This window comes from Halalkalibacter sp. HAAS-P013 (genome assembly GCF_056619925.1).
The window spans coordinates 115,344-230,686 of sequence record NZ_JBWQTU010000005.1; the positions used below are offsets into that span (position 1 = coordinate 115,344).

General features: G+C 38.9%; 100 protein-coding genes, 2 tRNA genes, 1 pseudogene, 1 riboswitch and 5 other annotated features (1 of these 109 only partly in view). Of the genes and pseudogenes, 93 read left to right on the top strand and 10 right to left on the bottom strand.

Going from position 1 to position 115,343, the window contains the following annotated elements:
* The first annotated feature begins 97 nt into the window (after window positions 1-97).
* The gene (locus AC1FXP_RS08905; protein ID WP_480060473.1) at window positions 98-1,030 is read left to right on the top strand and encodes a DHH family phosphoesterase; all 933 of its coding nucleotides are present in this window, start codon (window positions 98-100) and stop codon (window positions 1,028-1,030) included.
* A 339-nt stretch (window positions 1,031-1,369) separates the two neighbouring features.
* On the opposite strand, the gene AC1FXP_RS08910 is transcribed toward AC1FXP_RS08905, so the two are convergent.
* From AC1FXP_RS08910 to ytrH, 3 genes are all read right to left on the bottom strand, one after another.
* Entirely contained in the window at window positions 1,370-1,576 is a 207-nt protein-coding gene (locus AC1FXP_RS08910; protein ID WP_480060475.1) for a YtzJ family protein, read from the bottom strand.
* A gap of 99 nt (window positions 1,577-1,675) precedes the next feature.
* Entirely contained in the window at window positions 1,676-2,182 is a 507-nt protein-coding gene (ytrI, locus tag AC1FXP_RS08915; protein WP_480060477.1) for a sporulation membrane protein YtrI, read from the bottom strand.
* Window positions 2,179-2,517: a sporulation membrane protein YtrH gene (ytrH, locus tag AC1FXP_RS08920; protein ID WP_480060479.1), complete on the bottom strand. Its 339-nt coding sequence runs from the start codon at window positions 2,515-2,517 to the stop codon at window positions 2,179-2,181. The genes ytrI and ytrH overlap by 4 nt, the downstream gene beginning before the upstream one ends.
* Before the next feature lie 179 nt (window positions 2,518-2,696).
* Here ytrH and dnaE point away from each other — a divergent pair, with 179 nt between their 5' ends.
* The 32 genes from dnaE (at window position 2,697) to AC1FXP_RS09080 (ending at window position 39,994) form a co-directional block, all read left to right on the top strand.
* Window positions 2,697-6,044 carry a DNA polymerase III subunit alpha gene (dnaE, locus tag AC1FXP_RS08925; protein WP_480060481.1) on the top strand — a complete coding sequence of 1,116 codons (3,348 nt, stop codon included), beginning with the start codon at window positions 2,697-2,699 and terminating at the stop codon, window positions 6,042-6,044.
* A gap of 152 nt (window positions 6,045-6,196) precedes the next feature.
* Window positions 6,197-7,408, top strand: a complete 1,212-nt coding sequence (gene ystJ, locus AC1FXP_RS08930) for an NADP-dependent malic enzyme (protein WP_480060972.1) — start codon at window positions 6,197-6,199, stop codon at window positions 7,406-7,408.
* Window positions 7,409-7,441: 33 nt separating this feature from the next.
* Window positions 7,442-8,107 carry a FadR/GntR family transcriptional regulator gene (locus AC1FXP_RS08935; protein WP_480060483.1) on the top strand — a complete coding sequence of 222 codons (666 nt, stop codon included), beginning with the start codon at window positions 7,442-7,444 and terminating at the stop codon, window positions 8,105-8,107.
* 69 nt (window positions 8,108-8,176) lie between these two features.
* A complete protein-coding gene (accD, locus tag AC1FXP_RS08940; RefSeq protein ID WP_480060485.1) occupies window positions 8,177-9,022 on the top strand; it encodes an acetyl-CoA carboxylase, carboxyltransferase subunit beta in 846 nt (281 codons plus the stop codon).
* Window positions 9,023-9,037: 15 nt separating this feature from the next.
* Complete coding sequence (gene accA / locus AC1FXP_RS08945) at window positions 9,038-10,021, top strand: acetyl-CoA carboxylase carboxyl transferase subunit alpha (RefSeq protein ID WP_480060487.1); 984 nt, start codon at window positions 9,038-9,040, stop codon at window positions 10,019-10,021.
* A 188-nt stretch (window positions 10,022-10,209) separates the two neighbouring features.
* A complete protein-coding gene (pfkA, locus tag AC1FXP_RS08950) occupies window positions 10,210-11,169 on the top strand; it encodes a 6-phosphofructokinase (protein WP_480060489.1) in 960 nt (319 codons plus the stop codon).
* A gap of 117 nt (window positions 11,170-11,286) precedes the next feature.
* The gene (gene pyk / locus AC1FXP_RS08955) at window positions 11,287-13,041 is read left to right on the top strand and encodes a pyruvate kinase (RefSeq protein WP_480060491.1); all 1,755 of its coding nucleotides are present in this window, start codon (window positions 11,287-11,289) and stop codon (window positions 13,039-13,041) included.
* 91 nt (window positions 13,042-13,132) lie between these two features.
* Window positions 13,133-13,528: an FxsA family protein gene (locus AC1FXP_RS08960; RefSeq protein ID WP_480060493.1), complete on the top strand. Its 396-nt coding sequence runs from the start codon at window positions 13,133-13,135 to the stop codon at window positions 13,526-13,528.
* A gap of 123 nt (window positions 13,529-13,651) precedes the next feature.
* Window positions 13,652-14,125 (top strand): DUF441 domain-containing protein, encoded by a 474-nt coding sequence (locus AC1FXP_RS08965; protein ID WP_480060495.1) that lies wholly within the window; start codon window positions 13,652-13,654, stop codon window positions 14,123-14,125.
* A gap of 218 nt (window positions 14,126-14,343) precedes the next feature.
* Window positions 14,344-15,459, top strand: coding sequence for a citrate synthase (gene citZ / locus AC1FXP_RS08970; protein ID WP_480060497.1), 1,116 nt, complete (start codon window positions 14,344-14,346; stop codon window positions 15,457-15,459).
* 119 nt (window positions 15,460-15,578) lie between these two features.
* Complete coding sequence (gene icd / locus AC1FXP_RS08975) at window positions 15,579-16,847, top strand: NADP-dependent isocitrate dehydrogenase (protein ID WP_480060499.1); 1,269 nt, start codon at window positions 15,579-15,581, stop codon at window positions 16,845-16,847.
* 86 nt (window positions 16,848-16,933) lie between these two features.
* Complete coding sequence (gene mdh, locus AC1FXP_RS08980) at window positions 16,934-17,878, top strand: malate dehydrogenase (protein ID WP_480060501.1); 945 nt, start codon at window positions 16,934-16,936, stop codon at window positions 17,876-17,878.
* Window positions 17,879-18,065: 187 nt separating this feature from the next.
* Window positions 18,066-18,788, top strand: coding sequence for a response regulator transcription factor (locus AC1FXP_RS08985; protein ID WP_480060503.1), 723 nt, complete (start codon window positions 18,066-18,068; stop codon window positions 18,786-18,788).
* Window positions 18,781-20,550: a two-component system histidine kinase PnpS gene (gene pnpS, locus AC1FXP_RS08990; RefSeq protein ID WP_480060505.1), complete on the top strand. Its 1,770-nt coding sequence runs from the start codon at window positions 18,781-18,783 to the stop codon at window positions 20,548-20,550. The genes AC1FXP_RS08985 and pnpS overlap by 8 nt, the downstream gene beginning before the upstream one ends.
* A 404-nt stretch (window positions 20,551-20,954) precedes the next feature.
* Entirely contained in the window at window positions 20,955-21,905 is a 951-nt protein-coding gene (gene hflK, locus AC1FXP_RS08995; RefSeq protein ID WP_480060507.1) for an FtsH protease activity modulator HflK, read from the top strand.
* Window positions 21,905-22,840: a protease modulator HflC gene (hflC, locus tag AC1FXP_RS09000; RefSeq protein WP_480060509.1), complete on the top strand. Its 936-nt coding sequence runs from the start codon at window positions 21,905-21,907 to the stop codon at window positions 22,838-22,840. Before hflK ends, hflC begins: the two co-directional genes overlap by 1 nt.
* A gap of 109 nt (window positions 22,841-22,949) precedes the next feature.
* Window positions 22,950-25,574: a DNA polymerase I gene (polA, locus tag AC1FXP_RS09005; protein WP_480060511.1), complete on the top strand. Its 2,625-nt coding sequence runs from the start codon at window positions 22,950-22,952 to the stop codon at window positions 25,572-25,574.
* 14 nt (window positions 25,575-25,588) lie between these two features.
* Window positions 25,589-26,413 carry a DNA-formamidopyrimidine glycosylase gene (mutM, locus tag AC1FXP_RS09010; protein WP_480060513.1) on the top strand — a complete coding sequence of 275 codons (825 nt, stop codon included), beginning with the start codon at window positions 25,589-25,591 and terminating at the stop codon, window positions 26,411-26,413.
* A gap of 64 nt (window positions 26,414-26,477) precedes the next feature.
* Window positions 26,478-27,113, top strand: coding sequence for a sporulation membrane protein YtaF (ytaF, locus tag AC1FXP_RS09015; RefSeq protein WP_480060515.1), 636 nt, complete (start codon window positions 26,478-26,480; stop codon window positions 27,111-27,113).
* A 76-nt stretch (window positions 27,114-27,189) separates the two neighbouring features.
* Window positions 27,190-27,783 carry a dephospho-CoA kinase gene (gene coaE, locus AC1FXP_RS09020; protein ID WP_480060517.1) on the top strand — a complete coding sequence of 198 codons (594 nt, stop codon included), beginning with the start codon at window positions 27,190-27,192 and terminating at the stop codon, window positions 27,781-27,783.
* A gap of 201 nt (window positions 27,784-27,984) precedes the next feature.
* Window positions 27,985-29,019: a glyceraldehyde-3-phosphate dehydrogenase gene (locus tag AC1FXP_RS09025; protein WP_480060519.1), complete on the top strand. Its 1,035-nt coding sequence runs from the start codon at window positions 27,985-27,987 to the stop codon at window positions 29,017-29,019.
* Window positions 29,020-29,583: 564 nt separating this feature from the next.
* A complete protein-coding gene (gene nrdR / locus AC1FXP_RS09030) occupies window positions 29,584-30,042 on the top strand; it encodes a transcriptional regulator NrdR (RefSeq protein ID WP_480060521.1) in 459 nt (152 codons plus the stop codon).
* A gap of 72 nt (window positions 30,043-30,114) precedes the next feature.
* Complete coding sequence (locus tag AC1FXP_RS09035; protein WP_480060523.1) at window positions 30,115-31,569, top strand: replication initiation and membrane attachment family protein; 1,455 nt, start codon at window positions 30,115-30,117, stop codon at window positions 31,567-31,569.
* A 3-nt stretch (window positions 31,570-31,572) separates the two neighbouring features.
* Window positions 31,573-32,499, top strand: a complete 927-nt coding sequence (dnaI, locus tag AC1FXP_RS09040) for a primosomal protein DnaI (RefSeq protein ID WP_480060525.1) — start codon at window positions 31,573-31,575, stop codon at window positions 32,497-32,499.
* A 95-nt stretch (window positions 32,500-32,594) separates the two neighbouring features.
* On the top strand, window positions 32,595-33,707 hold the full coding sequence (gene mqnC / locus AC1FXP_RS09045; protein ID WP_480060527.1) for a cyclic dehypoxanthinyl futalosine synthase: 1,113 nt from the start codon (window positions 32,595-32,597) through the stop codon (window positions 33,705-33,707).
* A 297-nt stretch (window positions 33,708-34,004) separates the two neighbouring features.
* Entirely contained in the window at window positions 34,005-34,865 is an 861-nt protein-coding gene (gene ytxC, locus AC1FXP_RS09050) for a putative sporulation protein YtxC (protein ID WP_480060529.1), read from the top strand.
* Between the two features lie 97 nt (window positions 34,866-34,962).
* Window positions 34,963-35,207 (top strand) — a binding site (T-box leader).
* 56 nt (window positions 35,208-35,263) lie between these two features.
* Window positions 35,264-37,195, top strand: a complete 1,932-nt coding sequence (thrS, locus tag AC1FXP_RS09055) for a threonine--tRNA ligase (RefSeq protein ID WP_480060531.1) — start codon at window positions 35,264-35,266, stop codon at window positions 37,193-37,195.
* A 435-nt stretch (window positions 37,196-37,630) separates the two neighbouring features.
* Window positions 37,631-37,753 (top strand) — a sequence feature (ribosomal protein L20 leader region).
* A 90-nt stretch (window positions 37,754-37,843) separates the two neighbouring features.
* On the top strand, window positions 37,844-38,347 hold the full coding sequence (gene infC, locus AC1FXP_RS09060; protein ID WP_480060533.1) for a translation initiation factor IF-3: 504 nt from the start codon (window positions 37,844-37,846) through the stop codon (window positions 38,345-38,347).
* Between the two features lie 36 nt (window positions 38,348-38,383).
* Complete coding sequence (rpmI, locus tag AC1FXP_RS09065) at window positions 38,384-38,584, top strand: 50S ribosomal protein L35 (protein WP_034627113.1); 201 nt, start codon at window positions 38,384-38,386, stop codon at window positions 38,582-38,584.
* 35 nt (window positions 38,585-38,619) lie between these two features.
* Entirely contained in the window at window positions 38,620-38,979 is a 360-nt protein-coding gene (gene rplT, locus AC1FXP_RS09070) for a 50S ribosomal protein L20 (RefSeq protein WP_034627110.1), read from the top strand.
* A gap of 147 nt (window positions 38,980-39,126) precedes the next feature.
* A complete protein-coding gene (locus AC1FXP_RS09075) occupies window positions 39,127-39,396 on the top strand; it encodes a DUF1294 domain-containing protein (protein WP_480060535.1) in 270 nt (89 codons plus the stop codon).
* A 22-nt stretch (window positions 39,397-39,418) separates the two neighbouring features.
* Complete coding sequence (locus AC1FXP_RS09080; protein WP_480060537.1) at window positions 39,419-39,994, top strand: TVP38/TMEM64 family protein; 576 nt, start codon at window positions 39,419-39,421, stop codon at window positions 39,992-39,994.
* A gap of 66 nt (window positions 39,995-40,060) precedes the next feature.
* Here AC1FXP_RS09080 and AC1FXP_RS09085 read toward each other — a convergent pair whose 3' ends face one another.
* Window positions 40,061-40,441: a sigma-w pathway protein ysdB gene (locus tag AC1FXP_RS09085; protein ID WP_480060539.1), complete on the bottom strand. Its 381-nt coding sequence runs from the start codon at window positions 40,439-40,441 to the stop codon at window positions 40,061-40,063.
* A 164-nt stretch (window positions 40,442-40,605) separates the two neighbouring features.
* Here AC1FXP_RS09085 and AC1FXP_RS09090 point away from each other — a divergent pair, with 164 nt between their 5' ends.
* Window positions 40,606-41,094: a dUTP diphosphatase gene (locus tag AC1FXP_RS09090; protein ID WP_480060541.1), complete on the top strand. Its 489-nt coding sequence runs from the start codon at window positions 40,606-40,608 to the stop codon at window positions 41,092-41,094.
* 86 nt (window positions 41,095-41,180) lie between these two features.
* Window positions 41,181-42,266: a M42 family metallopeptidase gene (locus AC1FXP_RS09095; RefSeq protein ID WP_480060542.1), complete on the top strand. Its 1,086-nt coding sequence runs from the start codon at window positions 41,181-41,183 to the stop codon at window positions 42,264-42,266.
* 98 nt (window positions 42,267-42,364) lie between these two features.
* On the opposite strand, the gene sspI is transcribed toward AC1FXP_RS09095, so the two are convergent.
* Window positions 42,365-42,571 carry a small acid-soluble spore protein SspI gene (gene sspI / locus AC1FXP_RS09100; protein ID WP_480060544.1) on the bottom strand — a complete coding sequence of 69 codons (207 nt, stop codon included), beginning with the start codon at window positions 42,569-42,571 and terminating at the stop codon, window positions 42,365-42,367.
* 126 nt (window positions 42,572-42,697) lie between these two features.
* Between sspI and AC1FXP_RS09105 the strand changes: the two genes are divergently transcribed.
* From AC1FXP_RS09105 to AC1FXP_RS09180, 16 genes are all read left to right on the top strand, one after another.
* Complete coding sequence (locus tag AC1FXP_RS09105; protein ID WP_480060546.1) at window positions 42,698-43,453, top strand: TrmH family RNA methyltransferase; 756 nt, start codon at window positions 42,698-42,700, stop codon at window positions 43,451-43,453.
* Window positions 43,454-43,512: 59 nt separating this feature from the next.
* Window positions 43,513-43,743: a binding site (T-box leader), on the top strand.
* Between the two features lie 86 nt (window positions 43,744-43,829).
* Window positions 43,830-44,864, top strand: coding sequence for a phenylalanine--tRNA ligase subunit alpha (gene pheS, locus AC1FXP_RS09110; protein WP_480060974.1), 1,035 nt, complete (start codon window positions 43,830-43,832; stop codon window positions 44,862-44,864).
* Window positions 44,865-44,876: 12 nt separating this feature from the next.
* Window positions 44,877-47,303 (top strand): phenylalanine--tRNA ligase subunit beta, encoded by a 2,427-nt coding sequence (gene pheT / locus AC1FXP_RS09115; RefSeq protein ID WP_480060548.1) that lies wholly within the window; start codon window positions 44,877-44,879, stop codon window positions 47,301-47,303.
* Between the two features lie 239 nt (window positions 47,304-47,542).
* Window positions 47,543-47,818, top strand: coding sequence for a cell division protein ZapA (gene zapA, locus AC1FXP_RS09120; RefSeq protein ID WP_480060550.1), 276 nt, complete (start codon window positions 47,543-47,545; stop codon window positions 47,816-47,818).
* Between the two features lies 1 nt (window position 47,819).
* Entirely contained in the window at window positions 47,820-48,359 is a 540-nt protein-coding gene (locus AC1FXP_RS09125) for a CvpA family protein (RefSeq protein ID WP_250098666.1), read from the top strand.
* 232 nt (window positions 48,360-48,591) lie between these two features.
* On the top strand, window positions 48,592-50,316 hold the full coding sequence (gene polX / locus AC1FXP_RS09130; protein WP_480060552.1) for a DNA polymerase/3'-5' exonuclease PolX: 1,725 nt from the start codon (window positions 48,592-48,594) through the stop codon (window positions 50,314-50,316).
* 113 nt (window positions 50,317-50,429) lie between these two features.
* The gene (locus AC1FXP_RS09135) at window positions 50,430-52,790 is read left to right on the top strand and encodes an endonuclease MutS2 (protein WP_480060554.1); all 2,361 of its coding nucleotides are present in this window, start codon (window positions 50,430-50,432) and stop codon (window positions 52,788-52,790) included.
* 14 nt (window positions 52,791-52,804) lie between these two features.
* The gene (locus tag AC1FXP_RS09140; RefSeq protein WP_480060556.1) at window positions 52,805-53,218 is read left to right on the top strand and encodes a DUF350 domain-containing protein; all 414 of its coding nucleotides are present in this window, start codon (window positions 52,805-52,807) and stop codon (window positions 53,216-53,218) included.
* Window positions 53,219-53,558: 340 nt separating this feature from the next.
* Window positions 53,559-55,256: a long-chain-fatty-acid--CoA ligase gene (locus AC1FXP_RS09145; protein WP_480060976.1), complete on the top strand. Its 1,698-nt coding sequence runs from the start codon at window positions 53,559-53,561 to the stop codon at window positions 55,254-55,256.
* Window positions 55,257-55,790: 534 nt separating this feature from the next.
* On the top strand, window positions 55,791-56,384 hold the full coding sequence (locus AC1FXP_RS09150; protein ID WP_480060558.1) for a TetR/AcrR family transcriptional regulator: 594 nt from the start codon (window positions 55,791-55,793) through the stop codon (window positions 56,382-56,384).
* Window positions 56,385-56,397: 13 nt separating this feature from the next.
* Window positions 56,398-57,177 (top strand): enoyl-CoA hydratase, encoded by a 780-nt coding sequence (locus tag AC1FXP_RS09155; protein ID WP_480060560.1) that lies wholly within the window; start codon window positions 56,398-56,400, stop codon window positions 57,175-57,177.
* A 95-nt stretch (window positions 57,178-57,272) separates the two neighbouring features.
* Complete coding sequence (locus tag AC1FXP_RS09160; RefSeq protein ID WP_480060562.1) at window positions 57,273-58,043, top strand: electron transfer flavoprotein subunit beta/FixA family protein; 771 nt, start codon at window positions 57,273-57,275, stop codon at window positions 58,041-58,043.
* A gap of 15 nt (window positions 58,044-58,058) precedes the next feature.
* Window positions 58,059-59,036, top strand: coding sequence for an electron transfer flavoprotein subunit alpha/FixB family protein (locus AC1FXP_RS09165; RefSeq protein ID WP_480060564.1), 978 nt, complete (start codon window positions 58,059-58,061; stop codon window positions 59,034-59,036).
* A 245-nt stretch (window positions 59,037-59,281) separates the two neighbouring features.
* On the top strand, window positions 59,282-59,596 hold the full coding sequence (gene trxA, locus AC1FXP_RS09170; protein ID WP_480060566.1) for a thioredoxin: 315 nt from the start codon (window positions 59,282-59,284) through the stop codon (window positions 59,594-59,596).
* A gap of 138 nt (window positions 59,597-59,734) precedes the next feature.
* Window positions 59,735-61,513, top strand: coding sequence for an excinuclease ABC subunit UvrC (uvrC, locus tag AC1FXP_RS09175; protein WP_480060568.1), 1,779 nt, complete (start codon window positions 59,735-59,737; stop codon window positions 61,511-61,513).
* Between the two features lie 67 nt (window positions 61,514-61,580).
* A riboswitch (Lysine riboswitch) is annotated at window positions 61,581-61,768 on the top strand.
* Between the two features lie 116 nt (window positions 61,769-61,884).
* Window positions 61,885-63,126, top strand: a complete 1,242-nt coding sequence (locus AC1FXP_RS09180) for an aspartate kinase (protein ID WP_480060570.1) — start codon at window positions 61,885-61,887, stop codon at window positions 63,124-63,126.
* A 32-nt stretch (window positions 63,127-63,158) separates the two neighbouring features.
* On the opposite strand, the gene AC1FXP_RS09185 is transcribed toward AC1FXP_RS09180, so the two are convergent.
* The gene (locus AC1FXP_RS09185; RefSeq protein WP_480060572.1) at window positions 63,159-63,563 is read right to left on the bottom strand and encodes a YslB family protein; all 405 of its coding nucleotides are present in this window, start codon (window positions 63,561-63,563) and stop codon (window positions 63,159-63,161) included.
* Between the two features lie 393 nt (window positions 63,564-63,956).
* Here AC1FXP_RS09185 and AC1FXP_RS09190 point away from each other — a divergent pair, with 393 nt between their 5' ends.
* The 5 genes from AC1FXP_RS09190 (at window position 63,957) to AC1FXP_RS09210 (ending at window position 69,289) form a co-directional block, all read left to right on the top strand.
* Window positions 63,957-65,306, top strand: coding sequence for a TrkH family potassium uptake protein (locus tag AC1FXP_RS09190; RefSeq protein WP_480060574.1), 1,350 nt, complete (start codon window positions 63,957-63,959; stop codon window positions 65,304-65,306).
* A gap of 296 nt (window positions 65,307-65,602) precedes the next feature.
* Window positions 65,603-66,232 (top strand): succinate dehydrogenase cytochrome b558 subunit, encoded by a 630-nt coding sequence (locus AC1FXP_RS09195; RefSeq protein ID WP_315613439.1) that lies wholly within the window; start codon window positions 65,603-65,605, stop codon window positions 66,230-66,232.
* Between the two features lie 13 nt (window positions 66,233-66,245).
* The gene (gene sdhA / locus AC1FXP_RS09200) at window positions 66,246-68,015 is read left to right on the top strand and encodes a succinate dehydrogenase flavoprotein subunit (RefSeq protein WP_480060576.1); all 1,770 of its coding nucleotides are present in this window, start codon (window positions 66,246-66,248) and stop codon (window positions 68,013-68,015) included.
* The gene (sdhB, locus tag AC1FXP_RS09205) at window positions 68,012-68,761 is read left to right on the top strand and encodes a succinate dehydrogenase iron-sulfur subunit (protein ID WP_480060578.1); all 750 of its coding nucleotides are present in this window, start codon (window positions 68,012-68,014) and stop codon (window positions 68,759-68,761) included. The genes sdhA and sdhB overlap by 4 nt, the downstream gene beginning before the upstream one ends.
* An 81-nt stretch (window positions 68,762-68,842) precedes the next feature.
* Window positions 68,843-69,289, top strand: a complete 447-nt coding sequence (locus AC1FXP_RS09210) for an acyl-CoA thioesterase (protein ID WP_480060580.1) — start codon at window positions 68,843-68,845, stop codon at window positions 69,287-69,289.
* 173 nt (window positions 69,290-69,462) lie between these two features.
* Here the strand turns inward: AC1FXP_RS09210 and AC1FXP_RS09215 are convergent, their stop codons facing one another.
* Window positions 69,463-69,687 carry a helix-turn-helix domain-containing protein gene (locus AC1FXP_RS09215; RefSeq protein WP_034627048.1) on the bottom strand — a complete coding sequence of 75 codons (225 nt, stop codon included), beginning with the start codon at window positions 69,685-69,687 and terminating at the stop codon, window positions 69,463-69,465.
* Window positions 69,688-70,240: 553 nt separating this feature from the next.
* Here AC1FXP_RS09215 and AC1FXP_RS09220 point away from each other — a divergent pair.
* The 10 genes from AC1FXP_RS09220 (at window position 70,241) to AC1FXP_RS09265 (ending at window position 77,377) form a co-directional block, all read left to right on the top strand.
* Window positions 70,241-70,504: a phosphocarrier protein HPr gene (locus AC1FXP_RS09220; RefSeq protein WP_480060582.1), complete on the top strand. Its 264-nt coding sequence runs from the start codon at window positions 70,241-70,243 to the stop codon at window positions 70,502-70,504.
* Window positions 70,504-72,219 carry a phosphoenolpyruvate--protein phosphotransferase gene (gene ptsP, locus AC1FXP_RS09225; protein ID WP_480060584.1) on the top strand — a complete coding sequence of 572 codons (1,716 nt, stop codon included), beginning with the start codon at window positions 70,504-70,506 and terminating at the stop codon, window positions 72,217-72,219. The genes AC1FXP_RS09220 and ptsP overlap by 1 nt, the downstream gene beginning before the upstream one ends.
* A 307-nt stretch (window positions 72,220-72,526) precedes the next feature.
* Entirely contained in the window at window positions 72,527-72,970 is a 444-nt protein-coding gene (locus AC1FXP_RS09230) for a MarR family winged helix-turn-helix transcriptional regulator (RefSeq protein WP_480060586.1), read from the top strand.
* A gap of 30 nt (window positions 72,971-73,000) precedes the next feature.
* Complete coding sequence (racE, locus tag AC1FXP_RS09235) at window positions 73,001-73,795, top strand: glutamate racemase (protein ID WP_480060588.1); 795 nt, start codon at window positions 73,001-73,003, stop codon at window positions 73,793-73,795.
* Between the two features lie 171 nt (window positions 73,796-73,966).
* A complete protein-coding gene (locus tag AC1FXP_RS09240; RefSeq protein ID WP_480060590.1) occupies window positions 73,967-75,052 on the top strand; it encodes a GerMN domain-containing protein in 1,086 nt (361 codons plus the stop codon).
* A 137-nt stretch (window positions 75,053-75,189) separates the two neighbouring features.
* Window positions 75,190-75,927, top strand: coding sequence for a ribonuclease PH (gene rph / locus AC1FXP_RS09245; protein WP_480060592.1), 738 nt, complete (start codon window positions 75,190-75,192; stop codon window positions 75,925-75,927).
* Between the two features lie 30 nt (window positions 75,928-75,957).
* A complete protein-coding gene (locus AC1FXP_RS09250) occupies window positions 75,958-76,545 on the top strand; it encodes an XTP/dITP diphosphatase (protein WP_480060594.1) in 588 nt (195 codons plus the stop codon).
* 14 nt (window positions 76,546-76,559) lie between these two features.
* The gene (locus AC1FXP_RS09255) at window positions 76,560-77,072 is read left to right on the top strand and encodes a metallophosphoesterase family protein (protein ID WP_480060596.1); all 513 of its coding nucleotides are present in this window, start codon (window positions 76,560-76,562) and stop codon (window positions 77,070-77,072) included.
* A 153-nt stretch (window positions 77,073-77,225) separates the two neighbouring features.
* Window positions 77,226-77,296 (top strand) — tRNA-Gly (locus AC1FXP_RS09260).
* Between the two features lie 4 nt (window positions 77,297-77,300).
* Window positions 77,301-77,377: transfer RNA gene (locus tag AC1FXP_RS09265), tRNA-Arg, on the top strand.
* A gap of 33 nt (window positions 77,378-77,410) precedes the next feature.
* On the opposite strand, the gene AC1FXP_RS09270 is transcribed toward AC1FXP_RS09265, so the two are convergent.
* Entirely contained in the window at window positions 77,411-77,821 is a 411-nt protein-coding gene (locus AC1FXP_RS09270) for a hypothetical protein (RefSeq protein ID WP_480060598.1), read from the bottom strand.
* A gap of 299 nt (window positions 77,822-78,120) precedes the next feature.
* On the opposite strand from AC1FXP_RS09270, the gene ilvE reads away from it, so the two are divergent.
* The 16 genes and pseudogenes from ilvE (at window position 78,121) to AC1FXP_RS09350 (ending at window position 99,853) form a co-directional block, all read left to right on the top strand.
* Window positions 78,121-79,014 carry a branched-chain-amino-acid transaminase gene (gene ilvE, locus AC1FXP_RS09275; RefSeq protein WP_480060600.1) on the top strand — a complete coding sequence of 298 codons (894 nt, stop codon included), beginning with the start codon at window positions 78,121-78,123 and terminating at the stop codon, window positions 79,012-79,014.
* Between the two features lie 59 nt (window positions 79,015-79,073).
* Window positions 79,074-80,741, top strand: a complete 1,668-nt coding sequence (gene ilvD, locus AC1FXP_RS09280) for a dihydroxy-acid dehydratase (RefSeq protein WP_480060602.1) — start codon at window positions 79,074-79,076, stop codon at window positions 80,739-80,741.
* 2 nt (window positions 80,742-80,743) lie between these two features.
* Window positions 80,744-80,987, top strand: a binding site (T-box leader).
* A gap of 128 nt (window positions 80,988-81,115) precedes the next feature.
* On the top strand, window positions 81,116-82,843 hold the full coding sequence (gene ilvB / locus AC1FXP_RS09285; protein ID WP_480060603.1) for an acetolactate synthase large subunit: 1,728 nt from the start codon (window positions 81,116-81,118) through the stop codon (window positions 82,841-82,843).
* Window positions 82,840-83,361 (top strand): acetolactate synthase small subunit, encoded by a 522-nt coding sequence (ilvN, locus tag AC1FXP_RS09290; RefSeq protein WP_034627024.1) that lies wholly within the window; start codon window positions 82,840-82,842, stop codon window positions 83,359-83,361. The genes ilvB and ilvN overlap by 4 nt, the downstream gene beginning before the upstream one ends.
* Window positions 83,362-83,420: 59 nt before the next feature.
* Window positions 83,421-84,437 carry a ketol-acid reductoisomerase gene (ilvC, locus tag AC1FXP_RS09295; protein WP_480060605.1) on the top strand — a complete coding sequence of 339 codons (1,017 nt, stop codon included), beginning with the start codon at window positions 83,421-83,423 and terminating at the stop codon, window positions 84,435-84,437.
* Window positions 84,424-85,974 (top strand): 2-isopropylmalate synthase, encoded by a 1,551-nt coding sequence (locus tag AC1FXP_RS09300; RefSeq protein WP_480060607.1) that lies wholly within the window; start codon window positions 84,424-84,426, stop codon window positions 85,972-85,974. Before ilvC ends, AC1FXP_RS09300 begins: the two co-directional genes overlap by 14 nt.
* Before the next feature lie 13 nt (window positions 85,975-85,987).
* A complete protein-coding gene (gene leuB / locus AC1FXP_RS09305) occupies window positions 85,988-87,079 on the top strand; it encodes a 3-isopropylmalate dehydrogenase (protein ID WP_480060609.1) in 1,092 nt (363 codons plus the stop codon).
* A gap of 145 nt (window positions 87,080-87,224) precedes the next feature.
* Entirely contained in the window at window positions 87,225-88,643 is a 1,419-nt protein-coding gene (leuC, locus tag AC1FXP_RS09310; protein ID WP_480060611.1) for a 3-isopropylmalate dehydratase large subunit, read from the top strand.
* A gap of 13 nt (window positions 88,644-88,656) precedes the next feature.
* Window positions 88,657-89,235: a 3-isopropylmalate dehydratase small subunit gene (gene leuD / locus AC1FXP_RS09315; protein ID WP_480060613.1), complete on the top strand. Its 579-nt coding sequence runs from the start codon at window positions 88,657-88,659 to the stop codon at window positions 89,233-89,235.
* 329 nt (window positions 89,236-89,564) lie between these two features.
* The gene (locus AC1FXP_RS09320; protein ID WP_480060615.1) at window positions 89,565-90,623 is read left to right on the top strand and encodes a hypothetical protein; all 1,059 of its coding nucleotides are present in this window, start codon (window positions 89,565-89,567) and stop codon (window positions 90,621-90,623) included.
* A 124-nt stretch (window positions 90,624-90,747) separates the two neighbouring features.
* Window positions 90,748-92,040: a trigger factor gene (gene tig / locus AC1FXP_RS09325; RefSeq protein ID WP_480060617.1), complete on the top strand. Its 1,293-nt coding sequence runs from the start codon at window positions 90,748-90,750 to the stop codon at window positions 92,038-92,040.
* Between the two features lie 554 nt (window positions 92,041-92,594).
* The gene (gene clpX, locus AC1FXP_RS09330) at window positions 92,595-93,869 is read left to right on the top strand and encodes an ATP-dependent protease ATP-binding subunit ClpX (protein WP_480060619.1); all 1,275 of its coding nucleotides are present in this window, start codon (window positions 92,595-92,597) and stop codon (window positions 93,867-93,869) included.
* 280 nt (window positions 93,870-94,149) lie between these two features.
* Entirely contained in the window at window positions 94,150-95,814 is a 1,665-nt protein-coding gene (gene lonB, locus AC1FXP_RS09335; protein ID WP_480060621.1) for an ATP-dependent protease LonB, read from the top strand.
* A gap of 138 nt (window positions 95,815-95,952) precedes the next feature.
* Window positions 95,953-98,274: an endopeptidase La gene (lon, locus tag AC1FXP_RS09340; protein ID WP_480060623.1), complete on the top strand. Its 2,322-nt coding sequence runs from the start codon at window positions 95,953-95,955 to the stop codon at window positions 98,272-98,274.
* Between the two features lies 1 nt (window position 98,275).
* Window positions 98,276-98,863 carry a ribosome biogenesis GTP-binding protein YihA/YsxC gene (yihA, locus tag AC1FXP_RS09345; protein ID WP_480060625.1) on the top strand — a complete coding sequence of 196 codons (588 nt, stop codon included), beginning with the start codon at window positions 98,276-98,278 and terminating at the stop codon, window positions 98,861-98,863.
* A gap of 136 nt (window positions 98,864-98,999) precedes the next feature.
* Window positions 99,000-99,853: pseudogene (locus tag AC1FXP_RS09350) on the top strand (manganese catalase family protein).
* 162 nt (window positions 99,854-100,015) lie between these two features.
* Here the strand turns inward: AC1FXP_RS09350 and AC1FXP_RS09355 are convergent.
* Entirely contained in the window at window positions 100,016-100,492 is a 477-nt protein-coding gene (locus AC1FXP_RS09355; RefSeq protein WP_480060627.1) for a LiaI-LiaF-like domain-containing protein, read from the bottom strand.
* A gap of 407 nt (window positions 100,493-100,899) precedes the next feature.
* Between AC1FXP_RS09355 and hemA the strand changes: the two genes are divergently transcribed.
* The 9 genes from hemA to ysxE all read left to right on the top strand — a co-directional run bounded on the left by hemA (window position 100,900) and on the right by ysxE (window position 110,784).
* On the top strand, window positions 100,900-102,279 hold the full coding sequence (gene hemA / locus AC1FXP_RS09360; protein ID WP_480060629.1) for a glutamyl-tRNA reductase: 1,380 nt from the start codon (window positions 100,900-100,902) through the stop codon (window positions 102,277-102,279).
* 18 nt (window positions 102,280-102,297) lie between these two features.
* Complete coding sequence (locus AC1FXP_RS09365) at window positions 102,298-103,113, top strand: cytochrome C assembly family protein (RefSeq protein WP_480060631.1); 816 nt, start codon at window positions 102,298-102,300, stop codon at window positions 103,111-103,113.
* A 352-nt stretch (window positions 103,114-103,465) separates the two neighbouring features.
* A complete protein-coding gene (gene hemC, locus AC1FXP_RS09370; protein WP_480060633.1) occupies window positions 103,466-104,401 on the top strand; it encodes a hydroxymethylbilane synthase in 936 nt (311 codons plus the stop codon).
* Window positions 104,398-105,189, top strand: a complete 792-nt coding sequence (locus AC1FXP_RS09375; RefSeq protein WP_480060635.1) for a uroporphyrinogen-III synthase — start codon at window positions 104,398-104,400, stop codon at window positions 105,187-105,189. Before hemC ends, AC1FXP_RS09375 begins: the two co-directional genes overlap by 4 nt.
* Window positions 105,186-106,181, top strand: coding sequence for a porphobilinogen synthase (hemB, locus tag AC1FXP_RS09380; RefSeq protein ID WP_480060637.1), 996 nt, complete (start codon window positions 105,186-105,188; stop codon window positions 106,179-106,181). Before AC1FXP_RS09375 ends, hemB begins: the two co-directional genes overlap by 4 nt.
* Window positions 106,182-106,183: 2 nt before the next feature.
* A complete protein-coding gene (hemL, locus tag AC1FXP_RS09385; RefSeq protein ID WP_480060639.1) occupies window positions 106,184-107,470 on the top strand; it encodes a glutamate-1-semialdehyde 2,1-aminomutase in 1,287 nt (428 codons plus the stop codon).
* A gap of 143 nt (window positions 107,471-107,613) precedes the next feature.
* Window positions 107,614-108,831, top strand: coding sequence for a stage VI sporulation protein D (spoVID, locus tag AC1FXP_RS09390; RefSeq protein ID WP_480060641.1), 1,218 nt, complete (start codon window positions 107,614-107,616; stop codon window positions 108,829-108,831).
* Between the two features lie 16 nt (window positions 108,832-108,847).
* Entirely contained in the window at window positions 108,848-109,759 is a 912-nt protein-coding gene (locus tag AC1FXP_RS09395) for a hypothetical protein (RefSeq protein ID WP_480060643.1), read from the top strand.
* Window positions 109,756-110,784, top strand: coding sequence for a spore coat protein YsxE (ysxE, locus tag AC1FXP_RS09400; protein ID WP_480060645.1), 1,029 nt, complete (start codon window positions 109,756-109,758; stop codon window positions 110,782-110,784). Before AC1FXP_RS09395 ends, ysxE begins: the two co-directional genes overlap by 4 nt.
* 123 nt (window positions 110,785-110,907) lie before the next feature.
* On the opposite strand, the gene AC1FXP_RS09405 is transcribed toward ysxE, so the two are convergent.
* Entirely contained in the window at window positions 110,908-111,117 is a 210-nt protein-coding gene (locus tag AC1FXP_RS09405; protein WP_480060647.1) for a hypothetical protein, read from the bottom strand.
* Between the two features lie 174 nt (window positions 111,118-111,291).
* Window positions 111,292-111,527: a binding site (T-box leader), on the top strand.
* 47 nt (window positions 111,528-111,574) lie between these two features.
* Here AC1FXP_RS09405 and AC1FXP_RS09410 point away from each other — a divergent pair.
* On the top strand, window positions 111,575-114,217 hold the full coding sequence (locus AC1FXP_RS09410; protein ID WP_480060978.1) for a valine--tRNA ligase: 2,643 nt from the start codon (window positions 111,575-111,577) through the stop codon (window positions 114,215-114,217).
* 152 nt (window positions 114,218-114,369) lie between these two features.
* Window positions 114,370-115,343: the 5' portion of a bifunctional folylpolyglutamate synthase/dihydrofolate synthase gene (locus AC1FXP_RS09415; RefSeq protein ID WP_480060649.1), read on the top strand. It continues 322 nt past the right edge of the window; the window shows 974 of its 1,296 coding nt (coding positions 1-974); it begins with the start codon at window positions 114,370-114,372; the stop codon falls past the right edge of the window.

A 115,343-nucleotide genomic window follows, 5' to 3' on the forward strand; every position in this document is an offset into this window, starting at 1 on the left:
ATGTTATAAGTATAACCTCTAGTAGCCATTGTATATCGAGAAGAGCGAATTTGCCAGTGGAGGAACAGTGAACAAGTACTTTAAGGAGGAAGAAATCATGATAAAAGAGATTCAAGAAACTATTAATCAATACGAGACGATCATTATCCACCGACATGAACGACCTGATCCTGATGCATTAGGATCACAGCTGGGATTAGCTGAAGTGATTAAAGAACGCTATCCAAACAAGAAAGTCCTCGTGGTAGGAGAAGAGGAGCAGAGTCTAGCTTTTTTAGGCAAGATGGATTTTGTTTCAGATCATGAATATAATCAAGCGCTTGTTATTGTATGTGATACAGCTAACATAGCTAGAATAGATGATAAACGTTATGATCAAGGCGTGTTCCTCATTAAAATCGATCATCACCCAAATGAAGAACCATATGGAGACCTACATTGGGTTGATACAACATATAGCTCGACGAGTGAGATGATTGTTGAATTTGTGGAACAAGGAAAAACAGCTGGGTATAAGCTAAATTCATCTTCTGCATTATTGTTATATGCTGGGATTGTAGGTGATACAGGTCGTTTCAGGTATACAAATACGACTCCAGAAACGCTACAAAGAGCAAGTCTTTTAGTTAAACAAACGTTTGATCAAAATGCCTTTTACTCGAATCTACATAAAAAAGATTTGAAAATTACGAGACTACAAGGGTATGTACTTCAACATTTTTCAATCATCGAAAATGAAGTTGGGGTGATGCGATTAACAAAAGAGGACCTAGAGAAATTTAATGTTACGTCTACAGAATCATCACAGCTTGTTAATACGTTCTCTGATGTAGAAGGACTGAAAGTGTGGGTGTTCTTTGTTGAAGACGAGGGCAAGATTCGAGTAAGGCTTCGTTCGAAAGGCCCCGTGATAAATAAGATTGCAGCTGAACATAACGGTGGAGGACACCCTATGGCTGCAGGAGCAACGGCATACTCGTGGGAGGAAACAGAAGAAATTGTGAAAAAGTTAGTTGATATGTGTAAGTAAAAAACTAGAGAGAATGAGGTTCCAAGGATCAGCAGAGAGGCCATCTGATTCATGAAAGCCAACAATAACTTACAGAAGCCAAAAGAGCATCAGGCTAAAACCGAGGGCACTGAAAAGGTAAAAACCAACCTTTCTCAGTGCCTTGATTAAGTAGCAATGGCTCCGCACGTTGCGCGCCTTCTATGAGAAAACCACTCATAGAAGGCTTTTTAATATATTGCAACGGCTCTGCTCATTGCTTGGAGGACACTGAAAAGGTAAAAACCAACCTTTCTCAGTGCCCTCTAAAACCTGATGCTCTTTCCTTACTACAATCGTTCTTCCTTTCTAGCAAAAACTCTATATTTTATTGATAGGTGTAAACCAAGATCCTACCTCAGTTATGTCTTCGTGTACATCAATTGTTTGTTTCTTGAGCTCGTTTCGGATGAGCTCGATCACTTCTTTTGATTCGGCAAATGCAGAAAAGCCACTTTTTATCTTTTCGACTTTTTTTAAGGCCATTTCCTTCCGATTGATCACCATTTCTTTTCCGGTAATGTCCATTAATATCCCTCCCATATCGTAATGAGATTCTATACTTATTATACAGTAGATTAGAAGAATAGACTGGAGTATGGCGCAACGTTCAAAAAAATATGATAATTAACTGTTGGAAGGAATAATTTTAACGATAATTCGAACAGTTGTATAAAGATGTACATGTTCAACTTCCAATTGATACCGTTTATCTCCAGCACGGAAAACTTTATTTTCGAGGTTGCTAATCATAAGGTCATTCATATTTGATACCGTTTCGATATCTTTTCGTTTAATATATTGCAATTCAGTTAAGGCCTGCTGCTTTAAATCTAATAATGTTAATTGATTAAGCCGAAGCTTGCGGTCGTTACTAAATTGTATATCTATTTCTTGGACAGTTAGTTTTTTTTGATTCTCTTCGTTCAGCCTGCTTTGTTCACTGCGTAATAAATCAATATCGTCTTGAAGCTCGTTAATGATCGCTTGCTGTTCAGATATTCGAAATACTAATCCTTCATACACTTGTCCATATTGATAGATAAAAAAGAACCAACCAATTATTACTCCTATGATTACCCCGGCAAAAAAACGCTTTACAGTCGGACGTTCATAAAAAGGAGGAATCCTCATGGTGATAATGACTCCCCGACAATCCACTGAATCAACACTGTTCCAGACTGCGCCCCGCATAAAGCAGCAAAGATCATAAACGCTGTTTTAAAAATATCGTCATGAGTTCCGTAAAAGAGGCCGCGCTCTATACTAGTAATTGCGTCAAATGTTCCACCGATTGCGGCAACGATGGCCCAAATCTTTAAGCTTCCGGCTAAATCATGCATCACTGATAACGGTGGTTTCCCTATTAAAAATGCACCAATACCACCAATGATGGCCCCACCGATGATAACGCCGAATGCGACAAAGAAATCAATAATTAACGTTGCGAGAAGTTCGCGACTTAGCATGTGGTTCCACCCACTTTCATTATTTCAGATCAGATAAAAGAGCTTATCCATATCATTTATAAGTAGAAAAAGTGAAAATTATGACTAGGAATTAAAAAGTCGTAAGGCCCTCTCATATTCATTGACACTAAATTTGTACTATACTAGAAATACAAAGGATGAAAGGTGAGGAGAGTTGAATGGAGATTGTTCAGACGCATGTGTACAGTGAATACAGTCTTCTATCATCAACGAATCGAATAGAGGAACTGGTTAAAAAGGCGAGAGAGCTTGGTTACAATACGCTCGCATTATGTGATCATCATGTTATGTATGGTGCTGTGCCTTTTTACCAAGCTTGTTTAGAATATAACGTCAAACCGATATTTGGACTTGAGTTAACGATTGAGTATAAAGAAGGAAAGTTTGGTCTTATTCGGGTTTATGCCAAGAATGAATCAGGATATGCAAACCTTCTTAGGTTAGCAACAAAAATTGGGCATCAACAATCAAAAGTACCTAGCTTAACAAAACAAGAAGTGGTCCCGTACTTTCATGATGTTTTAGTTGTCATTCCTTTTCAGAAAGGTCCATTAGATGAAGAGATTAATAATGGTCAATTTGACAAGGCGTTTACGTGGTGTGAGACATGGAAGGGGGGCACAAAGCGTACTGATTGGTTTTTGGAACTTCAGACATTAGATGGACAAAACGAAGATAGACAAGAAAAGGTAAAACGATTTTCAGAGAAAAGCGGAATGAAGCTTCTGGCTTCCCATCCGGCACGTTTTTTAGAAAGACAAGATGCGGCTTCCTATCAAGTAATTCGTGCGATTAGAGAAGGTGTGAAAGCAGAGGATTACCCTCTAAAACAAGAGGAGCGGTCCTTTTATTTACAGAGTCCAAGCGAAATGCGTGAGCGGTTTTCTAAGGAATCGCAATCTATAGCCAATACAAGTCACTTTGCCTCGTTGTGTTCCGTTCAACTCGAACTAGGACAACGAAAACTTCCTAAATTCCCTTTAGAAGATGCAAAGGCAAGTGATGTATTGCGGTCATTGTGTGAGGAAGGCTGCAAAAGACGGTATGGAGATCTAACAGACGAAGTGAATGCTAGGCTAAACAAAGAATTAGCTGTTATTAATCAAATGGGGTTTAATGATTATTTTCTAATTGTATGGGATTTTATGAAATACGCGAAAGAACAAGGGATATTAACCGGACCTGGAAGAGGGTCTGCAGCAGGTTCTCTTGTTGCCTATGTTCTTTACATTACAGACGTAGATCCTTTGCAGTATGACTTGTTATTCGAACGTTTCTTAAATCATGAGCGTGTTTCGATGCCAGATATCGATATTGATTTTCCTGATCACCGACGCGATGAAGTTATCGAATATGTGCAACGTAAATATGGTCATGAGCACGTAGCGCAAATTATTACATTTGGGACATTGGCGGCAAGGGCAGCCGTTCGCGATGTGGGCAAGGCACTTGCAATTGATAGTTATGTAATCGGTCAACTAGCAAAGGAAATCCCAGCAGTCCCTGGAACTACGTTAGAAAAAGCCATACAAAGTAGTACACGTATTCAATCGCTAATAAGTGATTCCAATGAGCTAGCCGCTCTTTGGGAAATCGCAAAAAAATTAGAAGGTTTGCCTAGGCATGCATCTACACATGCAGCTGGAGTGGTGATAAGTGCAGAACCTTTAACAGGTGTCATAGCACTACAAGCTGGGCAATCATCCATTTCACTCACGCAAGCAACCATGGATGTAGTAGAAAAGGTTGGCTTGCTTAAATTTGATTTCCTCGGATTGCGCAACTTGACATTACTAGAAAACATTGCTCGATTAATTGAGCATCATTATGGCTCGAAGGTAGATTTTTCTAGAATCCCATTAGATGACCAAAAAGCTTTCAAATTGTTAGGTAGTGGTGAAACCACAGGGATCTTTCAGCTCGAATCAGACGGGATGAGGCAAGTGCTCAAGCAATTACAGCCAACGGAATTTGAAGACATTGTGGCGGTTAATGCGTTGTACCGACCAGGTCCCATGGAGTACATTCCTTCTTACATTAGTGGAAAGCATGGAACGAAAGAAGTATTATATGCGCACCCAGACCTTGAACCAATATTAAGAAGAACGTATGGCGTTATCGTCTATCAGGAACAAATCATGGAAGTGGCTTCAAAAATGGCAGGATTTTTACTTGCACAAGCGGACAATCTTAGGAGGGCAATTAGTAAGAAGAAGAAGGGCGAGCTTAATAAGCATCGTGATGCATTTATTAACGGAGCAATGGATAAGGGCTACACCGAGCAAGTTGCAACTGAAGTATATGAATTGATTGAACGTTTTGCTGATTATGGATTTAATAGGAGCCACGCCGTTGCTTATAGTATGATAAGTTATTTGTTGGCTTATTTAAAAGCGAATTATCCTTTAGCTTTTTATACGGCTCTTCTATCAGGTGTGTGGAATAATGCAGATAAATTAGCTCATCACATTCGAGAGTGCAAAGAAGCAGGCTATGAGGTGTTTCCTCCTTCTGTATGTAAGAGCCACGTATTGTTTACAATTGAAGGAGAAGGCATACGTTTTGGATTACTTCCAGTTGCTCATGTAGGATTTCAAGCGGCCAAATGGATCGTACAAGCTAGAGAAAAGGAACCGTTTAAAGACCTTTTTCATTTTGCTGTTCAAACCGACCAAAAGATTGTAAATAAAAAAGCAATCGAAAATTTAATCAAGGCTGGGGCAATGGATGATTTTCACCCTGAACGGGCAACGTTATTATTTTCAGTTGAAGACGCATGGAAGTTTGCAGAAGAAGTGAATTCGTTTCAAGATGAAACAGAAGGGCTGTTTACACTTGATATTCAAACGCCTGAATACAAAGAAATGGAGCCGCTTCTTATTCAAGAAAAGTTAGATTATGAGAAAGAATCATTAGGATTTTATTTATCAGGACACCCTATTGAACAATATAAAAGCCAATTACAGGAGTTAGGGAGACTTACGTTACAAGATGCGTCCAAAAGTAAAGAAACAATTCGGGTGGCTGGACTTCTGACACTAGTAAGAAGGATTAAAACCAAAAAAGGGGAATCTATGGCTTTTGCGCAACTGACAGATGAATCAGGCAGTGGGGAGCTTGTTATTTTTCCACGAATTTGGGGAAGCTCACATCAAGCAGTCATTGACGGGGAATTAGTTATGGTAGAAGGTCACTATGATGAATCAAGGGGACGAGCCCAGTTTATTGTTGGAAAGATAGGATTAGTCAAATCAATTCTTGAGACAAGAGGAAATGTAACAACCTTGTATTTGCGAATTAGCTCGAACCATCAAACGCCAGTTATATTAGAACAGGTGAAATCGGCCTTATTGGAGAAACAAGGGAAAATCCCGGTCATCCTGTATTATGAACAAACGAAACAAACAAAACATCTAAGTGATGAGTATAGGGTCAAAGCCGATGAATCTTCTATCAATACATTAAAAAAGATATTAGGATATAATAATGTCATCTTAAAAGAATGATAAAAAATTCAGCTTTTGTACTTGGCTAATGAGCAGTTTTTCTATATAATTAGAAATGTTTTAGGTGGTCTGACCAGTAAAAGATCTTACAATTATCTAGAAAGAAGAAGGAGAGTGTCGTTGTGGCAACCACAAGAGAAGAAGCCTTACATATGCATCGTGTTAACCAAGGGAAACTGGAATCAAAAACAAAAGTCGCTGTTAGAAACGCTAAAGATTTAAGTTTGGCGTATTCTCCGGGGGTAGCTGAACCTTGTAAAGAGATTTTCGAAGATATTGAAACAGTTTATGAGTATACGATGAAAGGCAACATGGTTGCTGTTGTTAGTAACGGGACAGCCGTACTAGGACTTGGAAATATTGGTCCAGAAGCCTCTTTACCTGTAATGGAAGGAAAAGCTGTATTATTTAAATCATTTGCTGGGGTAGATGCATTTCCAATCTGCTTACGGACAAATGATGTTGAGAAAATTATTGAAACTGTTAAACTAATGGAGCCAACTTTTGGCGGGGTTAATTTAGAAGATATTGCAGCACCAGAATGTTTTGAAATTGAAGAAAGACTAAAGAAAGAAACAAATATCCCAGTTTTTCATGATGACCAACATGGTACTGCGATTGTTACTTTAGCTGGTTTAATTAATGCACTAAAGATTTCTGGGAAAAAGTTATCTGAAATAAAAGTTGTTGCAAATGGAGCAGGTTCAGCTGGAATTGCAATTATTAAGCTTATGCAGCGTATGGGTGTTCGTGATATCATTTTGTGTGACTCAAAGGGAGCTATCTTTGAAGGCCGCACGTACGGGATGAATGATATGAAAGCTGAGGTTGCAAAAAATACAAACCCTGACAGACTTGAAGGGAATTTAGCTGACGTTATTAAAGGTACGGATGTGTTTATTGGCGTTTCTGTTGCCGGTGCTTTAACAAAAGAAATGATCGAGAGCATGAATGAAAATCCTATCATTTTTGCAATGGCTAATCCGGTTCCAGAAATTATGCCGGAAGAAGCAAGAGCAGCAGGTGCCAGTGTAATAGGAACAGGTCGTTCAGATTTTCCAAATCAAGTCAATAACGTATTAGCATTTCCTGGTATCTTCCGCGGTGCACTGGATGTAAGAGCTACGCATATTAACGAAGAGATGAAGGTTGCAGCTGTTTATGCTATTGCTGACTTAATAGCTGAAGCAGATCTATCACCTGACTATGTTATACCAGCTCCATTTGATCCACGTGTTGCACCAGCAGTTGCAGCAGCAGTTGCTAAAACAGCGATGGAAACAGGTGTTGCTAGAAAACAGGTTGATCCAGAAAAAATAGCTGAAAAAACAAGAAAACTTGCCATTATCGGGGATGAAAAATAAATAATATGTTTATAACTGAGGTGAGGGTGACAAATGTCATCGGAACAACCGAAAGTCTATTTAGAAGTCATTAAGCAAATCAATAACATTATTAATGAAGATCAATTGGCAAGTGGGGACAAGTTACCATCGGAAAGAGAATTGAGCGACCGTCTTGATGTCGGTCGCTCCTCTGTTCGTGAGGCGTTAAGGGCTCTTGAATTATTAGATTTAATAGAAACAAGACGTGGTGAAGGAACCTACATAAAGGCTTTTGGTAGCTATCGGCTTGTAGAAATTCTCTTATCGTTTCTTCTTAAAGATGAAAATGCAAGGAAGGATTTGACAGAAACAAGACGAATAGTAGAGCTTGAAGCACTTAAATTAGCTTGCGAACGGATTACTGATGAGGCTGTTAATCAATTGGAAAAGTTGGTTAACCAGGCGAAAGAAGAATGGTCCCATGGAGACTTACCAGTTGAAGAAGACTATTTATTTCATAAGACAATCGTCGAGGCTAGTCATAATCGGTTACTCCTTAATCTGTGGGTCTCACTTGTTGAATATAATAAAGTTGCGATTGAGCGCTCATTAAAAAGGGAAGGACGGATGCTCGTCTCCCTTAATGAGCATGAGGAAGTCTATCATGCTTTAAAAAGTCGCGATCAACAAAGAGCGACAGAGGCGATGAGACGCCATTTAGAAAATAGTCGTTTTTAGCTTGTACTATTTACGGAGACAGAACCATATCCTGAATTAATAGTTAGCTTAGGCGAATGAGGTGGAAAAATGCTTAAGGATTTTTTGAAGAAAAAGAAAAGATACGCAACAATCCCTTCAGAACGAGCGAAACAAGAAGTTCCAGAAGGTCTTATGACAAAGTGTCCGTCATGTAGAACAATTATGTACACAAAAGAATTAAAGAAAAACTTATATGTTTGTGACTCGTGTGGACATCATCATCGAATGACTGCGTACGAGCGGTTTGAAAGTTTGTTTGATGAAGGGACATTTGTGGAATTTGATAAAAATATGATCGGGGAAAACCCGCTTAATTTCCCAACGTATGAGGAAAAGTTAGAAGCAGACCGTAAAAAAACGGATTTAAATGAGGCCATCGTTACTGGGAAAGGAACCATAAATGGTTACGGAGCAGTAATGGCTGTTATGGACTCTAGGTTCAGAATGGGGAGTATGGGTTCTGTAGTCGGAGAAAAGATTACAAGAGCCGTAGAGCATTCTATCGAAATGGGTGTTCCCTTTATTCTCTTTTCTGCTTCAGGTGGAGCGAGAATGCAAGAAGGCGTCTTAAGTTTAATGCAAATGGCAAAGACAAGTGCAGCCCTAGAGAAGCTAAGTCGTCAAGGAGGATTATTTATTTCGATTATGACTCATCCAACAACGGGAGGGGTCTCTGCAAGTTTTGCTTCCTTAGGAGATTATAATTTTGCTGAACCAAAAGCGTTAATCGGTTTTGCGGGTCGTCGTATTATCGAACAAACCATTCGTCAAGAGTTGCCAGAAGACTTTCAGACGGCTGAATTTCTTTTGAAGCATGGTCAATTAGATCGTGTTGTGTCTCGTCTTGAAATGAAAGAATTACTAACAACAATATTGGATATTCATGCTTCATAAAGGAGGTGTCTTAGCATGGCAAGTGAATTAGGATTTGAAAAACCAATTGTAGAATTAAAAAATAAGATTTCTGAACTTCGAACATTTACGGAAGAAAAAGAAATTGACTTAACTGATGAAATAACAAAACTTGAAAAGCGCTTACAACAACTTGAACGTGATATATATGGAAATTTACAGCCGTGGGAACGTGTTCAAATTGCTAGGCACAGTGAACGTCCTACGACTCTTGATTATATTGGAGAGTTATTTACTGATTTTCTAGAAATGCATGGAGACCGCCTATATGGTGATGACGCTGCTATTGTAGGTGGCATAGCGAAATATAAAGGGCGTCCCGTTACTGTAATTGGTCATCAACGCGGGAAGGATACAAAAGAGAATATCCACCGTAATTTTGGTATGCCTCACCCAGAAGGATATCGAAAAGCACTTCGTTTGATGAAACAAGCAGAGAAGTTTAAAAGGCCAATCATTTGTTTTATTGATACAAAAGGTGCGTATCCAGGGAAAGCAGCGGAAGAAAGAGGACAAAGCGAGGCCATTGCTAGAAACTTACTCGAGATGGCAGGTTTAACGGTCCCTGTTGTTTGCATCGTAATTGGTGAAGGTGGAAGTGGCGGTGCTCTTGCACTTGGAGTGGGCAATCATTTACACATGCTCGAAAATTCAACTTATTCAGTTATTTCTCCTGAGGGAGCAGCGGCCTTGTTGTGGAAAGATGCTTCTCTTGCAAAAAAGGCTGCCGAATCAATGAAAATTACTGCTCCAGACTTAAAGGAACTTGGTATCATTGAGGAAATTGTTCGTGAAGTAAAGGGAGGAGCTCACAGAGACCTTGCAGAACAAAGTGAAGCTATTGATGCTGTTTTAACAGAATCTATTTCGCAACTCTCTAAGTTGACAGAAGATGAGCTCGTTGAACAACGTTATGAAAAATATAAAAAAATTGGACAATTTACGCATGTAAGCGATACCATCGCTGTAAATAAAGGATAAGTGCTTTCTACTTTTGTGAAAGCACTTTTTGTGTTGGAATTAACTGTATTGTATTCAATTCGCTAAAGTGGTATTTTTAAAAATGGGAAATGCTTAACTGCATAATTATATTGAGGCTAAAAGTACACATGCTATTAGCATTGAACTTTTTAATATATTTTTATTACAGAGTTTGAGGAGGAGACGAAATGAAAAGAATAGGAGTCTTAACAAGCGGTGGAGATTCTCCAGGAATGAACGCTGCTATTCGTGCAGTTGTGCGTAAAGCCATTTTTCATGGCTTAGAAGTATACGGCATCTCTTACGGATACGCTGGGTTAATAAATGGAGAGATTAAGAAAATGGAATTAGGGTCTGTAGGTGATATAATCCACCGTGGGGGAACAGTACTATACACGGCTCGCTGTGAAGAATTCAAGACGCTTGAAGGTCAGAAAAAAGGAATTGAACAGTTGAAGAAGTTTGGGATTGAAGGACTTGTTGTTATCGGTGGAGATGGTTCGTACCGAGGCGCTCAGAAGTTAACCGAACACGGTTTTCCGACAATTGGTGTACCAGGAACGATTGATAATGACATTCCTGGAACAGATTTTACAATTGGCTTTGACACAGCATTAAATACAGTTATTGATGCGATTGATAAAATCCGTGATACAGCTACATCACATGAGCGTACATATGTAATCGAAGTTATGGGACGTCATGCAGGCGACCTTGCTCTATGGTCAGGTCTTGCTGATGGTGCGGAAACAATCATCGTTCCAGAAGCAGATTATGAAATGTCAGATATTATCTCTCGTTTAAAGCGTGGACAAGAGCGTGGAAAAAAACATAGTATCATTATTGTTGCAGAAGGTGTAGGCAGCGGTTTTGATTTTGGAAATCGAATTAAAGAAGAAATCAATTTAGAAACTAGAGTTACAGTATTAGGGCATATTCAACGTGGAGGTTCACCTTCAGGATTTGACCGTGTTCTAGCTAGCAGGTTAGGTGCAAAAGCTGTTGACCTACTTTTAGAAGGAAAAGCTGGAGTAACTGTTGGTATAGAGAAAAACGAGCTTGTTTATCATGATATAGATGAGGCATTAGCTCGTAAGCATTCGATCGATATGGAAATGTACAAGCTATCTCAACAATTGTCGATTTAAAACACTTGGTATTTAGACTAGTACCATACATCTCTGTGAGTAGTTTCCATAAATGGATGTATGGTAATCAAACATTTATAAGTAAATAAAAAATATATGAGCAAGTAGGAGGATAATATGCGTAAAACTAAAATTGTATGTACTATTGGTCCAGCAAGCGAATCTATTGAAAAACTTGAGGCTTTAATTGAAGCAGGTATGAATGTAGCACGATTAAACTTTTCACACGGTGACTTTGAAGAACATGGAGCAAGAATCCGTAGCATCCGCGAAGCTGCAGAGAAAACAGGAAAAACGGTTGCTATTTTGCTTGATACGAAAGGACCTGAAATTCGTACTCAAACGTTAGAAGGGGGCGTAGCGGATTTAGTTGCTGGAGACGAACTGGTTGTGTCAATGACTGAAGTTGTCGGAAACAACAAGAAAATCTCCGTTTCATATCCTGGTCTAATTAACGATGTTCAACCTGGATCGAAAATTTTACTGGATGATGGTTTAATTGGACTTGAAGTAACAGAAATCGGTGATGGGGAACTTATTACTAAAGTATTAAACAGCGGAACGTTGAAAAACAAAAAAGGGGTAAATGTACCGAATGTAAGTGTGAATCTTCCAGGGATTACCGATAAGGATGCTGATGATATTAAATTTGGTATTGAACAAGGAGTAGACTTTATTGCGGCTTCATTTGTTCGTAGAGCAACGGATGTTCTAGAGATTCGTGAGCTTCTTGAGAATAATGGTGGAGAAGAAATCCATATCATCCCTAAGATTGAGAATCAAGAAGGGGTAGATAACATTGATGAGATCTTAGAAGTTTCTGATGGGTTAATGGTAGCTCGAGGTGACCTTGGTGTAGAAATCCCTGCAGAAGAAGTACCACTTGTTCAAAAAGTACTAATTAAAAAGTGTAATGCTGTTGCTAAACCAGTTATTACAGCGACTCAAATGCTTGATTCGATGCAACGTAACCCTAGACCAACTCGAGCAGAAGCAAGTGATGTTGCAAACGCAATTTTTGATGGAACAGATGCGATCATGCTTTCTGGTGAAACGGCAGCTGGTGATTATCCTGTTGAGTCTGTACAGACAATGCATAATATTGCCACCCGTACAGAACAAGCATTGAATTATGCTTCAATGCTTCGTAAGAAAACAAAAGAGGAAACGACTACAATTACGAGTGCAATTGGCCAGTCTGTTGCTCATACAGCTTTTAACTTATCTGCATCGGTGATCTTGTCTGCTACAGAAAGTGGTCATACGGCACGTATTGTATCAAAGTATCGTCCCAAATCGCCAATTGTAGCAGTTGCGAGTGACCCTAAAGTAATTCGTAAATTAAACCTAGTTTGGGGCGTGACACCAATTCAAGGCAAGGAAGCGTCATCAACAGATGAAATGTTTGATTCAACAATTGGAACAGCGATCGAATCAGGATCAATTAAACAAGGTGATCTTGTTGTTATTACAGCAGGTGTCCCTGTAGGGGAGTCAGGTACAACGAATATTATGAAAGTTCATGTCATTGGCGAAGTGATTGCTAAGGGTCAAGGAATTGGACGTCGTTCAGCTGCTGGTCGTGTAGTCACTGCTCGTTCTGCTGAAGAAGCGAATGAAAAAACAAAACAAGGGTCTATCCTTGTTACGTTTAGCACAGATAAAGATATGATCCCTGCTTTTGAAAAAGCGGCAGCTGTTATTACTGAAGAAGGTGGTTTAACTTCCCATGCAGCTGTTGTAGGATTAAACCTAAGCACGCCAGTTATCGTAGGGGTTCAAGGTGCTCTAGAGCTATTCACAGACGGTGAAGAAATCACGGTAGATAGTGCTCGAGGCGACATTTACAGAGGTCACACGAGTGTACTATAATTTAAGGTGAGGAGAAGGGAGTTCCCTTCTCCTCTTTACGTATAAAAGCTGATTTCGTCAATGGTTGATTGAAATTAGGAAGGAGCAGAGAATGTTTCGATTATTATTATTGTTAATTATTATTGTACCTGCCCTTGAAATTGCCGTTTTAATTTTATCTGGGAATGTCCTTGGGGTTTGGCCTACGATATTGTTGATCATTGCAACAGGCCTACTAGGTGCTTGGCTTGCAAAAAAAGAAGGGTTACAAGCATTGAGACTTGCACAGCTTCAAACGCAGCAAGGGCAATTGCCAAGCGGTGTTATTCTAGATGGAATTTGTATTTTAGTAGGTGGGGTTGTTTTATTAACTCCAGGGTTTATTACTGACGCTATTGGATTCTTTTTATTGATTCCTGCAACTCGAACGATTGCTAAAGGCTTCTTATTAAAATTGTTTAATAAAATGATAAAAAATGGAAATTTCGTTATAATGACAAGAAGGTAATGGATCAATAGTTATTTTTGATAGGAAGTTAGAAAAGTAGCTGAATTAGTAATATTATGATAAAATTAAACTGCTATGAAGTGCACTTGCAGTATTCTGTGAGTGAGGAAGAAGGGTCGTTACTTGTTCTCACAAGCATCCGTTTTTATGTTGATTTTGTTACTTGTGGCAGTTGTCGCAAAAAATCAATCTCTAATTGTAGCGGTTCTATTTTTACTAGTTATTAAATGGATAGGACTGGGTGATAAATTATTCCCTCTTTTTCAGCAAAAGGGAATAAATATAGGAGTCACAATTATTACAATTGCGGTATTAACGCCAATTGTCACAGGTGAAATAGGTTTTAAGCAATTAGGAGAAGCTGTAAAGTCGTCATATGCTTGGATTGCACTAGGTGCAGGAATCTTAGTTGCTATTATTGCTGCGAGCGGCATTGATTTATTAAAAAATGATCCACATATAACGACTGCTTTAGTCTTTGGTACGATTTTAGCTGTTGCCTTATTTAATGGGGTTGCAGTTGGACCACTAATTGGGGCAGGAATAGCTTATCTTGCAATGAAAATTGTCCAGTTTTTCACTCATCTTGGAGGATGAGTGAAAGCTCCTTTTAAAGAATCACAATAATGGCACAGGTTATAGATTTAGAATTTATTAATTACTTTTCACGAAAACGTTCACAAAAGTGTAATAAATCGTTATAATGGAACTTGTGAGCATCCTTCTTACATAGCGTAGCTTTCTCTCTTCATAGGGAGTGTAAGCACTAACTAGTTAGAGGAAGTTTATGATATTAGAGAAAAGGAGAGGTTAACGTGAGTACAACTCGTGGTCTAGAAGGTATTGTAGCAACGCAATCAAGTGTTAGCTCCATCATTGAAAGTGTCCTTACTTACCAAGGATATGATATTGATGATTTAGCAGATAATGCGAGTTTTGAAGAGGTTATATACCTTCTTTGGAATGGGTCATTACCAAAAGCAAATGAACTTAGTCATTTTACTCAGGAGCTTGCCAACCATGCTGAAATACCAAAACAGATAATTGACCAAATGAAGGCATATCCAATTGACAAGGTCCACCCAATGGCTGCCCTTCGTACAGCAATTTCAAGTCTGGCATTATTTGATGAAGAAGCAGATGTAATGGATGAGGCTGCAAACCGTCGTAAGGCAATCAAGATTCAAGCGCAAATCCCAACAATAGTGACAGCGTTTTCAAGATTGCGCGAGGGATTAGAGCCAGTGACTCCACGTAAAGATCTAGGTTTTGCTGCGAACTTTCTTTACATGTTAACTGGTAATGAGCCAGACGAAATTGCAGTGAATGCATTTAATAAAGCGTTAGTGCTACATGCTGACCATGAGTTAAATGCTTCAACGTTTACTGCACGTGTCTGTGTAGCAACTCTTTCTGATGTATACTCTGGTATTACAGCAGCAATTGGAGCATTAAAAGGTCCCCTGCACGGTGGTGCTAATGAAGCCGTAATGAACATGTTGTCAGAAATTGGCAGTGTAGAAAATGTGGAACCATATATCCGCAAGGCGTTAGATAACAAAGAAAAAATCATGGGCTTTGGTCACCGAGTTTATAAAGATGGAGATCCACGTGCGAAGCATTTACGTGAGATGTCTAAGCGATTAACTGAAATAACAGGTGAGACAAAGTGGTATGAAATGTCTAAGAAGATTAATGAAATGGTAACGAGTGAAAAAGGGCTACTTCCGAATGTAGATTTCTATTCGGCTAGTGTCTATCATAGTTTAGGGATCAAGCATGATTTATTTACACCGATCTTTGCGGTTAGCCGTACATCTGGATGGTTAGCGCACATTTTAGAACAGTATAGCAATAACAGACTAATTCGTCCGCGTGCTGAATATATTGGACCGAATAAACAAACCTATATTCCAATTGAACAGCGTTAATAGCGTACTCTGGGAGGCTGTTCCTCCCTGTACATAGATTGACATTTGGTAAAAAGAATAGCAACATATAGAGGAAGTAATATTTTATACTTTTTTGAATAATTAGGAGGTAATTAAGCATGTCAAACGGTGAAGTAATTAAAGTAAACAACGGAGTACTTGATGTACCAAACAACCCAATTGTACCTTACATAGAAGGAGATGGAATTGGACCTGATATTTGGGCTGCTGCTTCTCGTGTATTAGATGCCGCAGTTGAAAAAGCATACAATGGTGAGAAGAAAATTGAGTGGAAAGAAATTCTTGCTGGTGAAAAAGCATATAATCAAACAGGTGAGTGGCTTCCGGAAGCAACACTAGATGCAGTACGTGAATATATGATTGCTATTAAAGGACCTTTAACTACACCAATCGGTGGCGGTATCCGCTCTTTAAACGTTGCACTACGTCAAGAACTTGATTTATATGTTTGTCTTCGTCCAGTACGTTATTTCCAAGGTGTTCCTTCACCTGTAAAACGTCCTGAAGATACTGATATGGTTATCTTCCGTGAAAATTCAGAAGATATTTATGCTGGAATTGAGTATAAAGAAGGTTCTGATGAAGTTAAGAAGCTTATCGAGTTCTTACAAAACGAAATGGGAGCTACAAAAATCCGTTTCCCTGAAACTTCTGGTATTGGTATTAAGCCTGTATCTCAAGAAGGAACAGACCGACTAGTTCGTGCGGCGATTCAGTATGCTCTTGATGAAGGTCGTAAGAGTGTAACACTTGTACACAAAGGAAATATCATGAAGTTTACTGAAGGGGCATTCAAAAACTGGGGTTATGAAGTGGCTGAGCGCGAATTCGGAGACAAAGTATTTACATGGGCTCAATACGATAAAATCGTAGAAACAGAAGGCAAGGAAGCTGCAAACAAAGCTCAACAAGAAGCAGAAGCTGCTGGAAAAATCATTGTAAAAGATTCAATTGCTGATATCTTCTTACAACAGATCTTAACACGTCCAAAAGAGTTTGATGTTGTAGCAACAATGAACCTAAATGGTGACTACATTTCTGATGCACTTGCAGCACAAGTTGGTGGAATTGGAATTGCTCCAGGAGCAAACATTAACTACGACTCAGGACATGCAATTTTTGAAGCTACTCATGGTACTGCACCGAAATATGCTGGTCTTGATAAAGTAAACCCATCATCTGTACTTCTTTCAGGTGAGTTATTGCTTCGTCACTTAGGTTGGTTCGAAGCGGCAGACCTTATCATGGGTTCTATGGATAAAACAATTGCAAGTAAAGTTGTAACATACGATTTTGCACGTCTAATGGACGGAGCAACTGAAGTATCTTGCTCAGGATTTGCAGAGGAATTAATTAAAAACCTGTAATAGTTATATATACCCAAAGGTTGGTTCTTTCAGCCTTTGGGTAATAATTTAAATTGTAAGCTATTATAATCCGGGAGTGATATGTTATGGCAATTAAACGTAGAAAGATTTCTGTGATCGGTGGAGGTTTCACAGGAGCTACAACTGCTCTAATGGTTGCACAGAAAGAGTTAGGCGATGTTGTTCTTTTAGATATTCCTCAAATGGAAGGTCCAACAAAAGGAAAAGCATTAGATATGCTTGAATCAACACCAGTAGCTGGAATTGATTCCAATATCATTGGCACTTCTAACTACGAAGATACGAAAGATTCTGATGTGGTTGTCATAACTGCAGGGATTGCACGTAAGCCAGGCATGAGCCGTGATGATTTAGTTAACACAAATGCAGGTATAATGAAAGCAGTCACAAAAGAGGTTGTGAAATATTCTCCAAACTGCTATATTATCGTTTTAACAAATCCAGCAGACGCAATGACATATACGGTATTTAAGGAATCTGGATTCACTAAAAATCGTGTCATTGGTCAATCTGGTGTACTAGATACAGCAAGATTCCGTACGTTTGTTGCTCAAGAGCTTAACCTTTCTGTTGAAGATATTACTGGTTTTGTTCTTGGTGGACACGGCGATGATATGGTACCACTTATCCGTTATTCGGCTGCAGGTGGAGTTCCACTTGAAAAGCTAATTCCACAAGATCGCTTAGATGCGATCGTTGAGCGTACTCGTAAAGGAGGCGGTGAAATCGTAGGCCTTCTTGGAAATGGAAGTGCATACTATGCACCTGCTGCATCTCTAACTCAGATGGTTGAGGCGATCATTAAAGATAAGAAACGTGTAATTCCTACAATTGCTTACTTAGAAGGTGAGTATGGTTACGAGGACCTATATGTAGGTGTTCCGACGATCTTAGGTGGAGATGGAATTGAAAAAATCATCGAACTAGATTTAACAGACGATGAGAAAGCAGCATTAGCTAAATCAGTTGAGTCTGTTCGTAGTGTTATGGCTGCTTTACCGACATCTTAATTAGTTACGGAGGTTATTCTAAAGGTCAAACTAGCCCTTTAGAATAACCCCTTTTTTGTTTTTCTTGATAGCAATTATCCTATACTTTGCTATACTAATAATAGAAATAGAAAGAACCCATTAGGGCATATAGCAGGGTGGACCGTTACATTTACTCGTTTTTTGAAACGAGTTTGGGAGGATTAATATGTCACAGCGTTTGTTAATTGTCGATGATGAAGAATCCATTGTTACGTTATTGCAGTTTAACTTAGAGCAAGCGGGTTTTGATGTCACAACAGCAATGGATGGTGCAAAGGCTTTAGAATTGGCCACTACAGAATCATTTGATTTACTCGTTCTTGATTTAATGTTACCTGAAATGGATGGCTTAGATGTATGCAAGCAACTTAGACAAAATAAGGTAACAACTCCGATTTTAATGCTCACAGCAAAAGATGATGAATTCGATAAAGTTTTAGGATTAGAACTTGGAGCAGACGACTATATGACGAAGCCATTTAGCCCTCGTGAAGTGGTTGCAAGAGTTCGAGCTATTCTAAGAAGAGCACAACCTGTACTTTTAGAAACGAATACAAGTCAAGGTCCAACAGAAAATGTTATTAAATTTGGAGAAGTGGAAATCCATCCAGATAATTATGAGGTGTTTTTCAAAAATAATGCACTGGAATTAACACCTAAAGAATTTGAATTATTACTTTATTTAGCTAATCATAAAGGGCGTGTATTAACGAGAGATCAGTTGCTAAACGCAGTTTGGAATTACGAATTTGTTGGTGATACAAGGATAGTGGATGTTCACATAAGTCACCTTCGTGAAAAAATTGAAGCAAATACAAAAAAGCCAACTTATATAAAGACAATTCGGGGACTTGGCTATAAATTGGAGGAGCCCCCAGTCAATGTATAAGTTAAGGTTCAAAATCATGTTGGCTGTTCTATCAATTACTTTGCTTGTATTGATTGGCATAGGGTTTGTGATAGGAAAGCTATATGAAGATTTTTACATTAATAACTTGACCGATCGAGTAGAGAAAGAAGCCAGCTTAGCTGCATATATGCTTGCTGAATATGGTCTTGAGGAAGAAAATGCTCAAAAGAGAGCTTTGGAAATAGCGGAAATGCTTGACTCAAGAGTAACGATAATTCTTTTAGATGGTACCGTTATTGGTGAGTCTGCAACTGACCCTAAAACAATGGACAATCATTTGCTAAGGCCTGAAATTGAAGCGATTGAAAATGAGGAAAGCGTCTCGTATATTCGATATAGTGAAACTGTACAAGATGAACTCCTATATTATGCTATTCCTATTGTAGATGAGAACGGAAATAAATTAGGATACATGCGTTTAGGGCTTTCTACACGTACGTTAGCTGATATGACAGAAAAGATTTGGTTGATTTTAGGGATCAGCTTTACTGTCGCTTTTATCATTATTGTAACTATTACGTATCGTGTGACAAATGAAATGATAGGACCGATTGAAAGTGCGACGGTCGTTGCTAATGAGTTAGCGGAAGGAAACTACAAAGCGAGAACGTCTGAAGGGAAGCGAGATGAAATTGGACAGTTATCAAGGTCTATTAATATTCTTGCTTTTAACTTAGAGCAACTGACTAATCGACACCAGGCTCAAAAGGAACGTATGGAAACTTTGATTGACAACATGGGTAGTGGATTAATCTTAATCAATACTAAAGGCGATATATCCTTAATCAATCGTGCATGTCAAGAGATCTTCGAAGAAAATACAGATCTTTGGCAAAATCAACTTTACCATGATGTGATTCAACATAAAGAACTTATAAAGATCGTACAAACCATTTTTATGACTGAAAAAAAACAAAGAATGCAAATTCACTTCCCGATACATTTAGAGGTACGTCATTTTGAAGTATATGCAGCTCCAGTCATGAGCAATAGCGATAAATTAAAGGGGATTGTCCTTGTGCTTCATGACATTACTGAGTTAAAGAAACTTGAACAAGTACGTACAGACTTTGTTGCTAATGTATCGCATGAACTAAAAACGCCGGTCACTTCCATCAAAGGGTTTACCGAAACGCTTCTTGATGGAGCGATGAACACGGAGCCACTTCGAGAAAAGTTCTTAACGATTATTGCTAATGAAAGTGAGCGACTGCAAAGTTTGATTCAGGATTTACTAGACCTTTCAAGAATTGAACAAGCTTATTTTCAATTGAATTGGGAAAGAACGAATTTACAAGATATTGTAAGTGAAGTGATTGATTTATTAAAAGAAAAAGCACAGGAAAAACAAATTGATTTACAGATGTGTATTGAAGGTGATACAACACTTGAAGGAGATACGGAGCGTATAAAACAAATTGCTATAAATGTAATAAATAATGGCATTATGTACACTCCAGTTTCGGGATCGATCAACATTTTAATGAAAGGAAATGAAGAAACGATTACATTAGAAATTACTGATACAGGTGTTGGAATAAGTGAGAAGGATCTTCCTAGAATCTTTGAGCGGTTCTACCGGGTAGATCGAGCGCGAAGCCGGAATTCTGGGGGCACTGGCTTGGGACTTGCTATTGTCAAACACTTAGTAGAAGCACACCAAGGCAAAATAGTTGTAAATAGTGTGGTTGGAAAAGGAACTACTTTCACGATTACTTTTAACCGGTATCGAGCTGAGTAGTTTGTATTAGAAAAACAACTTAAGATGTTAGTCAGAACAAAAGAGTGTCACAAGAGAAGCGTCTCTTGATGACACTCTTTTTACAAAATATTTACATTGTCGTAAAACAACCTTAACTAAATTTATCTATAATTAAAGGGAACGGTTTTCATCACTGCTTGGCAAGCTATTACATCTTGCTAATAGTTCAACCCTTTGATTGACATGAGCGCCCCCCTTTGTGCTCATGTCTTTTTTTATTGGTAAATGAATGTTGAAGCTTTTCCGGTAAAAAGACCCAAATAGCATGAATTTTGTACTATAATGAAAAAGAGTGAGATTCTTTAAAAAAAAATTGAAACCGATTTATTTAAAGAATCGTATAAAGAGTATAAAAACAAGAACATCAAGGAAGGAATGATAAGATGACGGTTAAGCAATTACTGGTTGGCTTTGGATCTTGCGTTGGTGTCGCAATACTAGCCCTTTTTCTTGCTACTGGTTGGTACATAGTCGACGAATCGGAACAAGCAGCATTAATTACTTTTGGAAAAGTAGATGAAACGATTACGGAGCCAGGTTTAAAATTTAAAATGCCATGGCCGATACAAAGAGTTGAGATTTTATCGAGAGGAACTTATAACCTTCAAGTAGGCTATAAGGAAGAAGATGGAGAAGTGGTAGAATTCACTCGGGAAGCGAAGATGATTACGGGTGATGAAAACATTCTCTTTGCTGATCTGGCTGTTCAATGGCGAATAATAGATCCTGAGCAATATTTGTATAGCGCGGTTGATGCCAGAGAGGTTTTGTATAATGCGACGTCATCTGCCTTACGTACAGTTATTGGAAGCACAACGATTGATGAAGTCCTGACTGATCAAAGACCGGAAGTAGAGGCACGGGTTTTTGAAAATTTAATTGAGTTATTAGAAATCTATCAAATTGGTGTAAGTATACAAGATGTAAAACTTCAAGATGTAGAACTTCCAACTGAAGACGTTCGTCGTGCTTTTATAGAGGTAACGGATGCTCGGGAGGAACGTCTGACAAAAATTAATGAAGCAACAAGATACCGCAACCAACAAATCAATGAAGTCGAAGGGGAAAAAGATGCTATTATCTCTCGTGCAGAGGGAACAAGAGCAGAAAGAATTGAACGGGCCCGTGGAGACGTGGCAAGATTTGACGCTCTTTATAACGAGTATCTTGTCAATCCGGAGGTAACAAGGCAACGTCTTGTTCTAGAAACCCTTGAAAATGTGTTACCAAATACAGAGATTTATATTATGGACAGCAATAGTGATACGGTAAGTTACTTACCAATCAGGCCACTAGAGCGGGGACAAAGTTCTGCTGAAGGAGGGAGTAACTAATGAGTGATGAGAACATTGTCGATTTAAATGAACGTCGTCCAAGTGATGAGTGGAGAAAGTACGCAAAGCTTGGAGCGATCGCTATTATTTTAATTGCGATTTTAGCAACGATCATTAGTAATCTTTTTATTGTAGAACAAGGGGAATATAAAGTAGTTCGTCAGTTTGGTGAAGTTGTCAGGATTGAAGATCAACCTGGACTTAGTTATAAAATTCCATTTATCCAATCGGTTTCAACTCTACCCAAATATCAATTAATTTATGACATCCCACCAGCTGAAATTAATACGAGAGATCAAAAACGAGTACTAGCCGATCATTATGCAGTATGGAGAATTGAAAATCCACAGCTAATGATCTCAAATACGGTCACACAGGAACGTGCGGAAGCCATTATGGGTGAGTTAATCTTCTCAGCGATTCGAGCAGAATTAGGACAATTAGAGTTTGATGAGATTATTAATGAAGAAGAAACGTCCCAACGAGGGAGTTTTAATGAACTTGTACGTGATCGTGTCAATGAAGCACTTGAGCGGAATCAATACGGGATTAAATTAACAGACGTTCGAATGAAACGAACAGATCTTCCAGAAGAGAATGAAGAAGCTGTATATAGCCGGATGATTTCTGAGCGTCATGCGACTGCACAAGAATATTTATCACAAGGGGATGCAGAAGCGAACCGGATTCAATCGAACACAGACCGAGAAGTAACAGAAATTCTTGCAACTGCCAATGCCGATGCAAATGAAATTGTCGGGGAAGGGGAAGCAGAGGCTGCAAGTATCTACAATGAATCATTTGGCCGGGACACAGAGTTTTATCAGTTGTATCGTACGCTTGAGTCGTATGAGAAAACAATTGGTGATGAAACAGTCATTGTCTTGCCGTCTAACTCTCCTTATGCTCGTATTTTGATGGGCTTTACAGAGTAATTGTTCAAGAGAGTACCAAAAAGTCAAAACCGGACTTTTTGGTACTCTCTTTTTTCGTGTGCTACAATAACTATATGAAAAAACTGGTTTTTAAGAGAGGGGCATTTAGTTGAAAAAGCTCGTATTAATAGATGGAAATAGCATTGCTTATCGTGCTTTTTTTGCACTGCCATTATTGAATAATGATAAAGGTGTATTTACGAATGCAGTGTATGGTTTTACAACGATGTTATTAAAGATTATTGAAGAAGAAAAACCGACGCATATGCTAGTGGCGTTTGATGCTGGCAAAACAACGTTTCGCCATAAAACATTTGATGAATACAAAGGCGGGCGTCAAAAAACGCCGCCGGAGTTATCGGAACAGTTTCATCTCGTCAGGGAAATGCTTGATGCTTTTAACATTTCTCGTTATGAAGTTGAAAACTATGAAGCTGATGATATCATCGGTACGCTTGCTAAAGATGCATCAAACAAAGACTTTGAAGTGAAGGTATATTCTGGAGATAAGGATTTGCTTCAGCTCGTCTCTGATAAAGTGACGGTTGTGTTAACAAAGAAGGGGATTACTAATGTTGAAGCATATGATGAAGCCCTTATCGCTGAGAAGTATGGGATTAGTCCGAAGCAAATTATCGACATGAAAGGACTTATGGGAGATAGTTCTGATAATATCCCTGGTGTTCCAGGTGTCGGTGAAAAAACGGCATTAAAGCTGTTAAAAGAATTCGGTTCAGTTGAAAAGGTACTTGATTCGATCGATCAAATCTCTGGAAAGAAAATGAAAGAAAAACTAGAAGAGAATCGTGAGCAAGCGTTAATGAGTAAAGAGCTTGCTACCATTTTTGTAGATGTTCCTTTTGAAACACAATTAGATGACCTTAGTTTTGGTGAGTATGATAAGCAAAATGTAGTCAAATTAATGAAGGAACTAGAGTTTACATCGCTTGTGTCGAAATTTGATACAGACGGTGCTGTGGAAGAAGAATTGGAAGATATTACATATGAAGTGTTAGATGAGGTAACTGAAGAGTACTTGACAGAAGAAGCAGCTCTTGTTGTTGAAGTGTTAAGTGAAAACTATCATCAAGCAACTATTGAAGGATTTGCATTTGTTAATGAAAAAGGTCGCTTTTTTATAAATACAGAACAAGCTTTAAATTCTCAAGCGTTTGTTGATTGGTTAAAAGATGATACGACAAAGATTACAGTATTTGATGCAAAACGAGCCGTCGTTGCTCTAGGTTGGAAAGGGGTACTTTTAAACGGGGTAACGTTTGATTTACAAATGGCTTCTTATTTATTAGATCCGTCATTGTCGTCACATGAAATAAGCGATGTAGCTAAGCGCAAAGCAAAAGGACAAGTACAGGAAGATGAAGTGGTGTATGGTAAAGGAGCGAAACAAAAAGTTCCAGACCAAGCACAGCTCGCCGAACATTTAGTTCGAAAAGCCGATGCGCTGTATCAACTCCAACCTATCTTGGAACAAGAGTTAATAGAAAATGAGCAAGAAAAGTTGTTCAGAGAGCTTGAAACGCCACTTTCGATTATTTTAGGACACATGGAAACAACGGGGGTGAAAGTAGATAAGGAACAACTTGAGCAGATGGGGGAAGATTTAAATCGACGCTTGAGAGAATTGGAAGAGAAGATTCATGAGCTTGCCGGTAGTTCTTTTAATATCAATTCCCCTAAACAATTAGGAGAAGTGTTGTTTGAAAAGTTAGGTCTTCCTCCAATTAAGAAAACAAAAACTGGATACTCAACTTCTGCAGATGTATTGGAAAAATTAGCTGAGGATCATGAAATCGTTGAACATATTTTGCACTACAGGCAGTTAGGGAAATTGAATTCAACATATATTGAAGGTTTATTAAAAGTAACAAAGGCTGAAACGAATAAAATTCATACTCGCTATAACCAAGCCTTAACACAGACTGGGCGTTTAAGTTCTACTGATCCGAACTTACAAAATATCCCGATTCGATTGGAAGAAGGTCGTAAAATTCGAAAGGCTTTTATCCCATCAGAGACGGGTTGGAAAATACTAGCAGCCGATTATTCGCAAATTGAATTACGGGTACTAGCCCATATTTCTGGCGATGAAAAGTTAATAGAAGCCTTTTTGTCTGACATGGATATCCATATGAAAACGGCGATGGATGTGTTCCATGTAAGCGAGGACCAAGTTACGGCGAATATGCGTAGAAGTGCCAAAGCAGTTAACTTTGGGATCGTGTACGGTATAAGTGATTTTGGCTTATCACAAAGTCTTGGGATTACGAGAAAAGAGGCCGGGCAATTTATTGACCGTTATTTAGCGAGTTATCCAAAAGTAAAAGAATATATGGATAACACGATTGAAGAAGCTCGGGAAAAAGGGTATGTGTCTACCTTATTGCAACGTAGACGCTACTTAGCTGACATTACAAGTCGCAATTTTAATAAACGGAGTTTCGCTGAGCGAACGGCGATGAATACACCAATTCAAGGAACAGCTGCTGATATTATAAAAAGGGCAATGGTCGATATGGCAGAGCGCCTTGAAGCAGAAAATTTACAAAGTCGTATGCTGTTACAAGTTCATGATGAACTGATTTTTGAAGTCCCTCAGAATGAGATGGAAATCATGATGAAGCTAGTACCAGAAGTAATGGAGGAAACGGTTAACTTAGATGTTCCTCTTAAGGCTGATGTCTCTTATGGTGAAACCTGGTATGATGCGAAATAAGGAGAGGACATAGTATGCCTGAATTACCTGAGGTGGAAACAGTAAGTCGAACCTTACGTCAATTGGTCATTGGAAAAACCATTGCCGCTGTTGATGTATTGTGGGCCAATATAATAAAAAAACCCGATGATGTGGAACAATTTAAACTTCACTTAATAGGGCAGACGATTCATGAGGTTAATCGGCGCGGGAAATTCCTGTTATTTGTACTAGATGATCTAACGATGGTTTCACATCTTCGGATGGAGGGGCGTTATGGTCTTTTTCAAAAAGAAGAAGAGCTTACGCCACATACCCACGTGATTTTTTCTTTCACAGATGGTACTCAGTTGCGCTATCAAGATGTACGTAAATTTGGAACAATGCATATTTTTGAAAAAGGAACGGAAGAGAAAACAATGCCGTTATCTCAGTTAGGAGTAGAGCCTTTTTCTTCGAAATTCACCGTAGATCTGATGGAACGCTCCTTTAAGAACACGACGAGGAATATTAAAGTCGTCTTATTAGACCAGAAAACAGTCGTTGGTCTGGGAAATATCTATGTCGATGAAGCTTTGTTTAAAGCGGGAATTCATCCTGAACGTAAGGCTTCTTCTCTTTCAAATACTGAACTAACACGTTTGCATGATGCCATTATTACGACGTTACAAGAAGCTGTTGATTTAGGAGGTAGTTCGATAAAATCGTATGTAAATGGACAAGGTGAGATGGGAATGTTTCAACAACAACTTACTGTCTATGGACGTAAAGGTGAACCATGTGTGCAATGTGGGGCAGAGATAACGAAGAATGTTGTTGGTGGTAGGGGTACGCACTTCTGCATAAACTGTCAAAAATAAAGTACCATTGGATAGGCTCTTGCCATATACTATCGTATGTTTTAAATGGAAGGGGCTTATCAATATGGTTGAGATTCTCTCCTTATTAGCTATTGCTCTGGCTGTAAGTCTTGACAGCTTTGGAGTTGGTTTAACATATGGACTCCGGAAAATGAAGTTGCCTTGGAAGTCACTCCTTTTTATCGCGGGTTGTTCAGCAACCTCCATTTTGATCGCCATGTTTTTTGGGACAGTGATACAGACTTATTTGTCCCCCCGCGTTGCTGAATCGATCGGTGGAGCTATTCTCATTTTGATTGGTGCTTGGGCATTGTACCAAGTATACAGACCCGCTACAAATACGGTGAAGACAAAAGGTGACGAAGTAATACTTAATTTCGAAATAAAAGTATTAGGTGTAGTCATCCGTATTTTACGTAAGCCAATGGTAGCAGACTTCGACAATTCGGGGACCATTACAGGAAGAGAGGCATTGCTGCTTGGGATTGCTCTTTCTCTAGATGCATTTGGTGCCGGAATAGGAGCTGCTTTAATTGGTTTTTCACCAGTTTGGATGGCAATTGCTGTAGCAACAATGAGTGCTTTATTTGTTACATTGGGTATGAAAAGCGGCAATCGTTTTGCTGACTCTGTCTGGATGAAAAAATTCTCATTTATCCCTGGTCTTTTACTTATTTTAATTGGGGTATTCAGCCTATAGGAGTTTAATATCAACTGATACGTTCGCTCTAAAATGTATCTTTTTGGAGCGAACGAGTATGAAGGAGAGTTGGCGAATGTTAATAGGGTTAACTGGGGGGATTGCTAGCGGGAAGTCAACTGTAAGTGCGATCATACAGTCAAAAGGCATCCCTGTCATTGACGCAGATCAAATTTCGCGTGAAGTTGTAGAGCCTGGAACGGAGGCTCTACAATTAATTAGCGAGCATTTTGGACAAAGTGTTATAAATGAAGACGGTACGTTGGCTAGAAAGAAGCTGGGGGAAATTATATTTGAGCATCCAGAAGAACGGAAAATATTGAATCAAATTGTTCATCCAGCTGTAAGGAATCGTATGAATGAATTAAAGGAGAGGTATGTTGAAGAAGGTGAAAAAACCATTGTATTCGATATCCCACTTTTATTTGAAAGCGACTTGTTTCATTTAGTGGATAAAGTATTGCTTGTCTATGTTGATGAAGAGACTCAGCTTAAGAGGCTGATGGAACGAGATATGGCTGGAGAAAAGGGTGCTAAACTTAGGATTGCTTCACAAATGCCATTACAAAAAAAGCGAGAACGAGCAGATGCTATCATTGATAATTCCTTTACTGTGGAAGAAACAAGACGGCAATTAGAGAAGATTTTAGACGAATGGACAGTGTCATGAATAAGGCTGTCACAAAGGTTAAAGAAGGGCACATCAAAAGGAAAATCACCCTTTTTCAGTGCCCTCAAAGAATGGACCTTTGTGACAGCCTTTTTTTATTTTTTATTATTTTAATAATGTCCCTTTATGTTTTAATATGTTATACTAATTGTAAGAAAAATAGCGTTGAGTATAACCTTATTATAAGGAGGAGTTATTCTAATGAAGAAGAAAGTGGCGATAAATGGTTTTGGTCGTATAGGGAGAATGGTATTTAGAAAGGCAATGAATGAGAAAAAAGTAGAGGTTGTAGCGATAAATGCTAGTTACCCTGCGGAAACGTTAGCTCATTTAATAAAGTATGACACGATTCATGGTAAATATAACTTATCAGTAGAAGCAAAAGAAAATGCATTAGTAGTAGATGGAAAAGAGATAAGACTTCTGCAATCGCGTGATCCAAGAGATCTTCCTTGGGCAAAGCTAGGAGTTGATATTGTTATTGAGGCAACAGGGAAGTTTAAAACACAAGAAACAGCTGGTTATCATTTAGAAGCAGGAGCGAAAAAAGTGTTAATTACAGCCCCAGGAAAAGATGAAGATATCACCATCGTAATGGGTGTAAATGAACGTGATTACATCAATGAAGAACACCATATTATTTCTAATGCATCATGTACGACAAATTGCTTGGCTCCGGTTGCCAAAGTTCTTGATGAAGAGTTTGGAATTGAAAGCGGGCTTATGACAACAGTTCATGCTTATACAAATGACCAGAAGAATATCGACAACCCGCATAAAGATTTAAGAAGGGCTAGAGCGTGCGGGCAATCAATTATTCCAACATCGACAGGAGCAGCAAAAGCACTCGCTAAGGTTCTTCCTCAATTAGAAGGAAAATTAAATGGAATGGCGTTACGTGTGCCTACACCAAACGTTTCACTTGTCGATTTAGTCGTAAATGTAAAGAGGGATGTAACAGTTGAGGAAGTAAATCATGCACTTGAAACCGCTTCTAAAAACTCATTAAAAGGAATTTTAGGATTTACAAATGATCCACTTGTTTCTGTAGACTTTAATGGGGATGAGCAATCATCTATTATTGATGGATTATCAACAATGGTTATGAATGACAGACAAATAAAAGTCCTTGCTTGGTATGATAATGAGTGGGGATATTCATGCCGCGTCGTTGATTTAATGAATCTTGTTGCACAAAAATTAAATGAAACAAGTCAAATTCACTCAGCTTCGTAAATATTAGCTAAAGAGGTACCTTGAGAGGGGGTTCTAACCTGATTAAGGTATCTTTTTTGTGCTTTTTTACTTGAAGATAAATGATAGCAGGATGTTTTGCTCACTCCTTTTATCCAAATGGAATGGAATAGTGTTTATCTTTTGTGATACCAAAAAAAATTGTTGTTCATCACAGTTTGATTGCTGATGTTCAAGGGGAGCAAAAGAAAGTGGATCTTTAATTCTTTCCTAAATATAGGGAATCATAAATTTTTACATGAACTGTTGCATTTAAATTGGAAAAAAAGTATGCTGTTTTTCTGTGAACTGCAATTACAGCATAAAGAGGTTGACTCAAAAATGAAGCTTTCTAATCCTTGGTTCTTAACTGTTATGTTAACTAACTAGGTTTAGATGTTAACTAGAGTCAACCTCTTTTTAGTATTTTACTTTCGTATCTGTCTTTGTGTTATGATATACCTATGTAATAAGAGTTCTTGTCAGATTTCTACTTTTTCTATATCATAAAATAAAGATACTTTAACTCAAACGACTGAGTACGATACGGAAAGTGGAGATGATTAAATGCTATGTCCTGCTTGTCATCACAATGGAACTCGGGTACTGGATTCAAGGCCAAGTCATGAAGGACGGTCCATTCGTCGTCGAAGAGAATGTGAGGAATGTAGTCATCGGTTTACGACGTTTGAAATGGTCGAGGAAATTCCGCTGATTGTCGTAAAAAAAGATGGAACACGACAAGAGTTTTCCCGAGAGAAGATTTTAAGGGGATTAATACGAGCTTGTGAAAAGCGACCTGTTTCATTGGATACTCTTGAAAAAATTGTTAATGGTGTAGAAAGAGAACTTAGAGGCTTTGGGAAAAATGAAGTAAACAGTCATGACGTAGGTGAACTTGTCATGGAAAGACTCGCAGATATTGATGATGTTGCCTATGTTCGATTTGCTTCGGTTTACCGTCAATTTAAGGATATTAATGTATTTATAAAGGAACTAACAGAGTTAATGAATAAGAGTGAATAATAGAGCTTAAGCGTAATCGCTACAAGCTCTTTTTACGTGAGGAGCTCTTTGTATGTTTTTGGGGGTGAGAGAATGACATGGCATTGGAAAGAATTATTGCCAGTTGATCGATTTTCTGTGCGGACAAGCAATTTTATAACAGAGATGGACAAACTTACACTAACATTGCTATATCAACCACTAACCGGTGCTTTAGCTCATAGCCTATACTTGACATTGCTATCACAATTAGAGAAGGATCAGTATCGGAGCAATGAGTTGACGCACAGACAATTGATGATGTTATTAGGTGTCTCACTCGAAGTTATATACGAAGAACGAAAGAAGCTTGAAGGAATTGGCCTATTAAAAACCTATAAGCGTAAGGATGAGGATGGCGGGGCAACGTATTTATATGAGTTACAGCCTCCTATGACGCCGAAACAATTTTTTGAAAATGATGTGTTAAGCGTCTATCTCTTTAATCGGCTTGGTAAATCGCATTATCGTACGCTTCGGGATCGTTTTACATTAGATAAGATTGACCACGATCAATATACGGAAATGACCTATGCGTTTGATGAAGTATTTGTCTCATTGCATCACTCTGAAATGGTCTCAAATCTTCAATCTGAGACTGGCAATGCTTTGAAAATGGAAAAAGGTAAAGAACTCCTCTCTATAAATGATCAAAACGAAATGATTTTCACTCAATTTGACTTTGATTTACTGGAAAAAAGTTTATCGACTTTTCTTGTGCCAGAAGAGATTTTAACTAGTGAAGTGAGAAAAACGATTAGTAGGCTAGCCTTCGTTTATAAAATTGAACCGCTTGAAATGAGTAGTATCGTACAGCAAGCCCTTCTTCATGATGAGAAATTAGACTTGCTTGAGCTAAGGAAAAAGGCACAAGAATGGTACAAAGTTGAACATGGCAATGAACCACCGGGAATAGGCATGCAAAAGCAGCCGATGAATCAACAAACGATGGCAGGGAAAGAGCCACAGACAGAAGAAGAACGAGCCATAAAGTTTTATGAAACGACATCTCCATTGGAACTCCTTGAAATTCGTTCCGACGGTGGGAAAGTAGCAGCTGCTGATGTGAAAATTATTGAATCGTTAATTCTGGACCACCAGTTGCTCCCTGGAGTAGCTAATGTTCTACTGGATTTCATGTTATATAGTCACGATATGAAGTTGTCTAAAGCACTAATTGATAAAGTAGCTGGTCATTGGTCTAGAAAGAAAGTTAAAAATGTAAAAGAAGCCATGCAACTTGCCTTATTAGAGCAACGAAAAGCAAATGAGGCGAGTTCTCAGAAAATGACTCAGGCTCAAGCTAAGAACCGAAGCGGTCAACGAAAACAACCGAAAAAGCGAGATAAACTACCTAAATGGTTGGTTGCAGATAAAGAAAAGCAAGAACAATCGACCACGGAGTCAAAAGCAAATGAGAAACCCAATCGCAAAAATGAAGATGAACAGAGTTTTGAACAAATGCTAGAGAAATTAAGAAAAAGCCAAACACAGAAAGGAGGGAAATAAGGTATGGAATCTATTCAATCGGCTTTAAAACAATGGACGAAAGACAAGAACTTGGAACAAAGATTAGAGAATGCTAGGAAATCATTACTTGCTGATCCATTTGTGAAAAATGCGCTCGAGAAAATCCCGGCTACCGATGATGCTATCGACCAAGGCTTAATTAAGCTTTATGAGTTTAAAAATGAACGTTATAACTGTGAGAATTGTCCGGGTTTAGCAGCCTGTCCTAATATGATGCAAGGCTATCAACCAGAAATTATTTTTGCGCGTAAAGCGATCGATTTGGAGTATCATTCTTGTTCTTTAAAGAAACAAGCAGAAAGTGCAAAGAAACAACGTCAACTAATGAAATCACTTTATGTTCCAAAAGATATATTAACTGCGACATTCGATGAACTAGATCTTGATCGAGATCGAGCAGAGGCGAGCCGAAAAGCATTAGAGTTTGTTGTAAATGCAAGACCAGGTGAAGATGGACAAGGTCTTTATTTTTACGGACGTTTTGGTGTAGGAAAAACTCATCTTATGGGTGCTATAGCAAATGAACTTCGGGAAAGGGAAATTGAGTCATTTATTGTTTATACGCCAGACTTCTTTCGTGAAATGAAACAATCAATTGGAGATGGTACGTTCCAAGAGAAGCTAGATATGGTGAAAAGAGCTCAAGTACTTATTCTTGATGATATTGGAGCAGAAACAATCTCGGGATGGATTCGAGATGATGTGTTGGGGGCGATTTTGCAGCATCGAATGCTTGAAAATTTACCTACATTATTCACCTCGAATTATGACTACGATGAACTTGAGGAGCATTTAGCCTACTCTGAGCGTGGTGGAATTGAAGAATTAAAAGCAAAACGAATTATGGAAAGAGTCAAGCACTTTACGACATTTGTAAGGGTTGAAGGAGCGAATCGTCGTGCTAGATAATGAAGTTTCTTCCAATAGCTGCGTCTTCACTTTGCGCATGGATGTAACTATGGTAGGATAACAGTATCCTATATTGAGAGATTCGGAGGTACAACATGAGCATTGATGCTATATTAGAACGTGCCGTGAATGGTGAAAGATTGTCGATGGAAGATGTGGTTGCTCTTTATGAGAGTGATGAAGTCGAAAAAATGGGAGAGGCTGCCAATCAAATTATGTTGAAATGGCACCCAGAACCAGTGACAACTTTTGTAATTGGACGCAATGTTAATTATACAAATTTTTGTGATACGTATTGTCGTTTTTGTGCTTTTTATCGTGCTCCAGGGCATAAAGAAGGATATGTTCTTGAAGATGAAGAAATTTTCAAGAAGATACAAGAAACGCTAGATGTTGATGGGACAGAAATCCTCATGCAAGGTGGCACGAATCCTGATCTGACACTTAGTTATTATACTGACCTATTACGTGAGATTAAAAGACGTTATCCGACTATTTGGATGCATTCTTTTTCACCTGCAGAGATTTGGAAGATTGCTGAAGTATCAGATTTGTCGGTTGAGGATGTTTTACGTGAGTTACACGAAGCTGGGCTAGACAGTATGCCGGGCGGTGGGGCTGAAATCTTAACAGAGGAAACTCGTCTGCGTGTTAGTCGATTGAAGATTACGTCGGAGCAATGGATTGAGGCAATGAAAGCTTCAAAGCGTGTCGGTATGCACGGCTCAGCTACGATGGTTATTGGGTTTGGTGAATCGTTTGAAGAGCGTGCTTTACATCTTCAACGAATTCGCGATGCGCAAGATGAAACCGAATGTTTCACAGCCTTTATTTCGTGGTTATTCCAACCGGAGAATACAGGAATGTATAAAACGAAAAAGCTAACCTCGCGCGACTATTTAAAAAATGTTGCGATCTCAAGACTTTTTCTAGATAACATTCCAAACTTCCAATCATCTTGGGTAACGATGGGACCGGAGGTAGGAAAGTTGTCACTTCAATACGGTTGTAATGATTTTGGAAGTACAATGATGGAAGAAAATGTTGTTTCTGCAGCAGGGACGACTCATAAAGTAAATACAAATGAAATTCTTCGATTAATTCGCGAAGCTGGGAAAATTCCAGCCCAACGTGATACAAAATACAATGTTTTACGTGTGTTTGATGATAAGGAAACAGCAGCAAAAGATTTTATTATGCAAAACTAAAGAGAGAGGAGTAACAAAGGCCACTGAAAAAGGTGTGGTTTTTTACCTTTTTCAATGGCCTTGAGTAACATCTTTCTTTAGTTAGCATTGCTTATAAGGACCGACCATTGTGTCAGGTTCTTTTTTGTCGTTTAGATGAGCATCTTAAGTTATTCGTTTTAATACTCCTTCATATGAAAATGCAATTTCTAATCATGTTTTTCTAATCTCAACATAGGATGAAAGTAGAGCCTGTCTGAAGACGAAAAAGATGATGTTCACATAGAGGTGTTCGTTATATGTAAGGGGGAGTAAGCGTTGATAGCAATCCATTTTGAAGAAAGCTATGATTGCAAGCAGCTGTATAGTCAGCTGACAGCGTATATCCAAAAGTACGCTGAGTACGGCTTAGGTGGAGCTGTGAGAGCAGAAGGTGAAGATACGATTATTCTCAACTATGAACACAAACATATCGATTTTTATGATTCGTTCCATCCTCTGCTAGCTTCTGTGTTAACCGATTATGTCATTAGTACAAAGGAAGATGAGTGGCTATTAGATATCATTGAAACAATGTTCTACTTTCATGATGAGGAGGAACAGGAACAAATCCTCACAATTGCTCGATCGATTCTAGAAGGTGATCGCAACGATCTCCCACAGATGAAAACGTTTTTTAATCGAAGAGAGTTTATTTATCAAGCATTCTCTAATCATTTGGAAGAGGATACGACTTTTTATTATGAACCATTTCTTACATTTCGATTAAGAGAATATGGGGAAATCTTAATTGACTGTGTGGAGATGGCTATTGATGAGTATATGCTTGAGCAAGAATACCAAAATATGATTGAAGACTACCGGCAGTTCGTCCAATTCAAGCGTCCGAAGTTAGAGATGGTTTACATTGTTCATGATGAAACATTCACGTTCTATGATGAACATTTTCGTAGAATGACACGAGAAGAATTGCTGTTCCATCTTCAGGACGATCTAGTTTTTGAACAAGAGGTAGATATAGAAGATATGGTTATTAGTCCTTTAGTAAGCATGGTGCCAAGACTTGTTCATGTATTCTCAGATGATCCTGACCATGGAGTGATTTTATCAATTCAAGCAATTTTTCAGGAACGTATGAAGCTTTATCCGTTAAAAGCATATGATAAAGAATGGAGTTAACTTTTGAAAATAAAATAGAGCGGTTGCGCTATTTTTTGATTGCCACTTGATTTTCTAAACAAGGCTCCCTATAATACTACATATCACAGTCTAACATGTAAGAGTCTTGATGAGGACATGAGGCGTTGTATCGGTTTTCAGAGAGGGAAGCATTTGCTGAGAGCTTCCTAACTAGAATAACGTTCTTACCACCTCTGAACTGCGGCAGGGAAACACACAAGTGGAATATCTGGCGCCGGTAACAACCGTTATTTTGTATCTTGAGGAGATTGATTTTGTTTTCTTGTGAAAATAAGACGATCTCGAACAAGGGTGGAACCACGAACTACACTCGTCCCTTCTATATGGAGGGATGGGTGTTTTTTTATTTTATTTAGATTAAGAAGGAGTGGACAAGAATGGCCGATGTTAAGATTACGTTTCCAGATGGTGCAGTCAAGGAGTTTCCAAGTGGAACGACGACAGAAGATATTGCAGCGTCGATTAGTCCGGGGTTAAAAAAGAAGGCAATTGCCGGAAAATTGAATGATACATTACTTGATTTACGTATGCCAATTACGGAAGATGGGGAAATTGCCATTGTGACACCTGATTCTGAAGAGGCGCTTGAAATCGTTCGTCATAGTACAGCTCATGTAATGGCTCAAGCGATCAAACGTCTATACAAAAACGTGAAGTTAGGTGTAGGCCCTGTTATTGAAGGTGGCTTCTATTATGATATCGATTCAGAAGAGTCACTGACGCCTGAAGATCTTCCGAAGATTGAAAAGGAAATGAAGCGTATTATCTCAGAAAACCTTGAAGTGAAACGAATCGAAGTAACACGCGAAGAAGCAATTCAAAAATATAAAGAAATCGGTGATGAGTACAAATTAGAGCTTATTGAAGCGATTCCTGAAGGGGAAATGCTTACGATTTATGAGCAAGGTGAATTTTATGACCTTTGTCGTGGGGTACACATCCCATCAACAAATAAAATTAAAGAATTCAAGCTATTAAGCTTAGCTGGTGCTTACTGGCGTGGAGATAGCAAAAATAAAATGCTTCAACGTATTTATGGCACAGCATTTTTTAACAAAGAAGATTTAAAAGAACATCTTCGCTTACTTGAAGAAGCAAAAGAGCGTGATCATCGTAAGCTAGGCAAGGAGCTAGGAATCTTTGCGTTATCACAAAAAGTAGGACAAGGTTTACCGCTTTGGTTACCAAAAGGAGCAACTGTTCGTCGAATCATTGAACGTTACATCGTGGATAAAGAAGAACGACTTGGTTATCAGCACGTCTATACACCTATTTTAGGAAGCTCTGAACTGTACAAAACATCTGGACATTGGGACCATTATAAAGATGATATGTTCCCAGTTATGGAACGCGATAATGAAGAGTTTGTCTTGCGCCCGATGAACTGCCCTCATCATATGATGGTGTACAAGCAGGAGATGAGAAGTTATCGACAACTTCCGCTACGTATTGCTGAACTTGGTATGATGCATCGTTATGAAATGTCTGGTGCCGTTTCAGGACTTCAACGTGTTCGTGGAATGACGTTAAATGATGCACACATCTTCTGTCGTCCTGATCAAATTAAAGATGAATTTCTACGAGTTGTCCGACTCATTCAAGAAGTTTACAAAGACTTCGGTATTGAAAAGTATAAATTCCGTCTCTCTTATCGTGACCCTGAAGATACAGAAAAGTATTTTGATGATGATGAGATGTGGAATAAAGCACAAAGCATGCTAAAGGATGCGATGAATGAGCTTGAAGGAATTGAGTACTTTGAAGCAGAGGGAGAAGCGGCATTCTATGGTCCGAAGCTTGATGTTCAAGTGAAAACAGCACTTGGAAAAGAAGAAACGTTGTCAACGGTTCAGCTAGACTTCTTATTACCTGAACGTTTTGATTTAACTTATGTTGGAGAAGATGGACAACAACACCGTCCAGTCGTTGTTCACCGTGGAGTTGTATCAACAATGGAGCGCTTTGTTGCCTTCTTACTTGAAGAGTACAAAGGGGCATTTCCGACTTGGTTAGCTCCGATTCAAACGCAAATTATTCCTGTTTCAAATGATGTGCACCTTGAATACGCGAAGAAAGTACAAGAAGAGCTTCAAGCAGTAGGAGTTCGAGTGGAAATTGATGAGCGCGATGAAAAGCTTGGGTACAAGATCCGTGAAGCACAAATGCAAAAGATCCCATATATGCTTGTACTAGGCGATAAGGAAATGGAAGCAAAAGCTGTGAACATCCGTAAATACGGAGAACAAGATTCGGCATCTGTTGCTTTAGAAGAGTTTGTAGAGCAGATGAAGCTAGAGGCGAGGAAGTAATAAAGAGAATAAATAAAAGGGAAAATCGTCCTTTTATCTTTAAGAGTGTGAAGAAGTTTTGCAATGGCTCCGCGCGCCCTAAGCCTTTTGAGAAACCCAATCAAAAGGCTTAGAAGATAACGGCGGCTGCGCTCATCGCTTCGAGAATATTATAAAAGGGAAAATCGTCCTTTTATCTTTAAGAGTGTGAACAAGTTGGCGATGGCTCCGCTCACCGTGCGCCTTTTAGGAGAAGACCGCTCCTGAAAGGCTTAAAAGATTACGGTGGCTGCGCTCATCGCTTCGAGAATATTATAAAAGGGAAAATCGTCCTTTTATAATATTCTCTTGCATTCTTTTAATTCAGAAGGTAGAATGATTAAGTCGGCCACCAAAGAGTTGACGTGATTCGATGGTTATGGTATAGTCATTGAGTAAACAATTTAACATTAGAAACAAAGCAAGCAGAAGCGCCCGCTTCTCACCTGATTGACGCGTAAGCAGTTTACAGGTATGGACAGTTTCATTTCTACGAATGGACGAAGTGTGGGCGTATTGCGCCTACACTTTTTTTGTACTTGAATGAAGGTGCATTGGATCACAATATCCATGCAAACCTTGCTTTGATTCGTTAAAATCCTTTGGAGGTGGCTCATTATTAGTAAAGACATGTTGGTCAATGAAGGGATTCGTGCACGTGAAGTACGTCTTATTGGAGCAAACGGTGATCAAGTTGGTGTGAAAACGAAACAAGAAGCACTAGATATGGCGCAGAATGTTAATCTTGATCTAGTTTGTGTAGCTCCAAATGCGAAACCACCTGTATGTCGCATCATGGACTACGGAAAATTCCGTTATGAGCAACAAAAGAAAGACAAAGAAGCGCGTAAGAAACAAAAGATTATCAACGTGAAAGAGGTTCGTTTGAGCCCGACAATTGAAGATAATGACTTTAATACGAAGCTTCGTAATGCTCGAAAATTCCTTGAAAAAGGAGATAAAGTAAAAGCAGCGATCCGTTTCCGTGGACGTGCCATTACTCATTCTCAAATCGGACGGAAAGTATTAGAACGTCTTGCAAAAGATTGTGAAGATATTGCAACAGTTGAATCAATGCCTAAGATGGAAGGACGCAGTATGTTCTTAATCATGGCCCCTAAAACTGAAAAGTAATTCTTTGCTGAACAAGATTAAGGGAGGACCTGAGTTATGCCAAAAATGAAAACTCACCGTGGAGCAGCTAAGCGTTTCAAAAAGACTGGATCTGGGAAGCTTAAGCGTTCACACGCATTCACTAGTCACTTATTCGGTAACAAGTCACAAAAGCAAAAGCGTAAACTACGCAAAGCTGGAATGGTTCATTCTGGTGACTTCAAACGTATTCGTGAAATGTTAACGTACAAAAAATAATTGATTTCGTTTTTTAGAAAAAGGAGGGAACTTCGATGCCAAGAGTAAAAGGCGGTTATGTCGCTCGTCGTCGTCGTAAAAAGGTATTAAAGTTAGCTAAAGGATATTACGGTTCTAAACATACATTATTTAAATCAGCGCAAGGACAGGTAATGAAGTCTTTACTTTATGCTTACCGCGATCGTCGCAACAAGAAACGCGACTTCCGTAAGCTATGGATTACTCGTATCAATGCAGCTGCTCGTATGAACGGTCTTTCTTACAGCCGTTTCATGCACGGTTTAAAGCTTGCTGATATCAATGTTAACCGTAAAATGCTTGCTGAACTTGCTGTAACTGACGAAAAGTCATTTGCACAACTTGCTGAAAAAGCAAAAGCAAGTCTTAATGCATAATATTAGAAAAAAGCGCGGCTTTTTGGCCGCGTTTTTTTTATTTGTCAAAAAGGGTCTAGTTTTAGGGGGACGGAAATATATAGTGTTCTAGAGACAAAAGAAAGATTATCTTTTTCTTTTGTTTCTAGAAGACGGGAGGATCTATATATGTTGATAGGCATTTATTTCATTATCGCTAATTTACTAGCATTTGTTATAATGGGGTTGGACAAGGCAAGAGCAAAACGTCGTCAACGAAGAGTACCTGAAAAGACTTTGTTTCTGTTAGCGCTAGTAGGAGGAAGTATTGGTATTTATGCAGGTATGAAGAAGTTTCGGCATAAAACAAGGCACAAAAGCTTTACTCTGGCGATTCCATTAATGATTATGATCCAATTTACCGTACTTGTCTTCATCTTACTGAAGGTCTCGACATAGACTAGAGAGAGGGGGACTAATAATGGAGGAGTTTTTAGAACGTTCATTTCAGGTAATAGAACAAAGTGGTTGGTTTGCTCCGCTATTTTTCGTCTTACTTCATGTCTTTAGACAAGTATTTTTTATTCCTGTCTTGCTCATTTGTCTACTTGGTGGCTATCTATTTGGGACGGTTTATGGGTCCATCTATTCAATATTGGGGCTTACGGCAGTAAGTGTTGTCTTTTATGGTCTAATTCATATTTTTCCTAGCATGCGAGAGAAACTGACGAAATTGAAAAAAAGATTTTTAAAAGAGAAGCATCAGTTAACAGTTGTCCAAATGATGATTATGAGGTTGATGCCATTTATTCATTTTCATTTAGTTTCATTGTATTTGATTGAATCAACAAAGAATCTAAAAGAATATACGAAATATTCTTTTTTTGTAAGTATACCACCGGCAGTGGTCTATACGGCCTTTGGGGATATGATTCATGAACTGCCTTTAGCTGGTACGGTAGTCTTTGCTACATTTTTAGCGATTTTGTTTTTATTTTTTCGTAAGAAGCGAACGAATATTAAATGGGATGACTTCTTCTCAATGTCTAAGCAATAAGAGTGAAATAGTATGAAACGTCATAAAAAAGAGGTAGAGCAATGGCTCTTCACCTCTTTTAGTCATTTATTTTCGAAGTAGTTCTTTAATAGGACTTTTCCATTCAACTTTAGCATTTGGGTAACGTAAATGAATATCATCTGCAATAAATTGAAAGTCTTCTTTACTAAATCCCGTTAGCTGGTCCGTTTGCTTTGCCCAAACATAAATAGAGATAATTTCAAAGGAATGCTCTGTCGTTCCGAGATATTTTTCCCCTTCAAACATAACACCTTTGTAAGTGATTAGAAAATTTTTACGAACATCTTTATCGTCGTCATAAAAGAAAAATTGCTTTCGATCATGAGCTTGTTCTAGCTTCCTGCGTGGATGTAATAAGTACTTAAACGCACTATAAGCAAGTACACATAAAGCGATTAACAACAACAAGCGGAATAAAATTACCATAAATAGTCTCCTCCTTATGAGGTACAAATCATCGGAATGTATTTTGATTTTGACATAGGTTTATTAATAAAGTAAAGCACCTATTATGTTATACGAATCACTTGGACTTTGGTTACGTGTTTTTTAAAAAGATTGTTATAATCAAAATGATAGGAGGATTGTCTATGGAAATACAGAAATTATTTGCCATTCAAAAAGAGCTTAACGACCGAATTGTTCAAGAGCATCACCTGACGGAACGTGATTTATTTAAGGAACAACTGCTAGCATTGATCGTTGAAATCGCAGAACTAGCCAATGAAACAAGGTGCTTTAAATACTGGAGCCGAAAGTCATCCTCGGAACGCTCAGTAATTTTAGAAGAATATGTAGACGGGTTACACTTTGTTTTGACACTAGGGTTAATATTAAACCTTACTTCGGTTACGGTGAAAAAATTTAATCAACAACGACAAAGCGTTACCGATCAATTTCTTCTTATTATGAATCAAGCACACGAACTAGATGCTGACCGGACACAAGAAAAGTTTCAACAACTTGTAGATGGATTTTTTACATTAGGTCAACAGCTTGGTTTTTCAAATGAAGAAATAGAAAAAGCTTATCTAGTGAAGAATAAAGTAAATCATGAAAGACAAGATAGCGGGTACTAGCAGTCTTGTTTTAATAGATTCATTTGAGTAGCGAAATTGTTTTCTATATACTGAAAATATAGTTGATTCTTAGGAGGTTATACATAATGACAAATCTTGATGAACGTTTAAAAATGTTAAAGGATTTAACAGATGCAAATGGAGTTCCAGGAAATGAGCGTGAAGCTCGAGAGGTAATGAAAAAATACATTAGTCCATTTGCTGATGAGGTAACAACAGATAAACTTGGAAGTCTTGTGGCGAAGAAAACAGGGAATGTCGAAGGGCCAAAAATTATGGTTGCAGGGCATCTTGATGAGATTGGCTTCATGGTGACTAGTATTGATGAGAAAGGATTTCTCCGCTTTCAAACAGTCGGTGGCTGGTGGGAACAAGTTATGCTAGCTCAACGTGTTACAATTATGACAAATAAAGGAAATGTCCCAGGAGTAATTGGCTCAAAACCTCCTCATATTCTAGCTCCTGAAGCAAGAAAGAAACCAGTTGATAAAAAAGATATGTTTATTGATATCGGTGCAACAAGCAAAGAGGAAGCGTTGGAATTTGGAGTACGACCTGGTGATTCAGTCGTTCCGGTTTGCGAATTTACTGTCATGAAAAATGAAAAGCTATTAATGGCTAAAGCATGGGATAACCGTATTGGGTGTGCTATTGCAATTGATGTCCTCCGTGGTCTACAAGGAGAGAACCATCCGAATACTGTGTATGGTGTAGGTACCGTACAAGAAGAAGTTGGCCTTCGTGGTGCTCGTACATCAGCACACTTAATCCAACCTGATATTGGTTTTGGTGTGGATGTAGGGATAGCTGGAGATACACCAGGAGTAACAGAAAAAGAAGCGTTAGCGAAGATGGGAGATGGCCCTCAAATCGTCTTGTATGATGCATCGATGATTTCTCACAAAGGCTTACGTGACTTTGTGACAGATACAGCAGATGAGCACAATATCCCATATCAATTCGACGTAATGGCTGGCGGTGGTACCGATTCAGGAGCGATTCACTTAACAGCAAATGGTGTTCCAGCTTTATCCATTACAGTAGCAACCCGTTATATACACACACATGCTGCCATCTTACATCGTGATGACTACGAAAATGCAGTGAAGTTGATCGTTGAGGTTATTAAAAAGCTTGATAAAGATACAGTCGAGAAAATAACGTTCTCATAAGGTCCGTTTTTTGACCTTTGATCGACATTTAAACAAACGTTTGATTAAAACAACAAAATGGTGCTCAAAGCAAGCTTGAGCACCATTTTGTTCTGATCTTACTGCAATCCTTGGCTAATTTGTTGACAAACTTCGTCTTTTTGTTGCTCGCTTGCATTTTTCCAGAATACTTCCATCATCACACCTAAACCTGGAAGCATTTTTTCTTCGCCCCGTTGAACAGCGTCAACAATGACTGCTTCTACTTCTTCATTTGAATTTCCTTGGATGTTTGCCATAATCGCACCACGTAAATTAAAGCTCATATTTCAGCACTCCTTTAAGTAAATAGTATTAAATCTATTTGTAGTATGTACAGAGTGGACTGGATTATGACGAAAAAAATGGGTATGATGGATGAAATGAGAAAGAAGTTGTAAAAGGAGTAGAGAATGAAGCGAATTGATTCAGTAAAAAATGACCATGTAAAACGCTGGAAGAAGCTACATACGAAAAAAGGAAGAGAGACAGCAGGCCGTTTTCTCGTCGAAGGATATCACCTCGTCGAGGAAGCTATTAAAGCTGACATGGCTGTAGAATACATATTAATGACAGAGGAGGCAGTTCTTCCTTCATCGTTATCGATACAAGATCAGGACGTAATCATCGTAGGCGACCAAATAATGAAAGAACTATCGGAGACAGAAACGCCCCAAGGGATTGCTGCTGTTTGTGTCATTCCCACTGAACCTAACGTGGACAAATTAAAGGGACAATACTTATTGTTAGATCGAATTCAAGATCCTGGAAACCTTGGCACGATGATCCGAACAGCTGATGCTGCTGGATTGACGGGAGTGATTCTTGGAGAAGGAAGTGTGGATCTTTTTAATAGCAAAGTGATACGTGCCACTCAAGGCTCAATTTTTCATCTTCCTGTCATCAAAGGAAATTTAGAAAAATGGATTGATGCATTTAAAGAATCATCAATTCCGGTTTTTGGGACAGCATTAAATGAGGCAAGCTCATATTCTGCTATAGAACCTCAACCTCACTTTGCGCTCATTATGGGAAACGAGGGAGAGGGTGTTGCCCAACCTTTATTAGAAAAAACAGACCAAAACATCTATATTCCGATTCATGGTCAAGCAGAGTCTTTAAATGTTTCAGTAGCTGCAGGCATCTTGCTGTATTATTTAAAGGGATAATGGCAAAGATGGTTGCATGAAGAAATTATATTCACTATAATAAATAAATCAATATATTTTTAAATGCTAAGAAAGAGAGTAGTACGTTTTTAACCACCATTCAGGGAGAAAATGCCTTAGACTGAAAGCATTTTTATGGAAGGGAAAACTGAATTCACTCTGGAGCAGGCACTGGACCACAAGTACAACTTGTGAAGGTGATCCCGGTTTCGACCGTTAGAGCAATGAAGATAATGAGGGGGATTCCCTCTTCATTAATAAGGGTGGTACCACGAGTCTTCGTCCCTTTTGCGGGAGCGAAGGCTTTTTATTTTGGCCAATATTTTTTAGAGGTTACCCTTTTAAGGAGAATGGTTATTTTGAAGGAGGAAAAATGATGCGTGAACGTTTAGAAGCCTTGCGTGATGAGGCGTTAGCAAAGGTAGATGTTGCTGAAGATGTAAAAGCATTGCAGGATGTGAGAGTGGCATATTTAGGAAAAAAAGGTCCAATCACAGAGGTCTTACGTGGAATGGGGAAACTCTCAGCAGAAGAGCGTCCGGTCATTGGCCAGATGGCTAATGATGTACGAGATGCTATCAAAGAACAAGTTGAAAGAAAAGAAAAGGAATTAGAAACGGCAGCTATTGAACGGCAACTTGCAAGTGAAAGTATTGATGTGACATTACCTGGACGTCCAGTTCAAGGTGGTTCTACACACCCGTTGACTCAAGTAGTTGAAGAAGTGGAAGAGGCATTTTTAGGACTTGGTTTCTCAGTCGCAGAAGGTCCGGAAGTTGAAGTCGATTACTATAATTTCGAAGCGTTGAACTTACCAAAAGACCATCCAGCACGAGACATGCAGGATTCCTTTTATTTCACAGAGGAATTGTTACTGAGAACACATACGTCTCCTGTTCAAGCGAGAACGATGGAATTACATAAAGGAAAAGGCCCAGTAAAAGTCATTTGTCCAGGAAAAGTATTCCGTCGTGATGATGATGATGCAACTCATTCACATCAATTTATGCAAATAGAAGGTTTGTTTGTTGATGAGAATGTCCGCATGAGTGATTTAAAAGGGGTATTAGAACAATTTGCCAAGTCATTCTTCGGGGAAGATAAAGAAATCCGTTTACGTCCAAGTTTCTTCCCATTTACAGAGCCTTCTGTAGAGGTAGATGTTTCTTGTGGAATGTGCGGTGGAAAAGGCTGTCGTGTATGTAAGCAATCTGGTTGGATTGAAGTGTTAGGAGCGGGAATGGTTCATCCACGAGTATTGGAAATGAGTGGATTTGATTCAACGAAATACAGTGGATTTGCCTTTGGTATGGGTGTTGAGCGATTAGCAATGCTTAAATATGATATTGATGACATTCGTCATTTTTATACAAATGATGTACGTTTTCTAGCGCAGTTCAAACGGGTGTAAGGAGGAAAAAATATGTTAGTTTCTTATAAATGGTTACAAGATTATATTGATGTGAAAGACCTTTCGGCGAGTGAGATTGCAGAAAAGATGACACGTGGCGGGATTGAAATTGATTTTGTTCATCAGTTAAATAAAGGAATTTCAGGAGTAGTTGTTGGATATGTGAAAGAATGTGAACAACATCCGAACGCAGATAAATTGAATGTTTGTCAAGTTGACATTGGTGAAGATGAACTCGTACAAATTGTCTGTGGAGCAAAGAATGTTGCAGCCGGACAGCATGTCGCAGTTGCAAAGGTAGGAGCAGTTCTTCCTGGTAACTTTAAAATTAAAAAAGCAAAACTACGCGGAGAAGTGTCACAAGGAATGATTTGCTCCTTACAAGAGCTAGGGATTGAAGGGAAACTTGTCCAAAAGGAATTCTCTGAAGGGATTTATGTTTTCCAAGATCAAGTTGAAGTTGGTAGTGACGCTCTTGCCGCACTTAACTTGGATGATGAAGTATTAGAATTAGACCTCACACCAAATCGTTCAGATTGCTTAAATATGTTAGGTGTAGCTTATGAAGTGGGAGCTCTATATGAACGAGAAGTGACACTTCCTAATATTGAAGTTATAACAAATGATGAATCTGCTTCTGACTACATTAATGTAGAGGTGGAAGCAACAGAAGATAATCCTTATTACGGTGCGATTATGATTAAAGACGTGAAAGTAGGCACATCACCACTGTGGTTACAAAATCGTCTGATGGCAGCAGGAATCCGTCCAATTAGTAATGTCGTTGATGTAACAAACTATGTGTTACTTGAATACGGTCAACCGTTACATGCATTTGATTATGACCGCTTTGGCTCCAAAGAAGTTCTTGTTCGTCGTGCTTATGACGGAGAAAAAATTGTCACACTAGATGATCAAGAGCGGACGCTTACGAATGATCATCTTGTCATAACAAATGGCAAAGAGCCTGTTGCCATTGCTGGTGTCATGGGTGGGGCAACATCTGAAGTTCATGAAGGGACAACGACGGTCCTCTTAGAAGCTGCTTATTTTAAAGGAGCAACAATTCGTAAAGCGTCAAGAGATTTAGGACTAAGAAGTGATGCTAGTACAAGATACGAAAAGGGTGTTGACCAAGATCGAGTACTCGCAGCGGGTAGAAGAGCAGCCGCTCTTATTGCTGAATTAACAGGAGGTACAATTGTATCTGGTGTTGTTGAAAAAGATATGCTTTCTTATGATATGGCAACAGTTCGACTTGATCTAGAGAGAGTCAACAATCGTTTAGGAATGAATGTAACGATAGAGGAAGCCGCATCGTTCATGTCACGATTAGGATTTACGTATGAACAAGATGGCAACGTCTTACATGTTACTATCCCTTCTCGTCGCGCTGATATTCAAATTGAAGAAGACTTAATGGAAGAAGTAGCAAGATTATATGGATATGATCATATTCCGACAACTCTTCCAGTTGGTGCAACAACTCAAGGAGCTTTGACAGAATATCAGAAAAAGAGACGTCATGTCCGCCGCGTGTTAGAGCGTTCTGGACTCTCTCAAGTTCTTACGTATTCATTAACAAGTCCCCAAAAGGCAAAAGGATTTGCTTTTGAAACGAATCAAACAACTCCAGTACGTTTAGCAATGCCAATGAGTGAGGACCGTAGTACGATGCGTACAAGCTTGATCCCGCACTTGTTTGATGTACTTAGCTATAACGTGAACCGTAAAAATCAAAATGTACATGTATTTGAAATTGGTTCGATCTTCTTAACAGATGAAGAGACATTAACAAAACAACCTACTGAACGTGAAATGGTTGCAGGTGCATTAACTGGGCTTTGGCATGAACATAATTGGCAAGGAGAGAAAAAGGTAGTAGACTTCTTTGTTGTGAAAGGTATCCTCGAAGAGATGTTCTTACAGCTAGGGGTCTTTGGGGAAATTGTTTTTGAACAAGCCAAACTGCCTGACTTACACCCAGGGCGAACGGCACTTGTTAAGCTGGACGGAAAAGAAATTGGATTTGTAGGTCAAGTTCATCCAGCCTTACAGAAGGAATTAGGGTTGAAAGAAACATATGTATATGAACTTGAACTTGAATCGTTGCTAACGCATGAAACGAATTCAGTTATTTACAAGTCGTTGCCACGATATCCTGCTATGGTTCGTGATATTGCCCTTGTGGTAGATACACACCGTTCAGCTGGAGAAGTAGAAGTAGTCATTCGTTGGGCAGGTGGAGAATTGTTACATGACGTTCGACTTTTTGATTTATATGAAGGCGAACATATGGAAGAAGGGAAAAAGTCACTTGCCTTCTCATTAACGTATCTTGATCCTGAGAGAACATTAACTGATGAAGAAGTAACAAAAGCTCATACAGGCGTATTAAAGATGCTAGAAGAACATGTAGGAGCTACATTAAGAGGATAAGCAAAGAGGCTGTTGAGTAAATTGCTCGACAGCCTTTTTAATTTACGTAAGAAGTAATAAATTAGTACTATTGTAATTATGAATACTTTTAGGTTATTAGAGAGAAAAATGACTAAACAAATCACATTTTTTGAAAACACTGTATTTCCTTCAAAGAACCTTCATGTTATGATAGAAGATGGTATTTTTATGGCTGAATTTCAACATTGCATTTTTACTGATAGATAGGAGGCTTTTCCGTGGCAGAGCAAAAGAAAAAGCAACGGATAACTGTTTCAATATATGGTCAACAGTACACAGTCGTCGGTGAAGAGCCTCCGGCACATGTAAAAGATGTCGCCCATATAGTGGATCAGAAAATGAGAGAAATAAAAAAACGTAATCCGTATCTTGATACAACACGTTTAGCAGTATTAACAGCTGTAAATATTGTTGATGATTATTTAAAATTACAGAAGGAAAATGAAATGTTAAACGAAAAAGTCAACGAAGAAAGATCGACAGGAGACGATTAACATGCTTAGCTTTCTTATTCTATTTATCTTATTTTGTAGTTTCTTTATTGGTAGAAGAAGAGGTTTCATTCTCCAAATTATTCATTTAATTAGTTTTGTTGTAGCTCTTATTGTAGCCTATACATACTTTGGAGAATTTGCCTCATACATCCGTTTATGGGTCCCATACCCGCAATTTTCTTCCGATAGTACAGTCGGCATGATTATTAATACGTTTGATGCTGAAAGTGTATATTATTCGGGGATTGCCTTTGCTATTCTTTTCTTTGGTACAAAGATTGTCCTGCATTTGTTAGGTTCTATGTTGGATTTTCTTGCGCATTTGCCAATTTTACGATCTATTAATCAATTATTGGGTGGAATCCTTTGTTTTGTAGAGACGTATCTCATTTTGTTTGTTGTTTTATTTGTTGTAGCATTATTACCAATTGAGGTTGTTCAGGATGTGATGCAACGCTCCATCGTTGCTCAAGTCATGCTAAATCATACACCTTTTCTCTCTAATTGGTTGAAAGAGTTATGGATAAATAATCAACTGTAACATATAGAAGGTATTTTTTTGAAATTCATTGCTTAAAGGGCACTGAAAAGGTGAAAACGACCTTTTTCTGTGCCTTTTTTTAAAAGGGAAGAGAATCTAAAAAGGGGAGGCTTTCGCAGAAGCCTGATAGTACACTCGAATAAGGAAAGGCCGCATGAGCGGCTTTTCTTATGTACATGCGTTGATTTTCTCTGCTAACTATCGGTATGATGGAGGATAGAAGAAAGGAACGATGAAGATGAACAAGAAAGATGTAATTGGTTACTTAGAGACGATTGCGACTTATTTAGAGATCAAAGGGGATAACCCCTTTAAAATATCAGCTTATCGAAAAGCAGCACTTGCATTGGAGTCGGATGAGCGTACGTTAGATGAGATAGACAATCCTGCCTCCCTTACTGGCATTGGTAAAGGAACAGCTGAGGTCATTACAGAACTTAAGAATACTGGGGAATGTTCCTTACTTAAACAATTACAAGAAGAGGTCCCTTCTGGTTTATTATCACTACTGAAGCTTCCGGGATTAGGTGGCAAAAAGATTGGAAAACTATACAAAGAACTTAATGTTGTTTGTATTGATACGCTTAAGCAAGTATGTGAAGAGAAAAAAGTTCAGCAGCTCACTGGATTTGGAAAGAAAACGGAAGAGAAGATCCTCCTTGCCATACAAGAGGCAAATACCCGTCCAGAACGTTTGGCACTTCCTGTTGTATTACCAATTGCTCAAGCAGTTGAACGAGCTCTAGAGAAAATGGATGGTGTATTACGTTTTTCTCGTGCAGGAAGTTTGCGCAGATTAAGTGAAACGGTGAAAGATCTTGATTTTATTATCGCAACAAATGAGCCCAAAAAAGTAAAGGCTAGCCTCTTAAGTATAGACGGTATTAGCAAAACGGTTGCAAGTGGGGATACAAAAGTCTCTGTTGAAATTACAGATGAATTTCCGATATCGATTGATTTTAGATTAGTACTGCCAGAAGAGTTTGCAACGACTCTTCATCACTTTACAGGGTCCAAAAATCATAATGTTAAAATGCGTCAACTTGCTAAACAACGAGGAGAACGGATTAGTGAGTATGGGGTCGAAAATCTTGAGACTGGCGCAATCAAAACATTCGCTACAGAAGAAGAGTTTTTTGAACATTTCCAGCTTGCATTTATTCCTCCTGAAGCTAGGGAAGATCAAGGGGAAGTAGAAAAAGCAGAGATGCTAAGAAATGCTCCAGCTACGTACATTTCAGATGAACATATCCGAAGTGACTTGCACATGCATACGACGTGGAGTGATGGAGCTCACTCAATCGAAGATATGGTGAAAGCTGCTAGAGCAAAAGGATATGAGTATATTGCAATCACGGATCACTCTAAATTTTTACGTGTTGCAAATGGACTAACGGTTGAAAGGTTAAAAGAACAGCATGCGAAAATAAAGAAATTAAATGAAGAGTACGAAGACTTTAGGATTTTAACAGGAATTGAAATGGATATATTACCTGATGGTACACTTGATTATGATGATGAGATCTTGGCTGATGTAGACTTTGTCATTGCGGCGATTCACTCGTCGTTCCAACAAGACCGAGAATCGATTATGAACCGTTTAAAAACGGCACTTGAAAATAAACATGTCGATTTAATCGCCCATCCAACTGGCCGCTTACTTGGTAGACGTGCTGGCTATGATGTTGATGTCGATATGCTTATACAATTAGCGAAAGAAACAAATACGGCACTTGAGTTAAATGCCAATCCCCATCGATTGGATTTATCAGCATATTGGTTGAAGAAGGCGGAAGAAGCAGGTGTTGTTCTAGCCATTAATACAGATGCTCATAATAAGGAATCCCTTGATCTTATGACTTACGGTACTTCAGTGGCAAGAAAAGCGATGCTTAAACCAAATTCCGTCATGAATACATGGTCATTAGAAAAACTACAAGCTTTTCTTAACAGGTAGAAAGTATAAATTCCTGACTCTCTTTAAAAGGTACTCTTATATAAAAGTAGGTAGGGTGGATGAGTTGTTTTGTATTGACTTATGCCATCTGTGACTAAGAAGGAGTTACGTCTATGGAACGAGTGTTACGAGTATTAGAGTTTGAAAAAATGAAAAGGCAGTTGCTTGATCATGTATCATCTTCTTTAGGAAGACAAAAAATTGATCAATTACAACCGTCAACGAATATAGAAGAAATTCGTGTATGGCAGCATGAAACAGCTGAAGGGGCAAAAGTCTTGAGGTTAAAAGGCCAAGCTCCACTTGGTGGTATTACTGATGTTGCAGCAAATACCAAACGAGCAAAAATCGGAGGGGCTCTCGCAGCAAATGAGTTAATTGCCATTGCTAGCACGATTTATGGAGGTCGTAGGCTCAAAAAGTTTATCACAACAATGGTGGAAGAAGAAGAAATTGAGTTACCATTGCTTTATGATTATGCTATGCAAATTGAACCGTTAACTGATGTTGAACGTGAAATTAAGCAATGCATAGATGACAATGGGAACGTTCTTGATTCAGCAACTCATGAGCTTAGAACGATTAGGCAGCAAGTTCGCAGCTATGAAGCAGCCGTTCGCTCTAAATTAGAGAGTATTACAAGGTCTTCTAGTACACAGAAGATGTTATCAGATGCGATTGTCACCATTCGAAATGATCGTTTTGTCATTCCTGTGAAACAGGAATATCGAAGTTCGTTTGGAGGAATTGTTCATGATCAATCTGGTTCTGGAGCAACATTATTTATCGAACCTCAAGCTATTGTTACGTTAAACAATCAATTGCGAGAGGCGAAAGTGAAAGAGAAGCAAGAAATTGAACGAATTTTAGCGATGCTTTCAAACCAAGTCGCTGAGGTGGCTGATCCGCTTTTGCATAACTTATCGGTTCTTGCTGCATTAGATTTTATTTTTGCAAAAGCACGCTATGCTCAACAAATTAAAGCAACAGAGCCGAAGCTAAATGAAGATGGCTATATGTATTTGAAAAGGGCACGCCATCCTTTATTAGATGAAGATGAAGTTGTGCCGATTGACGTCGAACTTGGTGGCCAATATCGCTCACTCATTATAACCGGTCCAAATACAGGAGGAAAAACAGTTACGTTAAAGACAGTTGGTTTGCTTACGCTGATGGCCCAATCCGGATTGCACGTTCCAGTAGAAGAAGAATCTGAACTAGCTGTATTTAAACAAGTTTTTGCTGATATTGGGGATGAACAGTCAATCGAACAAAGCTTGAGTACGTTCTCTTCACATATGACAAACATTGTAGATATTTTGGGGAAAGTTGATTTCCAAAGCCTAGTTTTATTCGATGAATTAGGAGCAGGTACAGACCCAACAGAAGGGGCAGCACTGGCTATCTCGATCTTGGACGATGTATATAATCGCGGTGCCTGTGTGGTGGCTACAACGCATTATAGTGAACTAAAAGGCTATGCATATAATCGTGAAGGAGCGATGAATGCTAGTGTAGAATTTAATGTAGAGACATTAAGACCTACGTATCGCCTTTTGATTGGAGTTCCTGGAAGAAGTAATGCATTTGCGATTTCTAGAAGATTAGGTTTGGATGAGCGAGTGATTGAAAGAGCGAAGGAACAAATTGATAGTGAAACAAACCAAATAGAACAAATGATTACTTCGCTTGAAACGAGCCAAAAATCGGCTGAAACCGAAAGAGAAGAAGCTCACTCTCTCCGTGTCGAAGCGGAAAGATTACGTGAAGATCTTATTAAACAACTTGATCAACTAGAGCAAGAAAAAGAGCGCATCTTCAAGGAAGCAGAGGAAAAAGCAGAAAAAGCTGTAAAAGAAGCGAAAGAAGAAGCTGAATTTATTATCGGTGAATTAAGAGAGATGCAAAAAGCTGGGCTATCTGTGAAAGAGCATCAGATCATTGATGCAAAGAAGCATCTTGAACAGGCAACGCCAAAATTAACGTCAAAACAAAAGAAAATAAAAAAAGATGCAGCAAAAGCGAAACAGAACATTCAGCCTGGAGATGAAGTAAAGGTTCTTAGTTTTGGACAAAAAGGTTTTGTTGTAGAAAAAATTAGTGACAATGAATTTCAAGTCCAAATGGGGATTATGAAGATGAAAGTGAAAAAAGATGATCTCCAGTTATTAGATCGTCCGAAGCAAGTAGAAACGAAACCTCTTGCAATGATAAGAGGGGGAGAATCTCACGTGAAAGCAGAGTTAGATCTTCGTGGCGAGAGGTTTGAAGATGCGATGCTTCGTGTTGAAAAATATATTGATGATGCATTATTAGCCGGATACCATCAAGTCTCGATTATTCACGGAAAAGGAAGCGGCGCACTCCGCAAAGGTGTAAAGCAGCTCCTTAAAAAACACCCCCACGTAAAAGGAGAACGAGATGGTGGAATGAACGAAGGCGGCCTTGGAAATACGGTCGTTGAATTGAAGTAAAAGAGGCGATTGATATGGACGTACTACTTGAAAATGAATGGATGCGAACAGTAGCATACTATAGCGTCTCTCTTCTTGCCTTGATTCTGTTTTTAACGATTTTTGAAACAGTAACGAAATATCGAAACTGGGATGAGATCAAAAATGGAAATATTGCCGTTGCCTTAGCGACAGGAGGCAAAATTTTTGGGGTGGCTAATATATTTAGACATTCCATTGGATATTCTGATTCAATGTTAATGATGCTCGCTTGGGGCGTTTTAGGTTTCTTCTTATTACTTGTAAGTTACTTTGTGTTTGAGTTTTTAACACCAGGCTTTAAAGTAGACGAAGAAATAAAACGTGATAATCGGGCCGTTGGCTTTATTGCTATGGTAATTTCAATTGGATTGTCATATGTCATCGGAGCGAGTATTATTGCTAGATAAAGGAGTCATACATGTGGAGCTTTTAATGAAAATTTTATATGTTAGTTGTGGTGCATTCATCGTAGCAGGGATTATATTTATGCTCTTTTTTGCTCCTTAAGCTGTGAAAGCAGGCTTGTTTATAATCATGTAAATAAGCCTGTTTTTCTTTTATTCATTTAACCCTGATGAAAGATGAGTGTTGTTACGTAAACAACAGAAAAAGTCGAAAAATATTTATAGAAAATTACAAAAATATATATAAAATTGTAAGCGTTTGCAATAGAATAGAGAAGAGGAGAATGAACGATGAGAAAGGAGTATAATACAATATGTCAAGGAGGAGATAGTGTTGACGACAATGGATAAGGTTTGGTTACAAAGCTATCCTGAAGAGGTACCCCACTCAATTTCGTATGATGAAAGTTGCTTGCATGACTATTTGAGGCGAGCGACTGAGAAATTCCCAAATCATAATGCTTTGCATTTTCTTGGGAAGGATATAACTTACAAAGAGTTATATGAAGAATCAAAGAAATTTTCTAATCAATTGCTATCACTTGGAGTGAAAAAAGGAGATCGAGTAGCTATCATGCTTGCGAATTGTCCACAAGGAGTCATCAGTTATTACGGTGCTCTTATGATTGGGGCAGTTGTCGTTCAAACCAATCCGCTCTATGTTGAAAGAGAGCTGGAACATCAGCTTATTGATTCTGGGGCAAAAGTAATCATTTGTCTAGATCTCGTTTTTCCACGTGTTCAAAAGGTGCGTTCAAAAACCAATTTAGAATATGTCATTGTTACAAGTATTAAAGACTATCTTCCTTTCCCTAAAAACGTACTCTATCCCTTCGTTCAAAAGAAAAATACAGGCATAAAAGTAGAGGTTGTCTATAATTCAAATACAATCGAATTTAAACCATTTCTAAAAGCCGGCACAACCAAAGAAATTACTATAGAAATGGACCCTGTTGAGGACTTAGCACTCCTCCAATATACAGGTGGAACAACAGGACCGGCAAAAGGAGTTATGCTTACTCATCAGAATTTAGTAGTAAATACAATGCAATGTATTCATTGGATATACAAGACAACACCAGGTAAAGAAAAAATGTTGGCTGTATTGCCATTTTTCCATGTGTATGGAATGACCGTTAGTATGAACCTGAGCATTATGAATGGATTTACAACGGTTATACTTCCAAAGTTTGACCTGAAAGATGTGTTAAAAACAATAGAAAAACAAAAAATAACCCTATTTCCAGGCGCGCCGACAATGTATGTCGCGTTAATTAATGATCCAACAATTAAAGATTATGATCTATCATCAATAAAAGCTTGTTTAAGTGGGGCAGCTCCACTCCCGTTAGAAGTGCAACAAAAATTTGAAACATTAACAGGAGGAAAACTTGTAGAAGGCTATGGACTCACAGAAACATCTCCAGTAGCAGTGGCAAATCCAATTTGGGGAAAAAGGAAATCTGGAAGTATAGGCATTCCTTGGCCAGATACGGATGTGACAGTTATTTCAGCAGAAACAGGGGAATCATGCGAGGTTGGAGAGGTTGGAGAAATTGCTGTTCGTGGACCACAAGTGATGAAAGGATATTGGAACCGTTCAGAAGAAACTGCACAAGTATTTAAAGACGATTGGTTTTTAACTGGTGATATGGGTTATATGGATGAAGATGGTTATTTCTATATCGTTGACCGTAAAAAGGATATGATCATCGCTGGTGGATTCAATATATATCCAAGAGAAATTGAAGAAGTTCTTTATGAACATGAAGCGATACAGGAGGCTGTTGTGATTGGTGTTCCTGATGAGTATCGCGGAGAAACTGTAAAAATATTTGTTGTTTTAAAAGAAGGAAGAAGTCTTACAGAAAAAGAGTTAGAGCAATTTTGTAGAAAGCATCTGGCAGCCTATAAAGTACCGAAATATTATGAGTTTAGAGATGAATTACCGAAGACATTAATAGGGAAGATTTTGCGACGTGTTCTTGTAGAAGAAGAAAAAGAAAAGCTTGCAGAAGAACAAAAAGCAAGTAATGAGTAAGAAATAGGGAAATTTTGTATATTTTACTTTTCTATCTAGAAGGGGTTATTCCAAAAGGTCGTTTTTCTTCTTTTTGGGATAACCCTAATACTTTTTTTAAAAAGCGAATTTCAAAAGGTAAATCATCAACGAGGCAAGAAAAAATAAAAAAATCACTGAAAATCTATTTAAAAATGAATGAACATTCATTACAATGGAGGAGAGAGGATGAATATAGAATGAGGAGGAGCAGGCCATCGTTTCCCTGATCATCTTACCTTGTCAATGGGAAATGAGCTGCACATTGTGCCAAAGTTTGATCCAAAACAAATCTTGAAGATTATTCAAAATAAAAGGCTGTTTTCGTATACTTTGTTGTCGCTGGTTGGCAGAGTATTAAAACGAGTATTAATAGACGAAGAAAAGCTAAAGCTAGGGAAAGAAAAAACAAATTAATATGATCGAAAAAATAAGGATATCGTTGACATTAATTTTCTTTTTCACTAAAATAAGATATATGAATGAACATTCATTCATAGCAAAGGAGAGACAACAGTGGGAAAGAAAAAAGGACCTAAATATAACCAGATAATAGATGCAGCAGTAAAAGTAATTGCAAATCACGGCTATCATCAAGCTCAAGTTTCAAAAATTGCGAAAGAAGCTGGTGTAGCAGACGGAACTATTTATTTATATTTCGAAAATAAAGAAGATATACTTACATCACTATTTGAGGAAAAAATGGGTAATTTTGTACAGATTATCCGTAACCAGATTACAGAAGATTTATCAATTGAAGATAAGTTTTTACTACTAATTACAAAACATTTAGAACAACTAGAACAAGATCATCATTTGGCGATAGTTACGCAACTTGAATTACGTCAATCCAATACAGATCTTCGCTTGAAAATTAACGATATTTTAAAAGGGTATTTATTGTTAGTAGATGAATTATTAACAGAAGGAAAGTCAAACGGATTTTTTCCTGAAGGCTTGGATAATCGATTAGCAAGGCAAATGATATTTGGAACCATTGATGAGGTTGTGACAAATTGGGTAATGAAAGAATGCAAGTATGATTTAAGCAGGTTAGCTGTTCCAATTCACAAAATGCTACTCTGCGGACTTCGTTCGAAACCTTCATGATAGGAGTGAGAATGTGGAGTTTTTAAAAGTAAATATTAGTAATCGGATTGCTACAATTACATTACAAAGGCCACCAGCAAATGCTTTGTCAAGAGCTGTCTTGGAAGAACTTGATCAAGTTTTGACAGAACTTGAAGCAAAGGAGGAAGTAAACGTTCTTCTTATTAATGGAGAGGGACGGTTCTTCGCTGCTGGTGCAGACATTAAAGAGTTTACGCAAGTAACAGACAAGGCAGACCATGAAAAACATGCAAGATGTGGTCAACAATTATTTGACAGAATGGAACAATTCTCTAAACCAATTATTGCTGTTATTCATGGTGCTGCATTAGGAGGGGGATTGGAACTTGCTATGGCTTGTCACATTCGATTATCAACAGAGGATGCCAAATTAGGGCTGCCTGAATTACAACTTGGTCTAATACCTGGGTTTTCTGGGAGTCAGCGGCTTCCCCGCTTTGTTGGTACAGCGAAAGCTTGTGAGATGCTGTTAACAAGTGATCCTATATCTGGTCTTGAGGCAAAACAGATAGGACTTGTGAATGCAACATTTCCAGAAGAGACTCTTTTAGATGAAGCTCAAAAACTAGCCAGTAAAATAGCAGCAAAAAGCAAAATAGCAGTCAAAATGACTTTAGAGCTCTTGTTGTATAATCAACCCCATGAACAAGAAAAAGGGTCGATTCGTGAAGCTGAGTTATTTGGTCAAATATTTAAAACGGATGATGCGAAAGAAGGGATTAACGCTTTCATGGAAAAGCGCAAACCAATCTTTAATAAAAACAAGAAGTAATCATGATTTAGTGGTATTAATCAATAGAATAATAACAATGATGATTTCAACCTTTTAAAACTAGTAATCTTATAAGAATATTAGGAGGGACGAAAATGAATATTTTTGTTTTGATGAAACGCACATTCGATACTGAGGAAAAAATTACTATTAGTGGTGGTCAGATTGATGATAGCGGAGCTGAATTTATCATTAATCCATACGATGAATACGCCATTGAAGAAGCGATTGTCTTGCGGGATGAACATGGTGGAGAAGTGACAGTTGTCACTGTTGGTGAAGAAGAGTCGGAAAAAGAATTACGAACTGCACTCGCAATGGGGGCTGATAAAGCTGTTTTAATTGACAGTGAGGAATTGGATGAATTAGACCAATTTACAACAGCTACTCTACTCGCAGCTTATTTAAAAGATCAAGAGCCTGATATTATTTTAGGTGGAAATGTTGCTGTAGATGGAGGATCTGGTCAAGTCGGTCCAAGAGTGGCAGAAATTTTAGGCATTCCACAAGTAACGACGATCACAAAGTTAACGGTAGCTGGTGAAACAGCAACAATTGTCAGAGATGTTGAAGGAGACGACGAAACGATTGAGGTATCACTCCCTGTTCTTGTTACAGCGCAACAAGGACTAAATGAGCCGAGGTATCCTTCATTACCAGGGATTATGAAGGCAAAGAAAAAGCCATTAGAAACACTTGATTTAAATGACCTTGACCTGGATGAAGAAAGTGTTGAAGCGAAAACAACAACGGTCGAAATCTTCTTACCACCAGAAAAGCAAGCAGGGAAAATCCTTGAAGGGGATTCTGCTGCTCAAGTAAAAGAACTTGTATCATTACTTAAATCTGAAGCGAAAGTCATATAAATAGGAGGAATCAATATGGCGAAAAAAGTACTTGTCATTGGAGAAGTTAGGGATGGAGAGTTGCGCAACGTCTCGTTTGAAGCAATAGCCACAGGAAAAACAGTTGCCAATGGAGGAGAAGTGGTAGGTGTTCTTTTAGGGGGAAATGTAAGCGGTTTATCGGAGAAGATGGCTCAATACGGGGTTGATCGCGTTGTCGTTGTTGATCAGGCTGATTTGGTAAGCTATTCAACAGATGCTTATCAGCAAGCGTTGTTGCAAGTGTTTGACGTTGAAAATCCAGAAGGAGTTATTCTTGGTCACACATCAATTGGCAAGGATGTTTCGCCACGTCTTGCAATGAAGTTACGTGCGGGCCTTGTTTCAGATGCTGTTTCGGTTGAACTTGATGGAGAAGATGTTGTTTTTACGCGCCCGATTTATTCAGGAAAGGCTTTTGAAAAGAAGAAAGTAAAGGAAGGTGTAGTCTTTGCAACGATTCGACCGAATAACATTGCTGCACTTGAGCCGGATCCTACACGAAAAGCGGATGTCTCCAATCTTACAGTAGAAATCAAAGATCTACGTACATCCATTAAAGATGTAGTGCGAAAAGCTACAGGTGGTGTAGACCTTTCTGAAGCAAACGTAGTTGTGGCAGGAGGCAGAGGGGTAAAGAGCAAAGAAGGTTTCGAACCACTTCAAGAGCTAGCTGATCTATTAGGTGGAGCTGTTGGAGCTTCCCGTGGGGCTTGTGATGCAGACTACTGCGATTACGGTCTGCAAATTGGGCAAACAGGAAAAGTCGTCACACCTGATTTATACTTTGCGATCGGTATATCAGGAGCCATTCAACACCTTGCAGGGATGTCAAACTCCAAAGTAATCGTAGCGATTAATAAAGATCGCGAAGCTCCTATTTTCGAAATAGCAGATTACGGCATTGTTGGTGATTTGTTTGAAATAGTACCGATCTTAACAGAAGAATTAAAGAACGTATTAGTGAAAAGCTAAGGTAAGAATGTTTGAAGGAATTGGCTAGTTGTGGAAAAAGACGTAAAATCGTTTTGATTTTCGTCTTTTTTATTTGTTACAGAAGGGGGAGTGATTCCTGAAATCGATACAATATAAAAAGTACGGGAATCAAAAGGGATAAAGTCAGGAAACAATAAGGGTGAGCAATAAATTCGCCAGCAGTGGAAGTGTTTGGTATAATTGTGCTGAAGTTATCATGTGAAGGAAAAAAGGAGGATTTTAATATGGCGATCGTAAACGTAACAGATCAAACATTTGCTTCTGAAACAAGTGAAGGAGTTGTTCTTGCAGACTTCTGGGCACCATGGTGCGGACCTTGTAAGATGATTGCTCCAGTCCTTGAAGAACTAGATTCTGAAATGGGCGATAAAGTAAAAATTGCTAAGGTTGATGTGGATGAGAACCAAGAGACAGCTGGAAAATACAGCGTCATGAGCATCCCGACACTTCTTGTTTTCAAAGATGGAGAAGTTGTGGATCAAGTAGTTGGGTTTCAACCGAAAGAAGCTTTAGCTGAGCTTCTAAATAAACATCTATAAAGTTTAGAGTGACTCTATTATTCGAAAACGGATAAAGGGGTCACTTTTTCTTTTTCTAAAACAGTTCGGTTAATTCCAGTTTTTCTAACTTGCATTTGTTTGCCTTCTAGCGAACAATAGAAGGTGAGGTGGAATACGATGAGTCAAATTAAAGAAAAATTATTGATTCTTCCTGATCAGCCTGGCTGTTATTTAATGAAGGATCGGCAAGGTACGATTATTTATGTTGGAAAAGCAAAAGTACTAAAGAATAGAGTTCGATCATATTTTACTGGTTCACACGATGGGAAAACACAGCGTCTTGTAAGTGAGATTGCTGACTTCGAATATATTGTAACTTCATCAAATATTGAAGCATTAATCCTAGAAATGAATTTAATTAAAAAACATGACCCGAAATATAATGTCATGTTAAAAGATGATAAATCTTATCCTTATCTTAAAATTACAAATGAAGAGCATCCGAGGTTGATTACGACTCGCCAAGTGAAAAAAGATGGGGGGAAGTATTTTGGCCCTTATCCAAATGCCGGAGCGGCAAATGAAACAAAGAAGCTACTGGATCGACTTTATCCATTGAGAAAATGCCGGACGCTTCCTGATAAAGTTTGTTTATACTATCATATTGGACAATGTCTTGCTCCGTGTGTGTCAGAGGTAACAAAAGAGCAAAATCAAGCGATGGTACAAGATATTACGAAATTTCTTCGCTCTGGCCATGATGAAATTAAAGGTCAGCTCACAGAGAAAATGATGAAAGCAGCAGAAGACATGGATTTTGAACGTGCAAAAGAAATCCGTGATACGCTTGCCCATATGGATACCGTCATTGAAAAACAAAAAATGATGATTGGCGACCTCGTTGACCGCGATGTCTTTGGCTTTGCTTATGATAAAGGATGGATGTGTGTTCAAGTGTTCTTTATTCGTCAAGGAAAGCTAATTGAACGGGATGTGTCTATTTTTCCTTTCTATAAAGAGGCACCTGAAGATTTAATGACGTTCATCGGACAATTCTATATGAAAAAAGAGCATATAAAACCTGCTGAGATTTTACTTCCTGATGAGGTAGACAAAGAGTTGATGGAACAGCTGTTAGAAGTGAAAATTCATCATCCGAAACGAGGGAAGAAAAAAGAGCTACTGGACCTTGCTAATCAAAATGCGGCTATTGCTCTCAAGGATAAATTCTCATTAATTGAACGTGATGAAGAAAGAACGATAAAAGCGGTCGATCGATTAGGAGAAGCAATGGGCATCGAGACTCCTTATCGTATTGAAGCGTTCGATAACTCTAATATTCAAGGAACAGATCCTGTTTCAGCAATGGTTTGCTTTGTAGATGGAAAGCCAAACCGAAAAGACTATAGAAAATATAAAATTAAATCGGTTGAAGGGCCAGATGATTATGGTTCGATGCGTGAGGTGATTCGCAGGAGGTATGTCCGCATCTTAAAAGAGTCTCTTCCCATGCCAGACTTAATCGTGATTGATGGAGGAAAAGGCCAAATTGCTGTTACTCAAGAAGTAATCGTAGACGAGCTTGGGCTATCCATTCCTGTTTGTGGTTTAGTAAAAGATGAAAAGCATCGAACATCTCAATTGCTAATGGGGGACCCTCCTGTTATTGTTCCGCTTAAGCGAGACAGCCATGAATTTTATTTGTTACAACGAATTCAAGATGAAGTTCACCGTTTTGCTATTTCCTTTCATCGGCAAACTCGTTCAAAGACGTTCTTTAAATCGGAACTAGATGATATCCCTGGGGTAGGAGAGAAACGAAAGCGCCAGCTTTTAAAGCATTTTGGATCGGTGAAAAAGTTGAAAGAAGCGAGTGTCGATGAGTTAAGAAAGCTATCGATTCCAGAGAAGGTAGCCCAAACCATCGTTGAAACATTAAATGGAAATGATAAATAATTTGTTGCGATTATATTGAACTTTTGCTAGAATGTTAATCAATTGAATATGCCACACTTCAAACGAAGTGATTGGTAGAGGAGCGAAAACCAATAGTAAGCTTTCCGAGAGTAATGAGACTCATTGAAGAAGGGTGAAAGGGGAATTCGCCGAAGTGCAAGAAAGACTCATCTTTCTAGTGCTGGACCTATGTTTAAGAAGCATAGGGCTGTCACATACCTAGACCCAAGTGGTATGTGGAGAACTATCTCACGAGAGAACAGGGAGCAGTGTGGTACCGGACAGGTATACATGCAACAGTGAGGGGTTTTCCTTATTGTTGCTTTTTTGCATTCCAGCACAACGTGAGGAACAAGGAGAGGAATCGGATTATGGCTAGAATTGTACAGAAATATGGCGGAACATCAGTAGGTTCAGTGGAAAGGATTCAACATGTCGCTTCGAGAGTAGAGCGCGCGGTATTAGCTGGAGATGAGCTTGTCGTTGTTGTATCGGCAATGGGGAAGTCTACAGATGAATTAGTATCTTTAGCTAACCAGATTACAGATTCGCCAAGTAAAAGGGAAATGGACATGTTACTAACAACTGGAGAACAAGTAACGATCTCTTTGCTTTCAATGGCATTACAAGCTCGGGGAATCGAGGCAACCTCATTAACAGGCTGGCAGGCAGGTATGCAAACGGAAGCTAGCCATGGTAATGCACGGATTGAATCAATTAATAATGAGCGAATTGAAGCAGAGCTAGCTAAGGGCAAGGTTGTCATTGTTGCGGGGTTCCAAGGAATCAGTGAGGGCGGTGAAATTACAACTCTTGGTCGCGGGGGTTCTGATACAACAGCCGTGGCACTTGCAGCCTCTCTTAAGGCCAGTCGTTGCGAAATTTATACAGATGTAACAGGTGTCTTTACGACGGATCCGCGTTACGTGAAGAAAGCGAGAAAGTTACACTCTATTTCCTATGATGAAATGCTTGAAATGGCTAATCTTGGAGCTGGAGTATTACATCCACGAGCGGTTGAGTTTGCGAAAAATTATGATGTACCATTAATGGTTGCATCCAGTATGGAAGAAACAGTAGGAACCATGATAGAGGAGGAAGTAACGATGGAACAAAATTTAATCGTCCGAGGAATTGCATTCGAGAATGATGTGACTAAAGTAACGGTAAAAGGTTTACCTAATCGTCTAGACACATTATCGAAACTATTTACTACATTGTCAGAAAATCATGTTAATGTCGATATTATTATTCAAAATCAATACGATGACGAACATGTAAATATCTCTTTTACTATTACACAAAGCTCATTAAAAGGAACTCTTGCTATTTTGCAGGAAGCTCAAGGTGAATTGCAATTTGAGGATGTAACGTTTGAAGAAGAACTAGCGAAGGTTTCTATCGTGGGTTCTGGAATGGTTTCAAATCCAGGTGTTGCAGCAAAAATGTTTGATGTTTTAGCTAAAAATGATATTTTTGTAAAAATGGTCAGCACATCAGAAATTAAAGTGTCTGTCGTTGTCCAAGAGATAGATATGGTCTTAGCTGTAGAAATGTTGCATGAAGAATTCCAGCTTGCAGAAGAAGTCGAAGAAGCTATTGTTACTGTATAACAAAATAAAAAAAGTGAAGCCAACTGTTAGCTTCACTTTTTTTGTTGAATCGAATCTCGTTTATCTGTTTCAACGGTAATAAGGACACTATCTTTCGTTTTTGAGTAAGTAGCTCCGCTAATACATTCAAACCACATCTCAACTTGTTGAGCTAGAAAACCAGTCTCTAACTGATAGCACCGCTCATCATTATTGTTCATCCAAGTTGCTTTTAATTCGAAGACTTGCAATTGCTTTTTTTCTTTTAGTTTCGTAAGGTTGCCCCAATTAGCTTTTTTGAAAAAAAGGATGGCATCTTCAACTGTAGAAACTGGATATTTTCTTGCGAGCGACCTTCCAATCCAATATAAAATTGCATCATGATCTTTACCTAATAGGTCTTGTAGAACGTCATTTCGAATAAGGTCATATCCAAATTGATCTGTTTGAACTTCCATAAAAACATGCTCCTCTCCGTACTCTGAAGCCGAAAATGATCAGGCAGTTTGTCGATCGTCTATGTATACTATCGGTCAAATTTCTTTAAAATATATTTCCTTTTTGATCATAAACGATGTCGTTGTTGGGTACAAGAAAAATCTGGAATACATAACGTAAGTAGGAGAGAAGAAAGAAAAAGGGAACCCCGCCCTTTTTGAAAAAAAAGAGCGAAGAAGTGGCGTTGGCTTCCTCGCCGTGCGTCCAAAGGAGAAGCCCACTCCTTTAGACTTAAAACATAACGGCGGCTACGCTCAGCGCTTAGAGGTGAAAGAAAAAGGGAACCCCGCCCTTTTTCTTTCACCTCTTTAAATGGTATACTTAACCGCGAATAAATCGGAGGTACATTATAAATGAAATCAGGGTTGAATCAATTTTTATCACCATTTAGGATTATTATTATAGCCTACATTATTGCGATGTTTGTGTTTAGTATTTTGCTTTACTTGCCAGTATCGCATCAACCTGGAGTCAATGTTACTTATTCAGAAGCTCTTTTTACTTCAGTTAGTGCAGTTAGTGTCACAGGTTTAACAGTCGTTAATGTACCTGAAACATACAGTTATATAGGAATCATCTTTTTAGCGCTTGCTATTCAACTTGGTGGAATTGGAATTATGACAATGGGAACCTTTGTCTGGATGTTATTTGGACGAAAAATTAACTTTGCACAACGAATGTTAATTATGGTTGACCAAAATCAAAATACGTTTTCTGGGTTAGTCAATTTAATGAGGGGAATTTTATTCGTTGCCCTTATCATCGAATTCATAGGCGCATTAATTCTAGGTACATATTTTATTCGCTACTTTGATACGGTGGGTGAAGCGTATTATCAAGGGGCATTCGCATCATTAAGTGCTTTTACAAATGCAGGTTTTGATGTTACAGGCGAATCTCTTATCCCGTTTGCCAATGATTACTACGTTCAATTTGTCGTTATCTTACTTATTTTTGCTGGTGCAATCGGGTTTCCGGTCTTGCTTGAATTAAAGGAATACTTCTCTAGAAAGAACAACAATTTTAAATTTAGCTTGTTTACAAAAATTACAACAACAACATATTTTGCAGTATTTGTAATAGGCATCATTGGAATTTGGGCACTCGAAAGTGGTTTTTATTATGTTGGATTACAATGGCATCAACAATTGTTTTATTCGATCTTTAACTCAGCGACAGCTAGAAGCGGTGGACTATCGATTATGGATGTGTCCGAGTTAAATATAGGGACATTGCTTTTTATTTCAGGTCTCATGATTATTGGAGCGAGTCCTTCTAGTGTGGGAGGCGGCATTCGTACCACAACAGTTGCGGTTATGTTCTTAACGATTCGAAGCTTTGCATTAGGAAAAGATGATGTGAAGGTATTTGGGAGAGAAATTCATCCTGAAGACCGTCAGAAGGCGTTTATTGTCTTGTCCGTGTTTCTTCTCTTGTTATTTGCAGCTGTGACATTAATTTCAGCATTTGAAGCAAAAAATAATATTACCCTTATGTCTATTATTTTTGAAACGGCCTCAGCGTTTGGAACATGTGGATTATCAATGGGAATTACCCCAGATTTGTCTTTCCCGAGCCAATTTGTCTTAATGGTTCTTATGTTTATTGGTCGAGTCGGATTAATCGCCTTTCTATTCTCTATTCGTAAACGTGAAACGAAAACGCACTTTAAATATCCGACAGAAAGAATTATTATCGGGTAAATTTAGTAGATAAATTGGAAATATTGTTATTTTCGTTGAAAAGCCCTTCGTACAGGGCTTTTTTCTCTCTTAGAAACTAAAAAGAGTTGTATACGTTTTCTTGACGATGTTATCTGATGGGAGTACAATAAATTTGTCAGATTTTTTTCACAGAAACTTGCTAAAAGTTTCATAATATTGACGCTTGCAATCTATCATATTTTGTTTGCTGGTTTCAATATACTATACAAGGATAGAAAAAAATCATCGATTTACAAGTTGGGTAGGAACAAAATCATTTGTGGGGGGAAAAAGGTATGGCTGGCAATCGGGAATTTTTTAATCGTAAGCTACATTCATTACTTGGCGTCATTCCAGTTGGACTATTCTTAGTTCAACACTTTGTAATTAACCATTTTGCAACACGAGGTGCGAGTGCTTTTAACCAGGCAGCTCATTTCATGGAAAACTTACCATTCCGTTATCTTCTAGAAATCTTTTTAATTTTTATTCCATTGCTTTATCATGCAATTTATGGGTTATACATTGCATTTCAAGCAAAAAATAACACAGCTAGATATGGGTTCTTACGTAACTGGATGTTCCGTATTCAGCGTTGGACTGGAGTATTTCTAGTAATATGGATCACTTGGCATGTATGGGAAACTAGAGTAGCTGCTGCGTTCGGTGCAGAAGTAAACTTTGATATGATGGCAAATATCTTTAGTAATCCTTTTATGATCGTATTTTATATTGTTGGGGTTATTGCAGCGACGTTCCACTTTGCTAATGGGCTATGGTCATTTGCAGTATCTTGGGGGATTACAGTAACACCACGTTCACAACAAATTGCAACATATGTAACAATGGGTATTTTCTTCGCATTAACGTTTGTTGGAATTAGAGCAATTCTAGCATTCATTAATCCAGACTTAGCAAACATTTAAGGAGTGGGTCAATATGAGTAAAGGTAGAATTATTGTTGTCGGAGGCGGACTAGCTGGTCTGATGGCAACAATTAAAGCAGCAGAAAAAGGGGTACCCGTAGATCTCTTCTCATTAGTTCCGGTAAAACGTTCACACTCAGTTTGTGCACAAGGTGGAATAAATGGTGCGGTTAACACGAAAGGTGAAGGAGACTCTCCATGGGAGCACTTCGATGATACAGTATATGGTGGAGACTTCTTAGCAAACCAACCTCCGGTAAAAGCGATGACAGAAGCAGCGCCTGGAATTATTCACTTAATGGACCGTATGGGAGTGATGTTTAACCGTACGCCTGAAGGTTTACTTGACTTCCGTCGTTTCGGTGGAACACAACATCACCGTACAGCATTTGCAGGTGCAACAACAGGTCAGCAATTATTGTATGCACTTGATGAGCAAGTTCGTAGACATGAAGTAAGTGGTTTAGTAACGAAGTATGAAGGATGGGAGTTCCTCTCAGCTGTTGTTGACGATGAAGGGACCTGTCGCGGGATTACTGCTCAGGATTTGAAATCATCTGAGATTCGTAGCTTCCAAGGTGACGCCGTCATAATGGCTACTGGTGGCCCAGGAATTATCTTTGGTAAATCAACAAACTCTGTTATTAATACTGGATATGCAGCTGCAAAGCTATATCAACAAGGTGTTCACTATGCAAATGGTGAGTTCATTCAAATTCATCCAACGGCAATCCCTGGTGATGATAAGCTTCGTCTGATGAGTGAATCTGCTCGTGGAGAAGGTGGACGAGTTTGGACGTATAAAGATGGGAAGCCTTGGTACTTCCTTGAAGAAAAATATCCAGCATACGGTAACCTAGTTCCTCGTGATATTGCCACACGTGAAATCTTTGATGTGTGTGTTGAGCAAAAGCTTGGAATTAATGGTGAGAACATGGTTTATCTTGACCTTTCTCATAAAGATCCGAAAGAGCTTGATATCAAACTTGGAGGAATTATTGAAATTTATGAGAAGTTCATGGGTGATGATCCTCGTAAAGTGCCAATGAAGATCTTCCCAGCTGTTCACTACTCTATGGGTGGTATGTGGATTGATTATGATCAAATGACAAACATTCCTGGGTTATTCGCAGCTGGTGAGTGTGATTACTCGCAACATGGTGGAAACCGCTTAGGTGCTAACTCGCTTCTATCAGCTATTTACGGTGGTATGGTTGCGGGGCCGAAAGCTGTAGAATACATGAACGGCCTAGATAAAACTGCTGATGCGATGCCTTCTTCTTTATTCGAAAATGAAGAGAAGAAAGAGCAACAAGCATTTGATGACATTATGAAGATGGACGGGAAAGAGAATGCTTACATTCTTCATAAAGAACTTGGTGAATGGATGACTGACAACGTAACTGTAGTTCGTTACAATGAGAAGCTATTAAAAACAGACGAGAAGATCCAAGAGTTAATGGAACGTTATAAGAATATTAACATTAACGATACAGCTAAATGGAGCAACCAAGGTGCATCATTTACTCGTCAATTAGACGGAATGTTAAGCTTAGCTCGTGTTATTACACTTGGTGCATACAACCGTAATGAGAGCCGCGGGGCTCATTATAAGCCGGAGTTCCCTGAACGTAATGATGAAGAATTCTTGAAGACAACGAAGGCAACATTTAACCCTGCGAATAATGGTCCTGACTTTTCATGGGAAGAAGTTGATACGTCGCTTATTAAGCCGCGTAAACGTGACTACTCACAAAAGAAGCAAGGAGCTGCTAAATCATGAGTGAAAAAACAATTAAATTTAAAGTGACACGTCAAGATGATCCGAACAGTGCTCCTTATGTGGAGGAGTTTGAAGTACCTTATCGTCAGAATATGAATGTCATTTCAGCACTAATGGAATTCCGGCGTAATCCTGTTACATCAAGTGGGAAAACGACGACACCAATTGCTTGGGATATGAACTGTCTAGAAGAGGTATGTGGTGCGTGTTCAATGGTGATTAACGGCAAACCTCGGCAATCTTGTACGGCTTTAGTCGACCAGCTTGAGCAGCCAATTCGTCTTGAACCAATGAAGACGTTCCCCGTTGTTCGTGACTTAATGGTTGACCGTAGTCGGATGTTTGACTCTCTTAAGAAAGTGAAAGCATGGATTCCGATTGATGGAACATATGACCTTGGACCAGGGCCGCGTATGGCTGAAACAAAGCGTCAATGGGCATATGAGCTTTCAAAATGTATGACATGTGGTGTTTGTTTGGAGGCGTGTCCTAACGTAAATAGCAAATCTGATTTCATTGGACCGGCGCCATTATCTCAAGTTCGTTTATTCAATGCTCATCCAACTGGTGAAATGAATAAAGAAGAGCGTTTAGAAACGATTATGGGTGACGGTGGGCTTGCGAACTGTGGAAACTCTCAAAACTGTGTGCAGGCGTGTCCGAAAGGCATTCCGCTAACAACGTCAATTGCTGCTTTAAACCGCTCAACAACGTTACAATCATTTAAAAATTTCTTTGGTGCTTAATTGAAAAAAGGTCTAATCTCTTTTTAGGTAAGAGATTAGACCTTTTCTTTTAAACAAGTATAAGAAAAGGTTGTGGTTGAAATGAAAGCACTGTCGTACATTCAAGATATAGTAAGCTGGAAAAACTCTTTTGATTTTTATATAGCTGTACAGGTTAGGTTTTCAGAAACAGATGCGTTTGGTCACTTAAATAATACAAATGCTTTTGTTTATTTTGAGGATGCACGTATAGCTTTGTTTAAAGAGTTAGGTCTGATGCAAATGTGGTCTAGAGCTTCCTATTCTCAAATTATTGTAGTAGCTGATCTTCAATGTGACTTTCATAAGCAGGTCCACTTTGATGAGCGGTTACAAGTTGGAGTAAAAGTTCAAAGGCTTGGAACATCATCTGTTGATTTGCACTATGTAGCCGTAACTTCGAAAGGGGACATTTGCTTAACTGGGAGGGGGACGATTGTTCAAATAAGTAAAGAAACAGGTCGAGCTGTTGCTTTTGATGAACAAGCAAGAAAGCTTTTAGCTGAATAAATAAAAATAGAAGAAGAGGCTGTCTCAAAAATAAGATTAGTCCCCTATAAGCACACCCTAGATAATGTGCTTATAGGGGTCAGATCCTTATACGACAACCTCAATAAAATATGAGACGACTAAAACGTAAGCGATCAACGAAATAACGGATGAGCCTGTGAATTTTAGCGTACCTATATTTCAAGTTCTCCTAGTCGTACTAACTCAATTACTGCTTGAGAGCGCCCCTTGACTCCCAACTTTTGCATTGTATTAGAGATGTGATTTCGTACGGTTTTCTCACTTATGAAAAGCTCTTGTGCGATATCTCTCGTTGTTTTGTCTTGGACAAGTAATTCGAAAACTTCGCGTTCCCTTTTCGTAAGTAAGGGTTTAGGTCCGAATTCTGCTCCTTTCAATGAGTTCACTCCTTCTTGCTCGGGCTGAGAGCGAATAGTGGGGACTAAATTCCCACCAATTGAAGGGTTTTAGTCTCGATAGTATATGTGTGAGAGGCGAACTACGTGTTTTATTTTCGACAATAACTTTAGCCTTTTTATAGTTGTTTTTTTGCTTCTTTTAACTTTTGTAGAATTTTCGACAAGGTTCTACTTTATTTCAAGTAAAATATTGAAAAGGGTTAAATCCGTATGCTATACTAATTATGGCTTTAAGAAAGCATCATTATAAAAATACTATATTGTATTTCTTCCGAAAATGTGCATTTAATACGTGTTACTGATTCGATCAGGCATAAGTATTGAAGTGTATATGGGACTCAGTTAGGGTACTCTATAAGCGTACTGTCTTATTGTGATCTACATATTCCTTTCTTTACTTATGCCTTTTTTAAGTATCTTTCGTAAGTTTCGTTTAAATGTGCAAATGTAGAAGACAATAAGTATATGGAAAAAAGAAAAAGATCTCTTTTTCTTAATTAAAATTCTAATAAAAAGAAAGAGGTAGATGATTATGGCAGAAAAAACATTTTTAATTACAGCAGAAACGGGAATTCACGCACGTCCAGCAACTCAATTAGTAAACAAGGCAGGACAATACTCTTCAGATATTACTCTTGAGTTCAAAGGGAAATCAGTAAACTTAAAGTCAATTATGGGTGTTATGTCATTGGGTGTTGGTAAAGGTGCAGAAGTTACAGTAAAGGCTGAAGGCTCAGATGCAGACGAAGCTCTACAAGCAATTGAAGAAGTTATTAAGGAAGGATTAGGGGAATAATGCAAACACTTACTGGTATCGCTGCTTCTTCTGGTGTGGCGATTGCGAAGGCTTTCGTACATGAAGAGCCTGATATGACAATTGAATTAAAAGATATTCAAGATACAGCCAGTGAAGTTAAGCGTCTTGAAGATGCACTTTCTAAGTCAAAAGAAGAGCTTGCTGTTATTAAAGATAAAACAGAAAAAGATCTTGGACCTGATAAAGCAGAAATTTTTGCTGCTCATCTACTTGTTCTTAGTGACCCTGAGCTAGTTGATGCAGTTAAAGCAAAGATTACAGGTGAAAATCAAAACGCAGAATATGCCATGAATGAAGTTTCATCAATGTTCATTACTATGTTTGAAAATATGGATAATGAATACATGAAGGAACGTGCAGCAGATATTCGTGATGTTTCCAAACGCGTACTTGGCCACTTGCTTGGAATTGATGTTCAGTCGTTAGCAACGATTTCAGAAGAGACGATTATTATTGCTGAAGATTTAACTCCTTCTGATACAGCACAATTAAATCCAGTATTTATTAAGGGGTTTGCAACTGATATTGGTGGACGCACTTCTCATTCAGCTATTATGTCTAGATCATTAGAAATTCCAGCAGTAGTTGGAACAAAAGAAGTAACTGCACAAATTCAAACTGGTATGACTGTTATTGTTGACGGATTAGAAGGTGTCGTAATTGTAGAACCTTCTGCTGAAGAAGTTTCGACATATATGAAAAAACGTGATGATTTTGCGAAACAAAAAGCAGAATGGGCGAAACTTGTAAATGAGCAAACAACAACAAAAGACGGTCAGCATGTTGAACTTGCTGCAAACATTGGGACACCTAAGGATTTAGAAGGTGTTATTAACAATGGGGCTGAAGGAATCGGTCTTTACCGTACTGAGTTTCTTTATATGGGTCGAACGGAACTCCCATCTGAGGAAGAACAATTTGAGGCGTATAAAGAAGTAGTTGAACGTATGGAAGGCAAGCCAGTTGTCATTCGTACATTAGATATTGGTGGAGATAAAGAACTACCATACTTAGATCTTCCAAAAGAGATGAACCCATTTTTAGGTTTCCGTGCAATTCGTCTCTGTTTAGAAGAAAAAGAAATCTTCAGTACTCAATTGCGTGCTCTTCTTAGAGCAAGTGCCTTTGGTAACCTGAAAATCATGTTCCCAATGATTGCTACGCTAGATGAATTCCGTCAAGCAAAAGCAATGCTTCTTGAAGAAAAGGGGAAATTAGTTGCAGATGGAGTTGCTGTTTCAGATTCAATCGAAATTGGTATGATGGTGGAAATTCCTTCAACGGCAGTTGCAGCAGATTTATTTGCTAAAGAAGTTGATTTCTTTAGTATCGGTACGAATGATTTAATTCAATATACGATGGCTGCTGATAGAATGAATGAGCGCGTTTCTTATTTATACCAACCATACCACCCGGCTATTTTACGTTTAGTAAAGATGGTCGTTGATGCTGCTCATAAAGAAGGTAAGTGGGCAGGAATGTGTGGAGAAATGGCTGGGGATGAAGTTGCGATTCCACTTCTACTAGGTCTTGGTTTAGATGAATTTAGTATGAGTGCTACGTCCATTTTACCAGCTCGTAACCAAATGTTATCTCTTTCGAAAGAAGAACTTGCAGCATTTGCAAATGAGATGATTTATTTAGATACAGCAGATGAAGTAGAAAAAAGAGTCCGTGAAGCGTACTTGGATTGAGGAGATGAGGTTGACATATTGGTCAACCTCTTTTCTTTTTTTTAAAGATACTAGTAATTTTTATCTTTTTAGATAGCTGTTTTCATAAAGATTGTTGCTATAAAGGTAGTTTGCCTCGAAGTGAAATGGAGCGGAATGCACTGAACATGTGGAGGACGCACAACTCATAAAAACAACAAAGTATGCGAAAATAGCCTTTTAGATAGAGTTAATGTTTGCATGGAATTGTCACATAAATCGCTTGCTTTTACTATTGAAACAGGCGACAATTAAAAAAGGTACTAGTTATTACTGGAGGTGCGTACAGGTGGATCATCGCCAAATTGAACAAATAGAACGATCATTACGAAGAGTAGCAGAAATGGTAAAACAAAAGGGGCGAGAAATCCTAACGCAATTCCCCATAACCCCACCGCAGTTTGTAGCATTGCAATGGTTAAATGAATATGGTGATATGACGATAGGTGAACTGTCTACTAAAATGTATTTAGCATGCAGTACAACGACAGACTTAGTAGATAGAATGGAAAAAAATGAGTTAGTAGAACGAGTGAAAGATAAAAATGACCGACGCGTAGTCCGGATTCATTTATTAGATAAAGGTCGTACGATCATTGAGGAAGTTATTAAGAAACGTCAAGATTATTTGGAGGGAATTCTAACGGACTTTTCACAAGAAGAAGTAGACTTCCTTGAAAAGAGTTTGCATGTTCTTCATGAGGAAATGAAAGCGTCAAGAATGAACCCGTAACTTAGAATCGAGTAGAATGAGGGGAAGTTGTTGGATAGACCAATAGGAGTAATTGATTCAGGTTTAGGTGGTCTGACAGTTGCGAAAGAGATTATGAGGCAGCTTCCAAAAGAGGAGATTGTTTATATCGGCGACTCTGCGCGTTGTCCATATGGACCTAGATCAGAAGAAGAAGTAAGAAAGTTCACATGGGAAATGATTGACCAATTATTAAAAGAAAAGATGAAAATGTTGGTAATTGCTTGTAATACGGCCACAGCAGTTGTTCTCGAAGAGGTGAAAAGGGAACTCTCTATCCCTGTTGTAGGTGTTGTTCATCCAGGGGCTATTAGTGCACTTAAAGTAACAAAGAGGGACCATGTGGCTATTATAGGAACAACAGGGACGATTCGAAGTCAAGCTTATGAGAAAGCTTTAAAAGCTATTAACAGTGAAGTGAAAGTGGAGAGCCTTGCTTGCCCGCCATTCGTTCCATTAGTGGAAAGAGGGGTTTTTGAAGGGCCGGAAGCGGAGCGAATTGTAGATGAAGCGCTAAAGCCGCTTGATCATTTACATTTTGATACGCTTATTTTAGGGTGCACTCACTATCCGTTGTTAAAGGATGTGATTGGGAAGAGAGTAGGTAGAGAAATTCAGTTAATTTCGTCTGGTGATGAGACAGCACGAGAAGTTAGTAGCCTTCTCTATCATAATAACCTTCTTTATACGAAAGACAGACAACCAGCCCATCGTTTTTTTACGACAGGCGATCCCGAAAGCTTTAAGAGTTTAGCTGACCAGTGGTTAGAAATGAATGTAGAATGTGTGAAAACACTTCTATTGTAACGTCATGCGCTTTAATAATTATATTTTCATTAATCGCTAAGGTTCCCTTAGTGATTTTTTTGCGTTCTGAAAAAATACAAAAGAAAAAATGGGACAAAAATAGATAAAGGTGGTCTATTATTTTTTAAGGCTCGTATACATGTAGTACAAACTATCTTAGGAGGGAAAACAATGCGCAAAGTTTTACGAAAAGGGGTTCCCATTCTTGTACTTACGATGTTAACAATGTCAGCTTGTTCGTTTGGTTCGAATGAAGCGGCCAATGAAATGGATACACCACCAACGAATTACGTAGAAGAAAATGAATCATTAGGACTAGAAGAAGATCCTGCAGAAGCTCCAGATGAAGAGGGAGATGGAGATGAGGGAACAGGAGAGGAAGCGACAACAGAATCTGTTCAACGTGAATTATACTTAATTGATTCAAATGGACTTGTTGTTCCACAAACTCTAGAGTTGCCAAGAACAGAAAGTGTACTAAAACAATCATTAGAATATTTAGTTGATGGAGGTCCTGTAACAGAATTATTACCAAACGGTTTCCGTGCTGTTCTTCCAGCAGGGACGGAAGTGAGTGTTAATCTTAAGGAAGATGGAATTGCTGTTGCTGACTTTTCAAATGAATTTAAAGAATATGACCCTAATCAAGAAAAGCAAATTCTTGAAGCTATAACATGGACATTAACACAATTTGAAAATGTAGATAGTGTTCAAATTAATATTAATGGGTATAAACAAGATACAATGCCGGTTGGTGGAACGCCAATAGGCGAAGGGGTTAGCCGTGCCAACGGGATTAACCTAGAAACTGGTTCTGTAACAGATGTGGTTAATAGTAAAGGGGTAACCCTTTACTTCTTAGCCCAAAATGGAGAGAGCACGTACTATGTTCCGGTTACAAGACGAGTAGCTTCAGGTACAGAATCCTTAACAGCTGCTGTTGAAGAACTACTAAAAGGGCCTTCAAATGAATCACAGCTGTTAACAGATTTCCGTCATGAGGTAGCGCTGTTAGAGGAGCCAACATATGAAAATGGAACAGTCACGTTGAATTTTAATGAATCACTTCTTTCTCAGAATCAATCAACAGCTGTTTCTTCGGAAGTGTTAAACATGCTAGCACTTACTCTAACAGAACAAAAAGGAATCGAAAAAGTAGCTGTTCAAGTAAATGGTGAAGCAAATGTGTTAACAGAGTCTGGGGACGTTGCAGAACCTGTTTCACGGCCAAGCCTTGTGAATACAGGAAGTTACTAAAGGGTTGATTGGACTCTCTTAATAATTTTCTTTATAATTATAAATAATTACTAAGGAGGGGCGTATTGCTTCCTCCTTTTTATCCTTACATAAAAAAGTTTACAATGAACATACAATGCCAATTAGGGGGTAACAAAATGAGAGTTGACGGACGTGCATCGGATCAGATAAGAGAGGTTTCTATTGTAACAAATTTTGTGAAACATCCAGAAGGCTCTGTCTTAATTTCAATGGGAGACACTCGAGTCATTTGTACAGCAACAGTAGAGGACCGAGTCCCTCCTTTTTTAAGAGGCCAAGGGAAAGGGTGGATTGCAGCAGAATATGCTATGCTTCCCCGTGCAACGGAAACAAGAAATATCCGAGAGTCTTCTAAAGGAAAAGTATCGGGAAGAACGATGGAAATACAACGATTGATAGGGCGTTCTTTGCGTTCGGTAATAAATTTAGAAAAGATAGGTGAGAGGACAGTCTGGATCGATTGCGATGTTATTCAAGCCGATGGGGGAACGAGAACGGCTTCGATAACAGGTGCTTTTGTTGCATTAGCTTTAGCAATGGATAAAGTAATGTCTAAAGGGAAAATAAAAGATTGGCCGATTCAAGACTATTTAGCAGCAATATCAGTTGGCGTAGACTCGAAGAAAGGAGAACTTCTAGATTTATGTTATGTCGAAGATGCATCAGCAGAAGTAGATATGAATGTTGTTATGACAGGCAAACATGAATTTGTTGAGCTCCAAGGTACTGGTGAAGAAGCAACGTTCTCACGACCTCAATTAAACAAACTTCTTGACTTAGCAGAGATAGGAATTGATGCCCTTATCTTAAAGCAAAAAGAGGCTCTAGGTGACATTGCTGCACGAATGAAATAATGAAAATGAGAAGAAAAGAAGGAGTTGCAAATGGAAGAAATTGTTATCGCTACGCAAAACAAGGGAAAAATAGCTGAGTTTAAGCAATTATTTGAGGGCTTAGAAGTTCGTTCTTTATTAGACTACCCGAACATTCCTGACATAGAAGAAGATGGGATGACATTTGCTGAAAATGCAGCGAAGAAAGCGGAAACGTTAGCAACTCATTTAAATCGAATGGTTATTGCTGATGATTCAGGTTTGCAAGTCGATGCACTTGATGGACGACCTGGTGTGTATTCAGCTCGGTATGCAGGACCTAGCAAAAATGATATGGATAATATGGATAAAGTATTAAGGGAATTAAAAGATATACCAAGTGAAGATCGAACGGCTCGATTTATCTGTTTGATTGCTGTGGCTAGTCCAAATCAAGAAACGAAAATTTATGAAGGGACGTGTGAGGGGATTATAACGAATGAAGCACGTGGAACCAACGGATTTGGCTACGATCCAATTTTTTACGTTCCTGAACTTGAAAAAACGATGGCACAGTTGACTGCAGAAGAGAAAAATAAGCGTAGTCATAGAGCGAATGCTTTAAAACAATTACTAGCTCATAAAGAAGAATGGAGCTAGTAAGGAGGGGAACAATGAAAGCTTTTATTATTAGTGATAGTCATGGTTGGGAAAGTGAACTTGAGAAAGTTGTTAACCGACATAGAGAAGAAGTTGATATTCTGATTCACTGTGGAGATTCTGAGCTTGAAAATGGGCATTATGCACTTAAGGGAGTAAAAGTAGTGAAGGGTAACTGTGATTTTGGTTCAAGTTTTCCCGATGATCTCAAGGAAACGGTTCAAGGTGTGGGAATCTATGTTACTCATGGTCATCTTTACAATGTAAAAATGACTCATGTTCCTTTAAGTTATCGAGCGGAAGAAAAAGGTGCTCAAATTGCTTGCTACGGTCATTCACATGTAGCGGGTGCTTTTATGGAAAACGGAGTAATCTACATAAATCCAGGAAGCATTCGACTTCCGCGAAATCGAGAAGAGAAAACGTATTGCATATGTGAGTATAATCAGAGTAGCGCTACCGTAACGTATTATGATTATAACGGAAATATAGTTGAAGACATGGTTTATCATTTTGAGTTAAACTAGAAGAGGCTTTATTCTCTCTCTATGAAATAGAAACTTAGTAGAGAGAGAATAATTTTTATTTTTTCTGAAGAGTTGTTGACATTCTTTATAGGTTGCGTTATATTAATATATGTCGCCGCAAGGTAATAACGGTAACAAACAACAATAGACTGTGCGGGTGTAGTTTAGTGGTAAAACCTCAGCCTTCCAAGCTGATGTCGTGAGTTCGATTCTCATCACCCGCTTTTTGTCCCAGTAGCTCAGCAGGATAGAGCAACGGCCTTCTAAGCCGTCGGTCGGGAGTTCGAATCTCTCCTGGGACGCCATTTATATTACATAATAAAGTTAAACGTCTCCACCTATGATGAGGTGGAGACGTTTTTTGTTTGTGTTGGAGCTTGTTGAAGTACCTGATTTACATAAAGTTGTTCATTTTCTAATAATTGATCGGTCTCGTAAAAAAGAACACGCCATCCACGCTTTTTTAACTGACGAACAATCCTTTTCTCGTTTAATCCTGGTTGTAATTCAATTAATGCAAGCTTGTATGGAACAAGTGCCAAGTTTGCGCGGATATTTTCTATCCAATAATGTGGAGTAGGATAATACATATTTGCTCTTAATTGATGATAGAGCAATTTTTCCCCCTCAGTATTACAAATCTTCCCTAATTCTTCTACTAACACGAGAGAGGCACGTTTTCTTTTTTGAAAACGGATGTACGGAAAATTCTTTGTTACACGAATGTAATTTTTGTATTTTTTTAACATATTTTATCACCCAAGTATAGGATGTCCGTTAGTATTTGGAATATGCCCTGAATAGGCATGAATGGAAATATAATTTTTAAAATCTAGTAATGACAAAGGTGTAAGCGCATTCAACAAAAACGACTAATCAAAATAGTCAAATTATTTTAAAAAAATGGTTGACCATAGTGAGGAATGAGCGTATGATAAATCTCAAACAACACTATATAAAAAACAAATGTCCGCTCTAGAGAGATAAATGTTATGTTTGTGGGCGAACTTTATGCAAATGTACATGATACACGAGGAGAGTATACGTCATGAGTGAGCAATGGATTTATTTAAACGGAGACTTCGTCCAAAAACACGAAGCGAAAATTTCAGTATATGATCACGGATTTTTATATGGCGATGGCGTCTTTGAGGGCATTCGTGTATATGAGGGTAATGTTTTTAGGCTGCAGGAACATCTTGACAGACTATATAATTCAGCAAAGTCGATTATGCTTTCCATTCCACATTCAAAAGAAGAAATGAAACAACTAGTCGTTCAGACATTACAAAAGAATCAATTAAGTAATGCGTACATTCGCCTTGTTATTTCAAGGGGAGTTGGAAACTTAGGGCTTGACCCATCATCATGTGCAAGACCTCAAGTAATAATAATCGCAGAAGAGTTAGCTCTTTTTCCAAAGGAATTATATGAATCTGGCTTAGAAATTGTGACGGTAGCAACCCGGAGAAATCGTCCAGATGTCTTAAGTCCTAAAGTGAAATCACTGAACTATTTGAATAATATTCTTGTTAAAATTGAAGCGAGTTTGGCGGGGGTAAGTGAAGCGTTAATGTTGAACGACCAAGGCTATGTTGCTGAAGGTTCCGCAGATAATGTTTTCATTGTTAAAGGAACAGAACTTTTAACACCTCCAGGTTATGTAGGAGCTCTTGAAGGAATAACGAGAAATGCCATTATAGAGTTTGCAAAAGATCTTGGTTATACAGTAAAAGAGGAACCTTTTACTAGACACGACGTGTACGTTGCTGATGAAGTATTTTTAACAGGAACAGCAGCAGAAGTGATCGCTGTTGTTAAAGTAGATGGCCGTGTCATTGGTGAAGGTAAGCCTGGAAAAGAAACTAAGAGATTATTGGAAGCATTTAGAGAAAGAGTTGTAATAGAAGGAGAAAAGGTTTATTCAGAAACCTTTAGATAAGATAAAGTTGAGCTAGAGTTAAGATATAGAGACATTGATTGAAATAGGGAGCGGGTAGTATGAGAAGTAATATGATTAAAAAGGGGATTGATCGTGCGCCTCATCGAAGTTTACTTCGAGCAGCTGGTGTAAAAGAAGATGAAATGGATAAACCATTCATTGGTGTATGTAACTCATACATTGATATCATTCCAGGACATATGCACTTAAACAAATTTGCAGAAGTGGCAAAGCAAGCGATTCGTGAAGCAGGAGGCATTCCATTTGAATTTAATACAATAGGTGTAGATGATGGAATTGCTATGGGGCACATTGGCATGAGATATTCGCTCCCAAGTCGTGAAATTATATGTGATGCAGCAGAGACAGTTATTAATGCTCACTGGTTTGACGGAGTATTTTATATTCCGAACTGTGATAAAATCACGCCGGGAATGTTAATGGCATCAGTAAGAACAAATGTCCCATCTGTTTTCGTATCAGGTGGACCAATGGAAGCTGGTAAAACAAAAGATGGGCAGAACTTATCACTAGTCTCTGTTTTCGAAGGCGTAGGTGCATTTGCGTCAGGTAATATGACAAGAGAAGAGTTACTAGAAATAGAACAAACAGCATGTCCAACATGTGGGTCTTGTTCAGGAATGTTTACAGCTAATTCAATGAACTCATTAATGGAAATGCTCGGAGTAGCTTTACCAGGAAATGGGACAATTGTTGCTACATCCAATGATCGTCACCAATTGATCAAGGATGCCGCTAAACATTTAATGAATTTAATTGAAAAAGATATTAGACCTAGAGATATCATTACTGAAGAAACGATTGATGATGCATTTGCTCTTGATATGGCAATGGGTGGGTCAACGAATACAGTTCTTCATACATTAGCAATTGCCAACGAAGCAGAAATCGATTATGACCTTAATCGAATTAACAAGGTAGCTGAACGTGTCCCTTATTTATCAAAAATTAGTCCAGCTTCGGATTACTCGATGGATGATGTACATCATGCCGGTGGAGTTAGTGCAATTATTAAAGAACTTTGTAACATTGATGGAGCAATACACCGAGATCGAATTACGATTACAGGAAAAAGCTTGTATGAAAATGTAAAAGATGCAGAAATTACTAACGATGATGTTATTCGTCGTAAAGATAATCCATACAGCCCTGTTGGTGGACTTTCTGTATTATACGGAAACCTTGCACCAGATGGAGCTGTAATTAAAGTAGGGGCAGTTGATCCTTCTATCAAAGTATTTGATGGAGAGGCAATTGTTTTTAACTCTCAAGAAGAAGCTCAAAAAGGAATCGATGAAGGGCTTGTCCGTGAAGGTCATGTCGTAGTCATTCGATATGAAGGACCAAAAGGTGGACCTGGAATGCCTGAGATGTTAGCACCAACGTCAGCTATCGCTGGAAGAGGTCTCGGAACAAAAGTTGCGTTAATCACGGATGGACGTTTCTCAGGAGCATCAAGAGGTATTTCCATCGGGCATATTTCTCCAGAAGCAGCAGACGGTGGTCCAATCGCTTTCGTTGAAAATGGAGATCGCATTCGAATTGATCTACCTAGTCGAGCTATTGAATGGTTAGTGTCCGATGAAGAACATGCTAAGCGTAAAGAAGGTTGGGTTGAACCTGAACCAAAAGTGAAAAAGGGTTACCTTGCTAGATATGCAAAATTGGTCACTTCAGCCAATACCGGCGGAGTTATGAAAATATAATAGTTAAAACGAAGAAGAGGAAAAGTACTCAATGATGCAACTTCAACAGAGAGCCGTGGTGCTGAGATGCGGTGTTGTTGCCTTTGACGAAGCTCGCCTCGGAGTATCAATCTGAACGATTTTTTCTATTAAGATTGGTCGGGTGTACACAGCACTCGTTATCAAAACAATAAGATTAAATAGAGCATGATTCTATTTAATGAATAAGGGTGGTACCGTGGAAAGAAAAATCTTTTCGCCCCTTCTAGCTATTGGATTAGTAGCTTATATGGGGTGGAAAGATTTTTTTATTTTAATTTTTTTTAGTTGTTCACTTTGTATTATTAAGATACTGGGGTCGTTTACGAGAGAATCTTTGTAAGGAGGCATGAAACATGAGTACGAACGTGAAAAAGCAAGAACAACAAACAAGTGAAGAACCTAAACAACTTTCTGGTTCAAGTATGTTGATTGAAGCTTTGGCAAAAGAGGGCGTTGATGTTATTTTTGGCTATCCAGGAGGAGCTATTTTACCAACGTATGATGAAATCTATAAAACGGGTATCCATCATGTATTAGCAAGGCATGAACAAGGAGCAATTCATGCTGCTGAAGGGTATGCAAGGGTATCTGGTAAACCGGGTGTCTGTATTGTGACATCTGGACCAGGAGCAACAAACGTCGTCACAGGAATTGCAGATGCAATGATTGACTCTTTGCCACTTGTTGTCATTGCTGGTCAAGTAGCAACAACGGTAATTGGAACAGATGCGTTCCAGGAAGCTGACATGATTGGTATCACGATGCCAATAACAAAGCATAATTACCAAGTTCGCTCTGTCGAAGAATTTCCAAGAATTATTAAAGAAGCTTTCCACATTGCAACAACAGGACGTCCTGGTCCAGTTTTAATTGATTTACCAAAAGATGTTTCACTAGCTACGGGAATGTTTGATTATAGCAAAGAAGTGAATATTCCTGGTTATCAGCCAACTGTTGTTCCAAATCGTTTGCAAATTAGGAAAGTAGTTGAAGCAGTAACTGAAGCGAAGAAGCCTGTTATCTTGGCTGGAGCAGGGGTTTTACATGGGAAAGCATCTAGTGAATTGTTTGAATATGTTGAAAAAATGCAAATTCCTGTTGTAAATACGTTGCTTGGACTAGGGAGTTTTCCTGGGGATCATGAATTATGCCTCGGTATGGCAGGGATGCATGGAACCTATACTGCTAATATGGCCATATATGAGTCCGACTTACTGATTAGCATTGGTGCAAGATTTGATGATCGATTAACAGGGAATCTGGCGCACTTTGCACCAAATGCTCGTGTCGTTCACATCGATATTGATCCAGCAGAAATTGGGAAAAATATCAAAACGGAAATTCCTGTAGTTGGAGATGCTAAGGAAGCAATCCAAATGTTGTTGGATGAAGAGGGGACGCCTGGAGATACGAAGGAATGGCTTGATACTAATCAAGAAAGAAAATCGGAGTACCCTCTTTGGTATAAAGAAGATGGAGAAGTAATTAAGCCACAGCATCTAATTGAATTAATTCATGAAGTGACAAATGGAGAAGCGATTGTTACGACAGATGTTGGTCAACATCAAATGTGGTCAGCTCAATTCTATCGTTTCAATAAGCCAAATCGCTGGGTAACATCAGGTGGTCTAGGAACAATGGGTTTTGGTTTTCCAGCAGCGATTGGAGCACAATTTGCAGAACCAGAAACACCTGTAATTGCTGTGATTGGAGATGCAGGATTCCAAATGACAGCACAGGAAATGTCGATCTTACAAGAGTTAAATATGCCAGTTAAGATTGTCATTGTTAACAATGCATCTCTAGGAATGGTAAGACAATGGCAACAGTTATTCCATGGAGAGCGTTATTCTAACTCACTGTTCCCGATTCAACCGAGTTTCGTCAAGCTTGCAGAGGCATATGACATTAAAGGAATGAGAATCGATCAGCTTTCTGATTTGAAGGGTGCTTTAGAGGAAATGATTGCTCATCCTGGACCGGTGCTTATGGATGTACGTGTAGCAAAAGAAGAAAATGTGTATCCGATGATCGCACCAGGGAAAGGCCAACATCAAATGGAGGGGGTTAAGCCACAATGAAACGTACGATCACAGCCCTTGTAAATAACACTTCAGGTGTGCTAAATAGAATCACTGGTCTGTTCGCTCGTAGGCATTACAACATCGAAAGCATTACTGTTGGTGTAACAGAAAACCCGTCCATCTCAAGAATGACATTTGTTGTTGCTGCCGATAGTATGGAAAATGTAGAACAAGTCATTAAGCAACTGAATAAGCAGGTCGATGTTCTAAAAGTGAAAGATATAACTGATGAGTCCATTGTGGCTCGCGAGTTAGCATTAGTTAAAATTGTAGCTACACCGCAACAACGTGGAGAAGTAGCTGCACTTGTTAATCCATTTAGAGCAACAATTATAGATGTTGGTCGAGAATCAATGACGATTCAAATTACGGGAGATCATACGAAGGTAGAAGCTTTTATTGATTTGCTTCGCCCATATGGCATAAAGGAAATTGCTCGTACAGGAATTACAGCATTTAATCGAAGTACGAAAAAGCCGACACATGATCCATATCGATTAACACTTATTAATTAAACTAGTGAATTCATAAATTCAACATAAAAAACTAATTAAAACAAGAGGAGAGATTTATTATGGCAAAGGTATATTACAATGGAGACGTTAACGAAGCAGTATTAAGTGGGAAAAAGGTAGCAATCGTAGGATATGGTTCTCAAGGTCATGCACATGCACAAAATGCTCGTGAAAATGGAGTAGATGTAATCATTGGACTTCGCCCAGGAAAATCATGGGACCAAGCAGTAAGTGATGGTTTTGAAGTATTCCCTGTTAGAGAAGCAGCAGCTCAAGCTGACCTTATTATGATCTTGCTTCCTGATGAGCATCAACCAACAGTTTACAAAAATGAAATTGAGCCAGAATTAAATGCAGGAAAAGCATTAGCATTCGCACATGGCTTTAACGTTCATTTCAACCAAATTGTCCCACCTGCAGATGTTGACGTGTTTTTAGCAGCGCCGAAAGGACCAGGACATCTTGTACGCCGTACATTCGTAGATGGAGCGGGAGTGCCAGGATTAATTGCTGTATTCCAAGATGCAACAGGTCAAGCAAAAGATATCGCACTAGCTTACGCAAAGCAAATCGGATCAGCTCGTGCTGGTGTTCTTGAAACAACATTCCAAGAAGAAACTGAAACAGATCTATTCGGTGAGCAAGCAGTACTTTGCGGAGGAACAGCAGCACTTGTTAAAGCTGGTTTTGAGACATTAGTAGAAGCAGGCTACCAACCAGAAGTTGCTTACTTTGAGTGCTTACATGAATTAAAATTAATCGTTGACCTTATGTATGAAGGTGGACTTGAAGGAATGCGTTACTCTATCTCTGATACAGCTCAATGGGGAGATTATGTAGCTGGCCCTCAAGTTGTAACGGATGAAACGAAGAAAGCAATGAAGAGCATTCTAACAGATATCCAAACTGGTAAATTTGCAAAAGGATGGATTCTTGAAAACCAAGCAAATCGTCCTGAATTCACAGCGATCACAAGAGCAGAAAGCCAACATCCAATTGAAGTGGTTGGTCGCGAGCTTCGTGAGATGATGCCATTCGTAAAATCTAAAGGAGTGGTTGGTAGTGCGAAAAATTAATGTCTTCGATACCACGCTAAGAGACGGGGAACAATCAGCAGGAGTGAACTTAAACTTTCAAGAGAAACTTGAAATTGCAAAGCAGCTTGAGCGTTTGGGAGTAGATATTATTGAGGCTGGATTTCCAGCCTCCTCTCAGGGAGATTTTGCTTCCGTAAGAGCCATTGCTCAAACGATTAAGGGCAGTTCAATTACAGGTCTTTCCCGTTCACTAGAGCGTGACATTGAGACAACTTGGGAAGCACTCAAAGAAAGTGCAGAACCAAGAATCCATGTGTTTATTGCAACTTCGCCAATTCACATGGAATATAAATTGAAAATGACGCCTGATCAAGTCATTGAAAATGCGGTAGCGGCTGTAAAAAAAGCGAAGAAGACTTTTCCTCAAGTTCAATGGTCTGCTGAAGACGCTAGCCGAACTGAGCTGCCGTTTCTTGCTAAAATTATTCGTGAAGTGATTGATGCTGGGGCAACGGTTATTAATTTACCTGACACAGTGGGTTACACCACTCCATATGAGATCGGTCAAATGTTTCGTTATGTGTCAGAAAATGTTCCTAACATTGATCGTGCAATTCTTTCAACGCACAACCATGATGACCTTGGAATGGCAGTTGCGAACTCCCTAGCAGCTATCCAAAACGGGGCTGGACAAGTCGAATGTACAGTTAATGGAATTGGAGAAAGGGCTGGAAATGCAGCGCTTGAAGAAATTGTTGTTGCTTTAAACATTCGTCAAGATCACTATAAAGCTGATACAGGGCTTGTTTTAAAAGAAATTAAACGCACGAGTTCCCTTGTTAGTAAATTAACAGGAATGGTTGTACCTAACAACAAAGCTGTTGTAGGTGCAAATGCATTTGCACATGAATCAGGCATTCACCAAGATGGTGTGTTAAAAAATAAAGAAACATATGAAATTATTACTCCTGAGCTTGTAGGAGTTTCTTCAAATAGAATGGTACTTGGTAAGCATTCAGGCCGTCATGCATTTAAAGAAAAACTGATGGAACTTGGTTTTAATGGAACTGATGAACAGTTACAAAAAACATTTGTTGCTTTTAAAGATTTAGCAGATAAGAAGAAAGATATTACTGAAGAAGATTTATTTGCTCTTATGACTGAAGCAACAGTAGGCGCTGCGGTCGCTCATTATGAATTAGAAACGTTGCAAGTAAATTATGGAACAACAAATATTCCGACAGCTACGATTACGATGAAGCTGCCAACGGGTGAAACGGTTCAAGAAGCAGCAACGGGTTCTGGTAGTGTTGAAGCAATCTACAATACACTAGAGCGTGTTATTGATGAAGAGGTCTTACTTATGGATTACCGAATTCAATCAACAACTGCCGGCCGTGACTCGTTAGCGGAAGTGTATGTTACGGTGAAGTATGATGGAATGGAGTCATCTGGTCGAGGTACGGCACACGATGTTCTCGAAGCGTCAGCCAAAGCGTATATTAACGCGGTCAATCGAACAATTAATCGCAAACAATTTAATGAACAACAACGTACTAATCCATTAAATGTGTAAGGGAGGAAAGACGATGAAAAAGTATATTGCGATTCTCCCTGGTGATGGGATCGGACCAGAAGTATGTGAAGCTGCTACAAAGGTTCTTTCTGAAATCGGAAAAATGTATCAACATGAATTTGAGTTTACATTTGCTGAACTTGGGGGAGCAGCGATTGATAATACTGGGACTCCTCTCCCAGCTGAAACATTGTCGGTTTGCAAACAGAGTGACGCGGTGTTACTTGGGGCGGTAGGGGGCCCTAAATGGGATACCCTTCCTGGGGACCAGCGTCCTGAAAAAGGCTTATTAGGACTTAGAAAAGAGTTAGACCTTTTTGCCAACCTTCGTCCTGTTACCATTTATGATGCATTGGCAGATGCATCGCCACTTAAAGATGATGTTATTCAAGGTGTAGACCTTGTTATTGTAAGAGAGCTAACGGGAGGTCTGTACTTTGGCGAACCACGTGAACGTCGAGGCGAAGGTGAAGAGCAGCTTGCTGTTGATACTCTCGTTTATTCACGAAAAGAAATTGAGCGCATCGTACGTAAAGGATTTGAATTTGCTAAGATTCGTGGTGGTGCTCTAACGTCAGTTGATAAAGCAAATGTACTTGAATCAAGTCGTTTGTGGCGTGAAGTCGTTGATGAAGTAGCTAAGGAATATCCTGATATTGAGTATAGTCATATGCTTGTCGACAATGCGGCTATGCAATTAGTACGTAATCCAAGACAATTTGATGTTATTGTTACAGAAAATATGTTTGGTGATATTTTAAGTGACGAGGCATCGATGATTACTGGATCACTAGGGATGTTGCCTTCTGCTAGTTTAAGTCAAGACGGTCCAGGTCTATTTGAGCCAATTCACGGCTCTGCTCCAGATATTGCAGGAAAAGGAATTGCAAATCCATTAGCGACACTTTCCTCCGTCGTAATGATGCTGACGTATGCATTTGAGATGACGGATGAGGCAACGGCATTGGCTGAAGCAATTAATGACGTACTAGAAGCAGGACACCGGACAGCAGACTTAACAAATGATGCAAGCAATGCTTTATCGACAGAGGAAATGACGAATCAAGTAATTGATGCTTTAGCAAAGAAAGCGGTCATCTCATAGAAAAATTTGAAACAAAAAGGGATGACGTAAAGGGAACGAAAGCCTTTTTCTCAATCTACTAGTCATACTAGATGGTTGTAGTGATAGGTGTTTCCTACGTCATCTTATTAGTCTACTAAATTATTAACAACGAGGAGGAGCGAATATGGCACCTAAAACGATCATTGAGAAAATTTGGGAATCACATGAAGTAATTCAAGAAGAAGGAAAGCCAAGTCTCCTCTACATCGATTTGCACATGGTTCATGAAGTGACGTCACCTCAAGCATTCGAAGGATTAAGACTGGCTAATCGTAAAGTGAGACGACCTGATTTAACGTTTGCAACGATGGATCATAATGTCCCAACGGTAAACCGCTATGACATAACGGATCAAATTGCGAAAACTCAAATGGAAACACTTGAAGCAAATTGCAAGGAATTCGGTATTGACTTAGCAGACTTAGAACATCCTGAGAATGGAATTGTCCATGTCATTGGTCCTGAACTTGGTTTAACTCAGCCAGGTAAAACGATTGTTTGTGGAGATAGTCATACTTCAACACATGGGGCATTTGGAGCGCTTGCTTTTGGAATTGGAACAAGTGAGGTAGAGCATGTTCTAGCTACTCAAACATTATGGCAATCTCGCCCAAAGACGCTAGAGGTTCGCGTAACTGGTAAGTTATCGTCAGAACTATCAGCAAAAGATGTGATTCTAGCAATCATTGCTAAATTCGGAGTAGACATCGGTACAGGATCTGTTATTGAATTTACTGGTGATGCGATTCGTGGGATGACGATGGAAGAACGAATGACAATTTGTAATATGTCGATTGAAGCTGGGGCGAAAGCAGGTTTAATCAGTCCAGATCAAGTTACTTTTGACTATTTACAAGGGCGTGAGTACATTCCAACTGGAGCTGCTTTTAATGAGGTAGTAGAACAATGGAAGCAGTTAGCGACAGATGTAGGGGCTACGTATGATCGAGTCGTAACGATTGATGCATCAGAAATTGAACCGATGGTAACATGGGGAACAAACCCTTCGCAAGGTGTAGGAGTATCGAAGTTGGTTCCTTCACCATCAGATGGGAAGACAGAAACGGATCAACGAGCTATTCAACAAGCATTGAACTATATGGAACTAACACCTGGTACGCCAATTTCAGAAATCGAAATTCAACATGTGTTTATTGGCTCCTGTACGAACTCGCGTTTAAGTGACCTGAGAGCAGCCGCTAGTGTAATTAAAGGGAAAAAAGTTGCGGAACATGTGAGAGCCCTTGTTGTTCCTGGATCACAAAAAGTTAAGCAGCGAGCTGAAGAGGAAGGGTTAGACCAAATTTTTACAGAGGCTGGCTTTGAATGGCGTAGCTCTGGATGTAGCATGTGCTTAAGCATGAACCCTGATGTTGTTCCAGCAGGAGAGCGTTGTGCGTCAACGTCTAACCGGAACTTTGAAGGGCGTCAAGGAAAAGGGGCGCGTACGCATTTAGTTAGTCCTGAAATGGCAGCAGCAGCTGCAATAGCTGGACATTTCGTTGATGTTCGTGAGTGGAAAAACCAACAAGTAGCGCAGTAAGGGAGGGACAACAATGGAACCGATTGTAAATCATAAAGGCATCGTTGCAACAATGGACAGAGTAAACGTAGATACCGATCAAATTATACCAAAGCAATTTCTAAAGCGTGTAGAAAGAACAGGTTTTGGTCAATTTTTATTTTATGATTGGCGATTTTTAGCTGATGGCAGCCCAGATCCTAAATTTGAATTAAACCAAGAGCATAACCAAGGTGCAACAATTTTAGTTGCCGCACATAATTTCGGATGTGGCTCCTCTCGTGAGCATGCACCGTGGGCTCTTCATGATTATGGATTTAAGGTGATCATTGCCCCGAGCTTTGCTGATATCTTCTATAATAACTGTGTGAAGAACGGCATGTTGCCAATTAGACTAGACGAGAAAAAGGTTGAGCAGCTCTTACAAAAAGGCGCAAATGAATCTATAGAGCTAAGCATTAGTTTAGAAAAGCAAACGATTAGTGGAGAAGGATTTGAAGCTTCTTTTGAAATTGATCCTTATTGGAAAGAAATGCTTCTGAATGGTTGGGATGAGATCGGATTAACCCTTAAGTATGAGAAGCAAATAGAAGTATTTGAACAAAAAGCGTAAATGACAGGGTGATTCTAACGCCATTGGCGAGATAGAATTGCCCTTTTTTAAGATAAGAGAAAATGGAGGATTTTTTGAAGAAGCCTGAATTCATACTCGAAATATGAAGTAATGGTTCCACACGTCGTACGCCTGTTTTGAGAAACTCACTTTGAATAGGCTAAAAAAAATTGATGAGGGCGTGTGCGGCTTATCTTAATGCGATTCATTGTAATGGAGAGGGGGAACTGATAAACTTAGGTAATAGCGTGAACGACAATTCAACAGAATTACAATGATTCATTTTTAAACTCACGTAAACTCATGATATAGAGTGAGGCGGTTCTCTAGTGGATAAACGAATACATAATAAAGATAAGAAAGTAATATTATACCCCGGCCTCGTAAAGCGCTTAATAGAAAAAGGAATGGACGCTTTAAAGGATAAAGATGGGCAAACTGCATATGGCTTTTTTTTAACAGCAGAGGAACATGAGCCTGAAAATCCACAAGTACTATTTGGAAAAATGTTAAGTTTAGTTGAGCTCGGTCGACTAGAAGAGGCTGTAGAGCATACAAATAGTCTACTTAAAGAAGGCATTGGAGATTATTACGAAAATTTACAAGTACATATTTCTCTGCTTGTTCAGTTAGGAAAATATCAAGAAGTAGTTAACATCTTAGATGCTGTTCTATCTGAAAATCAATTTCCACCACAATTCGCAGAGTCTTTTTATCAATTACTCCATTTCAGTAGACAGATGGTAGGAGATCAAGAATGGTTGAATCAATTAGAAATAAAGGATGAACCACTTCCACTAGAGTTAGTAGAAATGCTTCATTCTGATTCATTGGAACTTCAGTCTAAAGCGCTTCAACATATAAGAGAGATTGATAATACAGAAGCAACAAGGGCAATCGTTGAATTTTTAGAAAGCAAAGATCGGGATTATGTCCTGCAAAGTATTGCACTGAAGGCATTAGAGGAAAAAGAATGTGATGAAATCATACATATAAAGAAACAAGGTAGAGAAAAACATATTGTTCCAAGAGATATGGAAAATGACGTTCAACAGGCTTTTCATGAAAAAATACTTAATTATCTTAGTGAAGAGCTTGAACATAACGATCCACTTTTATATGAGATTTCAAAGCAGCTTAGCTGGACCCATCTTTGGTCAATCTATCCTTTCTTGCCAGAACCAGAAGATGTTAAGCTATGGGGCGATGTCTTCCATTATTGCGCTAGTGAACGAATCGGTTTAAAGGAAGATTTCGAAGATTTACTAGAGCGCTATCAGTTTAAAAATAAATCATTTCTGGAGAAAGTAAAAGAAGTAAAAGAACTAGAATCGTCTGTCTATCAAATTGATACAAGTTATCTTAATAATAAGAATGACAAAACGTAGACTGCGCTTGGATCCACTATTTGAAATGAACTGACGTTATGTTATACTAGAGTGGTTGTCAATGAAAATAGAAGAAATCTATCGTTTGAAAAAACGAGATGTGTATAAGTTGGAGGGAAAGTAAATGACTACAAAATGGGAAAAGTTAGAAGGAAATGAAGGCGTCCTTACAGTTGATGTAGCAGCTGAAAAAGTGGATGCAGCACTTGATCAAGCATTTAAAAAGGTTGTAAAAAAGGTTAATGTACCAGGATTCCGTAAAGGTAAGGTGCCTCGTTCATTATTTGAAAAGCAATATGGTGTAGAATCACTTTACCAAGATGCTCTTGATATTTTACTTCCAGAAGCATATGCAGGTGCAGTTGCAGAAGCTGGAATCGAGCCAGTTGACCGTCCAGAAATTGACATTGAAACGATGGAAAAAGGAGCTACTCTTGTGTTTACAGCTAAAGTAACTGTGAAGCCAGAGGTGGAGCTTGGTGAATACAAAGGTCTTGAAGTAGAAGAGCAAGATACAACAGTAACAGACGAAGATGTAGATGCTGAACTTAAGCAGCTTCAAGAGCGTCAAGCTGAGCTAGTTGTCGTTGAAGATGGAGCAATTGAAAACGGTGATACAGCTGTATTTGATTTCGAAGGCTTCGTTGATGGTGAGGCATTCGAAGGTGGACAAGCTGAAAATTATTCTTTAGAAGTAGGTTCTGGTCAATTTATCCCAGGTTTTGAAGAACAACTAATTGGTTTAAAAGCTGGAGAAGAAAAAGACGTAGAAGTAACATTCCCTGAAGAGTATCATGCAGAAAACCTAGCTGGTAAACCAGCAACATTTAAAGTGAAAATCCATGACATCAAGCGTAAGGAATTACCAGCACTTGATGATGAGTTCGCAAAAGATGCAAATGAAGAAGTAGAAACGTTAGAAGAGCTTAAGACTCAACTAAAAGACAAGCTACAAAAGGATAAAGATCATCAAGCGGAACATGCAGTTCGCGATACGTTAGTACAAAAAGCTGCTGATAATGCAACAGTTGATATTCCAGAAGCGATGGTTACTACTGAAGTAGATCGTATGCTTCAAGAGTTTGAGCAACGTCTTCAAGCTCAAGGTATGAATCTTGAAATGTACTTCCAATTCTCAGGGCAAGATGAGAATGCAATGCGTGAGCAATTCAAGACAGATGCCCAGAAGCGCGTTCGTGTAAATCTTACACTTGAAGCAATTGCAGCTGCAGAAAATCTTGAAGCTACTGATGAAGATGTAGATAAAGAAATAGAAAAAATGGCAGAAATGTACCAACGTTCTGCTGAAGAAATTAAAAATATTTTTGCAGCACAAGGTGGTCTTGAAGGAATCAAAGGCGATCTGAAAATCCAAAAAGCTGTTGAATTTCTTGTCGAAAACAGCAAAAAAGCGTAAGATTTTGATTATCAATGTAGATTAATTAAAAAACAAGGTGCGATTTTTCGTGCCTTGTTTTTTCCTTGCTTTCCAGGTTGCTTTGGCTGTATGTATGGAGTTTGCAGGAATTGAACAAGCTTAGTATAAGGAATGGGCACGCACAAAAACACTAGTGTAATGAAATTTGTACAAGAAAAAGGATTTTTCTTACTTAATCTTGAATGTATAATCAATCCATACATAAAATGAAGTAATCATACTTGATTGCTCGTCTTCTATGTCTAGTCAAAAGTACATAGAAATTCAGTTAATTCAAAGGGACTTGGAGGTGTGAAGCGAGGACCTATTGGTCAATTCATTACGAGTCGATGTTGGTGCATGATATAGGCCATAAGGGTTATCTTTAGTGGTTCTTATCGTTTATGTGATACAATGACGACACAAACGATAAAATAGTCTCAGTTACTATCTGTTCGTAGTTATTGTATTGTCGTGTCCATTCATAAAAAAAGCCAGTATTAAGGCAGAGTTACTTGAGGATGGTACAATATTTTCTAAGGGGTGATGATTGAATGTTTAAGTTTAATGAAGAAAAAGGACAACTTAAGTGTTCTTTTTGTGGAAAAACACAAGACCAAGTTCGAAAGCTAGTTGCCGGACCAGGCGTGTATATATGTGATGAATGTATTGAACTTTGTACAGAAATCGTTGAAGAAGAACTAGGAACAGAAGAAGAAGTTGAATTTCAAGAGATCCCGAAACCAAATGAAATAAGACAAATTTTAAATGATTACGTCATTGGACAGGATCGTGCTAAGAAATCACTTTCAGTTGCAGTATATAACCACTATAAGCGTGTTAACTCACTTTCTCGTTCTGATGATGTTGAATTATCAAAGAGTAATATTTGTATGATTGGACCAACAGGTAGCGGGAAAACGTTACTTGCACAAACATTGGCTCGAATTTTAAATGTCCCATTTGCAATTGCAGATGCAACATCATTAACAGAAGCTGGTTATGTAGGGGAAGACGTTGAGAACATTCTTCTTAAATTAATCCAAGCTGCTGATTATGATGTAGAAAAAGCTGAAAAAGGAATCATCTATATTGATGAAATTGATAAAGTTGCACGTAAATCTGAAAATCCATCAATTACGCGCGATGTTTCTGGCGAAGGGGTTCAGCAAGCACTTCTGAAAATTCTTGAGGGTACAAGTGCAAGTGTTCCTCCACAAGGTGGACGTAAGCATCCGCACCAAGAATTTATTCAAATTGATACGACAAATGTTCTATTTATTTGTGGTGGTGCGTTTGATGGAATCGAGCAAATTATTAAGCGCCGTCTTGGTAAAAAAGTAATTGGTTTCGGTTCGGATGTGAAACAAGAGGATCTTAAGCCAGGAGAATACTTAGGAAAAGTGTTGCCTGAAGATTTACTACGTTTCGGTTTAATTCCGGAATTCATCGGTCGTCTACCAGTAATCTCAAGTTTAGAGCCACTAGATGTAGATGCATTAGTAGAGATTTTAACGCAACCGAAAAATGCATTAGTAAAACAGTACAAGAAGTTATTGGAGTTAGACGATGTGGAGCTTGAGTTTACAGAAGAAGCCTTACGTGAAATTGCTAATAAAGCGATTGAACGTAAAACGGGTGCTCGTGGATTGCGTTCCATTATTGAAACGCTTATGCTTGATGTTATGTTTGATCTTCCGTCACGTGAAGATATCGTAAAATGTATCATTCATGAGAAATGTGTTACAGAAAACGACTTACCAACGTTGCTCACTGCAGATGGCGAGGAAATCACGTTGCCGAAAACAGAACCAAAAGAGAGTGCTTAAATTTATAGCGGGTCCGTATATTTGCGGATCCGCTTTTTATGCAGTAAAAGCATGCTGTTAAAAAGTAGATAAAAAACCAAAAATTAAAATAACTGTAAATTCTAAAAAAAAGCTGATTTTGAGGAGGGGCACTGAAAAGGTGATTTCCCTTTTCAGTGCCCCTCTATTGAGTTGGTCATGTTGAATTTCTCCAATCATTCTCAGAACTTTCTTTGATTAGTGTTGTTTTTCCCCGGTCATACTAAGGGAAACAAAACGACTACTTCTGGGAGGTTTCATCATGAACTGGACAGGAATTGCTTTGGTGATCCAATTATTTTTTGGGGTCATCATAGGCGTCTACTTTTGGAATTTATTAAAAAGTCAACGTAATCAAAAGGTCTCTATTGACCGTGAATCACGCAAAGAGATGGAAGAGTTACGAAAAATGCGTTCTATCTCACTTAGTGAGCCTTTATCTGAGAAAGTTCGCCCGATTTCATTTGAAGATATTGTTGGGCAAGAAGAAGGCATTCGTTCATTGCGTGCCGCATTGTGTGGACCGAATCCTCAACATGTCATTATTTACGGACCACCAGGTGTCGGAAAGACCGCAGCAGCTCGACTTGTATTAGAAGAAGCCAAAAAAAATGCTGGGTCTCCATTTAAACAGGATGCTGTATTTGTTGAGCTTGATGGGACGACTGCGCGCTTTGATGAAAGAGGGATTGCAGATCCACTTATCGGATCTGTTCATGATCCAATTTATCAGGGGGCAGGTGCAATGGGACAAGCTGGAATTCCGCAACCGAAGCATGGAGCGGTTACTAAAGCCCATGGTGGCATGCTTTTTATTGATGAAATTGGTGAACTTCATTCCATTCAATTGAATAAGTTATTAAAAGTGTTAGAAGATCGCAAGGTGTTTCTTGAAAGTGCATACTATAGTGAAGAAAATCAGCAAATCCCACGACATATTCATGAAATTTTTCAAAAAGGATTGCCAGCAGATTTTAGGCTAGTAGGGGCGACAACAAGAACTCCAGACGAATTGCCACCTGCGATTCGCTCTCGTTGTTTAGAAGTGTATTTCCGTGCATTAAAACCAAAAGAAATTATTCAGATTGCTGAAAAAGCAGCGAAGAAGATTAATTTTGATGCGGAAGATGGAGCGATCGAACGAATTGCCAAATATGCAACAAATGGACGAGAAGCGGTAAACATTGTTCAAATTGCAGCCGGGATTGCAACGTCTGAAAACCGTAACGAACTGACTGTAGCAGATGTGGAGTGGGTACTTCATGCGAGTCAAATTTCTCCAAGACCAGAAAGAAAGATCCATAGTAACTCAGCGATTGGACTTGTTAATGGGCTTGCTGTCTATGGCCCTAATTTAGGGGCATTATTAGAAATAGAAGTGAATGTCCTAGAAAATCCAGGCAAAGGAACTGTGAATATAACAGGAATTGCAGAAGAAGAAAGTACTGGTAACCAAATGCGTTCAATCAGAAGAAAGAGTATGGCAAAAGGGTCGGTTGAGAATGTCGTAACGGTTTTAAGACGCATGGGAATTCCGACACAAGATTATGATATTCATGTGAATTTCCCTGGTGGCGGTCCAGTAGATGGACCATCTGCAGGTACAGCTATTGCAACAGGAATCTATTCTGCCATTCGGGGAGAGAAAGTAAAGAATACAATTGCTATGACTGGTGAGCTTGGAATTCATGGAAAAGTGAAGCCAATTGGAGGGGTTGTTGCAAAGGTGGAAGCAGCGAAACTAGCTGGTGCAGAAATGGTGATAATTCCAAAAGAAAATGAGCAAGCCATTTTGCAGCAGATTACGGGAGTTGAAGTAGTCGCTGTGGAGCATTTAGACGAAGTGCTTGACCTTGCCATTGAGCAAGAAGAAGAAGAAGTTGTACCAGCAAGTACAGATCTAACCACTTCCATCGCTCCTGTCTAATATTAGACAAACATATAGTGATAAGATAAAATTGAATCATTCAAACCATTTAGTAAAAACACCAAATCACACCGAGAGGAAATTTGGAAGAGATTTGGTTAGGGAAATAGGATGTATTGGAGATGGAGGTGTATGCGGATGGTCGAATCAAATGGCAGGCGACAAATTCCGCTTCTACCGTTACGCGGGTTGCTAGTTTTTCCAGCAATGGTTCTTCACCTAGATGTTGGAAGACCGAAATCCGTTCAGGCGTTAGAACAAGTGATGGAGACAGACCATCAAATTTTACTCGCAACTCAGAAAGAAATATCAATAGATGACCCAACAGAAGATGAAATTTATCAAATTGGTACATTGGCTAAGGTGAAGAGCCTACTTAAACTTCCTAATGGCACAGTTCGAATTCACGTTGAAGGTTTGCAGCGTGCAAGAATTGATCAATTTATTCAAAAGGATGAATTCTTACAAGTAGAAGCTGAACTTATTATTGAGGAAGATGCTTTTCTCACACCGGAAATACAAGCATTAATGAGAAACCTATTATCAATGTTTGAACAGTACACAAAGGTTTCTAAAAAAGTTTCAGCTGAAACGTTAGCTTCCGTGAAAGATATTCATGAAGCAGGACCATTTGCTGACGTCATTGCTGCTAATTTACCGTTAAAATTAGCTCAAAAACAAGAGCTGCTTGAAATGCATTCAATTAAGGCTCGCTTACTTAAATTAATTGAAATACTTAACAATGAACAAGAAGTACTCGGTTTGGAAAAGAAGATAAGCCAACGTGTGAAAAAGTCAATGGAAAAGACACAAAAAGAATATTATTTACGTGAACAGATGAAGGCGATCCAGAAAGAACTGGGTGATAAAGAAGGTCGTACAGGAGAAGTTTCAACATTACGAGAGAAGGCTAAAGAAGTAGAAATGCCTGAGTCCGTGAAGGAGAAATTTTTTAAAGAGCTTGATCGTTATGAAAAAATGCCTGCAAATTCAGCAGAGAGTTCTGTACTACGTAATTATTTAGATTGGCTCATTCAACTACCTTGGACATATGAAACCGAAGATCAATTAGATGTGGTCCGAGCAGAAGAGATCTTAGATGAAGATCATTATGGGCTTGAAAAAGTAAAAGAACGTGTTCTTGAATACCTAGCCGTTCAACAGCTGACTCGTGAGTTAAAAGGGCCAATTCTTTGTTTAGCTGGTCCTCCAGGGGTTGGTAAAACATCGTTAGCGCGTTCAATTGCGCGTGCATTAAATCGAAAGTTTGTCCGTATCTCCCTTGGTGGGGTTCGTGATGAAGCGGAAATTCGTGGTCATCGTAGAACATATGTCGGGGCAATGCCTGGACGTTTAATTCAAGGGATGAAAAAAGCGGCTTCAATAAATCCAGTGTTCCTTTTAGATGAAATTGATAAAATGGCCAATGATTTTAGAGGGGATCCTTCGTCTGCTCTTCTTGAAGTACTTGATCCGGAACAAAACAATACGTTTAGTGATCATTACATTGAAGAGCCTTATAATCTTTCTAAAGTTATGTTCATCACTACAGCAAATAATATCGGTACGATTCCGGGTCCGCTTTTAGACCGAATGGAAATTATCTCGCTAGCTGGTTATACAGAGCTTGAGAAAATTCATATTGCGAAGGATTACTTACTACCCAAGCAAATGAAGGATCATGGACTCAGCAAAGGAATGCTACAGATGAAGGATGAAGCGATACAAAAGGTGGTTCGTTACTATACTCGTGAAGCAGGGGTTCGTAATCTTGAACGCCAGCTCGCAACCCTTTGCCGAAAAACAGCGAAGAAGATTGTAACCGCTGAAAAGAAAAAAGTCATTCTTACTGCAAATACGGTAGAAGAAATGCTTGGAAAACCAAGATTCCGCTACGGGATAGCAGAAGAAGAAGATCAAGTTGGAGCAGCGACAGGGCTTGCATATACAACCGTTGGTGGCGATACTTTGTCCATTGAAGTGTCAGTAGCACCTGGAAAAGGTAAGCTTACGTTAACTGGTAAGCTTGGTGATGTTATGAAAGAGTCGGCTCAAGCAGCATTTAGTTATATTCGCTCACGTTCGGCTGAGTTAAATATTGACCCTGAGTTTAACGAAAAAAATGATATTCACATTCATGTTCCTGAAGGGGCAACACCAAAGGATGGTCCTTCTGCAGGGATCACAATGGCTACTGCACTTGTATCAGCGCTATCAGGACGAAAAGTGAAGAAAGAAGTTGGAATGACGGGAGAGATTACACTCCGAGGGCGTGTTCTTCCAATCGGTGGCTTAAAAGAAAAATCGATGAGTGCTCATCGAGCAGGATTAAAAACAATTTTAATCCCTAAAGATAACGAAAAAGATTTAGAAGATGTACCAGAGAGCGTGCGAAAAGACTTACAGTTCATTCTTGTATCTCACCTAGATGAAGTCTTAAAGCACGCGTTAGGAGAGTAGAATGAAAGTAACAAAATCAGAATTAGCCCATGTGGCAGTTAAACCAGAGCAATATCCAACGTCGCGCTTACCTGAAATAGCCTTGTCTGGTCGTTCAAATGTTGGTAAGTCATCATTTATAAATAAAATGATTAACCGAAAAGGCTTAGCACGCACGTCACAACGACCAGGAAAGACGCAAACGTTAAATTTTTATGAGATCAATGAAATGCTTTATTTTGTTGATGTACCCGGCTATGGTTTTGCGAAAGTACCAAAGCCAGAGCGAGAAGCATGGGGACGAATGATTGAAACGTACTTACAAGATCGTGAACAATTAAAAGCGGTTGTGCTTATAGTGGACCTTCGTCATCCACCATCTGCCGATGATAAAATGATGTATAACTGGCTTAAACACTTTGATATTCCCGTCATTGTCGTTGCAACAAAAAGCGATAAGATTCCAAAAGGAAAATGGGAGAAGCACTTGAAAGTGATAAGAAATGATTTAGAAAAAGTCGAGTCAGATCCATTACTTGTTTTTTCTTCTGAAACAGCACAAGGAAAAGAACAGGTGTGGAAAACGATTCAGTACTATATATCGCAGTAACAGTAATAGCTAAAGAGGTTTCTAAAAAAGGTATGTACCTTTTAGAAACCTCTTTTTTTGTATGAGAAAAACCTTTTTAACAGATATTATTATTGTTTTAAAAAATATAAGAAGGTTGATAAAGGAGGCAATTACTTTGTACTTTTATAGAGAAGATCTTATTAACATGATTGTTCCAGATAAGCCCGATCCAGTAGCTGCAAAAGTGTTACAAGAAGCGTTAGGTGGACGCTTTGGAGAGATGAGAACGTTAATGCAATTTTCTTTTAAAGTGCTAACTTCCGTGGAAAAGCAAAGCAGTATCGTGATCTTATTCGCGGAGTGTTTCTAGAAGAATTAAGTCATGTAGAATTAGTTCAATCAACGATCAATCAGCTTTTAAATGGATCGGGCGATGATGCAGTAGGAGCAGAAGGACCAAGTGGTGCACCACTTGAGGATGCGATCAAAGATGCCAATCCACATCATTTTATTATGGGGGCACAAGCCTCTCTACCTGTTGACGCAGCAGGGAACCCGTGGACAGGTGCTTATGTGTACAGTCATGGAAACTTAATTAGTGATCTTCTTGATAATGTAGTTCTAGAATCATCAGGAGTATTGCAAAAGTCGAGAATTTATGAAATGAGCTCAAATAAAGCGTTCAGAGAAACACTCGCTTTTCTAATTGTACGAGATAACGCCCATCAAAATGCATTTGCGAAAGCTTTAGAAACGTTAGGGGTAGACTGGGCAAAGCTGTTTCCAGTTCCTAATTATGATATTAATAAGTATCCTGAATGTAGAAAATACGTTGAAATGGGCTTTCATAACGCCCAATTTAATTTTAGGCTTGATGATACAAGAATAGGAGAAATTTTCCAAGGAGAAACTCCAAGTAGAAATGGTGGCCAATTGGAGGTAACGCCTCCACCACAAGGTCATCCAGTACCTGACCTTCCAGATATGCCTAATGAGCATAGCCCAGGGTTAAGTGATATGAATTCATGAGGCTGTCCCAAAATTCGGAACAGAGTTGGCAATGGCTCCGTTCGCTATTCACCGTGAGTGTGTAACACACTCCTCTCAAGGCTTTTAAAAGATGTAGCGACTGGCGCCTCATTGCTTTTGGGGTGTCTCAAATGGTCAAAAACAAACCATTTGAGACACCCTTTATTTACGTTTCAGAAGTAAAAACAATCCTACGGCAATAAGAAAAATAGGCCAGAGGGAACTAAGGAAGGAATAAGCATCGTATAACCAACTAAATGGATTGATAGATGCGAAGCTCAGGAGGGAAAAGATAATTAGTAGTAAGCCTATGAGCATCCCTTCTTTTTTCTGCTTTCTAGCAGAAAGAATGAAGGCTAGACCGACAATACTCGTATAAATCCCCCAATGGTTCGGCCACCAGTTTACAAATGATTGAAGGTGAAAGTGAATAGCTAATCCAAATAAAATAGTCCCAGGAAAAATCATCGAATATTCACGGCCTATGTAAGCTTGTAATAATAGGGCAAGGCCTAGGACAAGTAAGATAGAGGGCCAACTTAAAAGCTGTTGATCAAAAGGTAAAGAGATTTGCTGTAGCAAATAATAGCAACCGACACCTATAAGTAGGACACCAGGGAAGATACGCTGTGTCTTCATTTGTCTTCTCCTTTCTTAAGTGCAATAAAAATGGGAAAAAAGCGACCTTTTTAATGCACTCCTTCAGTAAGACTATTCGTAGTCGTAAATAGCTTTTCTTTCAAGTGAATCACTTGTTTGTATTTCGCAATTTTAGACATTTATTCATACATATCAATTAAATTGGATACAATAATCGATAAAGGTAGAGTTTGGCTTAGTAGCCAATACGTTGTAACAATACCATCATGATAGCATATGCTTCATGATCTGTTCATAATTTTTTTTGGACTCCTACATTAGACATGTTATAATGTACTGAGTTATACTGGTAGGGTCAATTCAGTATGTTGTTTATGAATAAAATAACTTTTATAATAGATATAAAGAGATATGAACGGATATTAAAAATGGGGGTGAACGTCAGGATGCATATTCTTGTTGTCGGATTTAATTACAAAACAGCTCCTGTCGAATTAAGAGAAAAGTTCTCGTTCCAAGAAGGAGAGCTACCGAATGCATTAGCACAGTTGCGAAATATGAAAAGCATTCTTGAATGTACAATTATCTCTACCTGTAACCGGACAGAAGTATATGTTGTGGCCGACCAATTGCATACGGGTCGTCACTTCACGAAAGCGTTTCTTGCAGAGTGGTTTAACTTACCTAAGGACGAGTTCATCCCTTATTTAGATATTCGGGAAGATCATCATGCAATTGAGCATTTATTCCGTGTTTCCTGTGGGTTAGATTCAATGATCCTTGGAGAAACTCAAATTTTAGGACAAGTGAGAGATAGTTTCTTATTAGCGCAAGAACATCAAGCAACAGGAACGATCTTTAATCAGTTGTTCAAACAAGCTGTAACCCTTGCGAAAAAAGCTCATACAGGTACTGAAATTGGAGCTCATGCTGTGTCTGTCAGCTATGCAGCTGTAGAGCTTGGAAAGAATATATTCGGGGAATTTTCAGGAAAGCATGTTGTGATTTTAGGTGCTGGGAAAATGAGTGAACTTACAGCGAAGCACCTGCATGCAAACGGAGCAAAGAAAATTACAGTCATTAATCGTACGGAAGCAAAAGCGGTTGAACTCGCAGCTCGTTTTCTCGGACAAGCGCGTCCTTTTGAAGAACTTCAGCAAACATTAGCAGAAGCAGATGTGATTATTAGTTCAACTGGTGCTCGTGACTTTGTTATAACGAAAGAAATGATGCAGGGTTCAATGAAAAAACGTAAGGGGCGTCCGCTTTTTATGGTGGATATTGCTGTCCCACGTGATCTAGATCCTACGATAGCTGATTTTGATGACGTATATCTATATGATATTGATGACTTACAAAATATTGTAGAAGCTAATTTGGCTGAACGTAAGCGTGAAGCAGAGAAGATTGAAATTATGATAGAAGCAGAGATCGATGAGTTTAAGCAATGGCTGAATACACTTGGTGTCGTACCGATTATTTCAGCACTTCGAACAAAAGCACTTGCTGTACAAGCTGAAACGATGGAAAGTATAGAAAGAAAGCTCCCAAACTTATCAGAGCGCGAAATAAAAGTGTTGCGTAAGCATACGAAAAGCATTGTGAATCAACTTTTACGTGATCCAGTAACAAGAGTAAAAGAGCTAGCTGCTGAGCCTGATGCGGATGTAGCATTGGAACTATTTACGAAGATCTTTGCACTAGAAGATGAATTAGCTTCACAAGAAGAAGAACTTCGAATTGAAAAAGCCGAGAAACATTGGGAGAATCAAAAACAAGAATACGTAAACGTATCAAGACAACATACAGCAGTTGTCCGTTCATAGGGAAGAAGGGACAAACGTATGAATTGGATTTATCCTATTACGATTGTTTTATACAGTATTAGCTTAATTGGTTATTTCGTTGATTTCTTACAGCACAACCGGAAGGTCAATATAACGGCCTTCTGGTTGCTTTCTATTGTTTGGGTACTTCAAACGGTTTTTTTTGTTATAAGGGCTATAGAACTAGACCGTGTCCCGTTGTTAACACCTTTTGAAGGGTTGTTTTTCTATGCATGGTTAGTCGTTACACTTTCACTGGCTATCAACTGGTTTTTTCGCGTAGACTTTCTTGTTTTATTCACAAATGTCATAGGGTTTAGTATGATGGCCTTTAGTTTGTTTACACCTGATGGTGATGTTCCTGAATCACTTTCCGCTCTATTAGCATCAGAGCTCCTCATCATCCACATTTCGTTCATCCTGCTCTCCTATGCAGCCTTTACTTTCTCATTTGCATGTCAAATTATGTACGCCATTCAACATCAAATGTTAAAGCGTAAAGTTTGGGGGAAGCGATTGCTTCGATTTGGAGCACTGTCAAAATTAGATTCGTTTTCTTTCATAGCGGTTATGATTGCTTGGCCTTTTTTGTTAATCGGACTCATATTAGGATTTATTTGGGCTCATAGCCAGCTTACATACGTTCCATTTTTCGATTCGAAAGTAATAAGCTCTTTAATTGTCTTAGGGATTTATGCTGTTTTTATCTACCAGAGAGTCGTCAAACTAGTAAGAGGCTACAACATGGCCTTACTTGGAATCGCCGGATTTTTAGTCCTTCTCATAAACTATTTCCTATCCGGCCAATACTCCTCGTTTCATATATGGTATTAGCAGTAACAGAAAAAGGACGAACTACCCTTTTTCTGTTACTGCTAAGCAATGAGCGAAGCCGCTGCCATGTTTTAAGCCTTTTATGAGTGGGTTTCTCATAAAAGGCGCGCAGCGAGTGGAGCCATTGCAACCTATGTTCGCACTCTTTATGATTATGATAAAGCCGCCGTTGTCTTTTAAGCCTTTTGAGCGATCTTCTCAAAAGGCGCACGGCGAGTGGAGCCACTGCAACCGAGGCACCAGCAAACAAAGGAAAAAGGACGAACTACCCTTTTTCTGTTACTGTCTATCAAATAACCTTTTAAGATAAGAATAAATAGACCAAAATGTAAGTAAAAAACAGGAGGATCTTATGCGTAAAATTGTAATTGGATCAAGAAAGAGCAACCTTGCTCTAGTACAAACGGATTGGGTAATTGAACAACTGAAGAAGACAGGATTACCTTATGAGTTTGAAGTGAAGAAAATTGTCACAAAAGGGGACAAAATCCTTGATGTGACCCTTTCTAAAGTAGGCGGAAAAGGGTTATTTGTAAAAGAAATTGAACAAGCATTAGCGGATGGGGAAATTGATTTGGCTGTTCATAGTATGAAAGATGTCCCTTCTGTTTTGCAAGAAGGTTTTGCGCTTGCCGCCATTACAGAGCGTGAAGATCCGCGTGATGCATTCATTTCCAATAATCATGTTAAATTAGCTGATTTGCCAGCTGGTTCAATTATCGGTACGAGTAGTTTAAGACGCTCAGCTCAAATTTTAGCTGCTAGGCCTGATCTTGAAGTGAAATGGATCCGTGGTAATGTGGAAACAAGATTACGAAAGCTTAAAGAAGAAGACTTTGATGCAATCATCTTGGCAGTAGCTGGTATTAAACGTCTAGGATTTCCAGAAGACTTAATCACTGAATATCTGGATGAAACAATGTGTGTTCCAGCTGTTGGACAAGGTGCTCTAGGATTAGAATGTCGTTCAGATGATGAAGATTTAATTGAACTGTTACAACATATTAATAATGACCATACAAATCGAACGGTTACAGCTGAGCGTACCTTTTTAAATCGAATGGAAGGTGGCTGCCAAGTACCTATTGCAGGGTATGCTACTATAACTGACAGCAATGAAGTGCAGCTTACTGCTTTGGTTGGTTCACCTGATGGAAAGGTATTGTTAAAGGAAACCGTAAGCGGAACAGATCCAGTTACTGTAGGAGAACTAGCATCTCAGTTGTTACTAGATCAAGGAGCGAAAGAAATACTTGATCAAGTGAAGAAAGAGCTAGATGAAGGATGAAAAGTGGACCTTTAGCTGGTAAAACGGTTCTCGTTACACGAGCAAAGGAACAAGCGTATAATTTATCAAGGTTGATTGAAAGGCAGGGAGGAGAAGCAATTGAAGTTCCTCTGATTGAATTTCAATCAACCAATCATGATCAAGTTCAAAAAGTGCTAAACGAATTACAGGAATACAAATGGCTTATTTTTACGAGTACAAATGGAGTCCGCTTCTTTATGGAACAGGTTCAACGCTTGGAGCAAGAGTTCGATTTTACAGCATTGAAAATAGCTGTCGTAGGAGAGAAAACGGAAAAAAAACTAGAAAGCTTTGGTCTAAAAGCAACGAGCATCCCAAAGGAATATGTTGCTGAAGGGCTGGTGGAAGCTCTAATGGGGAAAGTTAAAAAAGGTGAGCGGGTCATTGTAGCTCGAGGTAACTTAGGGCGAGTTGATTTGATTCATCAATTATCTCAAATGGGGGCAATGGTGACGGATTTGTTTGTTTATGAAACAGTTTGTCCGAAACAAGCAAAAGAGCAGTTATTTAGAGCATTGCAAGCACATAAGCAACTAGACTATATTACCTTTACTAGTTCTTCAACTGTTCGTCATTACATAAAACTATTCAATCTCCTAAAACATGAACATAAGGATTTTCATCCAACGGTTGCATGCATTGGGCCAATCGCAGCACGTACTGCAGTCAACAACGGATTGAACGTAACGATTGTTCCACATACATATACGATTGAACATTTAGTAGAACAAATTGTTATTCATTCAAGAGGAGGAAAGTTATCATGAAAGATCTATCATTTCGCCGCCACCGCCGACTTCGACAATCGGCAAGTGTCCGCAATATGGTTAGGGAAACTCATTTACATAGTGAAGATTTTATTTATCCAATCTTTGTGACAGAAGGTTCAAATGAAAAAAATGAAGTACAATCAATGCCAGGTGTATATCAATGGTCTCTAGATTTAGTAGATACTGAAGTAAACGAAGTAGTAGAGCTCGGAATTCCAGCGATTATCGTATTCGGTGTTCCGAATTCCAAAGATGATGTAGGCTCCTCGGCTTTCCATGACCAAGGAATTGTTCAAAAAGCGATTCGTCAAATTAAAGAAAATCACCCTGGTTTAACGGTCATTGCTGACACATGTTTATGTCAATTTACGGATCACGGCCATTGCGGAGTAATTGAAGAAGGCAAAGTATTAAATGATCGTACGCTTGACCTGCTTGCAAAAACGGCAGTTTCTCAAGCTGAAGCAGGAGCAGATATCATTGCCCCTTCCAATATGATGGACGGCTTTGTCGCTGCGATCCGTCATGGACTAGATTCAGCAGGATATAAGGACATACCGATTATGTCTTATGCAGTCAAGTACTCATCTGCTTTTTATGGTCCGTTTCGTGATGCTGCACATAGTTCACCAAAGTTTGGTGATCGCAAAACGTATCAAATGGACCCAGCAAATCGATTAGAGGCATTACGTGAAGCCGAGTCAGATATGGAAGAAGGAGCCGATTTTCTAATTGTAAAGCCTGCCCTTTCCTATTTAGATGTGATCCGTGAAGTGAAGGACTTTTCGGGTTTTCCAATTGTCGCTTATAACGTAAGCGGTGAGTATTCAATGGTCAAAGCAGCGAGTCAAAATGGCTGGATCAATGAGAAAGAAATTGTTTTAGAGAAGCTCACAAGCATGAAACGTGCAGGAGCTGATTTAATTTTAACGTACCATGCTAAAGATGCCGTGCGTTGGTTACAGATAAATAAGGAGGGAGCAGAATAGTCATGCGTACATATACAAAGTCAAAAGAAGCATTTGCAAAAGCAAAACCAGTAATGCCAGGTGGGGTGAACAGTCCTGTTCGTGCTTTTAAATCGGTAAAGATGGATCCAGTATATATGGACCGTGGAGTCGGTTCTAAAATTTATGATATTGACGGTAATGAATACATTGACTATGTGTTATCATGGGGCCCTCTTATTTTAGGTCATGCTGATGAAAAAGTTGTTGCATCCCTAAAAGAAGTGGCGGAAAAAGGGACAAGCTTTGGTGCTCCAAGTGAGCTTGAGACAAAGCTAGCAGAATTAGTAATCGAAAGAGTACCGTCAATTGAAGTTGTGAGAATGGTTAACTCAGGGACGGAAGCAACGATGAGTGCTCTTCGCTTAGCAAGAGGTTATACAAGTCGTAATAAAATTTTAAAATTTGTTGGCTGTTATCATGGACATGGTGATTCATTACTTATTAAAGCAGGTTCTGGTGTAGCTACACTTGGATTACCGGATAGTCCAGGAGTACCTGAATCAGTTGCTAAGAACACATTAACAGTTCCATACAACGATCTAGAAAGTGTTCGTTATGCTTTTAAGGAATTTGGTGATGATATTGCGGGTGTGATCGTTGAACCGGTTGCTGGTAACATGGGTGTTGTACGTCCAGAACCAGGTTTTCTTGAAGAACTTCGCAAGATTACTGAAGAAAATGGTACCCTGCTCATTTTTGATGAAGTCATGACAGGATTCCGTGTTGGCTACAATTGTGCCCAAGGGAAGCTTGGCGTAACACCTGATCTTACTTGTCTTGGAAAAGTTATCGGTGGTGGCTTGCCAGTTGGAGCTTATGGTGGGAAGCGTGAAATCATGCAACAAATTGCACCAAGCGGTCCGATTTATCAAGCGGGAACGTTGTCAGGGAATCCACTTGCAATGACAGCTGGTTATGAAACATTATCTCAATTAACGGAAGCCGATTATGATCGTTTTGAACAGCTTGCCGAGCGTTTAGCAAATGGATTATCCAATGCTGCAACAAAATATGAAATTCCACATTCCATTAACCGTGCGGGTTCAATGGTTGGTTTCTTCTTCACTGATGAGAAAGTGACCAACTTTGAGAAGGCCCAAACATCGAATCTTGATTATTTTACGAGCTATTTCCAAGAGATGTTGAATCAAGGTATTTCGCTTCCACCATCTCAGTTTGAAGGGATGTTCTTATCAACAAAGCATACAGAAGAGGATATCGATGAAACGATTGCCGCTGCAGAAGTAGCATTTTCAAAATTAAAATAGAGAGAGCAGCCTATTCATTAATTGCAATGAATAGGCTTTTTTTAACTTTATTTTGCATATTGCCAGAGAACTTGTCATAGAGTGATATTGTACTGACTATGAGCGTAGCAGAAGTTAGAGAATACGATGAGGAGGAATGCAACGTGACACAAGAACACCCATCTAAGTTATCATTTTCGATTGAGGAATCAGTTTGGCTAAATAAAGGTCAAGAGGTAGAGGAAATTTTAGGTATGTCTCTTGAGCCTGAAATTGTTATCGAAGAAAAAGATCATCATGTATTTATTCGGGGTGGTTTACGTCTCGTTGGGGAATATCGTCCTACAGGTACGAATAAATCTAGTGATAATAATCAATCGCTCGAACAACAAGTTTCCTTTCGTTCTGCAGGCGATGTAACAATTGCAGCAGACGGCTCTGGACAAATCAAACATTTTTTCCCGATTGATGTGACGATCCCGTTAAGTCGAATCCAAAATCTCGACGATGTCTATGTTGAAGTGGACTCGTTTGATTATGATCTACCAGAAAGAAGCTGCATTCAGCTAACGGCTGATATTAGTATTTCAGGTATGACACAGCATCAAGAGACTGTTGAAAAACGTGTTGAAAAAGAAATTGAAAAAGCAGCAGCATTGCAGCAACCTGAACCTGAAGAAAAATCTGCACCTACAGCATTTTCGTTTGAGGCAAAAAGACGCCCAGAACCTGAAGTTCCAGCTCAAACTGAGCCAACTGAACAAGTACCTGCAGTAACCCCAGTGAATCAATATTACAAACCTGAGGAAAAAACACCTGCAATGGCCGGGTCTCCAACAGCAAGATATGAGCAACCGAAAGAGGAGGAACCTACATTGACACCTAATGAATCACGCAAAGAATTATCTACAGATGCTACACCTGAAGTAGCACGAGTAGAAGAAGTAGAAATAGAACAGGTTGAATCTACTGAACCAGTTCTTGAAGCAGTTGAAGAGGTAGAAGAAATAGAAGAGGTAGTTGAAGAAGTAAGAGAGGAACCAGCACCACCAGAAACAAAAATCAATCTTAACCCATTAAAAGAAATTGCTGAACAACCGGTTTTAGAAGATCGTCCTGAGGAAGAAGATCCGGATGAATCAGAGAGCAAAGCACCAACTCCTCGTGAAGAAAATGCTCTATACTTAACCAAAATGCTCTCAAGAGGAGAAGAGAGATTTTCAAAATGGAGAATGTGTATTATTCAAGAAAATGAATCATTAGACACGATTGCTGATCGGTATGCAATTAGCACAAGTCAAATTGTAAGAATGAATCGCTTGCAAGGGGAGCAAGTAGAAGAAGGACAAATCCTTTATATACCGGTTAGCACAGAGTCTTAAAAAAAGGAGTTACAGCATGGAATTGTTGGATTGGCTAAAGGAGAATTATCAATGGCGAAACGTCAAATTTGTAAATGAAGCTTTGATAGAGACAGACCATGGTCGAAAAAGGTTGCGCTATTGGTCCGATAAAGCCCTCCTTGATTGGCATATTACGTGGCGTGACAAATGTAGTGTCACGCCATATATGCTCACCGACCGGATGATTAGAAATAAGGAGCAAGAGCCAGCAATTGAATGGAAAGATGGTTGGGTAACGGTTCACGATGAAGTCGATCAACCATTGCAAGTAGTATCAAATGAAGACAAAATCGGAAATATGATCGGTAATATGATACATTATGGTCTTCATTCTACAATGGAAATGAAACCGAAAAATGTAAAGGAGCCTATGTTTCATTCTCTTTACTCTCATTTGTCTTACTTTAATGAGCAACAAATGACTTTTGTCCGTTCGCTGCTCCATGAATCCGATCATCGAATGAAGAAAGTAAAGATGCTACAGGAACAAGTTAAGGAAGAGAAAATGCCATTAATTGACCCGATCTCATCAACAGATCAGGTAAAGAAAGTGTATGACGTCATCATTTGGTATGGAACAAAACATCACCCTGAGCTAGGTTATTATTCATTAAGAGAATTTTTAGCAACTTGGTTAGAACAACATGGGAAGGATTCTGCTACACGATTAATATCAGCAATCGTTGAACACGAAAAGGTGTCAAGAGATCAAGCAATGTTGTTACTAATTGAGTGTTTAAAAGCGTATGAATTAGACCGACTTGTGGCAGTTGTGAAACGAGATGTAACCGACAAGGAAATCGAAGAAGAGTTACAAAGAGTAACGAGTGAATGGGAACGTTCAAAAGAGCTTGTACAAGTAATTAGCTCACTCATAGAAAAGAAAAAGAAGGTGTTAACCCAATGATTCAAGCACAATCGCCTTATGATTCTGTGCTCTTTTATTATGATCTTTATCCTCAATCAGTTGAAGATTTTGGGAAAATAAAGAAAGTAACAACTAATCATGGTGTGTATGCTTTAAAAGAGACAACGATGGGAAAACAACAAGCTGATGGATTTATTCATGCTCTTAGAAAATTAACAAAGCTTGGGTATAATAAGGCAATCCCCATTCTTCCAACGAAATATGGAGAGTATACAATTTCAACAGGAACACATACGTATTACCTTATGCCATGGATGGAAGCCAATGAATACTCAGCTAAAGAATCGCAAGAGCAGAAGCTAGCGTCTCAACTTGGTATCATACATCGCTTAACTGTAAAGACTCAGCCTTTTGTAAAAGAGAATGTAGAAGAGGCATACCAGCAACTACTTCACCGCTGGGAAATGCGCCAGCTTGAATTAAAACGATTTGCTGATCAGGCTGAACAAAAGACGTATATGTCGCCTTTTGAATTAACATTTATAACACATGCTTTTATGCTCGATCAAATGGCGGAAGCTGCAAAAGACCATTTAAAGAAATGGTATGATAAATGTTTACAGAAAGAGAAATATCGAACTGTTTTATGTCACGGTAGGGTTAACCGTTCGCACTCCTTTTTCTCTCCGGAAAATGAACCGTTGTTGCTCAATTTTGAGCGAGCGGGTATTGATACTCCATCAAGAGATTTGGCTAGCTTTTGCAGGTATAGTTTCAAGTATGCATATTGGGTGGAAGAAGAAGTCCTTCAATGGTTTATCAATTATGAACGACACTTGCCACTATTAGAAGAAGAAAAGCACTTAATATGTGCCTATTTAAACTTTCCAGAGCCAATAGCTTTTGCAGTCGATTCTTATGTGGCAAGCAAAGGATCCATGAGAGAATTTGAGCATGTCCAAAGATTAGAGAAGCGTCTTACGTCAATGCGCAGAGTACAGCGACTGACGCAAAAGCTTATTATCATACAAGAACAGCAAGCACAACAGACAGATCAAGCATAGAGGTTGTCTCAAAACTAAGTTTCAGACCCCCGAGTAGACCATATAAAAATATGCTCTATACAAGTGAGTGTACATATACTGTACGTCACGATGGGGGCAGATCCATATGAGACAACCTCTTTTTCATATGAGACGTAATGTGATTGAAAAATACGTCACGACCATAATGGTTAGCAAAATTAGATCAAACGTAGTCGGAAAGATCAGAGTACGTAATAACTGAAAGCAGATGAGTGGAACAAGAATTTGAGCAAAAATGGCCTTTATTTTTAACCACCAGCGTGGGCTTTTATGGTGGTAATGATGATGGCAACGCCAAGAACGTCGACGCATCGTAACACCTCACTTTCAATGAGCTCCTTACTATTACAGTATGCAGCAAGGGAATAGTTGTGCTAGCTCTTTGGTCACTGCCCAATTACAATACAAAACGTATATAAAAGAAAAAAATAGGCGATGCTTTTATTGACGAATGAGCTCGATTCGAGCTAAAATATAACCACAATAATGAATGCATTGAATAGGAAGAGTAGAATCAGAACCTTTCAGAGAGAGAAATCAATAGCTGAGAGATTTCTTAAGATGTATGATTCGAATGTCGCCTAGGAGCAGCTATCCTGAAAAATTCTTAATTCGTAAGTTTAGCCGGCAACTGACCGTTATCAGATTGAGTGTGTAGTACGTAAGCTTTTTTGTGCTGCAAACAAAGGTGGTACCGCGAGTGAACTCTCTTCGTCCTTTGGATGGAGGGGTTTTTTTTTATTTGTTTGATTTTAAGGAGGAAGAAATGATGAGTGATGAAAAGCTAACGATGCCAACAAAATACAATCCACAAGAGACCGAAGCGAAATGGTACTCTTTTTGGAAGGAAGGAAAATTTTTTGAGGCAACAGGTGATGAGTCGAAACAACCGTACTCGATTGTAATCCCTCCGCCTAACGTAACAGGGAAATTGCATTTAGGTCATGCGTGGGATACGACGTTACAAGATATTCTCGCACGTGTAAAACGAATGCAAGGCTATGATACGCTTTGGTTACCTGGCATGGACCATGCAGGGATTGCGACCCAGGCAAAGGTAGAAGGAAAACTAAAAGAAGAGGGACTCAGCCGTTATGATTTAGGGCGTGAAAAATTCCTTGAAAAGTCATGGGAGTGGAAAGAGGAGTATGCATCGTTCATCCGCAACCAGTGGTCTAAAATGGGACTTTCATTGGATTATTCTCGTGAGCGCTTTACCCTTGATGAAGGACTATCAAAAGCAGTTCGTGAAGTATTTGTTAAACTCTATGAAAAAGACTTAATTTATCGTGGAGAATACATTATTAACTGGGATCCGCAAACGAAAACAGCGTTATCAGACATTGAGGTAATCTATCAAGATGTTCAAGGGGCATTCTACCATATGAATTATCCTTTAACAGATGGAAGTGGGCATATTGAAGTTGCAACAACCCGTCCAGAAACAATGCTTGGTGATACAGCTGTGGCCGTTCATCCAGAAGATGAGCGTTATAAGCATCTCATAGGCAAAACGATTACTCTCCCTATTACGAATCGTGAAATTCCGATCGTTGCTGATGATTATGTTGATATGGAATTTGGTTCAGGGGCTGTAAAAATTACTCCAGCTCATGACCCGAATGATTTTGAGATTGGAAATCGACATAACCTTGAACGCATCCTCGTTATGAACGAAGATGGAAGCATGAATGCGAAGGCTGGAAAATATCAAGGAATGGACCGCTTTGAATGCCGTAAGCAACTAGTGAAGGATCTGCAAGAGGAAGGAATTCTCTTCAAAATAGAAGAACATTTGCATTCTGTTGGTCACTCAGAGAGAAGTGGTGCGGTTGTTGAACCGTATTTATCAACACAATGGTTTGTCAAAATGCAGCCATTAGCTGATGCAGCCATTGACCTTCAAAAATCAGAAGAAAAAGTAAACTTTGTTCCTGAACGCTTTGAGAAAACATACTTACGCTGGATGGAAAATATTCGTGATTGGTGTATTTCAAGACAGCTTTGGTGGGGGCATCGTATTCCAGCTTGGTATCATAAAGAAACAGGAGAAGTGTACGTTGGTCATGAAGCTCCAGAAGATGAAGCGAATTGGAAACAGGACGAAGATGTATTAGATACATGGTTCAGCTCCGCACTATGGCCGTTCTCGACTATGGGCTGGCCAGACGAGTCTTCTTTCGACTATGATCGTTTTTATTCTACAAATGTATTAGTAACAGGTTATGATATCATTTTCTTCTGGGTATCTAGAATGATTTTCCAAGGTCTTGAGTTTACAGGCAAACGTCCATTTGATGATGTATTAATTCACGGACTTGTACGTGATTCGGAAGGACGTAAGATGAGTAAATCACTTGGTAATGGTGTTGATCCAATGGATGTTATCGACAAATATGGCGCTGATTCATTACGATTCTTCTTATCTACCGGTAGTTCCCCGGGAAATGACTTGCGTTTTTACTGGGAAAAGGTCGAATCAACGTGGAATTTCGGAAATAAGATTTGGAACGCTTCACGATTTGCGTTAATGAATATGGAAGGATTAACGTATGAAGAAATTGATTTAAGCGGTGAGAAGACCATTGCTGATAAATGGATCCTTACTCGTCTTCAAGAAACGATTGCTGATGTAACACGCTTAATCGATGCGTATGAATTCGGTGAAGTAGGACGCCTTCTGTACAATTTCATTTGGGATGATTTCTGTGATTGGTATATTGAAATGGCGAAGTTACCGTTATACGGAGAGGACGAAGCGGCTAAGAAAACAACACGTTCTGTTCTTGCCTACGTATTAGACCAAACGATGCGATTACTTCATCCGATGATGCCATTTATTACCGAGGAAATTTGGCAGCATTTGCCGCATAAAGGCGAATCAATTACCATTGCTGCATGGCCTAAGAAGCAGGAAGCATATATGTTCGAAGAGGCCGTAGAGGATATGGAACTGCTTAAGGAAATGATTCGTTCTGTTCGTAATACGAGAGCGGAGCTAAACGTTCCAATGAGCAAGCAAATTGAGTTACTCGTTCATGCTAAAGATGATCATGTGTTAGGGAAATTAACACGAGGCCAAAGCTATATTGAAAAGTTCTGTAATCCGAGTAAGCTTGATATAGGAATAGATGTGAAGGCGCCTGAAAAGTCAATGTCACAAGTTCTCTCAGGTGTAGAATTATTTTTACCTCTTGCTGGGTTACTAGATTTAGATGCTGAAATTGCTCGATTAGAAAAAGAACTGGATAAATTAAATAAAGAAGTTGAACGTGTTGAAAAGAAATTAGGAAACCAAGGCTTTATTGCAAAAGCACCTGCAAAAGTGATTGAAGAAGAAAAAGCCAAGCAGGCTGACTATATCGCTAAACGCGAAACGGTGCAAGAAAGAATAGCTGAGTTAAAAGCATAATGAAAAAGAAAGAAAGCTCTTTGGGCTTTCTTTCTTTTAAGTTTATAATTGGTGAGATCATTATTTCTTTTAAAAAGATGATCGCATTTCATTCAATAGGCTTCTAAGGTACTATTAAGAGAAGATTTTTCGAAAGAAGGTTGGGGTCTACAGTGAAAACAGGAACAGAAGTGATTGAATGGATCCATTCGTTGCTCCCATTTGGAATAAAACCAGGATTAAAACGAATGGAGTGGATGCTTGAGCGTCTTGAACATCCTGAACAAAAAATAAAAGCAGTTCATATAGGTGGAACGAATGGCAAAGGCTCGACTGTAAGCTTTATGAGACATGTTCTCGAACAAGCTGGTTATAAAGTAGGAACTTTTACATCCCCGTACATTGAGTGTTTTGAAGAACGGATTTCGATTAACGGAAACCCTATTGAGGAGGCAGCACTAGTTGAAGCTGGAAAACAAATTCGACCGTTAGTTGAAGAATTAGCGAGTACCGAACTTGGAAGCCCTACTGAATTTGAAGTCATCACAACGATTGCTTTCTATTACTTTGCTACGATTGCTAAGCCAGACATTGTTTTACTTGAAGTCGGTTTAGGCGGTAGGTATGATTCAACCAATGTTATTACTCCATTAGTGTCAGTCATTACATCAATCGGGTTTGACCATATGCACATATTAGGGGAAACGCTTCCTGAAATCACATCTGAAAAAGCAGGGATTATAAAACCAAGTGTTCCGATCGTATCAGGTGTCTCGCAAAAAAAGGCTCAGGAGATTATAGGGGATGTTTCGCGCAATGTTGGGGCTCCTTATACGCAACTTGGAATTGATTTTAACGAAACCTTAATTCGAATTGAAGGAAGATTTCAAGTTTTCTCTTATGAAAGAATGAATAACCAAATAAATGATGTAACCATTCAAATGTCTGGGCCACATCAGAGAGAAAATGCGGCCGTAGCGATAAGAGCTTTGGAAATATTGGTGGAGAATTATAATTTTGGTATTCCTATGTCTTCGATTTGCAAAGGATTACGTGCAACAACTTGGATAGGGCGTTTTGAACAAGTAAGCGAAGATCCACTTATCGTGATTGATGGTGCGCATAATAAAGAAGGGATGGAATCGCT

Excerpts from the sequence above, each read along its gene's own strand:
- mdh (WP_480060501.1), top strand. The coding sequence starts at position 16,934 with ATGGCAATTAAACGTAGAAAGATTTCTGTGATCGGTGGAGGTTTCACA.
- uvrC (WP_480060568.1), top strand. The coding sequence starts at position 59,735 with ATGAGTCAAATTAAAGAAAAATTATTGATTCTTCCTGATCAGCCTGGC.
- AC1FXP_RS09025 (WP_480060519.1), top strand. The coding sequence starts at position 27,985 with ATGAAGAAGAAAGTGGCGATAAATGGTTTTGGTCGTATAGGGAGAATG.
- accD (WP_480060485.1), top strand. The coding sequence starts at position 8,177 with ATGCTTAAGGATTTTTTGAAGAAAAAGAAAAGATACGCAACAATCCCT.
- ilvC (WP_480060605.1), top strand. The coding sequence starts at position 83,421 with ATGGCAAAGGTATATTACAATGGAGACGTTAACGAAGCAGTATTAAGT.
- AC1FXP_RS09095 (WP_480060542.1), top strand. The coding sequence starts at position 41,181 with ATGACAAATCTTGATGAACGTTTAAAAATGTTAAAGGATTTAACAGAT.
- AC1FXP_RS09375 (WP_480060635.1), top strand. The coding sequence starts at position 104,398 with ATGAAAAGTGGACCTTTAGCTGGTAAAACGGTTCTCGTTACACGAGCA.
- AC1FXP_RS09195 (WP_315613439.1), top strand. The coding sequence starts at position 65,603 with ATGGCTGGCAATCGGGAATTTTTTAATCGTAAGCTACATTCATTACTT.
- rpmI (WP_034627113.1), top strand. The coding sequence starts at position 38,384 with ATGCCAAAAATGAAAACTCACCGTGGAGCAGCTAAGCGTTTCAAAAAG.
- AC1FXP_RS09145 (WP_480060976.1), top strand. The coding sequence starts at position 53,559 with ATGGATAAGGTTTGGTTACAAAGCTATCCTGAAGAGGTACCCCACTCA.
- AC1FXP_RS08910 (WP_480060475.1), bottom strand. The coding sequence starts at position 1,576 with ATGGACATTACCGGAAAAGAAATGGTGATCAATCGGAAGGAAATGGCC.
- mutM (WP_480060513.1), top strand. The coding sequence starts at position 25,589 with ATGCCTGAATTACCTGAGGTGGAAACAGTAAGTCGAACCTTACGTCAA.
- mqnC (WP_480060527.1), top strand. The coding sequence starts at position 32,595 with ATGAGCATTGATGCTATATTAGAACGTGCCGTGAATGGTGAAAGATTG.
- AC1FXP_RS09075 (WP_480060535.1), top strand. The coding sequence starts at position 39,127 with ATGTTGATAGGCATTTATTTCATTATCGCTAATTTACTAGCATTTGTT.
- AC1FXP_RS08985 (WP_480060503.1), top strand. The coding sequence starts at position 18,066 with ATGTCACAGCGTTTGTTAATTGTCGATGATGAAGAATCCATTGTTACG.
- AC1FXP_RS09180 (WP_480060570.1), top strand. The coding sequence starts at position 61,885 with ATGGCTAGAATTGTACAGAAATATGGCGGAACATCAGTAGGTTCAGTG.
- AC1FXP_RS08960 (WP_480060493.1), top strand. The coding sequence starts at position 13,133 with ATGTTTCGATTATTATTATTGTTAATTATTATTGTACCTGCCCTTGAA.
- thrS (WP_480060531.1), top strand. The coding sequence starts at position 35,264 with ATGGCCGATGTTAAGATTACGTTTCCAGATGGTGCAGTCAAGGAGTTT.
- rplT (WP_034627110.1), top strand. The coding sequence starts at position 38,620 with ATGCCAAGAGTAAAAGGCGGTTATGTCGCTCGTCGTCGTCGTAAAAAG.
- AC1FXP_RS09220 (WP_480060582.1), top strand. The coding sequence starts at position 70,241 with ATGGCAGAAAAAACATTTTTAATTACAGCAGAAACGGGAATTCACGCA.
- AC1FXP_RS09210 (WP_480060580.1), top strand. The coding sequence starts at position 68,843 with ATGAAAGCACTGTCGTACATTCAAGATATAGTAAGCTGGAAAAACTCT.
- AC1FXP_RS09085 (WP_480060539.1), bottom strand. The coding sequence starts at position 40,441 with ATGGTAATTTTATTCCGCTTGTTGTTGTTAATCGCTTTATGTGTACTT.
- hemL (WP_480060639.1), top strand. The coding sequence starts at position 106,184 with ATGCGTACATATACAAAGTCAAAAGAAGCATTTGCAAAAGCAAAACCA.
- rph (WP_480060592.1), top strand. The coding sequence starts at position 75,190 with ATGAGAGTTGACGGACGTGCATCGGATCAGATAAGAGAGGTTTCTATT.
- leuB (WP_480060609.1), top strand. The coding sequence starts at position 85,988 with ATGAAAAAGTATATTGCGATTCTCCCTGGTGATGGGATCGGACCAGAA.
- pyk (WP_480060491.1), top strand. The coding sequence starts at position 11,287 with ATGCGTAAAACTAAAATTGTATGTACTATTGGTCCAGCAAGCGAATCT.
- AC1FXP_RS09405 (WP_480060647.1), bottom strand. The coding sequence starts at position 111,117 with ATGCGTCGACGTTCTTGGCGTTGCCATCATCATTACCACCATAAAAGC.
- AC1FXP_RS09035 (WP_480060523.1), top strand. The coding sequence starts at position 30,115 with ATGACATGGCATTGGAAAGAATTATTGCCAGTTGATCGATTTTCTGTG.
- pheS (WP_480060974.1), top strand. The coding sequence starts at position 43,830 with ATGCGTGAACGTTTAGAAGCCTTGCGTGATGAGGCGTTAGCAAAGGTA.
- infC (WP_480060533.1), top strand. The coding sequence starts at position 37,844 with ATGTTGGTCAATGAAGGGATTCGTGCACGTGAAGTACGTCTTATTGGA.
- AC1FXP_RS08905 (WP_480060473.1), top strand. The coding sequence starts at position 98 with ATGATAAAAGAGATTCAAGAAACTATTAATCAATACGAGACGATCATT.
- ilvD (WP_480060602.1), top strand. The coding sequence starts at position 79,074 with ATGAGAAGTAATATGATTAAAAAGGGGATTGATCGTGCGCCTCATCGA.
- clpX (WP_480060619.1), top strand. The coding sequence starts at position 92,595 with ATGTTTAAGTTTAATGAAGAAAAAGGACAACTTAAGTGTTCTTTTTGT.
- AC1FXP_RS09165 (WP_480060564.1), top strand. The coding sequence starts at position 58,059 with ATGGCGAAAAAAGTACTTGTCATTGGAGAAGTTAGGGATGGAGAGTTG.
- pheT (WP_480060548.1), top strand. The coding sequence starts at position 44,877 with ATGTTAGTTTCTTATAAATGGTTACAAGATTATATTGATGTGAAAGAC.
- yihA (WP_480060625.1), top strand. The coding sequence starts at position 98,276 with ATGAAAGTAACAAAATCAGAATTAGCCCATGTGGCAGTTAAACCAGAG.
- leuD (WP_480060613.1), top strand. The coding sequence starts at position 88,657 with ATGGAACCGATTGTAAATCATAAAGGCATCGTTGCAACAATGGACAGA.
- AC1FXP_RS09125 (WP_250098666.1), top strand. The coding sequence starts at position 47,820 with ATGCTTAGCTTTCTTATTCTATTTATCTTATTTTGTAGTTTCTTTATT.
- hemA (WP_480060629.1), top strand. The coding sequence starts at position 100,900 with ATGCATATTCTTGTTGTCGGATTTAATTACAAAACAGCTCCTGTCGAA.
- AC1FXP_RS09255 (WP_480060596.1), top strand. The coding sequence starts at position 76,560 with ATGAAAGCTTTTATTATTAGTGATAGTCATGGTTGGGAAAGTGAACTT.
- AC1FXP_RS09140 (WP_480060556.1), top strand. The coding sequence starts at position 52,805 with ATGGACGTACTACTTGAAAATGAATGGATGCGAACAGTAGCATACTAT.
- sdhB (WP_480060578.1), top strand. The coding sequence starts at position 68,012 with ATGAGTGAAAAAACAATTAAATTTAAAGTGACACGTCAAGATGATCCG.
- AC1FXP_RS09185 (WP_480060572.1), bottom strand. The coding sequence starts at position 63,563 with ATGGAAGTTCAAACAGATCAATTTGGATATGACCTTATTCGAAATGAC.
- ptsP (WP_480060584.1), top strand. The coding sequence starts at position 70,504 with ATGCAAACACTTACTGGTATCGCTGCTTCTTCTGGTGTGGCGATTGCG.
- AC1FXP_RS09395 (WP_480060643.1), top strand. The coding sequence starts at position 108,848 with ATGGAATTGTTGGATTGGCTAAAGGAGAATTATCAATGGCGAAACGTC.
- AC1FXP_RS09135 (WP_480060554.1), top strand. The coding sequence starts at position 50,430 with ATGGAACGAGTGTTACGAGTATTAGAGTTTGAAAAAATGAAAAGGCAG.
- AC1FXP_RS08935 (WP_480060483.1), top strand. The coding sequence starts at position 7,442 with ATGTCATCGGAACAACCGAAAGTCTATTTAGAAGTCATTAAGCAAATC.
- hflC (WP_480060509.1), top strand. The coding sequence starts at position 21,905 with ATGAGTGATGAGAACATTGTCGATTTAAATGAACGTCGTCCAAGTGAT.
- ytrH (WP_480060479.1), bottom strand. The coding sequence starts at position 2,517 with ATGCTAAGTCGCGAACTTCTCGCAACGTTAATTATTGATTTCTTTGTC.
- icd (WP_480060499.1), top strand. The coding sequence starts at position 15,579 with ATGTCAAACGGTGAAGTAATTAAAGTAAACAACGGAGTACTTGATGTA.
- accA (WP_480060487.1), top strand. The coding sequence starts at position 9,038 with ATGGCAAGTGAATTAGGATTTGAAAAACCAATTGTAGAATTAAAAAAT.
- dnaI (WP_480060525.1), top strand. The coding sequence starts at position 31,573 with ATGGAATCTATTCAATCGGCTTTAAAACAATGGACGAAAGACAAGAAC.
- ytaF (WP_480060515.1), top strand. The coding sequence starts at position 26,478 with ATGGTTGAGATTCTCTCCTTATTAGCTATTGCTCTGGCTGTAAGTCTT.
- dnaE (WP_480060481.1), top strand. The coding sequence starts at position 2,697 with ATGGAGATTGTTCAGACGCATGTGTACAGTGAATACAGTCTTCTATCA.
- nrdR (WP_480060521.1), top strand. The coding sequence starts at position 29,584 with ATGCTATGTCCTGCTTGTCATCACAATGGAACTCGGGTACTGGATTCA.
- hemC (WP_480060633.1), top strand. The coding sequence starts at position 103,466 with ATGCGTAAAATTGTAATTGGATCAAGAAAGAGCAACCTTGCTCTAGTA.
- AC1FXP_RS09105 (WP_480060546.1), top strand. The coding sequence starts at position 42,698 with ATGAAGCGAATTGATTCAGTAAAAAATGACCATGTAAAACGCTGGAAG.
- AC1FXP_RS09240 (WP_480060590.1), top strand. The coding sequence starts at position 73,967 with ATGCGCAAAGTTTTACGAAAAGGGGTTCCCATTCTTGTACTTACGATG.
- polX (WP_480060552.1), top strand. The coding sequence starts at position 48,592 with ATGAAGATGAACAAGAAAGATGTAATTGGTTACTTAGAGACGATTGCG.
- ilvN (WP_034627024.1), top strand. The coding sequence starts at position 82,840 with ATGAAACGTACGATCACAGCCCTTGTAAATAACACTTCAGGTGTGCTA.
- trxA (WP_480060566.1), top strand. The coding sequence starts at position 59,282 with ATGGCGATCGTAAACGTAACAGATCAAACATTTGCTTCTGAAACAAGT.
- sspI (WP_480060544.1), bottom strand. The coding sequence starts at position 42,571 with ATGAGCTTTAATTTACGTGGTGCGATTATGGCAAACATCCAAGGAAAT.
- ysxE (WP_480060645.1), top strand. The coding sequence starts at position 109,756 with ATGATTCAAGCACAATCGCCTTATGATTCTGTGCTCTTTTATTATGAT.
- tig (WP_480060617.1), top strand. The coding sequence starts at position 90,748 with ATGACTACAAAATGGGAAAAGTTAGAAGGAAATGAAGGCGTCCTTACA.
- AC1FXP_RS09410 (WP_480060978.1), top strand. The coding sequence starts at position 111,575 with ATGAGTGATGAAAAGCTAACGATGCCAACAAAATACAATCCACAAGAG.
- AC1FXP_RS09090 (WP_480060541.1), top strand. The coding sequence starts at position 40,606 with ATGGAAATACAGAAATTATTTGCCATTCAAAAAGAGCTTAACGACCGA.
- AC1FXP_RS09160 (WP_480060562.1), top strand. The coding sequence starts at position 57,273 with ATGAATATTTTTGTTTTGATGAAACGCACATTCGATACTGAGGAAAAA.
- lonB (WP_480060621.1), top strand. The coding sequence starts at position 94,150 with ATGAACTGGACAGGAATTGCTTTGGTGATCCAATTATTTTTTGGGGTC.
- pfkA (WP_480060489.1), top strand. The coding sequence starts at position 10,210 with ATGAAAAGAATAGGAGTCTTAACAAGCGGTGGAGATTCTCCAGGAATG.
- AC1FXP_RS09365 (WP_480060631.1), top strand. The coding sequence starts at position 102,298 with ATGAATTGGATTTATCCTATTACGATTGTTTTATACAGTATTAGCTTA.
- sdhA (WP_480060576.1), top strand. The coding sequence starts at position 66,246 with ATGAGTAAAGGTAGAATTATTGTTGTCGGAGGCGGACTAGCTGGTCTG.
- ilvB (WP_480060603.1), top strand. The coding sequence starts at position 81,116 with ATGAGTACGAACGTGAAAAAGCAAGAACAACAAACAAGTGAAGAACCT.
- AC1FXP_RS09250 (WP_480060594.1), top strand. The coding sequence starts at position 75,958 with ATGGAAGAAATTGTTATCGCTACGCAAAACAAGGGAAAAATAGCTGAG.
- ystJ (WP_480060972.1), top strand. The coding sequence starts at position 6,197 with ATGCATCGTGTTAACCAAGGGAAACTGGAATCAAAAACAAAAGTCGCT.
- AC1FXP_RS09190 (WP_480060574.1), top strand. The coding sequence starts at position 63,957 with ATGAAATCAGGGTTGAATCAATTTTTATCACCATTTAGGATTATTATT.
- ilvE (WP_480060600.1), top strand. The coding sequence starts at position 78,121 with ATGAGTGAGCAATGGATTTATTTAAACGGAGACTTCGTCCAAAAACAC.
- ytrI (WP_480060477.1), bottom strand. The coding sequence starts at position 2,182 with ATGAGGATTCCTCCTTTTTATGAACGTCCGACTGTAAAGCGTTTTTTT.
- pnpS (WP_480060505.1), top strand. The coding sequence starts at position 18,781 with ATGTATAAGTTAAGGTTCAAAATCATGTTGGCTGTTCTATCAATTACT.
- hemB (WP_480060637.1), top strand. The coding sequence starts at position 105,186 with ATGAAAGATCTATCATTTCGCCGCCACCGCCGACTTCGACAATCGGCA.
- hflK (WP_480060507.1), top strand. The coding sequence starts at position 20,955 with ATGACGGTTAAGCAATTACTGGTTGGCTTTGGATCTTGCGTTGGTGTC.
- coaE (WP_480060517.1), top strand. The coding sequence starts at position 27,190 with ATGTTAATAGGGTTAACTGGGGGGATTGCTAGCGGGAAGTCAACTGTA.
- AC1FXP_RS09355 (WP_480060627.1), bottom strand. The coding sequence starts at position 100,492 with ATGAAGACACAGCGTATCTTCCCTGGTGTCCTACTTATAGGTGTCGGT.
- leuC (WP_480060611.1), top strand. The coding sequence starts at position 87,225 with ATGGCACCTAAAACGATCATTGAGAAAATTTGGGAATCACATGAAGTA.
- AC1FXP_RS09080 (WP_480060537.1), top strand. The coding sequence starts at position 39,419 with ATGGAGGAGTTTTTAGAACGTTCATTTCAGGTAATAGAACAAAGTGGT.
- lon (WP_480060623.1), top strand. The coding sequence starts at position 95,953 with ATGGTCGAATCAAATGGCAGGCGACAAATTCCGCTTCTACCGTTACGC.
- AC1FXP_RS09270 (WP_480060598.1), bottom strand. The coding sequence starts at position 77,821 with ATGTTAAAAAAATACAAAAATTACATTCGTGTAACAAAGAATTTTCCG.